107 protein-coding genes, 2 tRNA genes and 2 pseudogenes (2 of these 111 running past the window's edge) are annotated in these 111088 nt (G+C 66.9%); 58 read left to right on the top strand and 53 right to left on the bottom strand.

All coding sequences use genetic code 11. From position 1 onward, the window contains the following. From AC5P9C_RS09705 to AC5P9C_RS09690, 4 genes are all read right to left on the bottom strand, one after another. On the bottom strand, nucleotides 1-1230 hold the 5' portion of the coding sequence (locus AC5P9C_RS09705; protein ID WP_197639622.1) for an aminotransferase class I/II-fold pyridoxal phosphate-dependent enzyme. The gene continues 285 nt to the left of window position 1, outside the view; only the first 1230 of its 1515 coding nucleotides appear in the window; its start codon is at nucleotides 1228-1230; its stop codon lies beyond the left edge, outside the window. 9 nt (nucleotides 1231-1239) lie between these two features. Next, a complete protein-coding gene (locus AC5P9C_RS09700) occupies nucleotides 1240-1839 on the bottom strand; it encodes a DUF6436 domain-containing protein (RefSeq protein ID WP_197639620.1) in 600 nt (199 codons plus the stop codon). After that, nucleotides 1839-2099, bottom strand: a complete 261-nt coding sequence (locus AC5P9C_RS09695) for a hypothetical protein (protein WP_182068128.1) — start codon at nucleotides 2097-2099, stop codon at nucleotides 1839-1841. Before AC5P9C_RS09695 ends, AC5P9C_RS09700 begins: the two co-directional genes overlap by 1 nt. A gap of 72 nt (nucleotides 2100-2171) precedes the next feature. Continuing rightward, complete coding sequence (locus AC5P9C_RS09690) at nucleotides 2172-3587, bottom strand: aminotransferase-like domain-containing protein (RefSeq protein WP_343542887.1); 1416 nt, start codon at nucleotides 3585-3587, stop codon at nucleotides 2172-2174. Nucleotides 3588-3770: 183 nt separating this feature from the next. Between AC5P9C_RS09690 and cyoA the strand changes: the two genes are divergently transcribed. From cyoA to AC5P9C_RS09665, 5 genes are read left to right on the top strand one after another with little or no spacing between them, the layout of a single operon-like run. After that, nucleotides 3771-4676: a ubiquinol oxidase subunit II gene (gene cyoA / locus AC5P9C_RS09685; RefSeq protein WP_343542885.1), complete on the top strand. Its 906-nt coding sequence runs from the start codon at nucleotides 3771-3773 to the stop codon at nucleotides 4674-4676. Nucleotides 4677-4681: 5 nt separating this feature from the next. Then, nucleotides 4682-6658: a cytochrome o ubiquinol oxidase subunit I gene (gene cyoB, locus AC5P9C_RS09680; RefSeq protein ID WP_006474876.1), complete on the top strand. Its 1977-nt coding sequence runs from the start codon at nucleotides 4682-4684 to the stop codon at nucleotides 6656-6658. Continuing rightward, nucleotides 6655-7290, top strand: a complete 636-nt coding sequence (gene cyoC / locus AC5P9C_RS09675) for a cytochrome o ubiquinol oxidase subunit III (RefSeq protein ID WP_103282144.1) — start codon at nucleotides 6655-6657, stop codon at nucleotides 7288-7290. Before cyoB ends, cyoC begins: the two co-directional genes overlap by 4 nt. A 1-nt stretch (nucleotide 7291) precedes the next feature. Continuing rightward, entirely contained in the window at nucleotides 7292-7624 is a 333-nt protein-coding gene (cyoD, locus tag AC5P9C_RS09670) for a cytochrome o ubiquinol oxidase subunit IV (RefSeq protein WP_006399830.1), read from the top strand. An 11-nt stretch (nucleotides 7625-7635) separates the two neighbouring features. Further along, nucleotides 7636-8316: an SCO family protein gene (locus AC5P9C_RS09665; RefSeq protein WP_074725759.1), complete on the top strand. Its 681-nt coding sequence runs from the start codon at nucleotides 7636-7638 to the stop codon at nucleotides 8314-8316. An 84-nt stretch (nucleotides 8317-8400) separates the two neighbouring features. On the opposite strand, the gene AC5P9C_RS09660 is transcribed toward AC5P9C_RS09665, so the two are convergent. Beyond that, the gene (locus AC5P9C_RS09660; protein WP_049468883.1) at nucleotides 8401-8979 is read right to left on the bottom strand and encodes a hypothetical protein; all 579 of its coding nucleotides are present in this window, start codon (nucleotides 8977-8979) and stop codon (nucleotides 8401-8403) included. Continuing rightward, entirely contained in the window at nucleotides 8979-10745 is a 1767-nt protein-coding gene (locus tag AC5P9C_RS09655; RefSeq protein ID WP_049460503.1) for a S8 family serine peptidase, read from the bottom strand. The genes AC5P9C_RS09660 and AC5P9C_RS09655 overlap by 1 nt, the downstream gene beginning before the upstream one ends. Before the next feature lie 305 nt (nucleotides 10746-11050). Here AC5P9C_RS09655 and AC5P9C_RS09650 point away from each other — a divergent pair, with 305 nt between their 5' ends. Further along, nucleotides 11051-11491: a DUF2231 domain-containing protein gene (locus tag AC5P9C_RS09650; RefSeq protein ID WP_049468885.1), complete on the top strand. Its 441-nt coding sequence runs from the start codon at nucleotides 11051-11053 to the stop codon at nucleotides 11489-11491. Next, nucleotides 11484-12794, top strand: coding sequence for a PQQ-dependent sugar dehydrogenase (locus AC5P9C_RS09645; RefSeq protein ID WP_343542090.1), 1311 nt, complete (start codon nucleotides 11484-11486; stop codon nucleotides 12792-12794). Before AC5P9C_RS09650 ends, AC5P9C_RS09645 begins: the two co-directional genes overlap by 8 nt. Before the next feature lie 157 nt (nucleotides 12795-12951). On the opposite strand, the gene AC5P9C_RS09640 is transcribed toward AC5P9C_RS09645, so the two are convergent. Continuing rightward, nucleotides 12952-13602, bottom strand: a complete 651-nt coding sequence (locus tag AC5P9C_RS09640; RefSeq protein ID WP_057494367.1) for an exopolysaccharide biosynthesis protein — start codon at nucleotides 13600-13602, stop codon at nucleotides 12952-12954. Between the two features lie 149 nt (nucleotides 13603-13751). Here AC5P9C_RS09640 and yidA point away from each other — a divergent pair, with 149 nt between their 5' ends. The 4 genes from yidA to AC5P9C_RS09620 all read left to right on the top strand — a co-directional run bounded on the left by yidA (nucleotide 13752) and on the right by AC5P9C_RS09620 (nucleotide 18321). Next, nucleotides 13752-14585 carry a sugar-phosphatase gene (yidA, locus tag AC5P9C_RS09635; protein ID WP_312580660.1) on the top strand — a complete coding sequence of 278 codons (834 nt, stop codon included), beginning with the start codon at nucleotides 13752-13754 and terminating at the stop codon, nucleotides 14583-14585. Nucleotides 14586-14940: 355 nt separating this feature from the next. Beyond that, complete coding sequence (locus AC5P9C_RS09630) at nucleotides 14941-17259, top strand: TonB-dependent receptor (RefSeq protein WP_414615027.1); 2319 nt, start codon at nucleotides 14941-14943, stop codon at nucleotides 17257-17259. A 144-nt stretch (nucleotides 17260-17403) separates the two neighbouring features. Further along, the gene (locus AC5P9C_RS09625; protein WP_064239426.1) at nucleotides 17404-17793 is read left to right on the top strand and encodes a hypothetical protein; all 390 of its coding nucleotides are present in this window, start codon (nucleotides 17404-17406) and stop codon (nucleotides 17791-17793) included. Between the two features lie 93 nt (nucleotides 17794-17886). Then, nucleotides 17887-18321: an NUDIX hydrolase gene (locus tag AC5P9C_RS09620; protein WP_032958800.1), complete on the top strand. Its 435-nt coding sequence runs from the start codon at nucleotides 17887-17889 to the stop codon at nucleotides 18319-18321. A 25-nt stretch (nucleotides 18322-18346) separates the two neighbouring features. Here the strand turns inward: AC5P9C_RS09620 and AC5P9C_RS09615 are convergent, their stop codons facing one another. Beyond that, nucleotides 18347-19852, bottom strand: a complete 1506-nt coding sequence (locus tag AC5P9C_RS09615) for a YifB family Mg chelatase-like AAA ATPase (RefSeq protein WP_343542767.1) — start codon at nucleotides 19850-19852, stop codon at nucleotides 18347-18349. Between the two features lie 451 nt (nucleotides 19853-20303). On the opposite strand from AC5P9C_RS09615, the gene AC5P9C_RS09610 reads away from it, so the two are divergent. Beyond that, complete coding sequence (locus tag AC5P9C_RS09610) at nucleotides 20304-21209, top strand: Abi family protein (RefSeq protein WP_074725767.1); 906 nt, start codon at nucleotides 20304-20306, stop codon at nucleotides 21207-21209. Between the two features lie 62 nt (nucleotides 21210-21271). On the opposite strand, the gene AC5P9C_RS09605 is transcribed toward AC5P9C_RS09610, so the two are convergent. Both AC5P9C_RS09605 and AC5P9C_RS09600 read right to left on the bottom strand, forming a co-directional pair. Next, complete coding sequence (locus tag AC5P9C_RS09605) at nucleotides 21272-21760, bottom strand: cold-shock protein (protein WP_343542764.1); 489 nt, start codon at nucleotides 21758-21760, stop codon at nucleotides 21272-21274. Nucleotides 21761-21805: 45 nt separating this feature from the next. Further along, complete coding sequence (locus AC5P9C_RS09600) at nucleotides 21806-22162, bottom strand: hypothetical protein (protein WP_182068537.1); 357 nt, start codon at nucleotides 22160-22162, stop codon at nucleotides 21806-21808. Nucleotides 22163-22804: 642 nt separating this feature from the next. On the opposite strand from AC5P9C_RS09600, the pseudogene AC5P9C_RS09595 reads away from it, so the two are divergent. From AC5P9C_RS09595 to AC5P9C_RS09575, 5 genes and pseudogenes are all read left to right on the top strand, one after another. Continuing rightward, nucleotides 22805-23406 (top strand): annotated as a pseudogene (locus tag AC5P9C_RS09595) (DUF998 domain-containing protein). A 398-nt stretch (nucleotides 23407-23804) separates the two neighbouring features. Then, nucleotides 23805-24581 (top strand): hypothetical protein, encoded by a 777-nt coding sequence (locus tag AC5P9C_RS09590; RefSeq protein ID WP_414615025.1) that lies wholly within the window; start codon nucleotides 23805-23807, stop codon nucleotides 24579-24581. A 300-nt stretch (nucleotides 24582-24881) separates the two neighbouring features. Next, nucleotides 24882-25370, top strand: a complete 489-nt coding sequence (locus AC5P9C_RS09585; protein WP_182068539.1) for a hypothetical protein — start codon at nucleotides 24882-24884, stop codon at nucleotides 25368-25370. A 39-nt stretch (nucleotides 25371-25409) separates the two neighbouring features. Beyond that, the gene (locus AC5P9C_RS09580; protein WP_182068540.1) at nucleotides 25410-25775 is read left to right on the top strand and encodes a hypothetical protein; all 366 of its coding nucleotides are present in this window, start codon (nucleotides 25410-25412) and stop codon (nucleotides 25773-25775) included. Between the two features lie 145 nt (nucleotides 25776-25920). Then, nucleotides 25921-26355, top strand: a complete 435-nt coding sequence (locus AC5P9C_RS09575) for a DUF4279 domain-containing protein (protein ID WP_182068541.1) — start codon at nucleotides 25921-25923, stop codon at nucleotides 26353-26355. Nucleotides 26356-26359: 4 nt separating this feature from the next. On the opposite strand, the gene arr is transcribed toward AC5P9C_RS09575, so the two are convergent. Together arr and ubiK are read right to left on the bottom strand one after the other, a co-directional pair. Continuing rightward, on the bottom strand, nucleotides 26360-26794 hold the full coding sequence (gene arr / locus AC5P9C_RS09570) for an NAD(+)--rifampin ADP-ribosyltransferase (protein ID WP_197639598.1): 435 nt from the start codon (nucleotides 26792-26794) through the stop codon (nucleotides 26360-26362). 126 nt (nucleotides 26795-26920) lie between these two features. Next, the gene (gene ubiK / locus AC5P9C_RS09565) at nucleotides 26921-27172 is read right to left on the bottom strand and encodes a ubiquinone biosynthesis accessory factor UbiK (protein WP_005419983.1); all 252 of its coding nucleotides are present in this window, start codon (nucleotides 27170-27172) and stop codon (nucleotides 26921-26923) included. Nucleotides 27173-27327: 155 nt separating this feature from the next. Here ubiK and AC5P9C_RS09560 point away from each other — a divergent pair, with 155 nt between their 5' ends. Continuing rightward, nucleotides 27328-27666, top strand: coding sequence for a P-II family nitrogen regulator (locus AC5P9C_RS09560; RefSeq protein ID WP_005411374.1), 339 nt, complete (start codon nucleotides 27328-27330; stop codon nucleotides 27664-27666). Between the two features lie 246 nt (nucleotides 27667-27912). On the opposite strand, the gene AC5P9C_RS09555 is transcribed toward AC5P9C_RS09560, so the two are convergent. Further along, a complete protein-coding gene (locus tag AC5P9C_RS09555) occupies nucleotides 27913-28572 on the bottom strand; it encodes an RIO1 family regulatory kinase/ATPase domain-containing protein (RefSeq protein ID WP_057494345.1) in 660 nt (219 codons plus the stop codon). Nucleotides 28573-29008: 436 nt separating this feature from the next. Between AC5P9C_RS09555 and AC5P9C_RS09550 the strand changes: the two genes are divergently transcribed. Beyond that, a complete protein-coding gene (locus AC5P9C_RS09550; protein ID WP_032954620.1) occupies nucleotides 29009-29914 on the top strand; it encodes an aspartyl/asparaginyl beta-hydroxylase domain-containing protein in 906 nt (301 codons plus the stop codon). An 86-nt stretch (nucleotides 29915-30000) separates the two neighbouring features. Here AC5P9C_RS09550 and speE read toward each other — a convergent pair whose 3' ends face one another. Then, entirely contained in the window at nucleotides 30001-30855 is an 855-nt protein-coding gene (gene speE / locus AC5P9C_RS09545; protein WP_049471480.1) for a polyamine aminopropyltransferase, read from the bottom strand. A 191-nt stretch (nucleotides 30856-31046) separates the two neighbouring features. On the opposite strand from speE, the gene speA reads away from it, so the two are divergent. Together speA and AC5P9C_RS09535 are read left to right on the top strand one after the other, a co-directional pair. After that, complete coding sequence (gene speA, locus AC5P9C_RS09540) at nucleotides 31047-32936, top strand: arginine decarboxylase (RefSeq protein ID WP_049471482.1); 1890 nt, start codon at nucleotides 31047-31049, stop codon at nucleotides 32934-32936. 44 nt (nucleotides 32937-32980) lie between these two features. After that, nucleotides 32981-33301, top strand: a complete 321-nt coding sequence (locus AC5P9C_RS09535) for a DUF6122 family protein (RefSeq protein WP_005411369.1) — start codon at nucleotides 32981-32983, stop codon at nucleotides 33299-33301. 979 nt (nucleotides 33302-34280) lie between these two features. Here the strand turns inward: AC5P9C_RS09535 and AC5P9C_RS09530 are convergent. From AC5P9C_RS09530 to AC5P9C_RS09520, 3 genes are read right to left on the bottom strand one after another with little or no spacing between them, the layout of a single operon-like run. Further along, entirely contained in the window at nucleotides 34281-35600 is a 1320-nt protein-coding gene (locus AC5P9C_RS09530; protein ID WP_343543218.1) for a sensor histidine kinase, read from the bottom strand. Continuing rightward, nucleotides 35597-36256: a response regulator transcription factor gene (locus AC5P9C_RS09525; protein WP_064239410.1), complete on the bottom strand. Its 660-nt coding sequence runs from the start codon at nucleotides 36254-36256 to the stop codon at nucleotides 35597-35599. Before AC5P9C_RS09525 ends, AC5P9C_RS09530 begins: the two co-directional genes overlap by 4 nt. Further along, on the bottom strand, nucleotides 36256-36546 hold the full coding sequence (locus tag AC5P9C_RS09520) for a PepSY domain-containing protein (RefSeq protein ID WP_057494342.1): 291 nt from the start codon (nucleotides 36544-36546) through the stop codon (nucleotides 36256-36258). Before AC5P9C_RS09520 ends, AC5P9C_RS09525 begins: the two co-directional genes overlap by 1 nt. A gap of 151 nt (nucleotides 36547-36697) precedes the next feature. Between AC5P9C_RS09520 and AC5P9C_RS09515 the strand changes: the two genes are divergently transcribed. After that, a complete protein-coding gene (locus AC5P9C_RS09515) occupies nucleotides 36698-37132 on the top strand; it encodes a PepSY domain-containing protein (protein WP_064239409.1) in 435 nt (144 codons plus the stop codon). 115 nt (nucleotides 37133-37247) lie between these two features. On the opposite strand, the gene AC5P9C_RS09510 is transcribed toward AC5P9C_RS09515, so the two are convergent. From AC5P9C_RS09510 to AC5P9C_RS09500, 3 genes are all read right to left on the bottom strand, one after another. Beyond that, on the bottom strand, nucleotides 37248-37727 hold the full coding sequence (locus AC5P9C_RS09510; RefSeq protein WP_343542271.1) for a hypothetical protein: 480 nt from the start codon (nucleotides 37725-37727) through the stop codon (nucleotides 37248-37250). A gap of 125 nt (nucleotides 37728-37852) precedes the next feature. Next, nucleotides 37853-39061 carry an NAD(P)/FAD-dependent oxidoreductase gene (locus AC5P9C_RS09505; RefSeq protein ID WP_343542270.1) on the bottom strand — a complete coding sequence of 403 codons (1209 nt, stop codon included), beginning with the start codon at nucleotides 39059-39061 and terminating at the stop codon, nucleotides 37853-37855. Between the two features lie 11 nt (nucleotides 39062-39072). Beyond that, a complete protein-coding gene (locus AC5P9C_RS09500) occupies nucleotides 39073-39567 on the bottom strand; it encodes a lipocalin family protein (RefSeq protein ID WP_057494340.1) in 495 nt (164 codons plus the stop codon). 182 nt (nucleotides 39568-39749) lie between these two features. On the opposite strand from AC5P9C_RS09500, the gene AC5P9C_RS09495 reads away from it, so the two are divergent. Continuing rightward, complete coding sequence (locus tag AC5P9C_RS09495) at nucleotides 39750-39998, top strand: hypothetical protein (protein ID WP_006474562.1); 249 nt, start codon at nucleotides 39750-39752, stop codon at nucleotides 39996-39998. 111 nt (nucleotides 39999-40109) lie between these two features. After that, the gene (locus AC5P9C_RS09490) at nucleotides 40110-42536 is read left to right on the top strand and encodes a DUF3772 domain-containing protein (RefSeq protein ID WP_064239406.1); all 2427 of its coding nucleotides are present in this window, start codon (nucleotides 40110-40112) and stop codon (nucleotides 42534-42536) included. Nucleotides 42537-42728: 192 nt separating this feature from the next. Here the strand turns inward: AC5P9C_RS09490 and AC5P9C_RS09485 are convergent, their stop codons facing one another. Next, the gene (locus tag AC5P9C_RS09485; RefSeq protein ID WP_197640253.1) at nucleotides 42729-44834 is read right to left on the bottom strand and encodes a phosphoglycerol transferase I; all 2106 of its coding nucleotides are present in this window, start codon (nucleotides 44832-44834) and stop codon (nucleotides 42729-42731) included. A gap of 243 nt (nucleotides 44835-45077) precedes the next feature. Then, nucleotides 45078-46724: pseudogene (locus AC5P9C_RS09480) on the bottom strand (ABC1 kinase family protein); the annotation flags it as partial. Nucleotides 46725-46969: 245 nt separating this feature from the next. Between AC5P9C_RS09480 and AC5P9C_RS09475 the strand changes: the two are divergent. Then, nucleotides 46970-47896 carry a DUF808 domain-containing protein gene (locus AC5P9C_RS09475; RefSeq protein ID WP_064239404.1) on the top strand — a complete coding sequence of 309 codons (927 nt, stop codon included), beginning with the start codon at nucleotides 46970-46972 and terminating at the stop codon, nucleotides 47894-47896. A gap of 64 nt (nucleotides 47897-47960) precedes the next feature. Here the strand turns inward: AC5P9C_RS09475 and AC5P9C_RS09470 are convergent, their stop codons facing one another. Then, nucleotides 47961-49499, bottom strand: a complete 1539-nt coding sequence (locus tag AC5P9C_RS09470; RefSeq protein WP_495205153.1) for a GGDEF domain-containing protein — start codon at nucleotides 49497-49499, stop codon at nucleotides 47961-47963. A 105-nt stretch (nucleotides 49500-49604) separates the two neighbouring features. On the opposite strand from AC5P9C_RS09470, the gene AC5P9C_RS09465 reads away from it, so the two are divergent. The 3 genes from AC5P9C_RS09465 to AC5P9C_RS09455 all read left to right on the top strand — a co-directional run bounded on the left by AC5P9C_RS09465 (nucleotide 49605) and on the right by AC5P9C_RS09455 (nucleotide 51526). After that, nucleotides 49605-50240, top strand: coding sequence for a Rossmann-fold NAD(P)-binding domain-containing protein (locus tag AC5P9C_RS09465; RefSeq protein WP_343540696.1), 636 nt, complete (start codon nucleotides 49605-49607; stop codon nucleotides 50238-50240). Next, a complete protein-coding gene (locus tag AC5P9C_RS09460) occupies nucleotides 50240-50947 on the top strand; it encodes a helix-turn-helix transcriptional regulator (RefSeq protein WP_103282138.1) in 708 nt (235 codons plus the stop codon). The genes AC5P9C_RS09465 and AC5P9C_RS09460 overlap by 1 nt, the downstream gene beginning before the upstream one ends. Before the next feature lie 192 nt (nucleotides 50948-51139). Then, nucleotides 51140-51526 (top strand): VOC family protein, encoded by a 387-nt coding sequence (locus AC5P9C_RS09455; RefSeq protein ID WP_049468059.1) that lies wholly within the window; start codon nucleotides 51140-51142, stop codon nucleotides 51524-51526. A 77-nt stretch (nucleotides 51527-51603) separates the two neighbouring features. Here AC5P9C_RS09455 and AC5P9C_RS09450 read toward each other — a convergent pair whose 3' ends face one another. From AC5P9C_RS09450 to pdhA, 4 genes are read right to left on the bottom strand one after another with little or no spacing between them, the layout of a single operon-like run. Further along, the gene (locus tag AC5P9C_RS09450; RefSeq protein WP_164688985.1) at nucleotides 51604-53001 is read right to left on the bottom strand and encodes a dihydrolipoamide acetyltransferase family protein; all 1398 of its coding nucleotides are present in this window, start codon (nucleotides 52999-53001) and stop codon (nucleotides 51604-51606) included. Then, on the bottom strand, nucleotides 52998-53351 hold the full coding sequence (locus tag AC5P9C_RS09445) for an SH3 domain-containing protein (RefSeq protein WP_005411349.1): 354 nt from the start codon (nucleotides 53349-53351) through the stop codon (nucleotides 52998-53000). Before AC5P9C_RS09445 ends, AC5P9C_RS09450 begins: the two co-directional genes overlap by 4 nt. A gap of 1 nt (nucleotide 53352) precedes the next feature. After that, nucleotides 53353-54420 carry an alpha-ketoacid dehydrogenase subunit beta gene (locus AC5P9C_RS09440; protein WP_049468055.1) on the bottom strand — a complete coding sequence of 356 codons (1068 nt, stop codon included), beginning with the start codon at nucleotides 54418-54420 and terminating at the stop codon, nucleotides 53353-53355. Then, entirely contained in the window at nucleotides 54413-55495 is a 1083-nt protein-coding gene (pdhA, locus tag AC5P9C_RS09435) for a pyruvate dehydrogenase (acetyl-transferring) E1 component subunit alpha (protein WP_343540701.1), read from the bottom strand. Before pdhA ends, AC5P9C_RS09440 begins: the two co-directional genes overlap by 8 nt. A 336-nt stretch (nucleotides 55496-55831) precedes the next feature. Here pdhA and AC5P9C_RS09430 point away from each other — a divergent pair, with 336 nt between their 5' ends. From AC5P9C_RS09430 to AC5P9C_RS09415, 4 genes are all read left to right on the top strand, one after another. Further along, complete coding sequence (locus AC5P9C_RS09430) at nucleotides 55832-56707, top strand: tryptophan 2,3-dioxygenase (protein WP_049468053.1); 876 nt, start codon at nucleotides 55832-55834, stop codon at nucleotides 56705-56707. Between the two features lie 180 nt (nucleotides 56708-56887). Then, nucleotides 56888-58387 (top strand): peptide MFS transporter, encoded by a 1500-nt coding sequence (locus AC5P9C_RS09425; protein WP_049468052.1) that lies wholly within the window; start codon nucleotides 56888-56890, stop codon nucleotides 58385-58387. Between the two features lie 19 nt (nucleotides 58388-58406). Continuing rightward, nucleotides 58407-59012 carry a thioredoxin family protein gene (locus AC5P9C_RS09420; RefSeq protein ID WP_164688984.1) on the top strand — a complete coding sequence of 202 codons (606 nt, stop codon included), beginning with the start codon at nucleotides 58407-58409 and terminating at the stop codon, nucleotides 59010-59012. 196 nt (nucleotides 59013-59208) lie between these two features. Then, nucleotides 59209-60348 (top strand): hypothetical protein, encoded by a 1140-nt coding sequence (locus AC5P9C_RS09415; protein WP_343540705.1) that lies wholly within the window; start codon nucleotides 59209-59211, stop codon nucleotides 60346-60348. Between the two features lie 31 nt (nucleotides 60349-60379). Here the strand turns inward: AC5P9C_RS09415 and AC5P9C_RS09410 are convergent, their stop codons facing one another. Next, nucleotides 60380-61435 (bottom strand): PDDEXK nuclease domain-containing protein, encoded by a 1056-nt coding sequence (locus tag AC5P9C_RS09410; RefSeq protein ID WP_057494333.1) that lies wholly within the window; start codon nucleotides 61433-61435, stop codon nucleotides 60380-60382. A gap of 376 nt (nucleotides 61436-61811) precedes the next feature. Beyond that, nucleotides 61812-62306, bottom strand: a complete 495-nt coding sequence (locus AC5P9C_RS09405) for a MarR family winged helix-turn-helix transcriptional regulator (protein WP_053461595.1) — start codon at nucleotides 62304-62306, stop codon at nucleotides 61812-61814. 129 nt (nucleotides 62307-62435) lie between these two features. Here AC5P9C_RS09405 and hppD point away from each other — a divergent pair, with 129 nt between their 5' ends. Further along, nucleotides 62436-63548, top strand: a complete 1113-nt coding sequence (gene hppD / locus AC5P9C_RS09400; RefSeq protein ID WP_176422034.1) for a 4-hydroxyphenylpyruvate dioxygenase — start codon at nucleotides 62436-62438, stop codon at nucleotides 63546-63548. A gap of 85 nt (nucleotides 63549-63633) precedes the next feature. Next, complete coding sequence (hmgA, locus tag AC5P9C_RS09395) at nucleotides 63634-64932, top strand: homogentisate 1,2-dioxygenase (RefSeq protein ID WP_049468044.1); 1299 nt, start codon at nucleotides 63634-63636, stop codon at nucleotides 64930-64932. Between the two features lie 83 nt (nucleotides 64933-65015). Here the strand turns inward: hmgA and AC5P9C_RS09390 are convergent, their stop codons facing one another. Beyond that, complete coding sequence (locus tag AC5P9C_RS09390) at nucleotides 65016-65558, bottom strand: hypothetical protein (RefSeq protein ID WP_057494331.1); 543 nt, start codon at nucleotides 65556-65558, stop codon at nucleotides 65016-65018. Nucleotides 65559-65683: 125 nt separating this feature from the next. Here AC5P9C_RS09390 and AC5P9C_RS09385 point away from each other — a divergent pair, with 125 nt between their 5' ends. Continuing rightward, nucleotides 65684-66340: a hypothetical protein gene (locus AC5P9C_RS09385; RefSeq protein WP_049468040.1), complete on the top strand. Its 657-nt coding sequence runs from the start codon at nucleotides 65684-65686 to the stop codon at nucleotides 66338-66340. Between the two features lie 73 nt (nucleotides 66341-66413). After that, complete coding sequence (locus AC5P9C_RS09380) at nucleotides 66414-67373, top strand: sodium:calcium antiporter (RefSeq protein WP_343540711.1); 960 nt, start codon at nucleotides 66414-66416, stop codon at nucleotides 67371-67373. Nucleotides 67374-67447: 74 nt separating this feature from the next. Here the strand turns inward: AC5P9C_RS09380 and AC5P9C_RS09375 are convergent, their stop codons facing one another. The 8 genes from AC5P9C_RS09375 to AC5P9C_RS09340 form a co-directional block, all read right to left on the bottom strand. Further along, nucleotides 67448-67837, bottom strand: a complete 390-nt coding sequence (locus tag AC5P9C_RS09375; RefSeq protein WP_049468036.1) for a Na+/H+ antiporter subunit G — start codon at nucleotides 67835-67837, stop codon at nucleotides 67448-67450. After that, the gene (locus AC5P9C_RS09370) at nucleotides 67834-68118 is read right to left on the bottom strand and encodes a K+/H+ antiporter subunit F (protein ID WP_005411334.1); all 285 of its coding nucleotides are present in this window, start codon (nucleotides 68116-68118) and stop codon (nucleotides 67834-67836) included. The genes AC5P9C_RS09375 and AC5P9C_RS09370 overlap by 4 nt, the downstream gene beginning before the upstream one ends. Beyond that, nucleotides 68115-68621 carry a Na+/H+ antiporter subunit E gene (locus AC5P9C_RS09365; protein WP_049468035.1) on the bottom strand — a complete coding sequence of 169 codons (507 nt, stop codon included), beginning with the start codon at nucleotides 68619-68621 and terminating at the stop codon, nucleotides 68115-68117. Before AC5P9C_RS09365 ends, AC5P9C_RS09370 begins: the two co-directional genes overlap by 4 nt. Then, a complete protein-coding gene (locus AC5P9C_RS09360) occupies nucleotides 68618-70153 on the bottom strand; it encodes a monovalent cation/H+ antiporter subunit D (RefSeq protein WP_343540714.1) in 1536 nt (511 codons plus the stop codon). Before AC5P9C_RS09360 ends, AC5P9C_RS09365 begins: the two co-directional genes overlap by 4 nt. After that, the gene (locus tag AC5P9C_RS09355; protein WP_049468031.1) at nucleotides 70150-70542 is read right to left on the bottom strand and encodes a Na+/H+ antiporter subunit C; all 393 of its coding nucleotides are present in this window, start codon (nucleotides 70540-70542) and stop codon (nucleotides 70150-70152) included. The genes AC5P9C_RS09360 and AC5P9C_RS09355 overlap by 4 nt, the downstream gene beginning before the upstream one ends. Further along, on the bottom strand, nucleotides 70542-73370 hold the full coding sequence (locus AC5P9C_RS09350) for a monovalent cation/H+ antiporter subunit A (RefSeq protein ID WP_313287569.1): 2829 nt from the start codon (nucleotides 73368-73370) through the stop codon (nucleotides 70542-70544). Before AC5P9C_RS09350 ends, AC5P9C_RS09355 begins: the two co-directional genes overlap by 1 nt. A gap of 333 nt (nucleotides 73371-73703) precedes the next feature. Further along, nucleotides 73704-74189, bottom strand: a complete 486-nt coding sequence (locus AC5P9C_RS09345) for an Mpo1 family 2-hydroxy fatty acid dioxygenase (protein WP_313287568.1) — start codon at nucleotides 74187-74189, stop codon at nucleotides 73704-73706. A gap of 222 nt (nucleotides 74190-74411) precedes the next feature. Next, nucleotides 74412-75338, bottom strand: coding sequence for a phosphoribosylaminoimidazolesuccinocarboxamide synthase (locus AC5P9C_RS09340; RefSeq protein WP_049468023.1), 927 nt, complete (start codon nucleotides 75336-75338; stop codon nucleotides 74412-74414). Between the two features lie 144 nt (nucleotides 75339-75482). Between AC5P9C_RS09340 and AC5P9C_RS09335 the strand changes: the two genes are divergently transcribed. The 10 genes from AC5P9C_RS09335 to AC5P9C_RS09290 all read left to right on the top strand — a co-directional run bounded on the left by AC5P9C_RS09335 (nucleotide 75483) and on the right by AC5P9C_RS09290 (nucleotide 84091). Then, on the top strand, nucleotides 75483-75812 hold the full coding sequence (locus AC5P9C_RS09335; protein WP_008265098.1) for a J domain-containing protein: 330 nt from the start codon (nucleotides 75483-75485) through the stop codon (nucleotides 75810-75812). 29 nt (nucleotides 75813-75841) lie between these two features. Continuing rightward, the gene (gene rpe, locus AC5P9C_RS09330) at nucleotides 75842-76519 is read left to right on the top strand and encodes a ribulose-phosphate 3-epimerase (protein WP_064239392.1); all 678 of its coding nucleotides are present in this window, start codon (nucleotides 75842-75844) and stop codon (nucleotides 76517-76519) included. Nucleotides 76520-76531: 12 nt separating this feature from the next. Next, nucleotides 76532-77014 (top strand): GNAT family N-acetyltransferase, encoded by a 483-nt coding sequence (locus AC5P9C_RS09325; RefSeq protein WP_057494390.1) that lies wholly within the window; start codon nucleotides 76532-76534, stop codon nucleotides 77012-77014. A 302-nt stretch (nucleotides 77015-77316) separates the two neighbouring features. Then, nucleotides 77317-78255 (top strand): lipid kinase YegS, encoded by a 939-nt coding sequence (gene yegS / locus AC5P9C_RS09320; RefSeq protein ID WP_197640208.1) that lies wholly within the window; start codon nucleotides 77317-77319, stop codon nucleotides 78253-78255. A 292-nt stretch (nucleotides 78256-78547) separates the two neighbouring features. After that, nucleotides 78548-80023, top strand: a complete 1476-nt coding sequence (gene trpE / locus AC5P9C_RS09315) for an anthranilate synthase component I (RefSeq protein WP_057494325.1) — start codon at nucleotides 78548-78550, stop codon at nucleotides 80021-80023. Nucleotides 80024-80090: 67 nt separating this feature from the next. Next, the gene (locus AC5P9C_RS09310) at nucleotides 80091-80870 is read left to right on the top strand and encodes an SIMPL domain-containing protein (protein WP_049468014.1); all 780 of its coding nucleotides are present in this window, start codon (nucleotides 80091-80093) and stop codon (nucleotides 80868-80870) included. Nucleotides 80871-80872: 2 nt separating this feature from the next. After that, entirely contained in the window at nucleotides 80873-81460 is a 588-nt protein-coding gene (locus tag AC5P9C_RS09305) for an anthranilate synthase component II (RefSeq protein WP_343540890.1), read from the top strand. 16 nt (nucleotides 81461-81476) lie between these two features. Further along, a complete protein-coding gene (gene trpD / locus AC5P9C_RS09300) occupies nucleotides 81477-82508 on the top strand; it encodes an anthranilate phosphoribosyltransferase (protein ID WP_130768253.1) in 1032 nt (343 codons plus the stop codon). 75 nt (nucleotides 82509-82583) lie between these two features. Beyond that, the gene (gene trpC / locus AC5P9C_RS09295) at nucleotides 82584-83378 is read left to right on the top strand and encodes an indole-3-glycerol phosphate synthase TrpC (RefSeq protein WP_049432395.1); all 795 of its coding nucleotides are present in this window, start codon (nucleotides 82584-82586) and stop codon (nucleotides 83376-83378) included. Next, on the top strand, nucleotides 83375-84091 hold the full coding sequence (locus AC5P9C_RS09290; RefSeq protein ID WP_005419826.1) for a haloacid dehalogenase-like hydrolase: 717 nt from the start codon (nucleotides 83375-83377) through the stop codon (nucleotides 84089-84091). The genes trpC and AC5P9C_RS09290 overlap by 4 nt, the downstream gene beginning before the upstream one ends. A 116-nt stretch (nucleotides 84092-84207) precedes the next feature. Here the strand turns inward: AC5P9C_RS09290 and AC5P9C_RS09285 are convergent, their stop codons facing one another. Together AC5P9C_RS09285 and crp are read right to left on the bottom strand one after the other, a co-directional pair. Further along, nucleotides 84208-84969, bottom strand: a complete 762-nt coding sequence (locus AC5P9C_RS09285; protein ID WP_053461581.1) for a sulfite exporter TauE/SafE family protein — start codon at nucleotides 84967-84969, stop codon at nucleotides 84208-84210. Between the two features lie 62 nt (nucleotides 84970-85031). Further along, nucleotides 85032-85721, bottom strand: coding sequence for a cAMP-activated global transcriptional regulator CRP (crp, locus tag AC5P9C_RS09280; RefSeq protein ID WP_010482649.1), 690 nt, complete (start codon nucleotides 85719-85721; stop codon nucleotides 85032-85034). Nucleotides 85722-85870: 149 nt separating this feature from the next. Between crp and speD the strand changes: the two genes are divergently transcribed. Both speD and AC5P9C_RS09270 read left to right on the top strand, forming a co-directional pair. Beyond that, nucleotides 85871-86665 carry an adenosylmethionine decarboxylase gene (speD, locus tag AC5P9C_RS09275; protein WP_005411315.1) on the top strand — a complete coding sequence of 265 codons (795 nt, stop codon included), beginning with the start codon at nucleotides 85871-85873 and terminating at the stop codon, nucleotides 86663-86665. 168 nt (nucleotides 86666-86833) lie between these two features. Then, a complete protein-coding gene (locus AC5P9C_RS09270; protein ID WP_005419816.1) occupies nucleotides 86834-87154 on the top strand; it encodes a DMT family transporter in 321 nt (106 codons plus the stop codon). 55 nt (nucleotides 87155-87209) lie between these two features. Here AC5P9C_RS09270 and coq7 read toward each other — a convergent pair whose 3' ends face one another. Further along, nucleotides 87210-87854, bottom strand: coding sequence for a 2-polyprenyl-3-methyl-6-methoxy-1,4-benzoquinone monooxygenase (coq7, locus tag AC5P9C_RS09265; RefSeq protein ID WP_033833579.1), 645 nt, complete (start codon nucleotides 87852-87854; stop codon nucleotides 87210-87212). 196 nt (nucleotides 87855-88050) lie between these two features. Between coq7 and rplM the strand changes: the two genes are divergently transcribed. Next, nucleotides 88051-88479, top strand: a complete 429-nt coding sequence (rplM, locus tag AC5P9C_RS09260; RefSeq protein WP_005414692.1) for a 50S ribosomal protein L13 — start codon at nucleotides 88051-88053, stop codon at nucleotides 88477-88479. Nucleotides 88480-88481: 2 nt separating this feature from the next. After that, nucleotides 88482-88874 (top strand): 30S ribosomal protein S9, encoded by a 393-nt coding sequence (rpsI, locus tag AC5P9C_RS09255; protein WP_019661502.1) that lies wholly within the window; start codon nucleotides 88482-88484, stop codon nucleotides 88872-88874. A 323-nt stretch (nucleotides 88875-89197) separates the two neighbouring features. Here the strand turns inward: rpsI and AC5P9C_RS09250 are convergent. Then, nucleotides 89198-89272: transfer RNA gene (locus AC5P9C_RS09250), tRNA-Gln, on the bottom strand. 55 nt (nucleotides 89273-89327) lie between these two features. Next, nucleotides 89328-89404, bottom strand: a tRNA-Met gene (locus tag AC5P9C_RS09245). A 120-nt stretch (nucleotides 89405-89524) separates the two neighbouring features. On the opposite strand from AC5P9C_RS09245, the gene AC5P9C_RS09240 reads away from it, so the two are divergent. The 3 genes from AC5P9C_RS09240 (at nucleotide 89525) to bfr (ending at nucleotide 91077) form a co-directional block, all read left to right on the top strand. Continuing rightward, entirely contained in the window at nucleotides 89525-90145 is a 621-nt protein-coding gene (locus AC5P9C_RS09240; RefSeq protein WP_033833578.1) for an RNA pyrophosphohydrolase, read from the top strand. A gap of 108 nt (nucleotides 90146-90253) precedes the next feature. Continuing rightward, on the top strand, nucleotides 90254-90463 hold the full coding sequence (locus tag AC5P9C_RS09235; protein WP_005411309.1) for a (2Fe-2S)-binding protein: 210 nt from the start codon (nucleotides 90254-90256) through the stop codon (nucleotides 90461-90463). 143 nt (nucleotides 90464-90606) lie between these two features. Then, nucleotides 90607-91077, top strand: coding sequence for a bacterioferritin (bfr, locus tag AC5P9C_RS09230; protein ID WP_033833577.1), 471 nt, complete (start codon nucleotides 90607-90609; stop codon nucleotides 91075-91077). Nucleotide 91078: 1 nt separating this feature from the next. On the opposite strand, the gene AC5P9C_RS09225 is transcribed toward bfr, so the two are convergent. Genes AC5P9C_RS09225 through AC5P9C_RS09215 form a run of 3 tightly spaced genes read right to left on the bottom strand, consistent with a single transcriptional unit; the run spans nucleotide 91079 to nucleotide 95857 of the window. Beyond that, nucleotides 91079-93304 (bottom strand): ATP-binding protein, encoded by a 2226-nt coding sequence (locus AC5P9C_RS09225; RefSeq protein WP_343540898.1) that lies wholly within the window; start codon nucleotides 93302-93304, stop codon nucleotides 91079-91081. 1 nt (nucleotide 93305) lies between these two features. Further along, nucleotides 93306-95195: an EAL domain-containing protein gene (locus AC5P9C_RS09220; RefSeq protein WP_057494321.1), complete on the bottom strand. Its 1890-nt coding sequence runs from the start codon at nucleotides 95193-95195 to the stop codon at nucleotides 93306-93308. A gap of 44 nt (nucleotides 95196-95239) precedes the next feature. Beyond that, on the bottom strand, nucleotides 95240-95857 hold the full coding sequence (locus AC5P9C_RS09215) for a DUF4126 domain-containing protein (protein WP_057494320.1): 618 nt from the start codon (nucleotides 95855-95857) through the stop codon (nucleotides 95240-95242). Nucleotides 95858-96036: 179 nt separating this feature from the next. Between AC5P9C_RS09215 and AC5P9C_RS09210 the strand changes: the two genes are divergently transcribed. The 5 genes from AC5P9C_RS09210 to ampE all read left to right on the top strand — a co-directional run bounded on the left by AC5P9C_RS09210 (nucleotide 96037) and on the right by ampE (nucleotide 99728). Beyond that, a complete protein-coding gene (locus AC5P9C_RS09210) occupies nucleotides 96037-96780 on the top strand; it encodes a DUF6776 family protein (RefSeq protein WP_005411304.1) in 744 nt (247 codons plus the stop codon). A 4-nt stretch (nucleotides 96781-96784) separates the two neighbouring features. After that, nucleotides 96785-97249: a bactofilin family protein gene (locus AC5P9C_RS09205; protein WP_049467999.1), complete on the top strand. Its 465-nt coding sequence runs from the start codon at nucleotides 96785-96787 to the stop codon at nucleotides 97247-97249. Nucleotides 97250-97280: 31 nt separating this feature from the next. Then, a complete protein-coding gene (gene erpA / locus AC5P9C_RS09200; RefSeq protein ID WP_005419789.1) occupies nucleotides 97281-97673 on the top strand; it encodes an iron-sulfur cluster insertion protein ErpA in 393 nt (130 codons plus the stop codon). A gap of 116 nt (nucleotides 97674-97789) precedes the next feature. Then, the gene (gene nudC / locus AC5P9C_RS09195) at nucleotides 97790-98695 is read left to right on the top strand and encodes an NAD(+) diphosphatase (RefSeq protein WP_057494318.1); all 906 of its coding nucleotides are present in this window, start codon (nucleotides 97790-97792) and stop codon (nucleotides 98693-98695) included. 145 nt (nucleotides 98696-98840) lie between these two features. Beyond that, nucleotides 98841-99728, top strand: coding sequence for a regulatory signaling modulator protein AmpE (gene ampE, locus AC5P9C_RS09190; RefSeq protein WP_329850745.1), 888 nt, complete (start codon nucleotides 98841-98843; stop codon nucleotides 99726-99728). Nucleotides 99729-100209: 481 nt separating this feature from the next. Here ampE and AC5P9C_RS09185 read toward each other — a convergent pair whose 3' ends face one another. The 7 genes from AC5P9C_RS09185 to AC5P9C_RS09155 all read right to left on the bottom strand — a co-directional run. Continuing rightward, nucleotides 100210-100635 (bottom strand): DUF2752 domain-containing protein, encoded by a 426-nt coding sequence (locus AC5P9C_RS09185; protein WP_049468614.1) that lies wholly within the window; start codon nucleotides 100633-100635, stop codon nucleotides 100210-100212. A gap of 43 nt (nucleotides 100636-100678) precedes the next feature. Further along, complete coding sequence (locus AC5P9C_RS09180) at nucleotides 100679-100957, bottom strand: CD225/dispanin family protein (RefSeq protein ID WP_005419785.1); 279 nt, start codon at nucleotides 100955-100957, stop codon at nucleotides 100679-100681. Between the two features lie 34 nt (nucleotides 100958-100991). Further along, nucleotides 100992-101279: a CD225/dispanin family protein gene (locus AC5P9C_RS09175; RefSeq protein ID WP_005419784.1), complete on the bottom strand. Its 288-nt coding sequence runs from the start codon at nucleotides 101277-101279 to the stop codon at nucleotides 100992-100994. A gap of 229 nt (nucleotides 101280-101508) precedes the next feature. Further along, nucleotides 101509-103398: an MFS transporter gene (locus tag AC5P9C_RS09170; protein ID WP_150827897.1), complete on the bottom strand. Its 1890-nt coding sequence runs from the start codon at nucleotides 103396-103398 to the stop codon at nucleotides 101509-101511. Nucleotides 103399-103440: 42 nt separating this feature from the next. After that, nucleotides 103441-105618, bottom strand: coding sequence for a YccS family putative transporter (gene yccS / locus AC5P9C_RS09165; protein ID WP_329850748.1), 2178 nt, complete (start codon nucleotides 105616-105618; stop codon nucleotides 103441-103443). 974 nt (nucleotides 105619-106592) lie between these two features. Next, nucleotides 106593-109715, bottom strand: a complete 3123-nt coding sequence (locus AC5P9C_RS09160; protein ID WP_074726629.1) for an efflux RND transporter permease subunit — start codon at nucleotides 109713-109715, stop codon at nucleotides 106593-106595. A 31-nt stretch (nucleotides 109716-109746) separates the two neighbouring features. After that, nucleotides 109747-111088: the 3' portion of an efflux RND transporter permease subunit gene (locus tag AC5P9C_RS09155; protein WP_049466413.1), read on the bottom strand. 1892 nt of this gene lie beyond the right edge of the window; 1342 of the gene's 3234 nt are visible here — the last part of the coding sequence; its start codon lies off the right edge, out of view; it ends in the stop codon at nucleotides 109747-109749.

Below are 111088 nucleotides of genomic sequence, written 5' to 3'. Positions count from 1 at the left end.
GCGCATGCGCTCGCGTGCTTCGGTACGCACCTGTGCCAGCAGCGATTGCGCCGAACCATCCAGCAGCAGCTGGCTGGCCAGCGCCGACACCAGCGGATGCCCCATCAACCGGGTGGCGCGCAGGGCCGATGCCATTGCCTCGGCGTGCGCGGCGCTCGGGCAGCGCACGAAGGCGGTGCGCAGGCCCGGGCTGATCACCTTCGACAGCGTCGCCACATGGAACACGTGGTGCGGTGCCAGGGTTGCCAACGGTATGGGTGCCTCTTCGGAAAGGTGCCAGTAGGGATCATCCTCGACCGCCAACAGGCCCTCGCTTTCCAGTACGCGTGCCAACGCTTCGCGCCGCTGCAACGACAACGTCAGCGCGGTCGGGTTCTGGCAGGTGGGGTTGAGATAGACCAGCCGCGCACCACTCCCGCGTGCCTGCCGCACCAGTGCCTCGGGGCACATGCCGTGTTCATCGCCGTCCACCGGTACCAGCCGCCGGCCCAGCGCCCCCGCGGCCTGCAGCAGGCCCGGGTAGACCAGCGTGTCGCACAGGATCGCGTCGCCATCGCGGCCCTGGCTGAGCAGGATCGCGGCCAACGCCACCTGGGCACCTTCGGTCAGCAGCAGGCAGGCATCGTCCACCGCGCCCAGCATCGGTTGCAGCCAGCGCGCTGCCGCATGGCGGTCGGTCGGGTTGCCGCCGCCCAGGTGGTAGGTCATCAGATTCGGTGCATTGCTGCGCGCAAGCACGGCGGCGGCACCGCGGCGCAGCGTCTCGGCCAATGCATCTGCATCGGGCACCGGCGGCACGTTCATGCTCAGGTCTACCACCTGGTCGAAGCCGGCCTTGGGCGGTGCGATGAAACTGCCTTGTGGCCCGCGCGCTTCGATCAGGCCGCGTTTGCGTGCTTCATCGAAAGCCCGCGTTACCGTGGTCAGGTCGACGCCCAGCTGCTGCGCCAACGCGCGCTGCGAGGGCAGGCGTTGCCCCGGTGCAAGACCGCCGCGGCGCACCGTGCGCTCCAGCGAATTGACGATGCGCAGGTAGATCGGCCCGTTGTGCGCGAGCACGTCCTGCACCCATTCGCGGGCTGCGACATCCGGTCGCGGCATGTACGGAGCATGTCGGGGCGTATCGTTGCTTCCGACGGCGGGAGCCTGTCCATAACCATCGGTCGGTTCGGACAGGTGACCGCCGTTGTTGTTTGCGGCGGCCGCACCGGCCAGCGTCAGTGATGTCATTGCGCGTCCTCAGCGCTTGGCCTGCCAGGGGCAGTAACAGCCCACGGCAAGCAGTCCCTTCGGGCGCACGGTTTCGCCGCGCACCAGTTTGTCCAGCAGTGGTTCGACGAAGCTGTTGGCCGAGTTGCAGACCATGCCGACGCTGTAGGGGCCGGCATAGGCCAGGTGGCCCTGCCGGTCCCAGATCGCTACGGCAGGGCTGGCCGGAATGTGCTCGATGCCGTCGATGGTCGGCAGGTTGATCACCTTGTTGCGCAGCGGCTCGGGCAGTTCGCCCTGGGTACCGGGGCGGCGGATCGCGTAGAAGTCGATGCCGGCGCGGCGGTACATGCTGATCAGGTAGCTCAGGTGCGCGCCGGTCTCGCGGTTGCAGACCGCACAGGCCGGGTCCCAGAAGTGCACCACGCGGATGCGGCCAGTGTCACCTGCCAGATTGGCCGGCAAGCGCAGTTGCGAGTCGTCGAAGACGATGGCCTGTTCGGTGAATGTGGACTGCGCGCTGTAGCCGAAGTACTGCCACAGCGCAGCGGCGACGCCGGCCATGAACAGGCAGGCGAGGGCGATCATCGTCGGCAGCAGCCAGCGGCGACGCGGCGCGGCTGCGCCCATCAGGACGCGTCCACGCCGAACTTGTGCACGTACTGCTTGCGCATCTCGCGGCAGGAATCAGCTTGGGCGCGGCGCTGGATCTCGCTACGCGACCGATCCTCGCTGCGCTGCATGCATTGCTCGACGGCGTGGCGTTCGGCCGCCTGCACATCCACGGTCTGCGGCTGCAGGCAGACCCAGGCCAGCGCGGCCAGCATCAGCACCACAAAGCCACCACAGCCTGCCATTACCAGGTGAAACTTCAGTTTCTCGGTGCGCATCGAGCACGTCCCTTCATCCATACATTGCATACAAAATATCATCTTGTATGGATGCGGCGCCATGCGCCCGGTTCAGACGATGGCGTTATGCCGGGCCTCGGGGGCTTCGGACAGGATCTCGTTCAGCTTGGCCAGCGCCCCGGCCAGCGCGCCCTGGTCGACCGCGCCGCCCAGCGACAGGCGGATGGCGTTGCCCGGCGGCGGTTCCTCCACGCTGAAGGCGTCCGAGCTGGCGATGCCCAGCCCCTGTTCCTGTGCGGCCTGGATCAGCCGGTACTGGTCCAGCCGTGGCGGCAGCGGCAGCCATACGTGCAGGCCGGCCGGGTGCGCCCGCGCGCGGGACGGCAGGTACTGCGCGGCAATCGCCTGGCGCTCGCGCAGCTCCTGCTGGAAGCGCCGCACCATGTCCTCGGCCTGGCCGCTGCGGATCCACTGCGAGGCCACCGCCACCATCGACTGCGTCGGCATCAGTGCGATCGCACGCAGGGCGTCCAGCACCGGTTCCATCGGTTCGCCGGCCGGCACCGCCAGGTAGGCGGTGCGCAGGCCCGGTGCCAGGCACTTGGACAGGGTGGAGATGTAATAGACCGGGCAGCCGGCACTGCGATGGGCGGCCAGCGGCGGTGCGGCGTCTCCGGCCAGCAACCAGTAGGGATCGTCTTCGATCACGGTCAGATCGTGGCGCTTCGCGACCGCCAGCAGGGCCTGCCGCCGTTGTGCCGACATCGTCGCCGTGGTCGGGTTCTGGATGGTCGGCACCAGGTACAGCAGGCGCGGGCGGCGTAGCTGGCAGGCCTCCTCCAGTGCGTCGGGGAGCATGCCTTCGGCGTCCATCGCCACTGGCACCACGCCCCGCTGCAGCACGCGCGCGGCGGCCAGCAGGCCGGGGTAGGTCAGCTGCTCGGCGGCAATCAGCTCGCCCGGCTGGGTGCGGGCCAGGATCAGCGCGCACAGTGCGGTCTGCGCACCGGGGCAGATCACCACCTGGTCGGCACCGACCGTCCCCAGCATCGGTGACAGCCACTGCACCGCGGCTGCGCGGTCCTCGCGGGTGCCGGCGCCGACGTGGTAGCTCATCAGTTCGCCCTGGCCCAGCTGCTGGCCCACATGCTGGAAGCCGGCCTCCATGCCCTGTGCGAACGGCGCGCTGCCCAGCAGCGGCGGGATGTTCATGCTCAGGTCCACCGAGGTGCTGCGGTTGCCGGCCGACAGCGCGATGAAGGTGCCGCCAGCGCCCTGCGCATCCAGCAGGCCGGCCTGGCGCAGCTCGGCGAAGGCGCGGGTGACCGTGGTCAGGTCCACGCCCACCTGCTGGGCCAGGTCGCGCTGCGGCGGCAGTCGGTCGCCCGGGCGCAGCACGCCGTCATCCACTGCCTCGCGCACCTGCTGGGCAATCTGCAGGTACAGCGGGCCAGCGCCCTCGCGGAAGGGGCGAACCCAGGTGCGATTGGGGTGTTTCAGGCGGCGGCCGGCGGCAGGTGGCGTCATCGGTCAGGTTTTTCCATACGTGCAGGTGCACAAGTCCATACAATGATGTATCTTGTATGGGCTTGATTGGAGTGGTTCGCCTTCTTGTAGGCGACCTCGTACCCACAGTGTAGCCGCTCCACGCCCGGGCGCTGCGCGCAGGCGAGCCGGTCAAGCGCGCTTCTTCAACAGGGTTGACCTCCAATGAATATCTGCTGGAACCGCATCCGCCTGGCGCTGGTCGCCCTGGCCTGCGTCGGCCTGTCGGGCTGTGACTGGGTGCTGCTGGATTCGAAGGGCATGGTCGGGCTCGCCCAGCGCGACCTGATCCTGATCTGCATCGGCGTGATGTTGATCGTGGTGATACCGGCCATCGTGCTGACCTTCGTGTTCGCCTGGCGCTTCCGTGCCGGCAACACCAAAGCGAAATACACGCCGGAGTGGTCGCACTCCACCAAGGTGGAGATCGTGGTCTGGGGCGTGCCGCTGCTGATCATCGCCGGCCTGGCGGTGATCGTGTGGAAGTCGACCCACGAACTGGACCCGTACAAGCCGCTGGACGTGGCCGGTGAGCCGCTGCACGTGGACGCGATCGCCACCGACTGGAAATGGGTGTTCGTGTACCCGGACCTGGGCATCGCCACGGTCAACCAGCTCAACTTCCCGGCCAACCGCCCGCTGGCGTTCAACATCACCTCCAACTCGACGATGAATACCTTCTTCATCCCGCAGCTGGGTGGGCAGATCTACGCGATGGCCGGCATGCGCACGCAGCTGCACCTGATCGCCAACGAGCCCGGCCAGTTCCGTGGCATGTCCGGCAACTACAGCGGGCATGGCTTCTCGAACATGAAGTTCATCGCCACCGCCAGCAGCAACGAGGACTTCGAGCGCTGGGTGGCCGAGGTACGCAGCGCACCACAGGCGCTGGATTTCAACCAGTTCAAGGCGCTGGCCGCACCGTCGAAGAACGCACCGGTGCAGCACTTCTCCAGTGTCGAACCGCTGCTGTTCAAGAAGGTCATCGACCAGTTCATCGGCGTCGGTGAGAACACCGGCGCTGCCACCCCGGCGGGCGCTGCCGGTGGTGCCCAGGTTTCCCAGGAGTAACGAACATGTTGGGTAAATTGACGTGGGAGGCCGTGCCGCTGCACGAGCCGATCGTCGTGGTCACACTGGCGGCCATGGTGCTGGGTGGCCTCGCGCTGCTCGGCGCGGTGACGTACTTCAAGCTGTGGGGCCCGCTGTGGCGTGACTGGTTCACCACCGTGGACCACAAGAAGATCGGCATCATGTATGTGGTGGTGGCGCTGGTCATGCTGGTGCGTGGCTTCGCCGACGCGCTGATGATGCGCGCGCAGCTGGCCGCGGCCGGGCCGGGCAGTGATGGCTTCCTGCCACCGGAGCATTACGACCAGATCTTCACCGCGCACGGCGTGATCATGATCTTCTTCGTGGCCACCCCGTTCGTGGTCGGCCTGATGAACATCATCGTGCCGCTGCAGATCGGCGCACGCGACATGGCGTTCCCGTTCCTCAACGCCTTCAGCTTCTGGATCTTCGTGGTCGGCGCTGCGCTGATGATGATCTCGCTGGGCGTTGGCGAATTCGCCATGACCGGCTGGGTCGCCTATCCGCCGCTGTCGGGCATCGAGTTCAGTCCAGGCGTGGGTGTCGACTACTACATCTGGGCATTGCAGGCCTCGGGCATCGGCACGTTGCTGACCGGCGTCAACCTGTTCATCACCATCCTGCGCATGCGTGCGCCGGGCATGACCCTGATGAAGATGCCGGTGTTCACCTGGACCGTGCTGGTCACCAGCGTGATCATCATCGCCGCCTTCCCGATCCTGACCGTGGCGCTGGGTGCGCTCACCCTGGACCGCTACCTGGACTTCAACTTCTACACCAACACGCTGGGTGGCAACCCGATGATGTACGTGAACCTGGTGTGGGCCTGGGGCCATCCGGAGGTGTACATCCTGGTGCTGCCGGCGTTCGGTATCTTCTCCGAAGTCACCGCCACGTTCGCGCGCAAGAAGCTGTTCGGCTACAAGTCGATGGTCGGCGCCACGCTGGCGATCGGCATCCTGTCGTTCATCGTCTGGCTGCACCACTTCTTCACCATGGGTTCCGGTGCCAGCGTCAATGCCTTCTTCGGCATCATGACGATGATCATCGCCATTCCCACCGGCGTTAAGATCTTTACCTGGCTGTTCACCATGTACGGTGGCCGCGTCGAGTTCAGCGTGCCGATGCTGTGGACCATCGCGTTCCTGGTCACCTTCACCATCGGTGGCATGACCGGCGTGCTGCTGGCCATTCCGGGCGCGGACTTCCTGCTGCACAACAGCCTGTTCCTGGTCGCCCACTTCCACAACACCATCATCGGCGGCGCGCTGTTCGGCTACCTGGCCGGCTTCGCCTACTGGTTCCCGAAGGTGTTCGGCTTCACCCTCAACGAGCGCCTGGGCAAGTGGTCGTTCGCGTGCTGGGTGATCGGCTTCTACCTGGCCTTCATGCCGCTGTACATGCTGGGCTTTATGGGCATGACCCGCCGAATGAACCAGTACGACAACCCGGCGTGGACGCCGTACCTGATTGCCGCCTTCATCGGTGCACTGTTCGTGTTCGCGGGCATCATCCTGATGCTGGTGCAGATCTACGTGAGCGTGCGCGACCGCAAGCGCAACCTGGACCTGACCGGCGACCCGTGGAATGCGCGCACGCTGGAATGGGCCACGCCCTCGCCGCCGCCGTTCTACAACTTCGCCGTGGTGCCCAAGGCCGATGAACTGGACGCCTTCCACGAAGCGAAGAAGCGCGGACTGCCGCCGCCGCCGAAGAAGTACGCACCGATCCACATGCCGAAGAACACCGGTGTGCCGCTGATCCTCAACATCTGGATCCTGGTGCTGTGCTTCGCCCTGGTCTGGCACATCTGGTGGATGGCCGCGGCCAGCTTCATCGCGATGATCGTCACCCTGATCGTGCGGTCCTACGACGAGGACGTGGACTACTACGTCAGTTCCGAAGAGGTGGCGCGCACTGAAGCGGCCAACCTTGCCAAGCTGAAGGAGGTACGCGCATGAACCTGTTGACCCGCCCCGAGCTGGCCAGCGACACGCAGGCGCACGAGCACCACCACGAACACGACCATGGCCACGAGCAGGGCGGCATGAAGGTGTTCGGCATGTGGGTCTACCTCATGTCCGACCTGGTGCTGTTCGGTTCCCTGTTCGCCTCGTACGCGGTGCTCAGCACCGCCTACGCCGGTGGCCCCACCGGCAAGGACCTGTTCTCGCTGCCGTTCGTGATGGCCGAGACCTTCCTGCTGCTGGTCTCCAGCATCACCTATGGCCAGGCCGTGCTGGCCATGCACCGCCACGATGCCTCGGCGGTGCTGCGCTGGCTGGGCGTGACCTTCGTGCTCGGTGCTTCGTTCATCGGCATGGAGATCTACGAGTTCTCGCATTTGATCCACGAAGGCGCAGGCCCGAGCACCAGTGCCTACCTGTCGGCGTTCTTTGCGCTGGTCGCCACCCACGGCCTGCACGTGGCCAGCGGCCTGATCTGGATGGCGGTGGTCATGCACCAGGTCTACCGCCGTGGCCTGACCCCGACCAACATCACCCGCGTTTCGTGCCTGAGCCTGTTCTGGCACTTCCTGGACCTGGTGTGGATCTGCGTCTTCACCTTCGTCTACCTGATCGGAGCCTTCTGACATGGCCCACGTCGAAACCTCGCGCGCCGGCAATGCGCACGGCTCCACCAAGTCCTACCTGATCGGCTTCGTGCTGTGCGCGCTGCTGACCGTGGTGCCGTTCGCACTGGTGATGAATCCGGTGCTTTCGCGGCCGCTCACGCTGTTCCTGCTGGTCGGCTTCGCAGTGGCGCAGATCCTGGTGCAGCTGGTCTATTTCCTGCACATGGACCGCAAGTCCGAAGGTGGCTGGAACCTGGCCAGCTTCGTGTTCACCCTGGTGATCCTGTTCATCGTCGTCGCGTTGTCGGTCTGGATCATCTGGAGCATGCACTACCACATGATGATCAACTGAGCCTGCGAACCGTGAAAGGCATTGCGTTCCCCCAACGTGGCCTGCGGCTGGCCGCAGGCCTGCTGCTCGGCCTGCTGGCCGGCTGCAGCGCGCAGTCGCGCATGGACTTCTATGCGAAGGACATCGCCTGCGAAGAACTTGGCCAGCAGTGGTCGATGCCCGACAGCCACGGCACCGTGCGTGGCCCCAAGGATCTGCAGGGGCAGGTGACCTATCTGTTCTTCGGCTTCACCAGCTGCCCGGACGTGTGCCCGACCACGATGGTCGAGCTGAGCCAGGTCAAGCACCTGATGGGCAAGGATGCCGACCAGCTGCAGGTGGTGTTCGTCAGCGTCGACCCGGCCCGCGACACGCCCGAGGTCGCGCGCACCTATGTCGAAGCGTTCGACCCCAAGGCAATCGCGCTGGTCGGCAACGAAGCGCAGCTGGCGGCGATGGCCAGCGACTTCAAGGCGTTCTACGAGAAAGAGCCCGGCCAGGTACCGGATACCTACACCATGAGCCACATTGCCGGTGGCTACGTGTTCGACCGCCAGGGCCGCCTGCGCCTGTTCGCGCCGTACGGCATGCCGGTGGAAAAGCTGTTCTCGGACGTGCAGCGCCTGCTGCTCGAGCCCGGCCATCCGGCCGCCGGCAACGACGCACTGGCCAGCTGCCACCTCAAGCACGGCGGCACACTCGCCGCGCGGTAACGCCGGTGGGTGCCAACCTTGGTTGGCCCACACCAATCCCCGGCCGGCCAGGAGAGCTAGCCGGCCGGGGCACCACTCAACGCCTTACTTGGTCTCTTCCCACTGCACCACGTCCGGCTCGGTGGCGCGGATACCGGCGGTGGACAGCAGCTTGGTGCTCGCATCCAGCGCCGCGTTCACCGACGGGTACTCCACGATCGCCTGGCCCGAAGCCTTGGACACCTTCACCACGGTGCCGCCGGTGGCGGTAGCCGCGCGTTGGGCCGACGCCGCATCGGTGAAGAACACCTTGACCCGCGACGTCGCCACCACTGGCGCGCCGTCACGGGACACCGCCGCCGCGAACTTGCCGGCACCGGCATCAGCAGGCGCGGCGGTGGCGCCATCCAGCGAACGCTTGGTACGCGCGCTGGTGGTCGCCGCCGCTTGCGGGGTGATCGTGAACTGGCCGCCGCTGGCCTGCTTTACCGTTGCCGAGGGCGACAGCTGGAAACGCGTGCCGCCCACGTCGAACGTGCGACCGGTAGCGGACGCCTTCAGTTCCTGCGCATCCACGGTCGACAGGGTCCTGGCTGGAGGGGTCTGCCCCGAGCTCTGTGCCCAGGCAGGGGAGGTCATCGCCGCGAAGGCGAGCGTGCTCAACAGAATGGTCGTCTTCATCATCAGTGCCCCAGAACGCGGATCTTGAAGAATTCGAGGTTGCCACGCGATGCAGCGGTCGCGGCCTGCCCCATGTCGGTCACTTCCAGCGTCCAGGTGCCCGTGGCGTTCTCATCTAGGAAGGCATTGCTGGACAGCAGGTCCCAGCTGGTGAAGTTGCTCTGCGCGCCACCCGTGCCCGAACCGATCGCGGTGAACGCCGGCTGCACCACGCTGCGCGTGCCGCTGGGCGACACCAGCACGAACTGCAGCTGGCGCGTGTTGCGGTGGTTGACCCGGAAGCCCAGCTGCACGCTTTCGATGTTGCGCGCGCCGTTGGCCAGCTGGAAGGTCAGGCGTGCGGCGGCGGCCGAGGTGTTGCCGATGGCCACGGTACGCGTGGTGTTGCGCCAGCCGCTGTCGACCAGCGCACCGAGCGACTGGAAGTTCTCGGCCACCTGCACCGCGCGTGCAGCGTTGACCACGCCGAAGCCATACCAGTTGCTGTAGGCACGGCCGGCAGCATTCACCGTCCAGCCCGGCACCAGCGTGCGGCCGTCGGCCAGCGTCACCGCCGGCTGGTTCGGGTGGTTGCGGGTGGCGGTGGTGGCCAGGATGTACTTCACATCGCGATAGGACAGGTTCGGATTGGCCTCCAGCACCAGCGCCGCCACGCCCGAGACCATCGGCGCCGACGCCGAGGTGCCGTTCATCTTGGCGGTGTAGTTGCAGGTGCTGTCGATGGCCGACAGGTTGCTGTCCAGGGTGTTCTGGCGGTTGGTGTTGGTGTTGCTGCCCTGCGCGCATCCGGTCACGTCGGTGGTGACGATGGCCGGGTCGTACGCGCGTGCAACCAGGCCCGGTGCATACTGGGCCTGCAGGCCGTACTCACCGCCAAAGGCCGAGACCCACAGCGCCGAGCCGGTGGAGGAGTAGGACGAGCGCACGCCATCGGCACGCACCGCGCCTACGGTGATCACGTTGAACAGGTTGTTGCGCGGATCACGGCCAGCCGGCACGCAGCCGGTGTTACGGTTCTTGGTGTCGGTGGTGCAGACATCCTGGGTCTGGCTGATCGAGGCATTGTTGAAGTTGTTGCCAGCCGACTTCACGTAGATGCCGCCGCGGCCACCGCGCGTGCCCGACAGGGCCTGCTCATACGAACGGATCGTGTTTTCGCTGTACGCCAACGGCAGGTTCGGATTGCCCGGGCCGGCGCCCCAGCTGTTGTTGAAGACCTGCACGTCGGCCGATTCCGCGCCGTCCCACCAGGCGTACTCGATGTTGCTCTGCTGGTTGCCCAGGGCTGAGCGCGAAATCGGATTGAAGCCCTTCAGCGTCGCCGCCGGGGCCACACCGCGCACGCCCAGGTTGTTGGCGCCCACCGCGCCCGCAATGCCGCCGACCATGGTGCCGTGGTTGTCGACATCCGGGTTGGTCGGGGTGGGGTTGTTCGAGCCGTTGGTGAAGTTCTTGCCGGCCACCGCCGCCACGTTGGCGGCCAGGTCCGGGTGCGCGATCTGCAGGCCATCGTCGACGATGGCGATGGTGACGCCCTGGCCGCGGATGCCGTTGCGGAACAGGCCATCGACGTTCAGGTCGTTGCCGGCCACCGGCCGGGTGTCGGCCGGGACGGTCTGCCCGGTGTTGAGCAGGTGCCACTGGATACCCGCCAGCGGATCGGCCTGTTGGGCCTGCGCGGTGGCGGCCAGGCTGCCCAGCACCAGGGCAGTGGCAAGGGCCAGGCGCGCAGAGCGCGGTGGCGCGGAGCGTTGCGTGTGTCGCTTCATACACGAATCCTTCTGTTGTGAATCGGCATGGCAGGACGGCGGGGCGGAACTGCCCCATCGCAACGAGCCAAACGCGACATAACGAAGAACCCCCTACCTCTTCACACCCGAAAGATGCAGAAGTGCGAATTTCGTCACAGACACTTATGAGGCGCGGCAATGACGACGGCTGCGGTCGGCATATGGGGAGGCAAACCTTCTGGCACCTGCATCCAAGCAGGGCGTGTATCCACCGCGTCTCGGCGCGGCCCTCACACCCGGCTGTGCTACTACAACCCGTGCACCCTTCCGCACGGAGCACGATGATGGTCAATCCGCTCGCCCAGGCCCATCGCGGCCTTGGCACCACGCTGTTCAGCCTGTTGAACCCGATACCCTTCGGCTTCTTCGTCGGTGCACTGATCTTCGACGCGATCTATCTCAACAGCGCCGAGGTGATGTGGGGCAAGGCCGCCGCCTGGCTGATCACGTTCGGCCTGCTGATCGCCGTCGTGCCGCGCCTGATCAACCTGTTCGCGGTCTGGCGCCGCAACGGCACGGCCACCCGCATCGACCGCATCGACTTCTTCCTGAACCTGGTCGCGGTGGTGCTGGCCATCTGGAACGCCTTCGTGCACAGCCGTGATGCGTACGCCGTTGCGGTGCCGGGCACGATTCTGTCGGCGCTGACCGTGGCCCTGATCGCGCTGGGCCTGATCCTGCTGTCGCTGCAGCCGCCGGTGCTGCAGGGAGGTCGTCATGGCTAAGCACATCCTGCCCACCGTGGCCGCGCTGGCACTGGCCGTCACCCTCTCGGCCTGCGCCGGCAAGGCCGAATACCATCCGGCCGACCAGTCGGGACCGCAGCCGCCACTGCCCAAGCCGGCCAACTTCCTGATGCCGCCGATGCAGGTGCCCAAGGGCGTGGGCTGGGCCGACGGCCAGTCGCCCACGGTGGCCGAAGGCCTGAAGATCGAGCGCATCGCCGCCAACCTGCAGCACCCGCGCCGGCTGCTGACCCTGCCCAACGGCGATGTACTGGTGGTGGAAGGCAACGGCCCCGGCGAAGAGCCGGTCACCACGCCCAAGCAGTGGATTGCCGGCAAGGTGAAGGCGCGCTCGGGCAAGGCCGGCAAGGGCGGCAACCGGGTCACCCTGCTGCGCCGCTCGCCGGGCACGAACACCTGGACCCAGCACGTCTACATCGAAGGCCTGCACTCGCCGTTCGGCATCCAGCTGATCGGCGACACGCTGTACGTGGCCAACACCGGCAACATCATGCAGTACCACTACGTGCCCGGCGAAACCCGCATGTCCGACAAGGGACGCGAGTTCACCGACCTGCCCAGCACCATCAACCACCACTGGACCAAGGAACTGCTGGCCAGCCGCGATGGCCGCAAGCTGTACGTGGGCGTGGGGTCCAACAGCAACATCACCGAGAACGGCTTGGCCGTTGAATACCGCCGCGCGGTCGTGCTGGAAGTGGACGTGGCCACCCGCGGCAGCCGCATCTTTGCGTCGGGCATCCGCAACCCGACCGGACTGGACTGGGAGCCGAGCACCGGCACGCTGTGGGCGGTGGCGAACGAACGCGACGAGATCGGCGCCGACCTGGTGCCGGATTACCTCACCTCGGTGAAGGAAGATGGCTTCTACGGCTGGCCCTACAGCTACTACGGCCAGCACGTGGACGAGCGCGTGCAGCCGCAGCGACCGGACCTGGTGGCCAAGGCGATCGTGCCGGACTACGCCATCGGCTCGCACGTGGCACCGCTGGGCCTGCTGTTCTACACCGGCCAGGCACTGCCGGCGCAGTACCACGGCGGCGCCTTCATCGGCGAACACGGCAGCTGGGACCGCTCGCCACTGAGTGGCTACGAAGTGGTCTACGTACCGTTCAAGGACGGCAAGCCGACCGGGCGGCCGCAGACCGTGGTCAGCGGCTTCACTTCGAAGGACGAGAAGACCCTGATGGGCGCACCGGTCGGCATGGCCATGGATGCCGAGGGCGCGCTGCTGGTGGCCGACGACGTGGGCGACGTGGTGTGGCGGGTCTCAGCCAAGTAGCTGTGTAGCGTTGAGCCATGGCCGAAGGACATCCGGTAGAGTCGACTGTCAGTCGACTCGCGCGCGCAGCGCGTGCTTTTCCTGTGAGCAGCGAAGAGCAGTCGACTAACAGTCGACTCTACCCTGTCGACTCCCCCCGTCGGCTTAACCACCGGGTTCAGCGTGCCCGGAACCCACTGAACACCGATTCGGCGGCAAATCCCACGCCGCCCAGCAGCACGCCGAAATACACCACCGTGGCCACCACGAAGCCGTACCCGGCCGCCACCGCCGCGCCATCGCGCTGGATGAAGCCAATCGCAAACGACATCAGCGCCAACGCCGGCAGCGTGTTGCTGAAGGGAATCGGCCCGGCCGGCGCCATCAACAGCAGGGTCGCAAACACCAGCATCAGGTTGTTCAGGCGCATCATCTTCTTCGAGCGCACCATCACCGCCAGCCGCATCGGCCGCGACAGCCGCTCCATGCGGTGCACCCACTTCAGCGCACGGCCCAGGTTGGCCTTCAGCTTGTCGGTGGCGATCTCGCGGCGCGCCAGCTTCTGCGGCACCCACAGCGGGCGGTCGCGCACACGGCTCAGGCCGATCAGCAGGATCGAGGCGCCGAACACCGTGCTCAGCCCGGGAATCGACACCGGGATGATGAAGATGGCCGAGAGCAGGATCACGATCAGCAGCAGGCCCTCATCGCCCAGCGCGCTGAGCAGGGTGCCGACGCGCACCTGGTCGCCGGGCAGCTCCTCGATCATCTGCTCGATCTGCTGGGCCAGGGGCGCGCTGTCGTTGGTTTCGGGGGCACGGTAGGTCATGCGTCGCAAGGTTCTCCAGGGAAGGGCGGTCAACGGGCCGTCCTGCGGTGGGGGACGCACAGGCTCCTGCAGTATCCCGGCCAACGTGGGCAAAGAGGTGAACCGGGCATGAGGGGGTAAACTGGCGTGCCCCGCACGAGTTGAACGCAATGGACATGGGCCGCAGGCAATCGACCATCGAACTGGTCGCCATCGACATGGATGGCACGCTGCTGGACCCGTCGCACCAGCTCACCCCCCGCGCCCGGAAGGCCATCGCGCAGGCGCGGGCGCTGGGCGTGCACATCGTGCTGACCAGTGGCCGCCCGGTTCCGGGCCTGGCGCCGTACCTGCACGAGCTCGGCATCACCGGCAACGACGACTACTGCATCGCCTGCAATGGCGGCCTGGTGCAGCGCATCGGCACGCGCGAAACCGTGGTCGCGTATCCGCTCAGCTTCGACGACTTCCTGTTCTGCGAGCAGGTCGCCCGCGACCTGGGCGTGCACTTCCAGGCGCTGGACAGCCAGCGCATGTACACGCCCAACCAGGACATCAGCTACTACACCGTGGCCGACTCGCATCTTTCGCGGATGCCGCTGTCGTATCGCCGCGTGGAAGACATGGACCCGTCGATGTCCTTCATCAAGCTGATGATGATCGACGAACCTGAGGTGCTGGATGCCGCCATCGCGCGCCTGCCCAGCGCGCTGACCGAGCGCTTCGCGGTACTGAAGAGCGCACCGTTCTTCCTGGAAGTGTTCGACCACCGCGCCGGCAAGGGGCCGAGCCTGCAGACGCTGGCCGAGCACCTGGGCATCGACCGCGCCAACGTGATGGCCATCGGTGACCAGGAAAACGACCTGACCATGCTGCAGTACGCCGGCACCAGCGTGGCGATGGGCAATGCCATCGATGCGGTGAAGGCAGTTGCTCGATTTGAAACCACCAGCAATGCCGACGAAGGCGTGGCGCGCGCGATCGAGCATTTCGTCCTGCAGTAACCACGCGTCCCTATGCCCTGGTAGGTGCCAACCTTGGTTGGCACACGAGCGCCGACCAAGGTCGGCCCCCGCCACGCCGGGGCTATACCCACGTATAGCCCACCCATCCCCACCGCCATTGGCGCTGTACCACGGTGCAATGGCGAATGCGGCAGTGCGATGCAAGAATTCCGCACGTCGAAATCACCCCACCGAATCCCACGGCAGATGATCGTCTTCGTCTGCCACTGACCGGCACGCACCGCGCCGTCACGCCTTCAACGCAACCGCATCGCCAGCCAGGCGCCGACACCGGTGCTGCAACGCGCTGGGCGTGCGCCTGCGCCGCTCTCTCCCTGCACCTGGATCTACTGCCATGAACACCCCACCCACGACGCGCCTCGCCCTGGCCATCATCGCGGCCACCACCGCACCTGCGTACGCCGCAGACACGCACGACGCCACGCTCGACACGCCCACCACGCTCAACGCCCTGCAGGTCATCGCCACGCCGCGCGGTGCGGCCGTGGCACCGACCCAGGTGGTCGGCCCCAACCGCTATATCATCAAGGCCGAAGACCTCGACGCGATGGTCACCGGCAACAACGGCCTGGCTATGCTGAAACAGGTGCCCGGTGCCAGCTACACCGCCACCGACGGGCTGGGCCTGGATATCTCGGCCACCAGCCTGTTCGTGCGCGGCTTCCGCATGAATGAAATGGGCATCACCTTCGAAGGCGTGCCGCTGAACGACAACGGCTTCCTCTCGCTCACCGGCACCAGTGTGGTGAACGTGGGCGTGCCCGATGGCATCGGCGCGATCACGGTCAGCCCCGGTGGCGCACCGGTCAGCGTGTTCTCCAGCAGCGTCAACGGCGGCAGCCTGGAATACCGGCTGCGCGACCTGCAGGACACGCCCGGCCTGCGCGTGAAGCAGGGCGTGGGCAGCAACAGCACGTTGGTCACCACCGTATCCGGGCAGAGCGGCCAGCTCGGCGAGCATGGCCCGAAAGTGCTGGTCGACCTGCAACGCGTGTCCGCCGACAAGTACCAGGGTGAGGGCACGCAGAACTTCCTGCGCGGTGACCTGAAGCTGCAGCAGGATGTGGCGTGGGGCGATTTCACCGTGTTCGTCTCCGACAGCAAGGCCCAGGTCTGGGGCTACAACAACATCTCCTTCGACATGATCCGCAAGCTGGGCTGGAAGGCCGACATCTTCTATCCGGACTATGCGTGGGCGTATTACGTGGCCTCGCCGGAGAACGCAGACAAATCCTGCGGCGCCTACACCTGTGGTGAACTGTCCGGGCTGATTCCGTACGACACCGGCCAGAGCACCCGCGACCGGGTGTCCTCGATCAACCATCGCTTCCAGATCAGCCCGTCGCTGAGCGGCAACGTGCAGCTGTACAACGCCAACAGCCACACCCAGGCCACGCTCACCGACCCGAACGTGCCATCGCCCAACGGCGCGCCGTTCTCCGAACAGGTGCAGACCCCGCGCCTCAACCGGCTGGGCGGCATGCTCAACCTGCAGTTCGAGTCCGGCGCGCACACCTTCACCGCCGGTTTCTGGCAGGAGAAGAGCAAGGCCGCAGCCAAGACCGAGTGGTACCAGCAGCCGCTGCTGGGCGAGGGCCCGCCGCTGAAGGCCATCGGCCCGTTCGATGTGTACGGCCCCGCGTTCAAGACCGACAACGCATCGAGCTGGGTGACCCGCTCGCGCCAGTTGTACCTGCAGGACGACATCGTGTTGAACGACACGCTGAAGCTGGGCGTTGGATTCAAAGCCGTGGACTTCCGCACCAGCGGCGGCGGCCTCGGCGATGCCAAGGACCGGCCGGTGAACGGCACGCTGCGCGCGAAAAGCAACTTCCTGCCGCATGTCTCGCTGTTCTGGAGCCCGACCGAATCCACCGATGCCTTCATCGACCTGGCCAACACCATGAACGGCTACCGCGTCGCCCAGCGCGGCAACATCGGCTACACCGCCTCTGCGTGGACCATCACCGACCAGGAAGAGTTCGACCGCGTGGCCGGCACGCTGCGCCCGGAGAAGAACTGGAACCTGACCGTCGGCGCCTCGCATCGCGTCGACCGGCTGACGATCACCGGCGACGTGTTCTACAACGACATCCGCAACCGCCTGCTGTCGGCCGCCATCGGCACCCAGTTCGCGCAGATCAACACCGTGCGGCTGATGCCGAAGATGCACGTGTTCGGCGCCGACCTCGGCATCACCGCCGACCTGACCGACCACCTGCAGTTCTACCAGGGCGTGGCCGTGGCCCGTTCGTACTACGACAGCGATTTCGTGGTGGGCGACACGGTGTACCCGATCAAGGGCAACGCGCAGCCGGGCTACCCGCAGATCTCGCTGGTCAGCGACCTGTCGGCGCATTTCGGTGACTGGCGTTTGGGGGCCACCAGCACCTCGTACCTGCGCCAGCCCTTCACCTACGAGAACGACATCCGCGTGCCGACGTTCTGGCAGGTCAACACCTATGCCGCCTACCGCTTCGGTGCCGACAGCGCCGTGCCCGGCCTGGAGCTGCGGCTGGACGTGAGCAACCTGTTCAACCGCCACAACATCGGCACCGCCACCATCGCCGGCTCGTCGTTCTCGGGGGATTACCAGACCCTGCAGCGCAGCGCGCCACGGCAGCTGATGTTCAGCACCTCGATGGCGTTCTGAGGCGACGAGGGTGGGGGCAGAGCCCCTCCGTGATCGGGGTCAGAGCCCTTTGCGCAGCAAAGGGCTCTGACCCCCAAAACCCGCCTAGAAACCCGCCTTGCGCAAACAACAGGGGTTTTCTGGCAGCGACGCAAGGTTCCCACAATGTTGCTGGGTCATCCTGTTGGCATGGCACAGCACACCCCGCCAACCCGATTGCTCGGCATCGGCGGCCCACGACGGCCGCGGCAGGCGCTTTCCGTGGCGCCGGCGATCGACTTGCAGGGCGAATACCAGTTCTGGCAGGTCTACGAACGCGTGGTCCGCCCGCTGCCCGGCGGTGGGCTGCGCCGGGCCTGGCTGGTGTGCCAGAAGGTGTACCGGGACCGCCTGCGGTTCCCGCATGACACCCGTGAAGCCGCGCTGGCGCGTGTGCTTTTCGGTAGCAACAGCACGCCCGAGCGCGCAGCCGAACTGCAGGACCTCTTCGGCCTTGTCAGCCGCCGCATGGCGTCCGTTGCCGTCCGGCGACAAGCGCCCACGCCGGGAAAGTGAATCACTGGCCAGGAATCGACACGCGTTGATGGCTTTATCTCGGTCCGCCTGCTTTTGGCCTATTCTGGGGCGGGCCGGTAAGGACGGGAAACGATGGAAATCAGACGATCTGCACGCCTTGTGATCGTTGCTGAGGATGCGGTGCTGCTGTTCCGGTATCACGATGAACACCACGCTCCCTTCTGGGCTACACCGGGTGGGGAGCTTCTGCCCGGGGAGGGATATGCGGACGCCGCACGGCGTGAGCTTAGGGAGGAGACGGGATTGGATCTGCCGATAGGCGTGCGGCTGGAAAAGCGCGATGCCGTCTACGCGGTCGCCCGATCAACGCCCGCGCGATGGCTGGAAGAGTATTTTCTGGTCCGCAGCCCCAACCAGCCCGACATCCAGCGTGACGGATGGACGGAGGAGGAAAATGCCACGATCAGGGCGTGGAAATGGTGGCGCGTAGAAGAGATGAGAGAACAGCCTGCTTCCCTGTTCAAGCCGGAATGGCTGCCGGATCTTTTTGAACGTGTGCCCGCATGACGCGGCCTGATTCTGCCCGCTGCAATTACGTGCTCGCCTTCCCGCGGTCCAACTGCCGGTAGCCAATGGCCTCGGCCAGATGCGCCGTCTGGATCGTTTCGCAACCCGCCAGATCGGCAATCGTGCGCGCCACCCGCAGAATCCGGTGCATCGCCCGCGCCGACAGCTGCAGGCGCTCGATGGCCTGTTCCAGCATGTCCTGATCTGCCTCGCTCAGTCGGGTACAGGCCCGCAGTGCCGCCGGCGGCAGATGCGCGTTGAGCCCGCCACGCACCTGCTGCTTGGCATGGGCGGCTTCCACCCGTGCACGTACCGCAGCACTGGGCTCCCCCAGCGGCGTGCTCTCCCGCAACTCCACTGCGTCCATGCGCGCCACACTGATATGCAGGTCGATACGGTCCAGCAGCGGACCAGACACCCGCGCACGGTAACGGTTGATACGCTCGTCGCTGCACAGGCAGCGGTTGCTGCGGTCACCGGCCCAGCCGCAGGGGCAGGGATTCATCGCGGCCACGAGCTGAAAGCGCGCGGGATACTGCACGCTGCGTGCCGCGCGGGCGATGCGGATGTGGCCAGATTCCAGCGGCTCGCGCAGGGTCTCCAGCGCGCTGCGGTTCCACTCCGGAAGCTCGTCCAGGAACAGCACGCCGTGATGGGCCAGCGAGATCTCGCCGGGGCAGGGCGGGTTGCCGCCGCCCACCAGCGCCGCCGCACTGGCACTGTGATGTGGCGCCCGAAAGGGCCGCTGCCGCCACCTTCTCGGGTCCAACCCTTCGCCACTCACTGACGCAATCGCGGCCAGCTGCAGCGCCTCAGTCTCTTCGGTATCCGGCAACAGGCTGGGCAGGCGCGAGGCCAGCAGTGTCTTGCCGCAGCCAGGACTGCCGATCAACAACAGATGGTGCCCACCCGCTGCGGCCACTTCCAACGCGCGTCGTGCGTGCGCCTGCCCGCGCACGTCGGCCAGATCGGGTAGCGGCAACGGCGTCATGTCCACGCGTTCCACGGGTGGCAACAGGCGCGGATTGCCCAACCCGGCGCAGCACTCCAGCAACGTACGCGCTACGCGTACATCGGCATGCTCGGCCAGTGCGGCTTCTGCGGCATTCCCCGGCGGCACCACCAGAATGCGTCCGGCGTCTGCCGCCGCAATTGCCGCCGGCAGCGCTCCGGCCACCGGCCGCAGCTCGCCGGTCAGTCCAAGCTCACCCAGGAACTCGTACTGCAGCAGCGATTGCGGATCGACCTGGCCGCTGGCCGCCAGAATGCCCAGCGCGATGGCCAGGTCGTAACGCCCGCCTTCCTTGGGCAAGTCGGCGGGCGCGAGGTTCAAGGTGATGCGCCGCTGCGGAAAGTCGAAGCGCGCGCAGAGCAGGGCGGCACGCACGCGCTCGCGGGACTCGCGCACGCTGGTCTCGGCCAGGCCGACAATTTGGGTGGCAGGCAGGCCGCCAGAGAGGTGCACTTCCACCCGCACCAGTGGGGCATCGACCCCGGCGCGGGCACGGCTGTGGACCAGCGCCAAGCTCATGTGTGGTTTCCTGCGGAGGGGCGCTTGATGATGCGGCAGGTGCTCTTCGAGGGCTATCGGAAGTTGCTGGTGAATGGACTAGGAGGATTCTGGCAGTCAATTGATCCGTTGAAGTTTGGCTTCTAGCTCCCGGGCGGCTGGTCTCTGCAATTGAGTGACGGAATTCGACCGGCATCAAGTGGAGCAACGCCGAGGAATAGGCGTTGCGGCTCGCCCGGGCCGGCCTTTCACCTCACTGGATCTGCGCCCGCGAGACTGCGGAAATCCTAGACAATTCCCTATGAAGTGCTTTTCGTACAGGTATTTACATTTCACGGAACTACACACATTATCTTGAAGGTAAGCAAAAGGGGCGCTAAAATTCACCCAACACACCCGCCAAGCCTCTGACGCGCTAGTTCGCGACATGCTCAAATTGGCGGGTTTTTTTTGTCCGCTGATTGGAGTCAGGATGACTCACTACCGTAAACCACCCCTGTCGATTCAGGAGCAGTTGGATCTCCTCCAGCAGCGCGGGCTTGCCATCGGCGACGTCGCCAACGCCAATCGCTATCTGCAGCGTGTTGGCTACTACCGCCTCATGGGCTATCTCTACACACAGCGTGTGTCCGGTAGCGACAGCTTCCGAGCTCAAGCGACATTCGAAGAAGCGGTCAGTCTCTATGAATTCGATAGGGCCCTTCGAGACCTGGTAATGGAGGCCGTTGGCCATATCGAGGTCGCAACGCGGACCGTGCTCACGTACCACTTTGCCCATGCCTATGGCGCCTTCGGCCATTTGGAGCCGCGCAATCTGGCATTCACCGGACAAGAGTATGCGGATTGGCTCGGCGGCGTCGAAAGTGAAGTGACGCGCTCCAAGGAGGCGTTTATTCGGCACTACAAGGACAAGTACGCCTCACCCGCATTCCCCAGAGTACCGATCTGGATGGCGACAGAAGTCATGTCGCTCGGCTCGCTTTCTCGTTTCTACAAAGCGCTGCGCTCCAGAGAACAGAAGGCTGTTGCGGGGGAGATGCTGCTGGCCGCGCCAGTCTTCGCAAACTGGCTGCATGTCACCAGCGTGGCGCGAAACGTCGTTGCACACCACAGTAGGTTATGGAACAAGGAGCTCGGTGTTTCGGCAGTTCGCCCACGGTCGGCAGGATGGTCTGAGCGCGAGGCGCCATACGCACCGAATCGTTGCTTCTTTCTGTTGCTCCTGCTTCGCCGACTTTTGGAAGCGACGACCGCTGATTTCAGGGATTGGCGTGAACGTGTCGATACCCACCTCTCGGCTGGCCTGACGACCGAAGTCCGAACGAGAAGCATCGGGGCTGCGACTGGATGGCAGGACCATCGCCTTTGGCGCGGGTAAGTCTCAGGAGGCGCCGCTTCCTCCAGACATTTGTTGCGAATGGGCCGATTAGGGAGGGGCGGTCAATGGCGGCCCAGCCCCCCAGACAGACACCGCTGCTCATCAAGCACCAGCGCATTGAAGCGCCCAAACCGCGCCTCAACCCACGAAGGCCCCGCACTCTCCACCAGTATTCGCCCCTGGCTCTGGTGCAGATCCAGCCAACGCTCGAAGCTGATGCGCAGCCGTTCGATATCCGGTGCCCGCCAGCGGGCATCGGCAGGCATGCGGATCAACACACGCGACGGCGCGTTCTCCACCTCCATCACCAGCACGCCCTTGCAGCGGATCTCGAAGGACGTCGCCCCGGCATGGCGCGCTTGCAGTTCAAAGCCCTCGTGGGCCTTCGCGGTCACGAAGCCGAGCGCATCACTGTGCAGCAGGCGGTAATCGGCCGGCCGCAGCTTCTGGTAGGCCCACACCTGATCGCCCGCGGGCTCGGGCCACTTCACCCACATCGCGCCGATCACCGCGATGCACGCCGCTGCAGCGGCAAGGCCGTGCTTCTTCATTCGTCACCCCGCACACAGGCAGAAAAGTCAGCGCCATAAGCGCGCTCAGTCCTTGGGGCGCATCCGTTCGTGGATGAACGCCGTGAGTGCCATATCGGCCATCACCAGCCCCTCCATCACCCGATCGCCCACGTACTGCTCGGGCTCGCCGTTCTGGCGCGTGCGCTCGGCCGCCAGCAGGATCTCCTGCACGATGCGCTGGCCGGTGAGCGCGCAGTCGGCGTCGGACAACGCCATCTGCCGGCTGCGTAGATGGTGCCGCTCGGGCCAGGGCTGGCCGTCGGCCGCAGCGCCCGCGCCGATGGCGTGCAGGATGGCGATGAGGCTGTTGGGGGCCAGGGCCGCAGCGGCCGAGGGCGCTTGCTGGATCGGGCGCGGGGGAGGGGAGTGCGGCGTGGTCATGGCAGGCTCCGTGCATGCAGGCAGAAGCCGCCACCGATAAAGGTGGCGGGCAGAGCGTGGCTCGAAAACCGGATGTTGGGAACCGGCGGGTACAAGACCCCCACGCCCCGCCCGCCATAGCCGGCAGACGGATTGCCAGCCGGCACCACGCGCGGTGGTGCCGGCTGGCAAGCGCAAACTACTTCCCAACAAAACGGGCTTTCGAGTCCCGACCACCGATGCACGGTGGCGCAGTAACGATTACCTGCTGTTGTTCGGAATGCCAACGGGTAGGGGCAATGCCGCCAAAACCCGAGACGCTTTTGGCATTGTCGCATAGCACCGGAAGCGGCGAGAGCCTTGGCGTGCCAAGCGGAACGGCACTTCTGGAACGGAGTCGTCAGAACCTTCCGCCGGAGATGCAAGGCGCGGCAAATGCGACAGTACTCGCCCATCGGACATGTGTGATCGCCCATGCAACCGAACCGCTGCGACACCCGCTAGTTGGTTTAGATGACTTCTTGCCTATTGAACCTATCGAGCGCCACGCGCAATCTGACTACTGCTGTAGTCAATCAAGATCGTCCTGCCCGCAGTAGGAAGGTTCTGCAGTGTTCGATTGGATTCCACCCACTGGCGCAGGCCAAACAAGGACCACTGCACGTGTCACGCCGCAGCCGACTGCTTCTCTGCGCGGGTCTGGTCCCGCTTCCGTGGTTCCTGTTCTGGACCAGCGTTGCCGCCGTGTTCGCGCCGGGCTACAACGCGCTCGCACAGCACGCCAGCGAGCTGCTGCAGGCGCCGACGCTCGCAAGCATCTGCGCCAGGATCGCCGCCATCGGCTCTGGCGTAGGCTTCGTGGCGTTCTCCATCGGGTATGGAGGGAGTCCGGCCGCCGGATTGCAGTAGGTGCAATCTGCTGGTTGGTCTTTGGCATTTCCATGCTGACCAACGGGCTCTGGCCCATGGGCCATCCGATGCACGGCTTCTACACCATCGGTATCGCAAACATCATTGCACCGGCGATGTCGAACATCGAATTGAGCGCATGGTCTGCCAACCGAAGGGCGTACTCCGTGACTGCTGCGGTGAGCGTCGCGAGCATCGTCTATCTCTGGTTGAACGTGGTGGGAGCGGACCCGGAGGGGTTCAGGGGGCTGACGCAGCGCCTGTTCTCGTCGATCAACTCGCTGTGGCCGTTCCTGGTTGCGTTGTATCTGGTGCGCAGGGGTTCAAGCGCGCTGAAGGCGCGGCCGACGTATTGATCGGTAGGCGTGCAGGCACATGGACGACCATTGAGCGTGTGGGGTTGAGAAGGGATGAGGATTTTTCGCCGTCAGCTGATCTACGTTCAAGTGCACCAGGATCACTTCATTGCGCGCGTGGTGGGTGGAGACAGAGCCATCTGTCGCCAGTGTCATGCTCCTGGCAATCGCGCGGGTCCGATCAAGGACTTCTCCGTTTTCCGGCCTCAACTGAAGGATATCTTCTCGGAAATCACGCCCGGGTTTTCACTTGAAAAGCCATGGGCGATTCTGCACTTTGACCCGATTGAATACACTAAAGCGTCCTTCGGGGCGCTTGTAATTTCGGGGGCGTCGTCTAGCATCTCGTTAAAGGCGGACGGCTCCGTCGTCGCTCAATTCAAGCGTTAGGCACACAAATGACTTCTCACCATCCTGAAACCTGTGCCGTTATTTTCGATCCGGTGAGCAGCCGGCTTATTGAAGTTCGAAATACCGTGCTAATCAATCAAATTACCCGGGATGCCGAGATGATCGCCGCGTCGTTTGATGCCCTGCATCACGACAACATGCGGGCAATTAGCAAGCAGTTCGCCCACTGTTTCGGACTGCTCACCTCGGGGATGATCAGAGCTTCGCAAGAGAAAGATGATCTGAGAGTTGCGTGTGCCGAGCTTCTATCGAACGCTCTGAACTCCATCGCCGCTGCGGCGTACCTCCTGCGGGGCGGCTTCGTCTTACAACCGGGCCCAGTCATCCGCTCATCGATAGAGTCTTTGGCGGTTGTGCTTCATCTGATCCAGTTCCAAGACGACTTGAAGGCGCATAGAGAGCATGCGTTCGAGTCCACGCGAGCGATTGCCAGCGCCAAGAAGGTGTTTCCTCCATTCGGAAGAATGTACGGCCTGCTAAGCAATGAGTTCACTCACGTTGGAAGGTTGCACAAACAGTTCACTGCGATCCGTGCGTACGAAAAAGGCTACGAGCCTTTGGATCTAAACATGCAGTTCATAACTAGCGCAGTGTGGATGTGCTACGTGACATGTGAGCTGGCGTTCTTGGATACGGTTGCAACACCACGCTATTGGGAAGAAGTTCCGGCGCCCTCTGACGAGCAGGTCGCCTATGCGTACAACCCGGGCGCCGCCGAAAAAGCCTGGATGGAAACGTTTCTGGGGCTGGTGGGGGCGCCCTAGCAATGCGCTCAAGCCGACGCCGCTTCGCGGCGCGGCATAATTCTGACGTTGAACGACCGTTTCTGGCCGGGAGCGGACATCGGATCACGCATGGCAATTCCTGTGGATCAGTGGCCGGCCAGCGACGTGGATTTCGCGGGGCTTCTGATCCTATGCTTGGATCTGGCCATGCGCCGGCTTGATGGCCGAACCCAGCCACCCTAGGATCGCGCTGTATCAGGGGAAAGTACGCCACATGGTGCTTTGTGGGCAGGGCGTATGACCGGATCCAAGGGTCCATCCATCAGGGAGTCAGGTCCCATGAGAAACATGACAGTGCTCCTACTCGTGCTTGCGATTGCCAGCCCAACTGCAGTCGCGGCGGATCGCCCTTCCGCACAGGCCGTGCTCAATCGCGTTGCCAACGAAGGGGGGCGCAAGGTGCTTTGGGATCTGTGGCAGCACGAGCGAGAGTTTGGGCAGGTCACCGCTGGCATCGAGTCAGGCGATCCTGCATGGCTTGAGGTTGCGGCTGCGCTAAAGCCGTTTTCAGATGCGGGCGCCTCGCTATCCATCAATTACGCGGTAGCCCGTGCATTGCCCAAAGCGCCTGAGCGGGTCTTGGCATTGATCGCACGGGGATTCAAGGTCGAAGATATCTGCACATCGCCGTTCATCGAGCCAGATCCGGGAGTCGCGGAGGCGTATGAACGACGTACGCTTGCAGCACTTTCACGGATGAAGGGCGCAGCGCTTGGGGCCGTTGCCGCAGAATGCGCGGCGCAGGTCCGGCTTCCGGATGGGGCTTGATGATTTGCACGGCTGGGCTTTTGGGGGACGATGCGGGGAATGAAGATGTTTCGCCGGCAATTGTTCTACGTTCAAGTGCATCAGGATCACTTCATCGCTCGCTTGGTTGGTGGTGACAGAACCATTCGTCGCCAGTGCCACGCCCTTGGCAATCGTGCGGGGCCGGTCAGGGACTTCTCCACCATCCGACCTAAGCTGAAGGAACTCTTCTCGGAACTCGCGTCCGGGTTCTCACTCCTCAAGCCGTGGGCGCTCCTGCACTTTGATCCGGTCGAGTATCCGATCACGAAGGAAGAGCTCGCGGGGTTCCAGACGGTTGCCATGCGTAGTGGGGTGAGCTTCTGCTTTCTCTCCACGTGGGAGCAGCGGCATGAAGACAGGGACTTGTTGGAAATGTTCAAGTAGAGACCGGCCAGCTCTCCGTTTGAGCCCAAGCCGATTACCCCGGTTCGGCCTATTCTCAAGCTGCTTTCGTCCGGTTCCGGCTGGAATTTGACATCAACGAGGCCTACGCACTGGAATACATTCCGAAAAGCACAACTGGATTCGCATGGCAGCATTCGATCATTCCCTGGTAACCCTCCGATTCTTCGGAGACGACCTCCTGCCCGAAGAGATCAGTGCCTTGCTCGGGGCGACCCCAACCGCATCGCATCACAAGGGCCAGGAATTCAGAGGCAACCCATCAGGCACCGTGCGTATCGCCAGGACTGGCAGCTGGCAACTTGATGCGGAGCGTCGTGAGCCTGAAGATCTGGACGCTCAGATCTTCGAAATCCTCGATCAGCTCACCGGCGATCTCGCCGTATGGCAGTCTCTGGCACGCTTCCGACCTGATCTGTTCTGCGGTCTTTTCATGGGCAGCAGCAACGGTGGTGTCTCGCTTTCGCCTCGCGCGCTGCTCGCCTTGGGTGAGCGCGGCATTGAGCTCGGGCTGGACATCTATGAAGCCGATGAAGAGGTGCGGGACGCCCAACGCCAGTAGGTCATCAATTGATGATCTCCCCACTCCCCGAAGCAACAAACGCCTTCAACTGCCGAACGAACTCCGCGTCGTAGAGCTCCCACTCCACAATCTCCCCAACCACCCGCAACGGCTGCGCACTCCGATACGACCGCGTCGGGTTGCCGGGAAACTTCTTGTTGGTCACGTTCGGGTCGTCCTCAAACGGCCCGGTCGGCTCCACCACATACACGCGCGGTCGCCCTTCACCCCGTGCCATCTCCGCAGCCAGCCCGGCGCCCTTGGCAATCGTGGTGAAGTAGACGTGGTTCATCACCACGCTGTCGCGATAGTTGGAGCGGAAGCCCGCGCTCAGCAGCTCGCCCACCGCCAGATCAGCGCGGGTGCCGTGATAGAACGGCCCGGCGACCTGGTCGCAGGTGTCATGCGAAACGGGTGTCCAATCGGTGTCCTGCGCCATCGGCACTGCCCCTGCGTGTCCTGCCGGATCGACAGGCCGGCGAGTCTAGGGCGTCCGGTGGGCCTTGCTGCAAGGCCCCATCCGGGAAATAATCTGTAAACGGGAGGCGCGGTGCGCCTCCTTTTTTCATTCTGCGGCGCCGCGCCCTTCCAGCTCGCGCACGGCCGTTTCCAGCGCATCCAGCTTTTGGCGGGTCTTCAGCAACACGGCGCGCTGCACTTCGAACTCCTCGCGGGTGACCAGGTCCAGCTTGGCCAGGCCGGCCTGCAGCGCGCTCTTGAAGGTGGCCTGCAGTTCCTCGCGCGATTCGCGCAGGCCCGGGGGCACCAGGTCGCTGAGGCGACGGGCGAGGTCATCGATTTGATTCAGGTCGATCATGGGGTGCTCCGTGGGGGTGGGCCCGTGCATCCGGCGCGGGCAGGCCAGTCGGGCACAAGGATACTGCCGGCACCCACTGCCCGGACAGGCGGCAGCGGCTTCGCACGGGCCGCGTTCAGGCGCTATCCTCCACGCCGGAAGACAGGAGATAGATGATGAAGATGGTCATGGCGGTGATCAAGCCGTTCAAGCTCGACGACGTGCGCGAAGCGCTGGCCGAGCGTGGGGTTACCGGGATCACGGTGACGGAAGTGAAGGGCTTTGGTCGCCAGAAGGGCCATACCGAGCTGTACCGTGGCGCGGAGTATGTGGTCGATTTCCTGCCGAAGGTGAAGCTGGAAGTGGCGGTGACCGATGACCAGGTTGAGGCGGTGGTTGAGGCCATCGTGAAGGCCGCCGGCACCGGCAAGATTGGTGACGGCAAGGTGTTCGTGTACGACCTGGGCAGCGTGGTGCGCATCCGTACCGGCGAGTTGGACGCGGACGCGTTGTAAGCGCGCCACGGTCTGCCGGCACACGACAGGGATGCCGGAATGCGACGAGGTAGAGTCGACTGTTAGTCGACTTGCGCGCGTAGCGCGGGGTTTTCCGGCTTCGGAACGAAGAGCAGTCGACTAACAGTCGACTCTACCTGGTCGGGCGCGCGCTGCCGCCGAGGCATCATCCCCGTCGGGGCGTCCAGCCCCAACGACGTTGTCCCATCCCATCGCGCGATCAATCGCGCCCGAAAGACGCAGCGCTTACCGGCGCTTGGCCCACTTATAGAACCGCTTCCAGCCCTGCCGCACCGCGGCGACCCAGCCCGGGTCGGCCACCAGTGCGGCCTGCGCGGCACTGGGCGCCTGGCCGGTCACGCGCTGGCGGATCTTCAGCAGGTTCTTCATGTCGCTGCGGCGCATCTGCCGGCTCAGTGGATTGCGGCGCAGCCAGCGAGGCGCGCGCCAGGCCGAGGTGAAGTCCAGCAGCACCGGTACGCCACCGCTGACCACCACGTTGGTGCCGTGCAGGTCGTTGTGGGTGATGCCGGCGGCGTGCAGGCGGCTGAGCGCGTGCTGCAGCTGCTCGAACACGTCATTGCCGACGGCCTGCGCGGTGCTCAGGGTCTGGCCGGGGATGAACTCCATGCCCAGCGCCAGGCCACCGAGGGTGCCGAGCAGCGCGGGGGCATGCTTCCAGCCGCCGAGGCGCTGCAGCATGCGTGCTTCACGGCGCACCATCAGTCGCGCGATCAGCGAAACGGGAGTGCCGCGGTAGCGGGAATAGTCCTTGATGACCGCCTCGCGCCCGTCCAGGCAGGTGCGGTAGACGTCTGGGGCCAGGAAACGCTCGCCGCGCTTGAGCAGCAGCGGGGAGGTGGCGCCATCGGCGCAGGAGGAGGGGGGCAGGGCAGGAAGATACATGTCGGGGTCTCGGACGACCCGGTGGGTGGCGCAATGCGTCAAGCGAACCGGTGTTACAAGGACTTACTAAGTTTTCGTTAATTTTAGTACTCGCCAGTTCGCTATTCCACGATTTGTCAGAGAAATGTCGGGGTCGTGGCTGGAACAGTTCGTCACGCAGAATCGGACAATTCTGTCTCACTTATAAGGTTTGCCCCGCTGGATCAATGAGTTGGGCGCACTTCCAGCCCATTCATCGGCGGCGCGCTGAACGCCATGCACGTCCGGCTTGACCCCGGCGCACGCCCTGCCGACCATAAGCTGTTAACCCGCGACATCGGCGGCCGCCCCCCTCCGGCACGTCCCCGTCCCCTGCCGCGTTCCCCACCGGTGCTGGCCGCCAGGCCGTGCATCGCCCCGTTTCCCGTTCCGGCCGCGGCTGGAGGAAAGTGCTTTGATCATCAAAATCGTCATTGCAGCGCTGTTCGTGGCCTGCGTGCTGTACATCCACTTCCGTGGCAAGGTCCGCGCGCGCTGGTCGCGCCAGCTGCTGGACCATTCCAGTTTCATGGCCCCGATCAACGTGGTCATGTACATGTTCTCGAAGGTGCCGACCACGCCGTTCCTGGACCCGGGCAAGGAGTTCCCGCAGCTGGAGCCGCTGCGCCAGAACTGGCAGATGATCCGCGACGAGGCGCTGGCGCTGCGCGACGCGCAGAAGATCGCTGCCTCCAGCACGTTCAACGATGCCGGCTTCAATTCGTTCTTCCGTCGTGGCTGGAAGCGCTTCTACCTGAAGTGGTACGGCCCGTCGCATCCGTCGGCGAAGACGCTGTGCCCGAAGACCACGGCGCTGATCGAGTCGATCCCGGACGTGCGTGCGGCGATGTTCGCGCAGCTGCCACCGGGCAGCGAGCTGCGCCCGCACCGCGACCCGTTCGCCGGCTCGCTGCGCCTGCACCTGGGCCTGAGCACGCCCAACGACGATGCCTGCTACATCGAAGTGGACGGCATCAAGAAGAGCTGGCGCGACGGCGAGTGGATGATGTTCGACGAGACCTACATCCACCATGCGCACAACGAGACGCAGCAGGACCGGGTGATCCTGTTCTGCGACATCGCCCGCCCGCTGCGCTTCGGCCTGCCGGGCCTGTTCAACCGCGCGGTGGCGGCCACGCTGCTGGCCGGTGGTGCATCGCCGAACCTGCCGGGTGACCCGACCGGCGGCGTCAACAAGGCCTTTGGCAGCGTCTACAAGGTGCGCCTAAAGGCCAAGGCGCTGCGCGAGCGCAGCGTGGTGGCCTACCAGCTGATCAAGTGGGGCCTGGTGGTGGCGGTGATCGCCGGTATCTGGGCGCTTTGATCGTTACATGCGGTTGCCGGCCAGCGGCCGGCACTACCGGAACATGAAAAAACCCGCGCTGTCGCCAGCGCGGGTTTTTGTTTGGATCAACCCTTCAATGCCGCCTGCACGAACGGCGGGGTCACCAGCACGCCGGTGTGCAGCGCGGCGGTGTAGTACAGGGTGTTGAAGGTCTTGGCGGCCGAGTCGGCCTGGCGGAAGTCGAAGCTGCTGTCGCCCTTGCGCGCCATGGTCACGCTCCACCAGCCGGTGGGGTAGCACGGCTGCGGGAACGGCAGGGTCTTGAACGAACCGAAGCCGGCCTTGCCCATTTCGGTGCGCATTTCGTTGATCAGTTCCAGCTGCATCAGCGGCGACTCGGACTGTTGCACCAGGATGCCGTCGTCCTTCAGGGCCTTGAAGCAGCTCTCGTAGAAGGCCTTGTTGAACAGGCCTTCGCCGGGGCCGACCGGGTCGGTCGAATCGACGATCACCACGTCCACGCTGCCGGCCGGGCAGTTGGCCATGTAGGCCACGCCGTCATCGAACAGCAGCTCGGCGCGGGCGTCATCGTTGGAGTCGCACAGTTCCGGGAAGTGCTTGCGCGCCATCACGGTGACCTGCTCGTCGATATCGCACTGGGTCACGCTCTCCACGCCGCTGTGCTTGAGCACTTCGCGCAGGGTGCCGCAGTCGCCGCCACCGATGATCACCACGCGCTTGGGCGCGGCGTGGGTGAACAGCACCGGGTGGCTGATCATCTCGTGGTAGAAGAAATTGTCCTTGCTGGTCAGCATGATGGCCCCGTCGATGGTCATCAGGTTGCCCCAGTCGGTGGTCTGGAAGATTTCGATCTTCTGGAACGGCGACTGCACCTCGTCCAGCTTGCCGGTGATGCGGTAGCCGATGGCCGAGCCGGTGCGCTCGAAGTGTTCGATGTACCAGTTGTTGCTGTCAGTCATGGGAAAACGGTCCTGTTCGGAGGGGTGGAGCCGGGCTGGCGGGCGGGGCCGCGTGGCACAGATGCCACATCCGGACGGATCGGCCCGTTCAGGTTGGAACCTGTCACGGGCGCGGGCGCGCATGATAACGAACCTGTGGGCATATAGGCGTTATCATGCCCCCCCTTTTATTGCCAACAAGGCCGACTGAAATGACCGATTGGTCCCTCGACCAAGCCCGCAAGACCTACTCGATCCCGCATTGGGCGGATGGTTACTTCGACGTGGATCAGGCCGGGCACATGGTGGTGAGACCGACCGGGGCGGACGGCCCGGTGGTATCGCTGCCCAAGGTGGTGGACGCTGCGCGCGCGGCCGGTGCCAAGCTGCCGCTGCTGGTGCGCTTCCCGGACATCCTCGGCCAGCGGCTGGGCAAGCTGCAGGCGGCCTTCGCCCAGGCCCAGCAGGACTGGGAGTACAGCGGCGGCTACACCGCCGTGTACCCGATCAAGGTCAACCAGACCCGCGGCGTGGCCGGCACCCTGGCCAGCCACCACGGCGAAGGCTTTGGCCTGGAAGCGGGCAGCAAGCCCGAGCTGATGGCCGTGCTGGCGCTGTCGCGCCCGGGTGGCCTGATCGTCTGCAACGGTTACAAGGACCGCGAGTACATACGCCTGGCCCTGATCGGCCGCAAGCTGGGCCTGCAGACCTTCATCGTCATCGAGAAGCCGTCCGAGCTGAAGCTGGTGCTGGAAGAGTCCAAGGCGCTGGACGTGAAGCCGGGCCTGGGCGTGCGCATGCGCCTGGCCTCGCTGGGCGCCGGCAAGTGGCAGAACAGCGGTGGCGACAAGGCCAAGTTCGGCCTGTCGCCGCGCCAGCTGCTGGACCTGTGGAAGTCGCTGCGTGATACCGAGTACGCCGACTGCCTGAACCTGCTGCACTTCCACATGGGCTCGCAGATCTCCAACGTGCGCGACATCGCCAACGGCATGCGCGAAGCCACCCGCTACTTCGTGGAGCTGTCGCGCCTGGGCGCGAAGATCACCCACGTCGATGTGGGCGGCGGCCTGGGCGTGGATTACGAAGGCACCCGTTCGCGCAGCTTCTGCTCGATCAACTACGGCCTGCATTCCTACGCCAGCAACATCGTGCAGCCGCTGGCCAATGCCTGCGAAGAGTTCGGCCTGACCCCGCCGCGCATCGTCACCGAGTGCGGCCGCGCAATGACCGCGCACCACGCGGTGCTGATCGCCAATGTGTCGGAAGTGGAAGAAGCGCAGGAAGGCCGCGTGCCGGACCAGCACGACGACGAGCCGGCCGCGATCCGCCACCTGCGTGAGATCCACGACGAGCTGGACGTGCGCCCGGCGGTGGAACTGTTCCAGGAGGCGCAGCATTTCCATGCCGAAGGCCTGGCCAGCTACGCGCTGGGCCAGATCGACCTGCCGCAGCGTGCGCGCATCGACGACCTGTTCTACGCCATCGCCCACGGCGTGCGTGCGCGCCTGAGCTACGACGAGAAGAGCCATCGCCCGGTGCTGGACGAACTGAACGAGCGCCTGGTCGACAAGTACTTCGTCAACTTCAGCGTGTTCGAATCGATTCCGGACGTGTGGGCGATCGACCAGGTGTTCCCGATCGTACCGATCGAGCGCTTGGACGAAGCTCCGGACCGTCGCGGCATCATCGCCGACATGACCTGCGACTCGGACGGCATGGTGGAAACCTATGTCGAGAACGAGAGCCTGGACAGCTCGCTGCCACTGCACAAGATGAAGCCGGGCGAGAGCTACCGCATCGGCTTCTTCATGGTCGGCGCCTACCAGGAAATCCTGGGCGACATCCACAACCTGTTCGGCGATACCGACGCGGTGGAAGTGCTGGCCGATGCCGATGGCTACGCCATCACCCAGCAGCGCCGCGGCGATACCACCGACGTGATGCTGGATTACGTGGGTTACCGCCTGGACGAACTGCGTGCGACCTATGCGCAGCGCGTGGCTGCGGCGCAGCTGTCGCCGGAACGCGCGCAGGAACTGTCGGACGCGCTGGAAGCCGGCCTGACCGGTTACACCTACCTGTCCGACGAACCGCTGGTGTGAGGTAAACGGGAACGCCGGGCATAGGCCCGGCGCTACCGGCCCCGATGAGCGCGCGCGCGATCTTCCACCTGTTCCTGCATGCCGCCGTGCCAGCGTTGCTGGCATGGCTGTTCTGGCGCAAGCGCTTTGCCTCGGCGTGGCTGCTGATGTTGCTGGGCTGGATCATCGATCTGGACCACCTGCTGGCCGATCCGATCTACGCGCCCAACCGTTGCAGCATCGGTTTCCATCCGCTGCACACTGCACCGGCGATTGCGGTCTATGCCGGGCTATGCGTGCCGAAGAAAACGCGGTTGTTCGGCATCGGTTTGATCATCCACATCGTGTTGGACGCGATTGATTGCTGGTGGATGCATCACCGTTGATGCTTGGTGTACGGCGACCGGTCGGATTGCCGCTTGGTAGAGCCGGCCGCTGGCCGGCTTCCGCTGGGTGTTCCCGATGATCACGTGGTTGCCGGCCAGCGGCCGGCACTACCCCACCGTTAGGTTGGCCAATGTCGACACCTACCGGGTGTACGGCGACCGGTAGGATTGGCGCCTGGTAGAGCCGGCCGCTGGCCGGCTTCCGCAGGGCGTTCCCGGCGACCACGTGTTTGCCGGCCAGCGGCCGGCACTACCCATCGTGAGGTTGGCCAATGTCGACACCTACCGGGTGTACGGCGACCGGTCGGATTGGGGCTTGGTAGAGCTGGCCGCTGGCCGGCTTCCGCAGGGCGTTCCGGGTGACCACGTGGTTGCCGGCCAGCGGCCGGCACTACCCATCGTGAGGTTGGCCAAGGTCGACGCCTACCGGGTGTACGGCGACCGGTAGGATTGCCGCTTGGTAGAGCCGGCCGCTGGCCGGCTTCCGCTGGGCGTTCCGTGTGATCACGTGGTTGCCGGCCAGCGGCCGGCACTACCCATCGTTGGGTTGGCCAATGTCGACACCTACCGGATGCACGGCGACCGGTCGGATTGGCGCTTGGTAGAGCCGGCCGCTGGCCGGCTTCCGCAGGGTGTTCCCGGTGATCACGTGTTTGCCGGCCAGCGGCCGGCACTACCCACCGTTGGGTTGGCCAATGTCGACACCTGCCGGGTGCACGGCGACCGGCCGGATTGGCGCTTGGTAGAGCCGGCCGCTGGCCGGCTTCCGCTGGGCGTTCCCGGTGACCACGTGGTTGCCGGCCAGCGGCCGGCACTACCCATCGTGAGGTTGGCCACTGTCGACGCCTACGGGGCGTACGGCGACCGGCCGGATTGCCGCTTGGTAGAGCCGGCCGCTGGCCGGCTTTCGCAGGGTGTCCCCGGTAATCACGTGGTTGCCGGCCAGCGGCCGGCTCTACCCATCGTTGGGTTGGCTGCGTCACGCCACGGGCAACCACAGCGTTGCACGCAGGCCCGGCTGTGCATTCTCCAGCGCCAGGCGCCCGCCGTAACTGGCGGCGATGTCCCCTACGATCGCCAACCCCAATCCACTGCTGCTCTCGCGCTCATCCAGCCGCACGCCGCGCTGGGTGACCTGTTCCAGGGCGTCCGCAGCCAGGCCGGGACCGTCGTCGCGCACTTCGATGCGTAGCTGCCCTTCGCTGGTTTCCGCTTCGACAGTGACCTGCTGCCGCGCCCAGCGCCCGGCATTGTCCAGCAGGTTGCCCAGCATCTCTTCCAGATCCGCACTGGCGCCGGCGAACTGCAGCGCCGGATCGATGCCTTCCGCCGTGAACGCAATGCTGCGCTCGCCATGCACGCGTGCCATCAATTGGCACAGCGCCTGCGCGACAGCGGCCACGTCGGTGCGCTGGCGATGGTCGGCGGCCAGTCCTGCAGCCAGGTAACGGTCGATGCTGGCCTGCATGCGTGCGCTCTGCTCGCGCACGGTGGCGCGCCAGTGCGTACCGTCGCCGTCGGCCTCGGTGGCCAATACGCTCAGTGGTGTCTTCAGCGCATGCGCCAGATCCTGTGCACTGGTGCGCGCACGCGCGACCATGCGCTGCTGGTGGTCCAGCAGCGCGTTGAGTTCTTCACCCAGCGGTGCGACCTCCGCGCCCAGTCCCTGCGTATCGATGCGCTGCGCATCGCCGCGCCGTACCTGTTCCAGCTGCGCACCGAGGCGATGCAGCGGGCGCAGGCCGAAGCGCACCTGGCTGCCCAGCACCGCCAGCCACGCCGCGACCAGCAGGCCCAGGGCGATGGCGGTGCGCTTGCGGAACGCGGCGACATCGGCATCCAGCGCGCTGCGATCGGTGGCGACCACGGCTACGAACGGTTCGCTGGCGCGTGGCAGGCGCACCTGCTGCACGCGTGCGCGCAGGGATTGCTGCAACGGTCCGGGCAGGTTGCGCGTGGCCGGGCCGGCAGCCGGCGTCGGTAGGCTTTCATCCCACAGCGAGCGTGACTGCAGCAGCACGCGGCCATCGGCACCGGCGATCTGCCAGTAGGCACCGGAGAACACGCGCTGGAAGCGTGCGTCATTGGGTTCCTGGCGCAGGCGCAGCTGCCCGTCCGCATCCACTTCGGCCTGTGCCAGCAGGGTCAGCATGTCCTGCTGCAGTTCGTGGTCGAGGCGGTCGCGCGCGCTGCGCTTGAACAGCTCGCCCAGCAGCGCGCTGGCCAGCAGCGAGACCAGCAGCAGGCCGACGCCGCCGGCCAGCAGCAGGCGCCGTCGCAGCGACGGTTGCCGCTTCATGGCGCAGCCAGCCGCCAGCCCTGGCCGCGCACGGTCTGGATCAGGTCGGTGCCGAGCTTGCGGCGGACCCGTCCGAGCAGCACGTCCAGTGCGTTGGAGTCCGGGTCATGGCCGCCGTCGAACACCTGTTCGCCCAAGCGGTCGCGGCCGATCACCTGCCCGCTGTGGTGGATGAAATAGCTGAGCAGGCGGAACTCCTGCGGGCTGAGGGGCAGCGCCTGCCCATCCAGTTCAAAGCGGCCGGCATTGACGTCCAGCTGCAGCGGGCCGCAGTGCAGGCGCGGGCTGGCGTGGCCATGGCTGCGGCGGATCAGGGCGCGCAGGCGCAGCACCAGTTCGTCGGCCTGGAATGGCTTGGTGAGGTAATCGTCGGCACCGGCGTCGAAGCCGGCCAGTTTGTCGTGCCAGCGCCCGCGCGCGGTCAGTACCAGCACCGGAAAGCTGCGGCCATTGCCGCGCCAGCGCTCGATCACGCTCAGTCCGTCCAGCCCGGGCAGGCCGAGGTCGACGATGGCCGCCTGCAGGTCTTCGATCTGGCCGATCTCCTCGGCGTGGCGACCATCGGCAACCACCTCCACCACATAACCAGCCTGCTCCAGCAGCGGTACCAATCGTTGTGCCAGTGCGACATCGTCTTCGGCCAACAGGATGCGCATCAGTCGTCGAGCTCCGTCTTCAGCAGCTTTCCGCTGCGCGCATCATAGTCCAGCTCCACCACCACGCCGTCGCCGCGCAGGATCTCCACTTCGTAGACGCCGTCGTCCAGCTCCACTTCCAGCAGCTGGCCCGGGTAGCGCTTGAGCGCATCGCGCACCACGCTTTCCAGCGGCACGTAGCGGCCCTGCTGCACGGCGCGGCGCGCGACCTGCTGCGCCGGGTCCTGCACGGGCGCGGCGGCGGTCGGGGCGTTGGCCAGGGCCAGCAGCAGGGGCAGGGTGGCGAGCATGCGGGTACGTAAGGAAAGAGGGGTACAGGCACGAGTCTGGCGCGGATGACTAACAGCCGGCTAACAGCCACGGCTAAGGCGCTGTTAGCCGTGGCATGCATCGTGGCGTTGCCGGGATGGTCCGGCCACGAACACGAACAGGAGAACCCCCATGCTGAAGTCGCTCACCCTCGCCACCGTTGCCCTGCTGGCCCTTGCACCGGCCGCACAGGCCGCACCGCTGGGCATGGCCCAGGTCGAACAGACCCTGCGCAAGGCCGGCTACACCCAGATCCACGAGATCGAACGCGATGACGGCCTGTGGGAGGCCGACGTGAGCCGTGCCGATGGCCGCTTCAGCGAGGTCTACGTGGACCCGAAGACCGGCGAGATCTTCGATGAGCACAGCGGCCGCACGCTGCTGACCACCGAGCAGGTACTGGCACGCGCACAGGCGCATGGCCTGCGCGAGATCCATTCGCTGGAGCGCGACGGGGCGACCTGGTCGCTGGAAGCCCGCAATGCCCGCAACCAGAAGGTGGAAGTGCGCCTGAGCGGCTACGACGGCCGCATCCTGCACAGCGAGCGCGATGGCTGGCTGGATTGATTCGCGCGCGGGAAGGTGCCGGCCGCAGGCCGGCACGGCACATGCAAGGTCGACACCTACCAAGCGTACACAGCGGTAGCAGCCGACCTTGGTCGGCCCAGGCCTGGCGCGGGGCTTACCAGCCGTACGGCGGCGGGTAATCCCAGCCCGGCCCGCGGCCGTAGTAGCCGCCATACGGGCCGAAGAAGCCCGGGCCCTTGCCCTCACTCACGTGGATGTTGAGGTTGACCCCATGGGTCTTGCCCTCATCGGTCGTGTAGTTCTTGCTCAGGTTCAGCGTGGCCGCGTTGTAGTGGCTGTTGCCACCGTTCTTCGAATAGCCGATGCCGGTGGTGAAGCTGCCGGACACCTTGACCTTGTCGTCGGTCACGTCGGAGATCTTCGCATCGTCGTGCACGCGCGGCCCGCTCTTGTCACCGTAATAGGTGCCGGGCGGGTCCTGCTGCAGGGCCGGGTCGTTGAGGTAGCGCATCGGCGCCTGCGGCAGCGTCAGGTCCAGGCCAGCGGCCTGCGGCGCAGTGGCGCCAGCGGCGGACTGGGCCAGCACGGTTCCCGGCAGGGCCAGGCACAGCAGCAGGGTCAGGGGGCGGATCATGACGGCGCTCCAGCGGACAGGTGGCCACGCAACACGCGGCGGTACAGGCCGACGCTAGCAGGGGTTGCTTGAATGATGCCTGTCGGCGCCGGATTGGGGTAGAGCCGGCCGCGGCCGGCTGCAGGTCACAACCGCCCGAACCCGAACAGCCTTTCCAGCGCATGCCTGCGCCGCTCGATCCGGGCCCGCAGCAGCTGGGCGCCGATCATCGAATAAGTGATGCCGTTGCCGCCGTAGGCCATGGCGAAATGGACCCGCGGCCCCCACTGCGCGTGCGGGCCGAAGAAGGGCAGGCCGTCGGCGGTTTCGGCGAAGGTGCCGGCCCAGGAAAAGGCGGGCACCGGGTCCAGCCGCGGGAACCAGTGCAGGAGCTGATCCATCAGCTTGTCGGCCTTGCGCTGCACGCGCCGGTCGCGCCGCGCCGGGATATCGATGGCGTCGTCCAGGCCACCCACCAGCAGGCGGCGGTCACCGGTGACGCGCAGGTACAGGTACGGGCGTGCGCTCTCCCACACCATCGTGCGCTGCAGCCGGCCCAGTACGTCCGCATCGATCGGATCGGTGATGAAGGCATAGCTGCTGCGGTTGCGCGCGACCCGCTGTTCCAGCCAGCGCTGGTTGGCGTAGCCCATGGCCAGGACCACGTGGCGGGCACGGACCGTGGCGCCGGCCTCGGTCATCGCGGTTACGCCCTGAGCGCTGGGCTTGAGCGTATGCAGCACGGTGCGGTCGTGCACGTGGCCACCGCGGCGACGCAGCCGCTGGAGCAGGCCGTAGGTGAGGCGGTAGGGGTCGACCCGGGCCGCCTGGCGGGTCAGCAGGGCGCCGCCCGCATCCACGTCGAAGCGTTCGCGCAGCGCCTCCCGGTCCAGCCAGCGGGCGTCCAGTCCGATATCACGGCGCGCAGCACCCTCGGCCATCAGGCGCGGCACGTCCCGCCGCCGGCTGGCCAGGTACAGGCTGTCCATCTGCCGGAAATCCACGTCCTTCAGCCCACGCGCCACTTCACCCAGTGCCGGGATTGCATCGGCACAGGCCAGGTAGGCCAGGGCGGCAGCGTCCTTGCCATAGCGCTGGGCCAGTTCCAGCAGGTGGGTGTCGATCTCGTACTGCAGCAGCGCGGTGCTTGCGGCCGTGCTGCCCCAGCCGACGTCGCGCTGCTCGATCACGGCCACCTCGTGGCCATGGTGGGACAGCGCGTCGGCGATCAGCGCACCGGTGATGCCGCCACCGACCACCAGCACGTCGCAGCGCAGATCCTGCTCCAGCGGGGGAAAGGCCTGCAGCAGCCCGTTGCGCACCGCCCACCAGGGGTAGCCACTTTTCAGGTCCATGCGACAGGTGCTCAGGCGGTGGGGTGGCCGGTGTGCGGGGTCTGGATCAGTTCGGACAGATCGAAGCCCTGCAGGCGCGCTGCGGCCAGATAATGGTCCTGCACGGTCGCATCCAGGCGCGGCTCGCGCGCCAGCAGCCACAGGTACTTGCGGTCCGGGCTGCCGACCAGCGACACGCTGTAGTCCGGGGCGACCTGGATCACCCAGTAGTCGCCCTTGGCGAACGGCAGCCAGCGCAGGCCCTTGGGCAGGAAGCTGACCTCCAGCCGCGCGCTGTCGTTGTCGACGGCACAGGCCTCGCCGGTAGCTTCTTCGATCTCGCCATCCATGCGGCAGCGGTTGGTGACGCCGACATTGCCGTTGTCGAGCAGGGTGTAGTGCGCCGATACGTCGGTGCAGCCTTCCGGCTCGTGGCGCATCGGCAGGCGTGCGATCTCGTACCAGGTGCCCAGGTAGCGCGGCAGCTTGAGGTCGGCGACGGTCTTCAGCGGCGGGTGGTCGGTCATCGGCAGTCGGGGCGGGGGTGGGCCTCCACGATGCCGATGGCCCTGCCATGGGCGGGTGAAGCCGGGGCGATGGCCACGTCCAGAACGTTGCGTCGCCCCGGCGGCGTGCACGTTGTCACCGGCGCGGCGGTATCCTGCCGCCAGCGCCGTGTTTCCCTGATCCAACCGAGGTGGAGGTGCCGATGTACCAGGTGATCCTGTTGAAGAGTGAATCCGCGTTCGCGCGCGAACAGTGGCCGCAGGTCGATGACCTGGTCGACTACGAGGGCGTCAGCTACAGCCTGCGTGCCGGCCCGCGCCAGCCACTGCCGACCGACCATGACTGGCATCCGGTGGCGGTGTATGCGCCCGATGAGATCACCGAGGAGGAGTTCCAGGACTGGTATGCGCTGCAACAGCCGACGGTGGAAGAGCTGCGCCTGAAGTACTGAGGACTGCCGATGGGGCGGTCGAGCGGCCCGAGGCCGCTGCTGCCGCGCATCCGCCCTTTACCGCCTCTGCCGTATAGTCGCGCGCAGGCGCGGTGGTCCGCGCGAACCGGTGTGTCTGGCGTGTCTTTCTTCCTGCGATCGATCCGTGCACGGGGGCCCTGGTGGGTCCTGCTGCTGTGCACTGCCTTCCTGCTGTCCGCACCCGTACTGGCGCAGGATGAGGACCCTACGCCGAAGCAGCAGCTGGCGGACATCGATGCGAGCCTGAAGGACGTCGAGCGCAAGCGTGGCGATGCGGAAGCCACCGAGACACTGGCGATGCTGTCCGAGAATGCCTCGCAGGCACGGCGCGACGCCGAGGCGCTGGAAAAGGCACTGCAGCCACAGCTGGACCGCCTCAACGAGCAGTTGGTGCAGCTGGGCACGCCGGCCGAGGGGGCCACTGAGCCGCCGGAGCTGGCGGCGCAACGGCGCACCCTCACCAAGCAACGCGACGGCCTGGCCGCTTCGGTGGTGCAGGCCAAGGCCACGGCCGTGCGCGCGCAGCAGTTGGCCACCGATATCGAGCAGCAGCGCACCGCGCAACGTACTGAAGAGCTGGGCCAGAAGGTCGCCTCGCCGCTGTCGCCGGCGTTGTGGAGCAAGGTGGCAGAGCGCCTGCCGATCGATATCGCCCGCGTTGCGCCGTTGGCCCAGCAGGGACGCGATGCGCTGGCCGCCGGCATCCGCAGCCATGGATGGGGCACTCCGCTGCTGGGCCTGCTGGCTGCGCTGGTGATGATGTTCCCGCTGCGGCTGTGGCTGCGCGCGCTGGGGCGGCGGTTTGCCGCGTCCGAGCGCGCCCCTGACGGCCGCCTGCGCCGCTCCGGCCTGGCCATGTGGCTGTTGCTGGTGGGCACGCTGCTGCCGGGTTATGCCGTAGTGGTGCTGATGGCGGCACTGGATGCCATCGATGCGATCGCGCCACGGTTGCAGGTGGTGGCGGACGGCCTGGAGACCGCCACCTTCCGCGCGGCCTTCATTGCCGCGCTCAGTGCCTGCATGCTGGTGCCCAAGCGCCCGTCATGGCGGCTGTTGAACCTGGATGACACCGCCGCGTTGAAGCTGCGCAAGTACGCCTGGGGCGCGGCGGCGCTGGCCTGGCTGAGTACGGTGCTGGTCGCGCTCGATCAGGCCACGCGCACCAGCGACGTCACCACCGTTGCGCTGGACGGCCTGATTGCCCTGACCTACCTCGGCCTGATCATGGCCATGCTGGTGACCCTGGCGCGCCTGCACCGCCGGCAGACCGCCGAGGCCGAAGCCAAGCTGGAGGCGCAGGCCGACGGCCTCGGGGCAAGTACGCCGGTGCGGCGCAGCAGCTGGCTGGTACTGGCGCGGGTGGCGGGCAACATCGCGGTGGTGGCGGCCATCGTCGCGACCCTGCTGGGCTACCTGAATCTTGCCAAGTTCGTGAACCAGCAGCTGATCGGCGGCAGCATCGTGGTGCTGGCCGCGACCCTGCTGTTCAAGTTCGTCGATGACCTGAGCACCTGGATGCTCAACGCCGACAGCAAGGTCGGCCAGACCATCCTGCTCAGCACCGGCCTGAGCGTGTCGCGGCTGGAACAGGCCGGCGTGCTGCTGTCGGCCGCGCTGCGCACGATCGTGGTGCTGCTGGCACTGCTGGCGCTGGTGGCGCCGTTCGGCAACATCGGTGCGGTGGTCGAGCGCTTCTTTTCGCTGTTCACCTCGGGATTCGATGTCGGTGGCACGAAACTGGAGCCGGTGCGGATCGTGCTGGCGGTGCTGGTGCTGCTGGCCGGCCTGGCCATCACCCAGCTGGTCCAGCGCTGGCTGACCGACACCTACCTGCCCAAGACCGAGCTGGACCTGGGCGCACGCAATTCGGTGAGTACCGTTGCCCGTTACGTGGGCATCATCATCGCGGTGATCTGGGCGCTGTCGGCCATGGGCCTGCAGCTGAGCAAGCTCGCGTTGCTGGTCAGCGCGCTGTCGGTGGGTATTGGTTTCGGCCTGCAGGTGATCACCCAGAACTTCGTCTCCGGCCTGATCCTGCTGGCCGAGCGGCCGGTTAAGATCGGTGATTGGGTGAAGCTGGGCGACCAGGAGGGCGACATCCGCCGCATCAGCCTGCGTTCGACCGAGATCCAGGTGGGCGACAAGTCGACGTTGATCGTGCCCAACTCCGAGCTGGTCACCAAGACCGTGCGCAACATGACGATGGGCAACAACCAGGGCCGCATCCAGATCCAGTTCGCGGTGCCGCCCAGTACCGATGTCGGCTCCCTGCGCGAGGCGCTGCTGGAGGCCTACGGCGCACATACCAATGTGCTGAAGCAGCCCGCGCCGACGGTGTACATCGACAGCATCGGCGGGGGCCAGATCACCATCAACAGCTTCGCCTACGTGGCCAGCCCGCGACAGGTCTATGCCACCCGCAGCGATCTGTACTTCAGCCTGCTGCAGATCCTGGCCGAGCGGAACATCCCGTTGTCGACGCCGACCGATATCCACATCACCCGCGACCCGCAGTAGTGCCGGCCGCTGGCCGGCAAACTCAGCAGCAACAGTGTGCTGGGGTCAGATCCGTTTGCCTCCGGAAAACGGATCTGACCCCACGAGCATCCGGCAGATCGCGGAACGCTGTCGAGGGCGGGGTGGGTCCGGAGCGTGCCGGCCAGCGGCCGGCACTACCGCGGGTGCAGGGCGCAGCCCTGCCAGGAACCCTTACCCCCGTGGTCGGCTGCGCGAGGGCACCAGGGCGAACGTATCCACCGCCAGCTTCTCGGCATGGTTCAGCCACGCGCGGATTTCCAGATCATCCACTTCGTGGTCCAGCCCGAAGGAGACGTTGATCTTGCCGTTGGCATCAGGCTGCACCCACTGCTGGGCCAGCACCACCTTGCGCTGCGAGGACACCGCTTCGATCCAGAAGCCACGATCCGGGCGCGTGCTCGCCACCAGCTGCAGCATGTACTGGCCGGCGCGGGTGCGGCGCCCCTTCTGGGTGATCATGTGCGCCTGGCGCACGCTCGGGCGCGGGCCCTGGAATGCATCCAGCGGCGCATCCACCGCGATGCCACCGCGCAGGTCGTCGTCGCGGTAGAGCTTGATGCCGTTGTCGCGGTTGACGAGCAGCGCACACCAGTCGCCGTCGGCCGAGCCGTCCTCGAACGCGGTGCAGCGATCAACATAGGCCAGCGTGTTGTCCGGATCCGCGTCATCGAACTGGCGCGAGGTATTTTCCAGATATACCGACTTCAGCCCCCAGTCCTTGTCGTACTCCAGCAGCACCGGTGGCTGCACGTGCTGCAGGCCAACCACGACCTGGTCATCGCCATCGATCTTCAGTTCGCGGGTCGGTTCGCCCAGCCACAGCGAACGGGCGAACGCCAGGTACTGCGGGTAGTCGCGGCCGCCGTCGCGGCGCGCGGCCACGCTGGCACTCGGCGCGCGCGTTTCATCCAGCAGCGAGCGGCCAAAGCCCATGGTCCGCAGTTTCGGGTCCAGCAGGCTGAGCAGGGTGGCGCCGGAATCCAGCGTCGAACCGTCGTCCACCGCCAGCTGGCGCGGCGCCACGCCCTCGCCGAGGAACAGCAGCAGGTTCTCGCGTTTCTGCTTGGCCAGCACGTGGCTGAGGTCGTTGGGCATCGCCAGGTGGTCGGAGGCGATCACGATCAGCGTGTCCTTGCCATACGGACTGGCCTGGATGCGCTCGACCAGCTGCGAGATCAGCCGATCGGTGCACTTGAGTGCATTGAGCAGGCCGATGTTGCCGTAGCCGCTCTGGTAGCGCTCGCCCTTGCACGATACCGGCAGGTGTCCCGCCGGATGGTGGGTGTCCATGGTCAGCGTGGTCAGCATGAACGGAGAACCGGCACGTGAGAGCTGCTCGAAGCGCTGGTAGGCGGTATCGAGCAGCACGTCGTCGTGCACGCCCCAGGCCGAGTAGTGGATGCGGCCGATCTTCTTCTGCTGCTTGAACCACGCCAGGTCATGCACTTCGTCGAAGCCATGGCTGGCCAGGAACTGGCCCTTGCCGGCGAACTGGCCGTTGGCGCCGCCCAGATAATGGTTGGTGTAGCCCTGCTGCTTCAGGTAGTCGCCCAGGCACACCGCCTTGGGCAGGAAACTGCCCATGCGGTCCATGCTGTTTTCATCGCCCTGCGAAGTGGTCAGCGGCACGCCGCACATCGATGACACCAAGCCGGCGATGGTCCAGCCGCTGCCTTCGGCCGAGTCCAGGCCTCGCACATCCAGCGACTGGCTGGCGAGGCGGTTGAGGTTGGGCATCAGCCCGGGAAACACGGTTTCGTCCAGGTAGGTGCGTTCCAGGCTTTCACCGTAGATCCAGACGATGTTGCGCGGGCGCTGCAGTGGCTGCGTCGGCACCTGGTACTCGGGGGCGATGCGGGCGAAATCGACCGGGCGCAGCTGCTGGTAGAGGCGCTGGCCATCGCGGGCCAGTGGGCTGATCAGGATCGTTGCGATCCAGACAACGGCGAAGCCGGCAAACCAGCCGCCACCGTGGCCCGGCCGGCGCCAGCGCTTCACCCGCGTGGCAAACAGCGGCAGCAGCGAGACCAGCGCAAGCACCACGAAGCCGGCGATGTAGCCCTTGAAGTCTGCGATACCGGCGCCTTCCATGTCGGCGCCGAGGTGGTACAGGGTGGCGGCGTTGAGCCCGTCACCGGACAGCTTGTCGATCAGCCACCACGCGCTGAGCAGGAGCAGCAGCAGCGAAAACGCACCGGCCTTCCACCACACCCACCGGTCGGAGGCGAGGAACAACCAGCACAGCAGCAACAACGACAGCAGCAGTATCCAGAGCATAGGCAGCTTCGGCAGTGACGGGGTGGTGGTGATGGACGTCGTACCGACGCGTGTCCATCCGACCGGCGCTGCCGCAAGCACATGCAGATGACAGGCCGATGACCCGATAGTGCATGCACGAACCTGACTGAAATGTTTGTTGAAATGACGCGCGCGCAATGGCGCTCACAAGGTAAAACGAGCGTGAAAGGCTGCGTTGGATTGCATTAAAAAGCGCATGAATACGGCTGTTTCGCCAATGCGCTAGCGGTGCCCGCGCTCCTCGCGTGCGCGTGCGCGACGATCAAACAGCAATGCACTGGTCACGATGCCCAGGCCCAGCACCACGCCGATCATCAGCAGCACCAGCGCGATGAGGGGATAGCCGAACAGGTGCCAGCCCGTGTCGATCTTCATCATCAGCGCGGCGGCCATGATCAGTGCCGCGCTGATGATGCCGGCCGCCACACGGTTGGCGATCTTCTGCAGGTTTTCCATCAGCCGTGACTCTTCCAGCCCGGTCACCTTCATCTGCAGGCGGTTCTCGGCCAGCAGCGCCATGATGTCCGACAGCTTGCGGGGGCCATCGCGCAGCAGCTGCTGCATTTCCATCGCTTCGCTGGCGATGTTGGCCGCGGACAGCGACTTCTTCAGGCGCGCGCGCATCACGTGCTGCAGCTGGCGCTCGACGATGCGGCGGGTATCCAGCTCCGGTGCCAGCAGCCGGCACACCGTTTCCAGGTTGAGCAGCGCTTTGCCCAGCAGGCTCAATTCCGGCGGGGTGCGCAGGCCGCAGGCCGTGGCGATGCGCACCATGTCCAGCACCACGCGGCCTTCGGAGAAGCTGCCACTGGCCGCATAGCGCGCGATCAGCTGGCCGGTTTCGCGCAGGTAGCGCTCTTCATCGAAGGCCTCCAGCCGCGTGCTGATGCTGATCAGGTCATCGGCCACTTCCTCGCCACGGCCGTCGACCGCCGCGAACAGGATCTTCAGCAGACGCTCGCGCAGGCGCGGTGGCATGTGCGCGACCATGCCCAGGTCGAAGATCGCCAGCCGGCCATCGGGCATCACCCGCAGGTTGCCCGGGTGCGGGTCTGCATGGATCTCGCCATGCACGAAGATCTGGTCCAGGTAGCCGCGGATCAGCGCGGCCGCCAACGGGTCCATGTCCTGCTCGGTGCGGCGTACGCCGGAGATCGCATCCACGCGTACGCCGGTGGCAAGCTCCATCGTCAGCACGCGCTGGCTGCTGTAGTCCCAGATCGGCTGCGGCACCCACAGCCGGCGGAACGGCCGCAGGTGCCGTCCGAAGCGCGCCAGGTTCTCGGCCTCGGCGTGGTAATCCAGCTCCTGCATCAGGGTCTTGGCGAACTCGTTGAGCCAGTCGCGCAACCGCACGCGGCGGCCCACCTGGGTCAGGTGGTCGGCGGCCAGCGCGAAGCTGCGCAGTGCCTCCAGGTCCGAGCGCAGCTGCGCGGCCACTTCGGGCTTCTGCACTTTCACCGCCACCTGGCGGCCATCGTGCAGCACCGCGCGATGCACCTGCGCGATCGACGCACAGCCCAACGGCTCTGGATCGAACGAGGCAAACAGCTTGTTCACCCCTACGCCCAGTTCCTGCTCGATGATCGCGTGGATGCGCTCGACGGGGATCGGCGCCACCTTCTCCTGCATGCGCTCCAGCGCCGTGGCGAACTCCACCGGCACCATGTCCGGCCGCGTGGACAGCATCTGGCCCAGCTTGACGAAGGTCGGCCCCAAGGCTTCCAGGTCGCTGACGAACTGCTCCGGATTGCCGTCGGCGGGCACGTCGGCCTGGCTGCTTGCCGCATCCAGGTTCATGCCCGAGAACACGCCCGAGTGGCGATAGCGCATCAGCAGGCGCAGGATCTGGCTGCGCCGGTTCATGCCTTTGACCAGCGGGGGATTGCCATTGGCGGCGGACGGATTGCTCAAGCGGAACTCCCATGCGACGAAGACAGGTAGCGCCAGCCGTTGGCCGGCAATGTCCGAAACTGTGCGGCGGCCGGCCAGCGGCCGGTACTACCGGGTTTCCCAGTGTCGCCGGGCGGCGGTGGGCACGCGGTGAATCCGGCGTCTTCCGCAGTCCACACCGGATCGGTCAGAATCCGCTCATCCCCTTTCTTGGACGCCCCATGGCCGGTGCCAGCCTGTTCGCCCTGCTCGACGATATCGCCACCCTGCTCGACGATGTCTCGGTCCTGACCAAGGTCGCGGCGAAAAAGACCGCCGGCGTGCTCGGCGACGATCTGGCGCTGAACGCGCAGCAGGTCACCGGGGTCAACGCCAACCGCGAACTGCCGGTGGTGTGGGCGGTGGCCAAGGGCTCGCTGCTCAACAAGGTGATCCTGGTGCCGGCGGCACTGGCGATCAGTGCGCTGGAAGCCTGGCTGCACGGCCGTGGCTGGAACGTGCCGCTGATCGTGCCGCTGATGATGATCGGCGGTGCTTTCCTGTGCTTTGAGGGCGTGGAGAAGCTGGCGCATCGTTTCCTGCATTCCTCCGAGGACGATGCCGAGCGCCTGGCCGAGCGGCGCAAGGCGCTGGCCGACGCGCAGGTGGACATGGTCGCGTGGGAGAAGGACAAGGTGAAGGGCGCGATCCGCACTGACTTCATCCTGTCGGCCGAGATCATCGTGCTGACCCTGGGCGTGGTCGCCACCGCTCCGTTCACCAACCAGGTGATCACCCTGGCCGTGGTGGCGCTGGCGATGACGGTGTTCGTCTATGGACTGGTGGCCGGCATCGTCAAGCTCGACGACGTCGGCCTGTACCTGTCGCGCAAAGGCGGCGCCATCGCCGCCTTCGGTCGTGGTCTGGTGGCCTCGGCACCGTGGCTGATGAAGTTCCTGTCGGTGGCCGGCACCATCGCCATGTTCCTGGTCGGCGGCGGCATCCTGGTCCACAACGTGCCGGCGCTGCACCACGCGGTGCAGGCGCTGGGCGGCCAGGGCCAGTGGGGCTGGCTGGTCAGTGCGGTCGGCAACATGGTGGTGGGCATCATCGCCGGTGCCATCGTGCTGGCGGCAGTGACCGGCTTCCAGAAGCTGCGCGGCAAGTAAGCCCGTGGACCCTCGGGGTCAGATCCCTTTTCCGTTGGGAAAGGGATCTGGCTCCATTCCACGATCACCCTGCCTGCACGCGGTTCTTGCCCTGTCGCTTGGCCGCATACAACGCGTCATCCGCACGCCGCAGCAGGGCCTCGGCATCATCGCCGGGCTGCCATTGCGACAGGCCGGCGCTGAAGTGCACCGGCACGCGGCGGTCCTGCACGGTCAGCACGCGATGGGCCAGCGAGCGCTGCAGGCGCTGCACGGTGGCCATGCTGTCGGCCGCCTGGGTTTCCGGAAGCACCAGCACGAACTCGTCGCCGCCCAGCCGTGCGATGCCATCGGTCGCCCGCAGCAGCAGCTTGCACACGGCCACCAGGTGCTGCAGCAGCGCGTCGCCACCGGCATGGCCGTGTGCATCGTTGGTCTGGTGGAAATCATCCAGGTCGATCACCGCCACGCCCAGGGGTGCGTTGTTGCGTGCGGCACGGGCCAGCTCGCGTTGCAGCAGTTCGTCCAGGCCACGGCGGTTCAGCGCCTGGGTCAGTGGATCGATGCGCGCCAGGTCACCGGCCGCGCGCAGCTCCTGCTCCAGCTCGGCAATGCGCTGCTCAGCACGTTCCACCTCCTGCCGCGCGTTGGCCAGATGATCGCGGGCCTGCGCAGCCTGCTGCTGCACCTTGCCGGTGTCGCGCATCACGTCCTGCAGCAGCTGGTTGAGGTCGGCGATGCTGCGTGCCTCGCGCAGCTGCAGCGCGTAGCTGCCGATGCGGTCATGGTATTCGCCGGTACTGGTGGCCATGCCATCCATGCGCTCGATGAACTCGCCCATCAACCCGCGCATGGCTGCCTTCGAATCGTCGATGCCCTGGCGCAGCAGGCCCTGCTTGTAGATCACTTCGCGCAGTTCGGCGCGGGTGCGCTCGACCGCTTCGGCTTCCAACGGCCCGTCCAGCAGTTGCCGTACTGCGGCGATCTGGCCCTGCAGCCAGCTGCGGTCATCCAGCAGCTCGCTCACGTTCTCCAGCAGCAGCGCGAACAGCTCCAGCAGCAGCGCCTGCTGCTCCTGCCAGCTCTCGGCGCGCACGCCGACCTGGTGGCCAAGCTCGCGCACCCCCTGCTCGATCGGCTCCAGCGCGGTACCCGGTTGCCACTGGCGCAGGCGCACGGCCAGCGCCTGCGCCTGCTCGCGCAGGTCCGGGTCATGCTGCAGCAGCGCCACCACCGCGCCGCCCAACAGCAGCCGCAGCTGCTCGGACAGGCGCAGGCTTTCCGGCTGCCCGTCCGGCGAATGCTGCTCGATGGTGCGGATGTACTTGTCGATCAGCTGCCGCATCGCGCGCCCGTAGCGCGGCCAATCGGCACTGGCCTGCGCCGATTGCAGGCGGTCACCCATGTCGCCCAGTTCGCCGGGCAGGGTGGCCATGCCGTTGGCGAACGCGGCCAGCAGGGGCTTCGGCGCGTCGGCCCCGGCGAACAGCTGCTGCAGCGCCACGCCACCGCCGCCCTGCAGCACCACACGATCACCCCGGCCGTCGTCCGCCGCCGCGCGCACGCGTGCCGACGGCCCAAGGGCGGTGCCGGGTGCAGGGCGGGGATCGGGCTGGTCCGTCATCGAGCGAATCCTGGGGCTGGCAGGGTCTGGTTCCAGCATATCGGCGCGGCCGCCGAGGGCTTGAACGGCTAGGATGGGCGACAGGATGCCGTAGTGGAGGTGGGGATGCGCGTGATGCTGCTGGGGGCGACCGGCCTGGTCGGTGGGCAGGTCCTGCCGATGTTGCTGGATGACCCGCGCTGCCGCGCCGTCGTGGCGCCCACCCGACGGCCGCTGGCGCTGCGTGGTCCGAAGCTGCACGCGCCGGTGCTGCAGTTCGATGCGCTGCCCGATGCACCGGCGTGGGCCCGCGTGGACGCGGTGATCTGCGCGCTGGGCAGTACCCTGGCCCAGGCCGGCAGCCGGGAAGCCTTCCGTCGCATCGACCACGGCTACCCGATGGCGTTTGCCCGTCTTGCCCGGGCCGAGGGCGCCCGCGCCTTCGCACTGAATTCCGCCGCCGGTGCCAATCCGCAGTCACTGATCTTCTACAGCCGGGTCAAGGGCGAGCTGGAACGTGACCTGCGTGCGCTGGGCTTTGCCTCTTTGACCCTGGTCCGGCCGGGCTTGATCGGCGGCGAACGCAACGAAGTCCGGCGCGGAGAGCGATGGGCGCTGTCGGTGCTGGGCGCGCTGGGGCCGGTGCTGCCGCGGTCATGGCGGATCAATCCGGCGGGTGAGATCGCCCGGGCGCTGGTCGAGGCCGCACTGGCCCCGCATCCGGGCGAACACGTGGTGGCATCCCGCGCGCTGGTCGGCTGATGTCGCGTGCGCTCCGCCTGAACCAGCTGCAGCAGCTGCTGCGCCGCCATCGGCGACCGGTGGCGGGGCAGGCGCTGGCCGATGCGCTGGGTATCAGCCTGCGCACGCTGTACCGCGATATCGAAACCCTGCGCGAGCAGGGCGCCGACCTGCGCGGCGAGGCCGGCGTCGGTTACCTGCTGGCCCCCAGCGATACCCTGCCGCCGATGACCCTGCCACCGGCCGAGATCGACGCGCTGGTGCTGGGACTGCGTTGGGTCGCGGCGCGCACCGAGCCGGCGCTGGCCGAGGCTGCACGTGACGCCCTGGCGCGCATCGCGCACGTATTGCCCGTGGCGCGCCGCGAGGCCCTGCGTGACAGCGGCCTGCGCGTTGGCCCATCGCGTGCTGCGGCCAAGGTGCCGGCTGCACGCCTGCAGGCCGTGCGCGAAGCCGTGGGTTCGCAGCAGCGCCTGCAGTTCGGCTACCAGGATGCGCAGGGACAGCGCAGCGAACGGATCGTCTGGCCGTTCGCGCTGGGCTACTTCGATGAAGTGCCGATGCTGGCGGCCTGGTGTGAGCGCCGCGAGGATTTCCGCCACTTCCGGCTGGACCGCATCCGCCAGGTGCGGGTGCTGGAGGAGCACTATCGGGTGCCGCGTGCCACCCTGCTGCGGCGCTGGCAGAAGGCACAGGGCATCGCGCCGGACTGGCTGGATCGTTCGTAGCGTCGGGCCCGCTCGACTGCTTCTGCGTTCTGCTTCCTGCCTCTTGGGGGAGGGCGGCCTTCGCACGCGAGCAGCAGTCGAGCAAGCTCGACCTCCACCAAGGCAACAGCAGTCGAGCACGCTCGACGCTGCTGACAGAATCTGTCAGCAGGGCCGTACCACCATGATCGCTCCCAACAACGGAGCTTCCCCATGTTCAAGCCCAGCACGCTGCTGCAGTACGTGCGCGACGTTACCGCCAGCGCCACCTTCTACAGCGGCATCCTCGGCAAGCCACCGGTGGAGCAGTCGCCCGGCTTTGCCCTGTTCCTGCTCGGCGATGGCGCCGCACTCGGCCTGTGGCAACGCGACGACGTGCAACCGCCGGTGTCCGCGCAGGCCGGTGCCGCTGAACTGGCGATGGTCGTCGCCAACCCCGACGTCGTGCAGCAGCTGCACGATGCGTGGCGCGCGCTCGGTGTGCAGATCCTGCAGGCGCCGATGACGCTGGAGTTCGGCCACACCTTCGTCGGCGCCGACCCTGATGGGCACCGCCTGCGTGTGTACAGCCGCGCCGAGGGCATGGTCGCGCGCGATTGATCGCATGCATTCTGTAGAGCGGGCATAAAAAAACGCCGGGCAATGCCCGGCGTTCGTGTTTCACAGGTGGTGGCCGATCAGCTGGCCAGCGCCAGGTCGTCCATCATCGCGCGCAGGAAGCGGGCAGCTTCACCACCCGTGGCTGCGCGGTGGTCGAAGGTGACCGACAGCGGGATCACCTTGTGCGCTTCCACGCCGCCCATCACCGGGGTCATCTGGTGGCGGGCACGGCCGGCACCGACGATGGCCACGCACGGCGGCACCACGACCGGGGTTGCGTAACGACCGGCGAACATGCCGAAGTTGGACAGCGAGATGGTGTAGCCACTCAGTTCCGACGCCGCGATCGAACGCGATTCCACCTGCTCGCGCAGGCGGTTGACGCCTTCGCGGATGCCGCGTGCATCGAGCATGTCGGCATTGCGCAGGGCCGGCACGAACAGGCCGTCGTCGGTGTCCACGGCGATGCCGATGTCCACCTGCGCGTGCAGGGTGCGGGTCAGTGCTTCGCCGTCGAACCAGGCGTTCATCGCCGGCACCTTCTGTGCGGCAACGACGATGGCGCGCACCAGGCGGGCGGTGACGTCGTTGCCCGGCAGCCAGGCGTGGATGTCGGCGTCGTCGTTCAGCGTGGTCGGCACGACCTTGCTGTGCGCATCGGCCATCACGCGGGCCATGTTGCGGCGCACGCCCTTCAGCGGTTCCGGCTGGCCCTTGGCGACCACGCCCGGCGGCTGGGTGCGCATCGGCTTGCCGGCGGCAGACAGCGGGGTACGGGCTTCGCTCTGCACCGGGGCGGACACCTGCGCGGGGATCGGCGCGGCATACGCAGCGGCAGCGACCGGCGCCGGAGCAGCGCCGAGCTTGGCGGTGCCGTTGGCGGCGGCCTGCTTGACGTCGGCCATGGTCACCGCGCCATCGGTGCCGGTGGCGGCCACGCGGCTCAGGTCCACGCCCAGCTTGCGCGCCATCGCACGCACGGCTGGCACGGCCTTGACGCCACCGACGGCCAGCGCCTGTTCGGCATGCACGGCATTGGAGCTCTGCATGGCGCCGACCACGGTGCCGGCGTCATCACGCTCGGCCGCGGCGGGCTTGGCGTCCTCGGCGGCAACCGGAGCGGCCGCAGCCGGCAGCGGCGGCGGGGTCGGTGCGGCCGCCGGCGCGGCCGGTGCTGCGTGGCCATGGCTGTGGCCGGTGTCCTGGCCGTCGGCGCGCTGCGGCAGGTTCGGGTCCAGCTCGAAGCTGGCCAGCACCGAGCCGGTCGGGATGATGTCGCCGGCCCCGCCGGACAGCTTCAGCACCTTGCCGGAGAACGGCGAGGGCACTTCCACCACGGCCTTGGCGGTCTCCATCGAGACCAGCGGCTCGTCCAGCTTGATCACATCGCCTTCCTTGACGAACCACTCGACGATGGTCGCGTCCGGCAGGCCTTCGCCCAGGTCGGGCAGGTTGAAGTTCTTGGTCTGGCTCATTTGCAGTTCTCTTCCAGCAGTTCCAGTTCGCGGGCCGGCAGCCAACCCGTCGCGCCATTGGCGCGCTCGGACCACCACCACCCGCCGTGTTCGTGATGAAGCTTCACCATCTCGCCGCTTTCCACATCCAGCTCGCGGGCGTCGTAGTCGCACAGGGCTTCAGCGCGACCCTCGTCCAGCAGCTGCAACCAGGCGATGGGCGCCCATCCAGCGCGACCATCGTTGGTGCGTACCCAGGCAAACGCCGGCCATTCCTCGTCACGGACACCTACTTCGACGATCTGGCCGGTGTGGAACCGGAGCGGGTTGGGATACTGGCTGCGGTAAGCCCCCAGAAGGCGGGCCCGCATGTCAGCCGGCCGCCACCGCGCGCTTGGCCGCAGCCACGATCCGCTCGACGCTCGGCAGGTACTTCATTTCCAGGCGGAACAGCGGAATGTGGGTGTCGTAGCCAGTGACGCGCTCGACCGGGGCCAGCAGGTCGTAGATCGATTCCTCAGCCAGGCGCGCGGCGATCTCGGCGCCAAAGCCCGCCGTCTTCGGGGCTTCCTGCACGATCACGCAGCGGCCGGTCTTGGCCACCGACTCGGCAATGGTGGCGAAGTCCAGCGGACGCAGGGTGGCCACGTCGATGACTTCGGCACTGATGCCTTCGCCGGCCAGCTTGTCGGCCGCTTCCAGCGCTTCCTTCACCTGCGCGCCCCAGGTCACCAGAGTCACGTCGGTGCCGTCGCGCAGCACGAAGCAGACGTCCAGCGGCAGGGCTTCACCGTCGTTGACGACCACTTCCTTGTACTGGCGGTAGATGCGCTTGGGCTCCATGTAGATCACCGGATCCGGTTCGCGGATCGCGGCCAGCAGCAGGCCATAGGCGCGCTGCGGCGAGGACGGCAGCACCACGCGCAGGCCCGGCACGTTGGTGAAGATCGCCTCGTTGGCTTCGCTGTGGTGTTCCGGAGCGCGGATGCCGCCGCCCCACGGCACGCGCAGCACCATCGGGCAGTGCAGGCGGCCACGGGTGCGGTAGCGCAGGCGCGCGGCGTGGCAGACGATATGGTCGACCATCGGATACATGAAGCCGTCGAACTGGGCTTCGGCCACCGGCTTCATGCCCTGTGCGGCAAGACCAATCGTCAGGCCGGCGATGGTGGTTTCGTCCAGCGGGGTGTCGAGGATGCGGTCCGAGCCGAAGCGCTGCTGCAGACCGGCGGTGGCGCGGAACACGCCGCCGTTGACGCCCACGTCTTCGCCCAGCACCAGCACCGACGGGTCATGTTCCAGCTCCCAGGCCAGCGCCTGGGTGATGGCTTCGATGAGGGTGATCGGGGTGGTGGTCATGCTGTCATCTCCGCGCGCGACAGCAGCGCTGTCGGCGGCGTTGGTGTGCGCGCCGGGCGCGTTGTTCTTGATCTCATCCATGGCGCTTCTCCAGGGCGATCGCCTGGGCACGCTGGGCCAGCAGGTCCGGCGGCGGATCGGCATACAGGAAGTCGAACATCGCCTCGACCGGCTGCACCGGCGTATTGAGGTACAGGTTCACTTCCTCGTCCACGCGCGCGCCGCACTCGGCGGTCCAGGCGGCTTCTTCTTCCTCGCTCCACACGCCGGCGCTGATCAGGTACTTGCGCAGGCGCAGCATCGGCTCGCGCTGCCAGGCATCCTTCACTTCGGCGTCGTCGCGGTAGCGGCGCGCGTCGTCGGCGGTGGTGTGGTCGGACAGGCGGTAGGTCATCAGTTCCAGCACCGTGCCACCGTCGCCGGCCAGCGCACGCTCGCGCGCCTGTTCCATCGCCGCCAGCACGGCGATCAGGTCGTTGCCGTCCACCTGCAGGCAGTGCAGGCCGCCGGCCAGGCCCTTCTGTGCCAGCGTCTCGGCACCGGTCTGGGCCGAACGCGGGACCGAGATGGCCCAGCCGTTGTTGACGATGCACAGGATCAGCGGGAGCTTGTAGGCGCCGGCCGAATTCAGGGCCGCATAGAAGTCGGTCTTGGAGCTGCCGCCATCGCCACACACGGCCACGGCGATCTGCGGTTCCTTGTTGAGCTTGAACTTCAGCGCGGCGCCGGCGGCATGCAGGCACTGGGTGGAAATCGGCACGCAGAACGGGAAGTCCTTGGCCGCGTTGCCGCCGTAATCGTTGCCGCGTTCGTCGCCGCCCCAGTACATCAGCACGTCGTGCGGGCGCACGCCCCGCATGAACATCGCGCCATACTCGCGGTACGAAGGCGCGAACACGTCGTCCTTCTGCATCGCCGCGCCGATGCCCACGTGCGCGGCTTCGTGGCCCAGGCAGGCGGCATAGGTGCCCAGCTTGCCGGTGCGCTGCAGCGCGATGGACTTGCTGTCGAACGTGCGTACGAACAGCATCTGCTTGAACAGCGGTACCAGGACCTTGGGGTCGCGCAGCGACGCGGGCAGGTCATCGCGGACGAGCTTGCCGTCCGCGTCCAGGTACTGCAGGTATTCGATCTTGAATTCAGCGGCAACCGTCATTGCGTACTGCACCTTCGACAGAGAAGTTACAAATGATATGAATCGCCATGTTAAGGAACGCGTACGGAATAGCCTTCCTGCGCCGCAACACGGCAACGCCCTGTTTTACCCCTGCCGGCGGGTGGGGGGCCAATAACAACAACGTATTCAGTCGTTGCTGCAAAGCATCAGAATACGCCTCTGGCTGACCGCCGGCGCAACGACCCGATCGGTTCCACGCGCAGGCCCCGCATCGGCCAATGCTCCACGGGGCACCGCACGCCCCGGTATGGACGGCGCGGCTGCCCGCGCGGCTGGCAACGCGCTACCCTTGCCGCCCCCGATCTGGCCGCACCCATGTCCGTCGACAACAACCAACGCGATCTCGAAGCCGGCATCCACACCGACCTGCAGGGCCGCCTGACCTATGGTGGTTACCTGCGGCTGGACCAGCTGCTCAGCGCGCAGCAGCCGTTGTCCAGTCCGCCGCATCACGACGAGATGCTCTTCATCATCCAGCACCAGACCTCGGAGCTGTGGCTGAAGCTGCTGGGCCACGAACTGCGTGCGGCGATCGGCTTCCTGCAGCGCGATGAGGTGTGGCAGTGCCGCAAGGTGCTGGCCCGCAGCAAGCAGGTGCTGCGCCAGCTGACCGAGCAATGGTCGGTGCTGGAAACGCTGACTCCGTCCGAGTACATGGGCTTCCGCGACGTGCTGGGCCCGTCCTCGGGCTTCCAGTCGCTGCAGTACCGCTACATCGAGTTCCTGCTGGGCAACAAGAACGCGCAGATGCTGCAGGTGTTCGAGCACGATCCGGCCGGGCAGGCGCAGCTGCGCACCGTGCTGGAGGCACCGAGCCTGTACGAGGAGTTCCTGAAGTACCTGGCCCGCTTCGGTCATGCCGTCCCGGCGGTGTACGAGGCCCATGACTGGACCCAGCCGCATGTGGCCGACGACGCCCTGCAGCCGGTCTTCGAGCGCATCTACCAGGACACCGACCGCTACTGGCGCGAATACGCGCTGTGCGAGGACCTGGTGGATCTGGAGACCGCCTTCCAGCTGTGGCGATTCCGGCACATGCGCACCGTGATGCGGGTGATCGGCTTCAAGCGCGGCACCGGCGGCTCGTCCGGCGTGGGCTTCCTGGCCAAGGCGCTGGAGCTGACCTTCTTCCCCGAACTGTTCCAGGTGCGCACCAGCCTGCAGGCCGCGCCCCCCTCAGCGCTGGACTGATCCCCATTCAGCTTGGCCCCGGCCGCTGGCTGGATCGTTTCAGATGCAAGTTCAGCGAGCAGGCCGGCACCTGCCTCAAACGGCGTGTATTTGACGTGAACGCCAGAAGTCGGTGATCCTCGCGCGTTGCTCCAACTGCACAGCGGACGTGCTCGTCATCCACCGAACCAGGAAATCCGCATGAGCCTAAACGCCACTGCGAACACCCCAGAGCCGGCGCTGCCGGACTTCAAGACCACGCTGGGCCACCCGCGCCCGTTGTGGATGCTGTTCATGACCGAGTTCTGGGAGCGCTTTGCGTTCTATGGCATCCGCTGGGCCTTGGTGCTGTACATCGTCGCCCAGTTCTACAACGGCAGCGCTGCCGGTGAAGGCGACGCCAGCCGCATCTATGGCGCCTACCTGGCCCTGGTGTACGCCGCGGCGATCTTCGGTGGCTACGTGGCCGACCGGGTGCTGGGCTACCAGCGCTCGATCCTGACCGGCGCGATCATCATGGCCGCCGGCCTGTTCATGATCTCGCTGCCGCAGGAGCACATCTTCAAGCTTGGCCTGGCCACGATCATCGTCGGCAACGGCCTGTTCAAGCCGAACATCTCGACCATGGTCGGCAAGCTGTACGGCCTGAAGGACGAGCGCCGCGACTCGGGCTTCACCATCTTCTACATGGGCATCAACATCGGCGCGATGATCGCCCCGGTGCTGACCGAGTACCTGGCCCGCAAGGTCTTCGGTACCGATGCGATGCCGTCCTACAAGGTCGTGTTCATCGCTTCGGGCGTGGGCATGCTGATCTCGCTGGTGTGGTTCTACATCGGTCGTGCCGGCCTGAAGGGCATCGGCGCACCGCCGGCCGGCGCTGAAGGCTTCGGCCGCATCATCATGGTGCTGGCCGGTGCCGTGGTCGCCATCCCGGTGGCGTACTTCCTGCTGGCCACCGGCGCCACCGCGCTGGCCTGGATCCTGGGCGCGATGTTCACCGCCCTGGCCGTGCTGCTGCTGGTCGAGGGCGTCCGCGAGGGCAAGGTGCAGCGCGACCGCGTGATCGCCATGCTGATCATCTTCGCCTTCAACGTGATGTTCTGGATGTTCTTCGAACAGGCCGGCAGCTCGTTCACCTTCCTGGCCGAGAACATCGTCAACCGCCAGTTCGGCAGCTGGACCTTCCCCACGGCATGGTTCCAGTCGGTCAACTCGGTGGCGATCATCACCCTGGCGCCGGTCATCGCCTGGATCTGGGTGGCCATGGGCCGTGCCAATCCGTCCATTCCGCGCAAGTTCGGCCTGGGCCTGCTGTTCAACGGCGCCGCCTTCGCCCTGCTGATGTTCGCCCTGTCGCAGATGGTCGTGGACGGCAAGATTCCGTTCTGGACCCTGTTCATGGTCTACGTCATCCAGTCGGTCGGTGAGCTGTGCCTGTCGCCGATCGGCCTGTCGATGGTGACCAAGCTGGCCCCGGTGCGCCTGGTCGGCTTCGGCATGGGTGGCTGGTTCCTGTCCACCGGCATCGGCAACAACCTGTCGGGCATCTTCGCTGGCGTGGTCAGTGGTGAAGGCGGCATGACGGTCGAGTCGGCCCTGAAGGGGTATACCTTCGGGTTCTGGGCCCTGATCGGCTCCGGCGTGGTGCTGTTCCTGATCGCCCCGCTGATCAACAAGCTGATGCACGGCGTCAAATGATGATGAGAGGGTAGAAGGCATGCGTAGCAAGCTCGGTACTGCGGTAGTGGTGGTCTGTGCGGCGCTGATCGGCGCCTGTTCGCAATCGCAACCGCCTGCCGCCGCCGAGCCCACGCAGCCGCTGGATACCCGCCCCACCGAGCCACCGGTCGCTGACCCCAGCGAACCGGTGGCCTCGGGCAATACCCCGGTGGCGGCGGACATCGCCGCCATCGCCGGGCTCGGCGCGCAGTTCGACCCGGCGCGCGACCCCGCCGATGACCTGGCCACCGCCAAGGTGGAAGCCCAGCGCGGCAAGAAGCGCATCCTGCTCGAGGTCGGCAACGCCGCCTGTGAGCGCTGCCGGGCGCTGGACGACGTGGTGGAAGGCAACGGCGACCTGCGTCGCTTCCGCGATGCCCACTACGTGTGGGTGAAGGTCAACGCCAGCGACGAGCAGCCCAACACCGCCTTCCTTGCCCAGTTCCCGGTGATGGAGCGCGACTACCCGCACCTGCTGGTGCTGGACGCCGATGGCGGCCTGCTGGTGTCGCAGGCCACTGCTGAGCTGCGCAAGGGCGAAGCCTTCCAGCCCACGCGGGTGGACGCCTTCCTCAAGCAGTGGGCACCGGACAAACCGGAGTAGGGTAGTGCCGGCCGCTGGCCGGCAGCTGCGGTGGGGGCCGACCGTGGGTCGGCACTGAGGCGCATCCACGCCTTGCGCGGATCTACTGCGCGCCCCGTCACACTCTCTGAATCCGTGTCTCAACTTCACCGTGAGCACGCCGTTACCGGCAAGGACCTCAGTCGACGCCCCGTCGACGCAACCTACCGGAACGCCCATGCACAGCGACCACGCCGAACGATTGCCCGACCCTGCCGGTGCGCTGGCCGACGGTGGGGCAGGCGAAGGTGTGACCCTGCCCGCGCAGGAGGCCTTGCTGGATGACGCCGGTACCGGCGAGGACAGCGTCGAACTGGCACCGCCACGCCACCGCCTGCCGCAGATCGCGCTGCCCGACAACGTGGTGCTGAAGGGCGCGGTGCAGAAACTGGTCGAACAGAAAGCGCGCCTTGATGCGCTGGCCGCCGAAGGCCAGCTGGCCGGGCTGCTGCCGCCCGAATGGCAAGGCCACGGCGCGCGCGCGATCGAGCTGTCCACCTTCATCCAGGGCGTGCTGCCCTTCCTGCAGACCGGCGAGCGTGGCGAGACCGCCCCCGCGCGACTGCCGGTGCGCCACGTACTGGGCGATGACAGCCGCTGGGGCCTGGAAGATGTTGCCGAACCCAAGTCGCTGGCCTGGTACCTGGCCAGTGACGAGCGCGCCACGGCCGGCAGCAAGGACGTCGCCGAGGCGTATCTGGTGGGCGCATTGGGCCTGGCGTGGATGCAGGAAGGCCGCAGCCGCCCCGGCTTCCTGCGCGCGATGGGCCAGGACAGCCTGGCAGCGCGGGTGACCATGCTCGGTTACCCGCCGGCCAACGAACTGGCGCTGTACAGCGTCACTGCGCACGGCCAGCCGCAGATCTGGTGCGTGCACGGGCGCCGCCGCATGCGTCCGCTGGTGGCGCCGTGGTTGAGCGTGCCGCTGCTCACCGCCTACGGCGTGCCGGCGCCGGTGGCGTGGCCGTCCAGCTTCCCGCCGGTGGAGGCGGTGGTCGAGCTGCTGGCGACCGCCCGCCTGGGGCGCGCGCTGCCGGAGGTGGACCTGGCCAAGGCGGTGGCGAAGATCGCCGAGGACGCCGCCTCCGACGCCTGGCAGCCGGTCAGCCTGCTGCAGCTCAACACCTGGTCGCCGCGCTGGCACTTCTTCCTGGGTACCTTCGTCGGCCTGCCTTCGTTGCTGTTGGTGGCGGCGGCGCTGGCGCTGCCGGGGGCGGTCGAAGCAGCCACGGTGGCCGCTTCGCTGGGCTTCGCTGGTGGTGCCATCGCGGCGCTCGCGGTGCCGTGGATCCATGCCCGCCGCAAGCACCTGAGCTGAAGCATGAACGCCATCCGCGCGTGGCGTGGATCTACGGGAGGCCGGGCGCCGCGGTCTGCAGCTGTTGCCGCGCCCGCTCCATGGCAGTCTGTAATCTTCGCTTCAGGACCTCACGGGAGGGCAGCGTGGTCAGGTACTCCGCAACATGGATGCCTGAGCGATCCAGCTCCAGCAGTTCAATCTGGCCCGCCTTCTTCCCCGTGCAGAGGATGATACCCAACGGCGCCTGCTCGCCATCCTCACGTTCGTAGCGGTCCAGCCAGCGCAGATAGAGTTCCATTTGTCCCTTGTAGGCCGGCTTGAACTCGCCGATCTTCAACTCGATGGCAATGAGTCTTCGCAGGCGCCGGTTGTAGAACAGCAGGTCCAGGTGGAAGTCATCGCCGTCGATCTGGATGCGCTTCTGGCGGGCGACGAAACTGAAGCCGGTACCAAGTTCAAGCAGGAAGCCCTGCATCTCGCGAAGGATCGCGGTTTCAAGGTCCTGCTCGTCCCACCTGTCCTTGAGGCCAAGAAAGTCCAGTACGTAGGGATCACGCAGTACCAGCCCTGGAGACAGCTGCTGGTTGCCGCGCAGTGCCGCCAACTCTTCGGCGATGGTCTGCTCTGGCTGGCTGGAGAGTGCCGTGCGCTCATACAGCATCGAATCGATGCGCTGGCGCAGCGTGCGTACACTCCAGCCCTCGGTGGCGGCCATCTGGGCATAGAAATCGCGCTTGAGTGGATCCGCCAGTGGGATCAGCGCGATGAAATGGGTCCAGCTCAATTGTCGTATCAGCGATACGACAATCTGCTCGTCTGCAAATGCGATGGAGAACTGCACCATCCGGCGCAGGCTCTTCTCACCGAAGGACGTGCCGAACTCGGCAGACAGCGCCTTGGCGATCCGGGTGAAGAGAGCCTCGCCGTAACGCGCACGCTGCCCCGCCATCTGGTCAACATGGATGCGACGACCGATTCGCCAGTACAGCAGCGTCAACTCGGCGTTGATGGACCTGTGCATCCTGCTGCGCGCTGCGCAGATCAGCTCTCTGAGATCGGCCAGCAATTCCTGGCCATGCGGCGACGTTGAACGCGAGTCATCCATGAGGGGGCCGTTCGATGTGGATGGCCGGGCTGATGCCCGTTGAACGCGTACCGTCCGGCCGCACGCGCCGACAGTCCAATAAGAGAACTCATTGGATCAGCCCGTTTCGATACACCAGCTTCGCGGAAACGGGTCGTATCGTGCTAATGCGGAAATGCCGACGGGCGAGGGCGACACTTCATGACGGATTCCGCCGGAAGTGAATGCGTGCGATGTCATCGCTTGTGGTCGGCCCACAGCTCGTACAAGAGCGGGGCCCGGCAGATCAAAGGGGGGCGGACGACAATCGCCCAGCCACTGCTCTGCTGCCGGCCAGGGTCGGCACCCGCGCCCTGGTGCCCAAAGCGACTTAATCCCCTCCGTCCCCTTTTTTCTTTCAGACCCCTTGGCCCATCCGCTCCAGGCCTTCGCCGGCCAGGCGCAGGATCAGCTTCTCCAGCACCTGCTCTTCCTCCTCGCTCAGCACCGACATCAGCTTGCGGGTGATCTCGATCACCATCGGGGCGATGGTCTCGTAGACCTCGAAGCCGGCCGCCGACAGCGCCAGCACCGAGCGGCGGCGGTCGTCGCCGTGGGTCTCGCGCTTGATGAAGCCGCGCTCCAGCAGGCGGGCCACGGCGCGGCTGACCGCCACCTTGTCCATTGCCGTGCGGTCGGAGACCTCGCTGGCCGACGAACCCGGGTACAGCGCCAGGATGGTGATGACCCGCCATTCGGGAATCGCCAGACCGTAACGATCGCCGTATAGCTTGGCGATGTTGCCGCTGACCCGGTTGGACAGCACGCTCAGCCGGTAGGGCAGGAACTGTTCCAGGTCGAGCAGGACGTGCGAGGCACGCAGGCGGGTCGAGGCGGGATCGGCGGGGCTCATGTTGCGGTGCACCTTGCTGGTGGTTTCAAGTGTAACTATAAGGGGTGGGTCCAGACCCTGCATTCTCGCCGGGTCCCAACCTGCCCGCACCTGGTTTGTACCGATGCGGTACCGATTCGGAGCCACGCCATGAATACCGCAGTCCCGACCGCCTCGCATCCCAACCCCGGCATGCAGGTCACCACCTTCGAGAACCCGATGGGCATCGACGGCTTCGAGTTCGTCGAATTCGCCGCCCCCGCCGGCCGAGGCCAGGAGCTGCACGCGTACTTCCGGAAGATGGGCTTCAGCGCGGTGCTCAAGCACAAGCAGCGTCCGATTACCGTCTATCGCCAGGGCGACGTCAACTTCCTGGTCAATGAAGACCCCGATTCGTTCGCCGCCGACTTCGCCGAAAAGCACGGCCCCTGTGCCTGTGGCTTCGCCATCCGCTTCAAGAAGCCGGGCCAGGAGGTCTACCAGACCGCACTGGGCAACGGCGCCGAAGCCATCGCCTTCAAGCCGGACAGCAAGGCGGTCAGCGCACCGGTCATCAAGGGCATCGGCGACTGCATGCTGTACCTGGTCGACCGCTATGGCGCGGCCGGCAGCATCTACGACGGCGACTACGAGCCGATCGCCGGTGCCGACCTGCACCCGTTCGGCTTCGGCCTGACCTTCATCGACCACCTGACCCACAACCTGTATTTCGGCAACATGCAGCAGTGGTCGGACTACTACGAGCGCCTGTTCAACTTCCGCGAGATCCGCTACTTCGACATCAAGGGCCTGAAGACCGGCCTGGTGTCCAAGGCGATGACCGCGCCGGACGGCATCGTGCGCATCCCGCTGAACGAATCGTCCGACCCGAAGAGCCAGATCAACGAGTACCTGGACGCATACAAGGGCGAGGGCATCCAGCACATCGCCTGCTTCACCGAGAACATCTACGAGACCGTCGAAGCGATGCGCGCGCAGGGCGTGGATTTCCTCGACACGCCGGAAACCTACTTCGATGTGATCGACCAGCGCGTGCCGAACCACGGTGAAGACGTGGCGCGCCTGGCCAAGAACAAGATCCTGATCGATGCCGATCCGGAAACCCACCAGCGCAAGCTGCTGCAGATCTTCACCCAGAACTGCATCGGCCCGATCTTCTTCGAGATCATCCAGCGCAAGGGCAACGAAGGCTTCGGCGAAGGCAACTTCACCGCGCTGTTCGAGAGCATCGAGCGCGACCAGATCCGCCGCGGCGTGCTGTAAGGTCTGCAGGCACTGTCGGCTTCCCGCCGGCAGTGCCTGTCCGAATGCTAGTGCCGGCCGCTGGCCGGCCATTTCTGGAGCCCCCATGTCCCCCGCCATCACCGCCCGTGGCTACCAGTCCGGTTTCGGCAACGAGTTCGCCACCGAGGCCATCGCCGGCGCGCTGCCGGTCGGGCAGAACTCACCGCAGAAGGTGGCCCACGGGCTGTACGCCGAACAGCTGACCGGCACCGCCTTCACCGCGCCGCGCGGAAGCAACCGCCGCAGCTGGCTGTACCGGATACGTCCGGCGGTAACCCATGGCGAGTTCACCCCGTTCGCGCAGTCGCAACTGCAGTGCGATTTCGGCGCACAGCCGGCTTCGCCGAACCAGCTGCGCTGGAGCCCGCTGCCGCTGCCGGAACTGCCGACCGACTTCGTCGAGGGGCTGTACACCATGGGCGGCAACGGTTCGCCCGACGCGCATGCCGGTGTAGGCATCCATCTCTACGCTGCCAACCGCGACATGGTCGGCCGTTACTTCTACAACGCCGATGGCGAGATGCTGATCGTGCCGCAGCTGGGCGCGCTGCGCCTGCTGACCGAGCTGGGCGTGATCGAGATCGAGCCGCAGCAGATCGCGGTGATCCCGCGCGGCGTGCGCTTCCGCGTTGAACTGCCCGATGGGCCGAGCCGCGGCTACCTCTGCGAGAACTACGGTGCACTGCTGAAGCTGCCCGACCTTGGCCCGATCGGTTCCAATGGCCTGGCCAACCCGCGCGACTTCGAAACCCCGCACGCGGCGTTCGAGGATGTGGATGGCGATTTCGAGCTGATCGCCAAGTTCGAGGGCCGCCTGTGGCGTGCGCCGATCGACCATTCGCCACTGGACGTGGTGGCCTGGCACGGCAATTACGCGCCGTACCGCTACGACCTGCGCCGCTTCAACACCATTGGCTCGATCAGCTACGACCACCCGGATCCGTCGATCTTCCTGGTGCTGCATTCGCCCAGCGACACGCCGGGAACCAGCAACATGGACTTTGCGATCTTCCCGCCGCGCTGGCTGGTGGCGCAGAACACGTTCCGCCCGCCGTGGTTCCACCGCAACATTGCCAGCGAGTTCATGGGCCTGGTGCACGGTGCCTACGATGCCAAGGCCGAAGGCTTCGTGCCGGGCGGGGCATCGCTGCACAACTGCATGAGCGGCCACGGCCCGGACGCACCGACCTTCGACAAGGCGTCCAATGCGGATCTGTCGAAGGCCGATGTGATCAAGGACACCATGGCCTTCATGTTCGAAACCCGCGCGGTGATCCGCCCGACCGCACAGGCGCTGGCCGCCGGCCACCGCCAGGGCGATTACCAGCAGTGCTGGAACGGCCTGCGCAACAACTTCCGCTGACCCGAAAAAGGGGACGGAGGGGATTAAGCCGCAATCAGCACACGTGTGCCTGAAACGACTTAATCTCCTCCGTCCCCTTTTCTTCAGGCGACCTCGGCGAACGCGTCGCAATGCTCCAGCGGCAGCGCTTCCAGCAGGCGTTGCCGCACGCGCTGGCAATAGCCTTCCGAGGCCAGCCCGGGCAGCGTCCGCATCGCAGACTGCAGTACCTGCAGGACATCGCTCTCGGCCCGGGCCTGTTGCAGTTCGCGGAACAGGGCCGCTGCCTGTGGGTGGCGCTGCATCTCCAGGATCCCCAGCACATAGATGCGCGCGGCCACCAGCGAGCGGCGGCGTTCGCTGCCGGTTGCGGGTGCAGCCGGTGCCGCAGCCGGCGTGGTGGGCGCCGGTGCTGCCGCGGCTGCGGGTGGCGGCGGTGCGGTTGTGGCGGCGGTTCCGGTGCTCAGGTAACCGGCCTGCACCAGCTGGATGACCATGGCCGCCGCATCCTGGCCAATCAGGCCGGTCAGGTCGGCCAGGGTGCGCTGGCCGTCGCACAGGATCAACAGCCGGCGTTGGCGCATGTCCAGCGGCGCGCGATGGGCCTGCAGCGCGGTTCGGGCGAGATCGGTCTTGCGCGGTTGCATGGAAGGGACAGCCAAGTCGGTGCACGCCGAGCCTGAACGAAGGCGATGAAACGGCGATGACAATGCAGCGCCTGCACGCGCGCTGCGCTAGCGTGCAGCTACCTTCGTGCCAGGGAACCGCACCGATGAAGCACCTCCCGATTGCTGGTCTGTTGCTCCTTTCGCTTGCCGCCTGCAGTGGTGGCCCCGACAAGCAGGGCGCGGCCGGCAGCGGCAGCGACACCCCGGCAGAAACCGCCTCGGCGACCGGGCCGGCCCAGTCGACCGATCCCGACCTCGCAGCCCGCCCGGCGAACGACCTCCGCAAGGACAGCCCGGCGCGCCTGGATGGCTTCGGCGGCGCCGCGCTGGGCGCCGGCATCGCCGAGGTCCGCAGCGGCTTCGGCACGCCGCTGCAGGGACTGGGCACCGACGCCAGTGGCAAGCCCTTGCCGGCCGACGACAGCAACGATGGCTGCTACTTCCTGCGTCCGCAGGGCGCCGAAGACCCTCGCCTGATGATCGAGGCACGCAAGCTGGTGCGCTACGACGTGCGCAGTGCGGCGATCATCGCTCCGGGCGGCGGCAAGGTCGGCATGACCCTCGGCGAGCTGCAGGTGCTGTACCCCGAGCGCGCGGACGTCGGTCCTGACAAGTACGACGAGAAGGCGCAGCACCTGCGCGTGCGGCCGGCGCAGGAGGGCGGGGCGGTCATCGACTTCGCGCTCGGCGCTGATGGACGGGTCAGTGCCTGGCGCGTCGGCAAGACCCCGCAGGTCGATTACGCCGAAGGCTGTGGCTGATCCTTGATCCACCGCCCAGCCATGCGCTCGGGCCACGCGTAGAATCGCGCCACCACTGCTGGGGGAGTGCTCGATGATCGCCATTGCCATTGCCTGGTTCCTGCTTGGCCTGCTGCTGCTGGCCCTGGGCGGGGACTCCATCGTCAAGGCCGTGTCCGGCCTGGCCCAGCGTTTCGGGGCCAGCCCGTTCACCGCTGGATTGCTGCTGCTCGGGGTGGCCACCTCGCTGCCGGAACTGGCGGTCAACGCACGCGCGCTGGCGGTGGGCCAGCCAGAGCTGGCGCTGGGCAATGCGGTAGGCAGCAGCATCGTCAACCTGGGCCTGACCCTGGCCGTGGCCGCCATCGCCGCGCCCCTGCTGCTGCGCGCGCGCCTGCAGACCGTGCTGTGGTGGTCGCTGCTGGTGGCCGGCGTGCTGCTGGTCCTGTTCGGGCTGGATGGCCGCCTGGTGCGCTGGGAGGGCGGCGTGCTGGTGGCGGGCTTCATCGTCATGCAGGTGCTGCTGCTGCACCGCGGCCGCAGCGAGAGCGAGGAGGTGCAGGCCGCCATCGCCGAGTCCGCCCTGAGCCGCACCAGCCTGCCATTGAACGTGCTGCGGGTGCTGATCGCTGCACTGACCCTGTACTGGGGCGCACGACTGGTGGTCGGAGCCGCCGCCGATTTCGCGGTCGCACTGGGCTGGACGCCGCTGCTGGTCGGCCTGCTGCCGGTGGCGATCGGCACCGCGCTGCCGGAAGTGGCTGCGGCGATCGCCGCCGCCCGTCGCGGGCACGGCGACATGGTGCTCGGCCACGTGCTGGGCTCCAGCGTGGTCAACCTGCTGCTGGTGATCGGCGCGATGGCGCTGTTGCAGCCGTTGGCGTTGCCGGCCTCGTTCGTGCGCCTGGAACTTCCGGCGCTGCTGGCCTTCGCGCTGGTGCTGTACCCGATGCTGCGCGGCGACCTGAAGATCAGCCGCAGCGAAGGCGGCATCCTGCTGGCCGCATTCGTCGGCTGGTTCGTGCTGGAACTGCTGCTGGTAGGCGCGGCATGAGCTAGTGCCGGCCGCTGGCCAGCAACCTCATCGCCTCTGACGGACCCCTTGCCACTGCCGGCCAGCGGCCGGCACTACCGGTTCTGCGGGGTGTCTTCTTCCCGCGCCGGTTCCGGCGGCGGCAGCTGCTCTTCGGCGGCACGCTCGTTGCCGGGCAGGCTGGGGCGGGTCTCCATCAGCAGCGACAGCGCGGCCTTGGCCATCATGTGCGCGCTGATCGGTGCGGTGATGAACAGGAACACGGTAATCAGCAGTTCGCGCGGTTGCGGGTCCTGGCCGAGGAAGATGTGGTAGCACACCGAGCACACCAGCACGCAGCCCACGCCCAGCGTGCTGGCCTTGGTCGGCGCGTGCAGGCGCTTGAAGAAGGTGGACAGCTTCACCAGGCCCAATGCGCCGACCAGGATGAAGAAGCAGCCGAACAGCAGCAGGATCGACAGGCCGATCTGGATCGCGGTGATCATTCGACGATGTCCCGGCGCAGCACGAACTTGCTCAGCACCACGGTGCTGCCGAAGCCGAGCATGGCGATGATCAGCGCCGCCTCGAAATAGATCGGCGAGTTGAGGTACATGCCGAACAGCATCAGCTCGGCGATCGCGGTCACCGACAAGGTGTCCAGGGCGAGAATGCGGTCGGGCACGGTCGGCCCGCGCAGCAGGCGCCAGGTGGCCAGCAGCATGGCCAGGCCGACCACGTGCATGCACACTACCAGGGTGGTCTGGATGACTTCAAAACCGGTCATGGGAAGATCTCCATCAACGGCGCCTCGTAACGGCGCTTGATCGTATCGATCAGGTCCTGGGGGTCCTCCAGGTGCAGCACGTGCACCAGCAGGAACCTGCGGTCGTCGCTGAGCGCGGCCGAGACCGTGCCCGGGGTCAGGGTGATCATGCTGGTCAGCGCGGCGATGCCGTGGATGTTGGCGATGTCCAGCGGCAGCCAGATGAAACCCGGGTGGATGTTCTTTTCCGGGCCCAGCACCTGCAGGGCGACGCGGATGTTGGACATCAGGATGTCCCACAGGGTCACGCACACCAGCTTGGGCAGTGGCCGCAGCGTACCGATGCGCGCGAACTCGCGGTCCAGGCGCGCGGCGAACAGCGGCACCACCACGCCCAGCAGCAGCCCCAGCACGATCTGGCCGAGGGTGAAGCTGTCGGACATCAGCAGCCAGAACGCCACCACCATGATGCTGAGCATCGGCGAGGGGATCAAGCGGCGGAACAGGGAGCGCTGGGCAGTCATGGCTGGCGGATCTCCGGCGTGGTCGCGCGCAGCTGCTGCACGTACTCGCTGGGTTGCAGCAGCTGTGCGGCGGTGGCGTCGGTGTAGCGCATCAACGGTGCAGCGGCCAGCGTCATCCCGATGCCGTAGGCCAGCAACAGGCAGGCGGCGTAGAGCTCCACCCGGCGCAGAGGAGCCTTGCGCGGCTTCGGTGCCTCCGGGTCGACCGGCGGCACGCGCCAGAACAGGCGGATGCCGCCGCGGGTCAGGCCCATGATCACCAGCAGGCTGCTGACCAGCACGGCGGTCCAGACCGGCCCGGTGTACTGCGCCGGCATGCCGGCCAGCAACGCGGCCTTGGCCAGGAAGCCGGACAGTGGCGGCAGGCCGGCCACCGACACTGCCCCGATCAGGAACAGCACCGCTGGGGTTTCCTTGCCCGGCATCGGTGCCACCACTTCCTTGCGGTCGCTGGCACCGCCGCGACGACGGCGGATCAGGTCGGCGATCAGGAACAGCGCGGCGGCGACGAAGCTGCTGTGCGGCAGGTAGTACAGGCCCGCCGAGAGAACCTGCGGTGTGCCCACCGAGAAGGCGATGAACAGCGTGGCCGCCGACACGATCACCAGGTACGAGATCAGGACGCGCAGGCGGGTCGCGGCCAGTGCACCCAGGCCACCGAGCACCAGCGTCGCCACGCCGGCCCACAGCAGCCAGTCGCGGCCATAGCCGGCCATCGCGCCTGCGTCGTCGCCGAACCACAGCATCTGGATGCGCAGCACCGAGTACAGGCCGACCTTGGTCATGATCGCAAACAGCGCGGCGACCGCCGCCGGCGCGCGCGAATAGGCTTCCGGCAGCCACAGGTACAGCGGCATCAGCGCGGCCTTGGCGCAGAACACCAGCAGCAACAGGCCCATCGTCGCCTTCACCAGGGTCAGCTGTGCCGCTGGCACCTGCGCGATGCGCTGCGACAGCTCGGCCATGTTCAGCGAACCCAGGGTGGCGTACAGCAGGCCCAGCGCGATCAGGAACAGGGTCGAGGCGGTGACGTTGAACACCACGTAGTGCAGGCCGATGCGCATGCGCAGGCCACGACCGCCGCTGAGCAGCAGGCCGTAGGAGGCGATCAGCATCACCTCGAAGAACACGAACAGGTTGAAGATGTCGCCGGTCAGGAACGCCCCGTTGAGGCCGACCAGTTGGAACTGGAACAACGCGTGGAAGTGCGGGGCGCGGCGGTCCCAGCCGGAACAGGCATGCAGCAGGCAGGGGATGGCCAGCAGCAGGGTGGTCAGCAGCATCCACGCCGACAGCCGGTCGGCCACCAGTGCGATGCCCAGCCGCGACGGCCAGTCGCCGAGCAGGTAGACGTTGATCTCGCCGCCGGCGGTGGTGGCAAACAGCAGGCCCACCGCCAGCGCCAGCGCCGACAGCGCGGTCCAGGCCACCGCGCGCTGCACCCGGGGGCCATAGCGGCGGTGTTCGACGAACAGCGACAGTGCGGCACCCAGCAGCGGAATCAGGATCGGCAGGATCACCAGATGGTTCATGCGCGGTCCTCGCCCTGGCGCGGCGGCGCGCGTTCATCCTGCAGGTCGTCGTCCGGCTCGTGGGCGTCCACATGGTCGCTGTGGTTGTCGCTGCGGCTGCGCATGGCCAGCACGATGCTCACCGCGGTCATCGCGAAGGCGATCACGATCGCGGTCAGCACCAGCGCCTGCGGCAGCGGGTCGGTGTAGTTGCCGAGGTGGCTGTCCACGCCTTCCTGCAGCACCGGCGCCTTGCCCAGCACCACCCGGCCACCGGCGAAGATCAGCAGGTTGGTCGCATAGGACAGGAAGGTCATGCCGAGGATCACATCGAAGCTGCGCGCACGCAGCAGCAGGTAGATGCCGATGGCGGTCAGCACGCCGATCGCGGTGGCCAGGGCCAGTTCCATCAGTGCATCTCCCCGGTGCGTGCCGAACGGCGTTGCAGGTCGATCTCGCCCTTGCGGGCAGTGCGGGTACGCGACGGCTTGATCGTGCCCATCATCGACAGCATCAGCATGGCGCCGCCGAACACCACCAGGTAGACGCCGATGTCAAAACCAATCGCGCTGGCCAGCGGCACCTCGCCGATCAGCGGCAGGTGCAGGTCGAGATGGCCGCTGGTCAGGAACGGCACGCCGAACAGCATCGAGGCGCTGCCGCTGAGCAGGGCGATCAGCAGGCCCATGCCGATGCAACGGATGTAGTCGAAGCCGAAGCGCGACTCCACCGACGCGGTGCCCTGGATCACGTACTGGATCAGCAGCGGCACCGCCAGCACCAGGCCGGCGATGAAGCCACCGCCCGGTGCGTTGTGGCCGCGCAGGAACAGGAAGATCGACACGGTCAGGGTCAGCGGGAACATGATCTGGGCCAGGTCGGCCGGCACCGGCAGCTTGATCGGCGGGCCGGGCATGATCTGCTCCGGTGCCATCCGCGTGCGCCGCAGCAGCGCATGCACCACCAGCGCGGCGATGCCGAACACGGTGATCTCGCCGAAGGTATCGAAGCCGCGGAAGTCCACCAGGATCACGTTGACCACGTTCTGGCCGTAGGCCTCGGGCAGCGCCCGGGCGAGCAGCTCGCCGGCCATGGTGTTCGGCGGCAGGGTCATCGCGGAGTAGGCCAGCGCGCCAAGCCCGGCACCGGCGATGATCGCGATCACCGCATCGCGGCGCTTGCGCCAGCGCGGCCGCTCCGGCCCGGACTGCGCCGGCAGGTAGTTCATGCCCAGCAGCATCAGCACCAGCGTCACCATCTCCACCAGCAGCTGGGTCAGGGCCAGGTCGGGCGCGGACAGGAACACGAAGGTCAGCGCCACCATCAGGCCGACGCCGCCGACCAGCAGCACCGCCAGCAGGCGCTGCTTGTAGATGCGCAGGGTAGCCACCGCGCAGGCCATCATCACCAGCCACAGCGCCCAGCCCAGCAGCGGGATCGGCTGTGGCCTGGTCCAGTCCGGCGAGGCGGGGTTGGCCACGAACGGCGCGGCGGCGGCCACGATCGCCACCAGCACCAGGCCCAGCAGCATGCGCTGCAGGCTGCCGTTGGCGATGCCGTTGGTCAGCCGCATGGCCAGTGCGGAGATCGCGTCCAGCTGCGCATGGAACACATTGCGGCCAGTGCTGACGTTGGTCACGGCGTGCAGGTTGATCAGCTTGCGCAGGCCGAAGTACAGGGCCACGCCGCCGACCACGCCGATCGCACTCATCGCCAGCGGCAGGTTGAAGCCGTGCCATACCGCCAGGCTGTACTCGGGCATGGCGTCGCCGAGGATCGAGGCCGCAGCGGCGTGCAGCACCGGCGCTACGGTCAGTGCCGGTGCCACGCCCACCGCGATGCAGATCACCACCAGCAGTTCCACCGGCGCCTTCATCCAGCGCGGCGGTTCGTGGGGCACGCGGTCCAGGTCGTGCGGGCCGGGGCCGAAGAAGGTGTCGTGCACGAAGCGCAGGCTGTACGCCACCCCGAATACGCCAGCCAGCAACGCAGCGATCGACACCGCCGTGCGCATGATTCCCGGGCCCCCGGCCGTGATCGCTTCGGCGAACAGCATTTCCTTCGACAGGAAGCCATTGAGCAGCGGGATGCCAGCCATCGCCAGCGAAGCGATGATCGCCAGCGCGCTGGTGAACGGCATCAGCCTGCGCAGCCCGCCCAGCTTGCGCATGTCGCGGGTGCCGGTCTCGTGGTCGATGATGCCGGCGGCCATGAACAGCGAGGCCTTGAAGGTGGCGTGGTTGAGGATATGGAACACACCGGCCACTACCGCCATCGGCGTGGACAGGCCGAACAGCAGGGTGATCAGGCCCAGGTGCGAGATCGTCGAATAGGCCAGCAGGCCCTTCAGGTCGTGCTGGAAGATCGCGTTCCAGGCACCGATCAGCAGCGTGAGCGCGCCGATGCCGCTGACCGTGTAGAAGAACAGGTCGCTGCCGGCCAGCACCGGGTGCAGGCGCGCCAGCAGGAAGACGCCGGCCTTCACCATGGTGGCCGAGTGCAGGTAGGCCGAGACCGGTGTCGGCGCGGCCATCGCGTGTGGCAGCCAGAAGTGGAACGGGAACTGCGCGCTCTTGGTGAAGATACCGGCCAGTACCAGGAACAGCGCGTACGGGTACAGCGCGCTGGCGCGGATCTGCTCGCCGGCGGCCAGCACCACGTCCAGGTCGAAGCTGCCGACGATGCGGCCGATCAGCAGCACGCCACCGAGCAGGGCCAGGCCGCCGCCGCCGGTGATCACCAGCGCCATGCGTGCGCCTTCGCGCGCGTCCTGGCGGTGCGACCAGAAGCCGATCAGCAGGAACGAGCTGATGCTGGTCATTTCCCAGAAGATCATCAGCAGCAGCAGGTTGCCCGACAGCACCATGCCCAGCATGGCACCCATGAACAGCAGCAGGTAGCAGTAGAAGCGGTGCGCGTTGTCCTGCTGGCTCAGGTAGTAGCGTGCGTACAGCACCACCAGCGCGCCGATGCCCAGCACCAGGCCGGCGAACATCCAGGCCAACCCGTCCAGGCGCAGCGTGAAGTCCAGGCCGATCTGCGGCAGCCACGGCACCAGCGTGCGGACCACCTGGCCGTCGAGCACCGACGGGGTCAGCCAGCCGAGGATGGCCAGCCCGCCCAACGGCGCCAGTGCCGCCAGCCAGGCAGCGGTGGAGCGCGAACTACGGGGGAAGGCCGCAACGGCCGCTGCCATCAGGAACGGCAGGGCCAGCAGCAGGGGCAGGCTGGGGAGCATGCAGGGAATCCATGATTCACGAGCAGGTCAGGGAGGATAACAGGCTGCGAAATGTCGCCGAAACCCATCGAACGGCGATCAACTGCATGTAACGTCCGCTGATTCATTTTTTTCGCGGCGCAGCATCGCGTTCCTGTTGCTTCTCCCCGCTTGCCCTCGGGGGACACCCTACGCCCACGCAGGGAGACCGCAGGCCCTGTCGCACAGGGGCTGCCGCCAACGGGCGAGAGGTGGGGAGCGAGTCACTGCCGCAGGCTGGCAGGGCCGCCGTGGAGCGTGGGTGACGGAATCCGCCCGTTCAGGAAACGACGGCCACTGTCGGCCACCGCAAGCTCAGTAGCGCCAGTCGAGCTTGCGGTAGATCTTGGCCATCACCCAGGCCGGGCCGATCAGCAGGTAGGTCAGGTCGGTCAGGAAGCTGGGCTTGCGGCCCTCGAACTTGTGGCCGATGAACTGCGCGATCCAGGCCACCACGAACACCCCTACCGCCAGCCAGCGCAGCCCCTGCAGGCCGATTTCGGCCTCCAGCAGGCGGCACAGGCAGCCGAACACGAAGAACTGGATGAGCATGCCGATGCCCAGCGGACGCGACAGCTTGTTGTAGAAGCACCAGGCACTGAACATCGCCAACGCCGACCAGATGCCGTACTGGAACCAGGTGATCAGCGGTGGCAGGCACCACAGCAGGGCCACCACCGACCACAGGATCGCCGGCACCGCCACCACGTGGATGCGCTGGTTGATCACATTGCGATGGTCGTCGGAGTAGCTGGCGAAATAGCGGTCGATCGGCCGCGCAAGCTGGGTGGATGTCTGCATGCTGCGTCGCTTCCTCGGACAACGGTAGTGCCGGCCGCCGGCCGGCACTCCAGAGCATAGCCGAGTTCGCGAGGTTGCCGGCCAGCGGCCGGCACTACCCCGGGTAACCGGCAGTAGAGCCAGGCCATGCCTGGATGCAGGTGTTCGCTGAGGTTGCCGGCCAGCGGCCGGCACTACCGCGTTCAGAACGCCCCCCGCCTTTCCGGCCGGGGGCGCAGGGGATCAGTCGACGCTGATCCCGGCCAGGCGCTGCAGCGCCTCGGCGTACTTGGCGCGGGTGCGCTCGATGATCTCGGCCGGGATGGTCGGGCCCGGGGCGGTCTTGCCCCAGTCCAGCGTCTCCAGGTAATCGCGCACGAACTGCTTGTCGTAGCTCGGCGGGCTGGTGCCCACTTCGTACTCGTCGGCCGGCCAGTAACGCGAGGAATCCGGCGTCAGCATCTCGTCCATGATGTACAGGCGGCCATCGGCGTCGGTACCGAACTCGAACTTGGTGTCGGCCAGGAGGATGCCGCGTTCGCGGGCGTAATCGGCGGCGAACTTGTAGATGCGCAGGGTGGCGTCGCGCACGCGCTCGGCCAGTTCCGCACCGACCTGCTTCACCATCGCATCGAAATCGATGTTCTCGTCGTGGTCGCCGACGGCGGCCTTGGTCGACGGGGTGAAGATCGGCTCGGGCAGCTGCTCGGCCTGGCGCAGGCCATCCGGCAGGTCGATGCCGCTGACCTTGCCGGTGCGCTGGTAGTCCTTCCAGCCGCTGCCGATCAGGTAGCCGCGCGCGATCGCTTCCACCGGCACCGGCTTCAGCTTGCGGGTGACCACCGCGCGCCGGGCGTACAGGGCCGGGTCCACGCCCTCGGGCAGCACGCTGGCCACGTCGATGCCGGTCAGGTGGTTGGGCATCAGGTGGGCGGTCTTGGCGAACCAGAAGTTGGAGACCTGGCAGAGCATCTCGCCCTTGCCCGGGATCGGGTCGGGCAGCACGACATCGAACGCAGACAGGCGATCGGTGGCCACCATCAGCAGGTAATCGCCCGGCGGGGTTCCGGCTGGCAGCCGCTCGCGCGGGATATCGAACACATCACGCACCTTGCCGCGATGGCGCAAGGGCAGGCCGGGGAGATCGGATTGCAACAGCGTGGTTGGCACGGGCACTCCTGGGGCGTTGTCGATACGGCTGCTGCCCAACGGACCCGGCGGGCCCGCTGACCAGCGGGCGGCCTAGTGTAAAGCGGTCCGGGCCCGCTGTGACGTAAAATGAGCGTCCATTTCGTCGGTCCACCCCGGAGCGCCATGCGCTGGTACGGAAAACTGCTCGGATTCATCGCCGGCGCCCTGCTGTTCCGGCCCAATCCGCTGTTCGGCGCCGTGGTGGGGCTGCTGATCGGCCACGCCTTCGACTCGGACTGGTTCCGCCTGAACAAGGAGAACCCGTACCGGGAGCTGGGGCTGACCTCCGAGGCCACCGATGCCGAGATCGAGCGCGCCTACCGCAAGCTGATCTCCCAGTACCACCCCGACAAGCTTGGCGGCGCCGCCCCGGAGCTGCAGCAGCAGGCCGAGCAGAAGTCGCGGCGGATCAATGCCGCCTACGACCGCATCAAGACCCTGCGCAAGCGCTGACCCCTTTCCCCTCGTTGCAAGGCCCGGCCATGTCCCACTGCCTCATCGCCCCCTCCATCCTGTCCGCCAACTTCGCCCGCCTCGGCGAGGAAGTCGACAACGTCCTCGCCGCTGGCGCGGACTGGGTCCACTTCGACGTGATGGACAACCACTACGTGCCGAACCTGACCATCGGCCCGATGGTCTGCCAGGCGCTGCGCAAGCACGGCGTGACCGCACCGATCGACGTGCACCTGATGGTCGAGCCGGTGGACCGCATCATTCCGGACTTCGCCGAGGCCGGTGCCACCTACATCAGCTTCCATCCGGAGGCGAGCCGCCACGTGCACCGCACCATCCAGCTGATCCGCTCGCTGGGCTGCAAGCCGGGCATCGTGCTCAATCCGGCCACGCCGGTGGACATCCTCGACTGGGTGCTGGAGGACCTGGACCTGGTGCTGCTGATGTCGGTCAATCCGGGCTTCGGCGGCCAGGCCTTCATCCCCTCGGCGCTGGACAAGCTGAAGGTCGTGCGCAAGATGATCGACGCCAGCGGCAAGGACATCCGCCTGGAGATCGACGGTGGCGTGAAGGCTGACAACATCGGCCAGATCGCTGCCGCTGGCGCCGATACCTTCGTCGCCGGTTCGGCCATCTTCAATGCCAAGACCAGCTACCAGGACGTGATCGCGCAGATGCGCGCCAACGTTGCCGCGGCGCGGGGCTGAACCATGAGCACGGTGGCCGTGTTGAACATCCGCCCGGCCACCGTGGCCGATGCCGGTCTGATCCTGCATTTCATCCGCGAGCTGGCCATTTACGAGAAGGCCGAGCACTCGGTGCAGACCGATGAGATCGGCATCGCCGAGAGCCTGTTCGGACCCGATGCCACGGCGCGCGCCCTGATCTGCGAAGCCGGTGGCGAGGCCATCGGTTACGCCGTGTATTTCTACAACTACTCGACCTGGCTGGGCCGCAAGGGCATCTACCTGGAAGACCTGTATGTCAGCCAGGAAAAGCGTGGCGCAGGCGCTGGCAGGGCGCTGCTGAAGTACATCGCCCGGCAGGCCGTGGCCGAAGGCTGCGGCCGGTTCGAGTGGTCGGTGCTGGACTGGAACACCCCGGCCATCGCGTTCTACACCGCTGCCGGCGCGAAGCCGCAGGACGAGTGGACCGTGTACCGGCTGCAGGGCCAGGCGCTGCACGATTTCGCCAACGGGTGAGATGACGTGCATCCATGCACGGCGGGGATCTACGGCCGGGCAAAAAAAAGCCACGCCCATCACGGGCGTGGCTTCGCTGCATGCGTGGGAGGCTGATCCTGCCTCCATCCGTCGTCCCTGCTATGGCCTTCCATTTTCCGGGCCGGCAATGACATCTGCATGACATCGCCGTTGCGGTGCCGCGTCGGCTCCCCTGCACCATCATCCACGCATGGCGTGGATCTACGGCTTCCAAGCGTTGGCGTTCACTGGCAGCGAACGCGCGATTGCTAGCCTGTGCCGCCCATCTCTGGAAGCTCTGCATGACCACCCCGCGCTGGCGCCTGATCCTCAATGGAAAATCCGCTGGCAACGAGGAGCTGCGCGATGCCGTCGGCCACTGGCGCGGGCAGGGCGTGCAGCTGGACGTACGGGTGACCTGGGAAGACGGCGACGCCGAACGCTACGTTGCCGAAGCCATCGACCATGGCGTGGACGTGATCGTGGCCGCCGGTGGCGACGGCACGCTCAGTGCCGTGGCCGAAACCCTGGCCCATCGCGATGAACCGGCGCAGGCGCTGCCTTCGCTGGCGCTGGTCCCGATGGGGACCGCCAACGATTTCGCCACGGCTGCCGGCATCCCGACCGGGCCCCAGGAGGCCTTCGCCCTGATCGGCCAGGCACCGCCGCATGCCATCGACCTGTTGCGCGTGGATGCCGATGGCACGCCCTGGTGGTGCGCCAACCTCGCCAGTGGTGGCTTCGGCACGCAGGTGACGGTGGAGACCGATGCCGGCTTGAAGAAGATGCTGGGTGGGCTGGCCTACGTGATCACCGGCATCGCCAAGCTGGGCCGCATCGAGCCGATCACCGCGCGCCTGTCCGGCCCGGATTTCGCTTGGGAAGGCGACTTCATCGCGCTCGGCATCGGCAATGGCCGCCAGGCCGGCGGTGGCCAGCAGCTGTGCCCGCAGGCCCTGATCGACGACGGGCTGCTGGATGTCACCGTGCTGCCAGAGCTGGAAGGGGAGGTCACCGCCACCCTCGGCCAGATGCTGAAGTCCGGCACGCAGGCCGCGCTCGAACAATTGGCCACGCGCGCGAGGCTGCCGTGGCTGCAGGTGCAAGCCGAGCGGCCGCTGACGCTCAACCTGGACGGCGAACCGGTGCAGGCGCGCCAGTTCCGCATCGCGTGCGTGCCGGGCAGGGTGCGGATGCACCTGCCGGTCGGTTGCCCGTTGCTGGCCGGGCAGGGGGGATAGAGTCGACTGTCAGTCGACTGCTCTTCGTTCCGACGGCATAAAACCCCGCGCGACGCGCGCAAGTCGACCAACAGTCGACTCTACCGGTCCGCGTCGTCGGTTCCCGTGGCCGGCCCCGCCCGTCCCGTGGTTCAGTTTCCCAGGGTTCCCCTGCCGACCAAGCTGCGATACAGTCAAGGGGTGTCCAGCCTGACGACCCCGCATACCCTTTCTTCCGCACGCCGTTGGTGGCGATGGTGGCCCGTTGCCGTCGTCCGCCCCCATAACGCTGTGTCCCGGAAGGAAAGTCGTCTTGAACTCGCACGCTCAGTTTCAGCAGCAGGCCGCTGAAGGCCACACCCATATTCCCGTCGTCCGTGAAGTGCTGTCCGACCTGGACACGCCGCTCTCGGTCTATCTGAAGCTCGCCGACGGCCCCAATACCTACCTGTTTGAATCCGTCGAAGGCGGCGAGCGCTTTGGTCGTTACTCGATCATCGGGCTGCCGGCGCGGCGCGTTTACGCCTTCCATGGCCACACGCTGACCGTGCGCGAAGACGGCCAGGTGGTTGACACCCGCGAGGTGGCCGACCCGTTCGCCGAAGTCGAGGCGCTGCGCAGCGCCCACTCGGTGCCGAAGCTGGACGGCCTGCCGGGCTTCACCGGTGGCCTGGTCGGCTGGTTCGGTTTCGAGTGCATCGGCTACATCGAGCCGCGCCTGGCCCCGCCCGCTGGCCGCGATGAACTGGGCACGCCGGACATCCTGCTGCTGGACTCCAACGAGCTGGCGGTGTTCGACAACCTCAAGGGCCGGCTGTACCTGATCGTGCACGCCGACCCGCGCGTCGACGGTGCCTTCGAACAGGCGCAGGCGCGCCTGGATGCCCTGACGGCGAAGCTGCGTGCACCGGGTGCCGGCTATCCCGCCCCGCTCAACAGCGACGTGCTGGACGAATCGGATTTCGTCTCCGGGTTCACCCGCGAAGGGTTCGTCGATGCGGTCCAGCGCAGCAAGGAATACATCCGCGCCGGTGACATCTTCCAGGTGGTGCTCAGCCAGCGCCTGAGCGTGCCGTTCAAGGCGCGCCCGGTGGATGTGTACCGCGCGCTGCGTGCACTGAACCCGTCGCCTTACATGTATTTCCTGGATGTCGGCGACCTGCAGGTGGTCGGCTCCTCGCCGGAAATCCTGGTACGCCTTCAGGATGGCGAAGTCACTGTGCGCCCAATTGCCGGCACCCGTCCGCGCGGTGCCACCGTCGAGCAGGACCTGGCGCTGGAAGCCGAGCTGCTGGCCGACCCGAAGGAACGCGCCGAGCACCTGATGCTGATCGACCTCGGCCGCAACGATGCTGGCCGCGTCTCGAAGGCCGGCACCGTGGAAGTGGGCGAGCAGTTCGTGATCGAACGCTACAGCCACGTCATGCACATCGTCAGCGAAGTCACCGGGCAGCTGCAGCCGGGGCTGAGCTATGCCGACGTGCTGCGTGCCACCTTCCCGGCCGGCACGGTCAGCGGCGCGCCGAAGATCCGCGCGCTGGAAGTGATCCGCGAGCTGGAACCGATCAAGCGCAATGTCTACGCCGGCAGCATCGGCTACATCGGCTGGCACGGCGATGCCGATACCGCGATCGCGATCCGCACCGCGGTGATCAAGGATGGCCGCCTGTACGTGCAGGCCGGCGCCGGCATCGTCTACGACTCGGACCCGGACAAGGAATGGGACGAGACGATGAACAAGGGCCGCGCGCTGTTCCGCGCTGTCGCCCAGGCTGCCAAGGGCCTGTGAGCCTTTCCGTGCCGTGGCCTGCGCCGCGGCACCTCCTGCTGTTCCCATTCAAGACAAGGAGTACCGCATGAAGCTGCTGAGCGCATTGCTGTGGTCGTCGCTGCTGGCCACGATGGCCCCGTCTGCGTGGGCGCAGGCCAATACCATTCCTTCGCAGCCGCACCTGCTGGTGAAGGGGCAGGGCACCCGCACGGTGATGCCGGACCGGTTCGGCCTGCAGTTGAACATCGAAGAGACCGACATGGATGCCGATGCGGCGCGCCGCCGCGTGCAGGGCAACGTGGCCCGCGTGCTGGCGCTGTTCAAGCAGCACAAGGCGGTGGAGGGCAGCGTGCGTGCGGACAACCTGCGGATCGGCCCGGCGACGCGCTACGAGCAGAACCGGCAGGTCTTCATCGGTACCCGCGTGTCGCGCCAGCTGCGCGCCAGCTTTGCCAGCGTGAAGGCGATGCAGGACGTCCTGGGTGCGTTGAAGGCCAACGAGAACGTGCAGGTCAGCAGCATGGCGCCGACCTACTCGGGCGAAGCGGCGTTGCGGCGCGAACTCAAGGGCGAGGCCGCAGCCCAGACCCGCCAGTCCGCGCAGGGCCTGGCCAAGGCCTACGGCACGCGGCTGCGCGGTCTGTACAGCATCTCCGACGTGGCGCCGAACTTCGCCTACGGCATCCAGGCCGGGCAATGGCCGCAGCCGGGCGAAGACGGCGGGGATCTCGACAGGATCTCGGTGACCGGCAGCTACGCGCCCGCCTCGGCGCCTGCGCCCGCTGAGCCCGAATCCGTTGAAGCCGGCCCCATCACCTACACCGAAAACGTATACGCCATTTTCCTGATAAGCGACGGAACCTGACCATGTTGTGGATGATCGACAACTACGACAGCTTCACCTACAACCTCGTGCAGTACCTGCAGACGCTGGGCGCCGAAGTGAAGGTGGTGCGCAATGATGCGATGAGCGTGGATGAGATCGCCGCGCAGAAGCCCGAGCGCCTCGTCATCTCGCCTGGCCCGTGCACGCCCAACGAAGCGGGCGTGTCGCTGGAATTGATCCAGCGCCTGGGCCCGACCACGCCGATCCTCGGCGTGTGCCTGGGCCACCAGGGCATCGGCCAGGTCTACGGCGGCACTGTCATCCGTGCCGGCAACATCATGCACGGCAAGACCTCGCCGATCCGCCATGAAGGCAAGGGCGTGTTCGCCGGCCTGCCCGACCGCTACCAGGCCACCCGCTACCACTCGCTGGTGGTAGACAAGAACAGCCTGCCCGATGTGCTGGAAGTGACCGCCTGGACCGAGAACGAGGACGGCTCGATCGAAGAGATCATGGGCCTGCGCCACCGCCAGTTCCCGGTGGAGGGCGTGCAGTTCCACCCCGAATCCATCCTCACCGAACACGGCCACGCCCTGCTGCGCAATTTCCTGCAGCGCCCGGCGGCCTGATCCAAGGAGCATTCCCATGAGCTTCTCCCCCCAGGAAGCCCTGCATCGCACCATCGAGCACCGCGAAATCTTCTTCGACGAAATGGTCGACCTGATGCGGCAGATCATGCGCGGCGACGTGTCGCCGATGATGACCGCGGCGATCCTCACCGGCCTGCGGGTGAAGAAGGAGACTGTGGACGAGATCGCCGCGGCGGCCACCGTGATGCGTGAATTCGCCCGGCCAGTGCCGGTGGCCGATACCTCCAACCTGGTTGATATCGTCGGTACCGGTGGTGATGGCTCGCACACCTTCAACATCTCCACCTGCTCGATGTTCGTGGCCGCTGCCGCCGGTGCGCGCGTGGCCAAGCACGGCAACCGCAGCGTGTCTTCCAAGTCCGGCAGTGCCGACGCGCTGGAAGCGCTGGGCGCGGTGATCGAACTGCAGCCGGACCAGGTGGCCGCCGCCATCGACCGGACCGGCATCGGCTTCATGTTCGCGCCGATCCATCACCCCTCGATGAAGGTGGTCGCGCCGGTACGCCGCGAAATGGGCGTGCGCACCATCTTCAACATCCTTGGCCCGCTGACCAATCCGGCCAGCGCGCCGTCGGTACTGATGGGCGTGTTCCATCCCGATCTGGTGGGCATCCAGGCCCGCGTGCTGCGCGAGCTGGGCACCGAGCGCGCCATGGTGGTCTGGGGCCGCGACAACATGGACGAGATCTCGCTGGGCGCCGGCACCCTGGTCGGCGAGCTGCGCGACGGCAAGGTGCGTGAGTACGAGATCCACCCGGAGGACTTCGGCATCGCCATGTCGGCCAGCCGCAACCTGCGCGTGGACGGCCCGGAGCAGTCCATCCAGATGCTGCGCGCCGTGCTGGACAACGTGTCCGGCCCGGCGCTGGACATCGTTGCGTTGAATGCCGGCGCCGCCCTGTACGTGGCCGGCGTGGCCAGCGACATCGGCGATGGCCTGGCCCGCGCCCGTGCCGCCATTGCCAACGGCAGCGCCCGCCAGCGCCTGCAGCAGTACGTGGAAACCACCCGCGCGCTGGTTGCCTGAGCGCGCGGTTCAGCCTGACCCCGTCGATGGCCGATAATGGCCGTCCTCACCGCCCCCCGCACCGACCCGAAGACGATGAGCGACATCCTGCAGACGATCCTGGCCCGCAAGGCCGAAGAAGTGGCCCAGCGCCGCGCCCAGCGCCCGCTCGAGGCGCTGCAGGCCGCCGTGGCCAGCGCCCCGCCGGTACGTGGCTTCGTGCGCGCGTTGCAGGCGGCGGTGGCCAACGGCGACCCGGCGGTGATCGCCGAGGTGAAGAAGGCCAGCCCGTCCAAGGGCGTCATCCGCCCGGACTTCCGCCCGGCCGACATCGCCGTCAGCTACGAGTTCGGCGGTGCCAGCTGCCTGTCGGTGCTGACCGACGTGGATTTCTTCCAGGGCGCCGACGCCTACCTGCAGCAGGCGCGTGAGGCCTGCACGCTGCCGGTGCTGCGCAAGGACTTCGTGATCGACGCCTACCAGGTGTACGAGGCACGCGTGCTGGGCGCCGACTGCATCCTGCTGATCGTGGCCGCGCTGGACGACACCCAGCTGGCCACGTTGTCCGAACTGGCGTTGTCGCTGGGCATGGACGTGCTGGTGGAAGTGCACGACATCGATGAACTGGAGCGCGCCCTGCAGGTGCCGGCGCCGATGATCGGCATCAACAACCGCAACCTGCGCACGTTCGAGGTGTCGCTGCAGACCACGCTGGACATGCAGCAGGCCGTGCCGCGTGACCGCCTGCTGGTCACCGAGAGCGGCATCCTCGGCCCGCAGGATGTCGCGCTGATGCGCGATGCCGGGATCCATGCCTTCCTGGTCGGGGAGGCCTTCATGCGCGTGGAAGAGCCGGGCGAGGGCCTGCGTCAGCTATTCTTCGCGGCATGACAACGCACTATCCAACGCCGCGCGAGGATGCGCCGCTGGTGGTCTTCGACTTCGACCACACTCTCTACGACGGCGATTCGGGCACCCACCTGTTCGCCTCGCTGATCAAGCGCAACCCGTTGCGCATGCTGGCGGCACTGCTGGTCACGCCGATCGCCGGGCCGATGGTGGCGATGCTGCCGACCCGCCGTGCGGGCATCTCGGTCTATGTGTGGATCGGCAGCTTCGGCCTGCACCGTGCCCGCGACTTCAACAAGGTGATCGACGCCTACGTGCTGCGCAATCAGGCGCAGATGCGCGCCAAGCTGCTGCCGCAGGCGCTGGAGGTGTTCGCCGCGCACCGTGCCAAGGGCGACCGCGTGGTGGTCGCCACCGGCGCGCCGCCGGAACTGGCACGCGCGATCCTGGCCTTCGTGGCCCATCAGGACGTGCCGGTGATCGGCACCGAGGTCGGCCCGCGGCTGGGCGGCGTCGGCCCGACCCGTCACTGCCACAACGAAGAGAAGATGCGCATGCTGCGCGAGCGCGGCTATGGCGACATCGATATCGCCTATTCCGACAGTACCGCCGACCTGCCGCTGCTGCTGGCGGCCAAGGCGCCGGTGGTGGTGAACCCGAAGCCGGGCCGGGTGGCGTTCTTCCGCCGCGTGCTGCCGGCCGGCACCCGCATCCTCAACTGGGGTTGCGTGGACCGGGGCGGCGACAAGGCGTAGCCCGGGGCCAGATCCCGTCGGGGGCCTGACCCCATCGCACGATGACGGATCTGCCGGCCAGCGGCCGGCACTACCCTCCTCCGTCGCGGTAGTGCCGGCCGCTGGCCGGCAAACGCTCAATGCCCCAGGTACCCGTACACCGCGTGCCCGACCTGGAACAGGCTGATCCCCAGCACCAGCACGCCGACGGCCACCAGCACCCAGCGCTCTTTCACCCGCTTGACCAGGATCGCCGCCACCGGCGCGGCCATCATGCCGCCGATCAGCAGGCCGGCGACGATCTGCAGGTGCTGCACCCCCATCGACAGCAGGAAGGTCGCCGACACCGTCAGCGTGACCACGAACTCGGCTGCATTGACCGTACCGATCGTGGTACGCGCCTGGCCACCACGGGCGAGCAGGGTGGACGTGGCGATCGGCCCCCAGCCGCCACCGCCGCTGGCGTCGAGCAGGCCCGCGAAGAAGCCCAGCACCGGTACCCGGCGGATCTCGCCCTTGGGCATCCAGCGTCCGGCCGCGCGGGCCAGGATGATGATCGCCAGCACCAGCAGGTACAGGTAGATCAGTGGCCGGATGATCTCGCCCGGGATCTGCGTGAGCACGTACGCGCCCACGGCACCGCCCACCGCGCCAGGCAGGGCCAGGCGCAGGAACAGGCGTTTATCGACATTTCCGGCTGCGAGGTGCGACACACCCGAGGCACCAGTGGTGAAGACTTCGGCGGTGTGGATGCTCGCGCTGACCTGCGCCGGCGGCAGGCCCATGCTCAGCATCACCGACGAGGACACCAGGCCGAAGGCCATGCCCAGCGCGCCGTCGACCAGCTGTGCGCCCAGGCCGATGAGGATGAACCACCAGAATTCGCTGCTCAGCTCCATGTCCCGAGCCTAGCGCGCGAAGGAGTGCGGACCAAGGTCCGCACCCACCGGGTGCTCAACGGTCAACGGGTGCCGTACAGCACCACGGTCTTGCCGCGGGCATGCAGCAGGCCGTCGGTCTGCAGCTTCTTCAGCACGCGGCCGGCCATTTCGCGCGAGCAGCCGACCAGGCGTGCCAGTTCCTGGCGCGAGACGCGCAGCTGGCTGCCCTGCGGGTGGCTCATTGCTTCCGGTTCCTGCGCCAGGTCGTGCAGGGTGCGCACGATCCGGTCGGTGACGTCCAGGAATGCCAGTCGGCTGGCCTTGCGGCTGGTGTCGAGCAGGCGCTTGGAGATCTGCTGGCCCAGCGCGTACAGCAGGCGCGGGGCATCGGCCGACAGCGGGCCGAGGAACAGCTGATGCAGGCGCTCGTAGCTGATTTCAGCCAGCTCGCAGGCGGTGCGGGTCCGCAGGATCACCTCGCGGCGGTCCGATTCGACGAACAGGCCCATCTCGCCGACGAACTCGCCGGCACCGAAGTAGCCCAGCACAAGCTCGCGGTCGTCATCTTCCTCAGCCATGATCGAAACCGAGCCGCTGATGACGTAATACAGGGTTCCCGCCGGGTCACCGGGTCGGAAGACGTCGGTACGGGTGGGATATCGCCGCCTGTGGCTGTGCGCCAGGAAACGATCGATTGTGGCGATATCCAGGGCCAGTGGACTGCTAGCTAGGCGCACGGTTGACACGATAGGGGCGCTCCCTCTGCGCATGAACGGATTCACGGGGTCGATAGCGGAGCTTAACCAGCGCAATTGTTAAGGGCAAACAGTGTGCCAGAACTCTTGCGTCTTCACGTTCCCCCCGGGGGCAGTTTGCCCCATAATTCCCCCTTTCCCTTCTTACACAGGAATCGACCGCCGTGGTCAAGCCGTTGCCTCGCCTGAGGCTGCAGGGTTTCAACAACCTCACCAAGGCGCTGAGCTTCAACATCTATGACGTGTGTTACGCGCGCACCGAAGAGGAGCGTCAGCGTTACATTGAATACATCGATGAAGAGTACAACGCCGACAGGCTGACTCAAATCTTGACCGATGTCGCCGAGATCATCGGTGCCAACATCCTGAACGTGGCCCGCCAGGACTACGACCCGCAGGGTGCCTCGGTGACCATCCTGATCTCCGAAGAACCGGTGATCGACAAGAAGCTGGCCGGCAAGGAGCTGATCTCCGACGCGGTGGTCGCGCACATGGACAAGAGCCACATCACTGTCCATACCTACCCGGAAACCCATCCGCAGGAAGGCATCGCGACGTTCCGCGCGGACATCGACGTAGCCACCTGTGGCGTCATTTCCCCGCTGAAGGCCCTGAACTACCTGATCGAGAGCCTTGAGTCGGACATCGTGATCATGGACTACCGCGTCCGTGGCTTCACCCGCGATGTGAAGGGCAAGAAGCACTTCATCGACCACAAGATCAACTCGATCCAGAACTTCCTGGCCAAGAACATCAAGTCGCGTTACGAGATGTTCGACGTCAACGTCTACCAGGAGAACATCTTCCACACGAAGATGCACCTGAAGGACTTCGACCTGGATCAGTACCTGTTCGAGGAAAAGGCCAAGAACCTGTCGTTCAAGGAGCGCATGAAGATCGAAGCGCTGCTCAAGCGCGAGATCGAAGAGCTGTTCCACGGCCGGAACCTGTCCGAGTAAGCCCCATGCGCGATGCCTGCAGGCATCGCCGCCCCAGGCGGGACGACCCGCCCCGTGGAACTGGTGTCGCACCTGCGATATTGTTCCACGGTGATGTACCGACCCACGGCCCGGTGTGAAAACACCGGGCCGTTTTGTTTTCCCAAGAAAGGTAAGGAGCCCCCACCGATGCCCTGGATCTACCTGCTGCTGGCCGGCCTGTTCGAGATCGGTTTCGCCCTCGGAATGAAGTACTCGGAAGGTTTCAGCAAACCCCTGCCCACCGTTGCCACGGTGGTGTCGGCCCTGATCAGCCTGTACCTGATGAGCCAGGCGATGAAGAGCATTCCGGTCGGCACCGCCTACGCGATCTGGACCGGCATCGGAGCCATGGGCGTGGCGGTGCTGGGCATCTACCTGTTCAACGACAGTGCGTCGCCGGCCCGCCTGGCCTGCGTGGGACTGATCGTGGCCGGCGTGATCGGCCTGAAGCTGGTCTCGCCGAACTGATCGGTCGTGCCGGCCGCTGGCCGACCGGGCGGTTACAACGGACCGCGTGTCGCGGCTACAGCCGGTAGGCAATGGCCTTCATCACCCTGGAGGCCAGGGCCATCGCGCCGGGGATCGGGAACGGCAGGCGGCGTGCGCCGGCCTGCTCGGCATGCTCTGCATGGCGTGCCTCGTCTTCCTTCATCACCTGGATGACCGCGCGGCTGCGCAGGTCGCCGGCCGGCAGGTCGACCAGGTGCTCGTCCAGATGGGCTTCCACCTGGCGCTCGGTCTCGACCACGAAGCCCAGGTTCCAGCCGTCGCCACGCAGCCCGGCCAGGGTGCCGATGGTGTAGCTGCCGGCGTACCACAGGGGGTTGAACAGGCTGGGACGGCTGTCCAGCTCGGCCAGCCGGGTGGCGCACCAGGCCAGGTGGTCGGTTTCTTCCTGGGCCGCTTCCAGCAGGTGGTCACGCGTGGCCGGGTCACGGGCCACGGCGGCCTGCCCGAAATACAGGCCCTGCGCGCAGACCTCGCCCACGTGGTTGATCCGCATCAGGCCAGCCGCGTGGCGGCGCTCGGCGCGATCCATGCCGGGCTCGCCGGTGTCCGTGGCGGGGTAGGGGCGGGCCGCCGGCGGGTTGCCGAACACGGTGTCCAGGGCGCGCTGCGCCTCGGTCAGCAGGTGGTCCAGCGGGGTGGTCTGGCGGAGCACGGTCATGGCGGTACGCGGCGGGGCGGAAGACCCGTCGATTCTCGCCCGGCCCCGTCCCCCTGCCAACCCGCGGCGGGGCCGGCTTGCATCGCGGGCGTGACCTGCGTACAATCCCGCCTCTTGCGCTTCACCTTTCACAACGCGTGGCAGAGTTCCGGCGAGTCCTTCGCCGCAATGAGCCCGACCTAACCTAGAGTTCTTCATGAGCACTTTCACTGCCAAGAACGAGACCGTCCAGCGCGACTGGTACCTCGTCGACGCCGAGGGCAAGACCCTGGGCCGTCTCGCCACCGAGCTGGCCCGCCGTCTGCGTGGCAAGCACAAGCCGGTCTACACCCCGCACGTTGATACCGGCGACTACCTGGTCGTCATCAATGCAGAAAAGATTGCCGTCACCGGCAAGAAGCTGCAGGACAAGATGTATCACCGTTTCACCGGTTACATCGGCAACCTGAAGACCGAATCCCTGGCCCAGGCGCTGGAGCGCCACCCGGAGCGCGTGATCGAGATCGCCGTGAAGGGCATGCTGCCGAAGGGCCCGCTGGGTCGCCAGATGTACCGCAAGCTCAAGGTCTACGCCGGCACTGAGCATCCGCACGCCGCACAGCAGCCGCAGGTTCTGGATATCTAATCATGGCTATCACTCAAAACTACGGCACTGGCCGCCGCAAGTCCTCCACCGCTCGCGTGTTCCTGCGCAAGGGTTCGGGCAACATCACCGTCAATGGCCGTCCGCTGGACGAGTTCTTCGGTCGTGAGACCGCGCGCATGATCGTGCGCCAGCCGCTCGAGCTGACCAAGAACACCGAAAGCTTCGACATCCTGGTCACCGCCGCTGGCGGCGGCACCACCGGCCAGGCCGGTGCGATCCGTCTGGGCATCGCCCGTGCGCTGGTCGAGTACGACGAAAGCCTGAAGTCCGAGCTGCGCAAGGCTGGCTTCATGACCCGCGACGCCCGTGAGGTCGAGCGTAAGAAGGTCGGTCTGCACAAGGCCCGCCGCGCCACCCAGTTCTCCAAGCGCTGATCCACCGCGCCTGGTTGGGCCCCTTCGGGGGCCCGCTGGATGGAAAAGCAAAAGCCCGGCTTCGGCCGGGCTTTTGTCGTTCTGGGGTCATGGATTTCCGGGTTGCCGGCCAGCGGCCGGCACTACCCATGGTTTCGCATCTCGGAAGGGGTGGGGTCAGAGCCCTTTCCTTTGGAAAAGGATCCGCCCCCGGGCCTCTCTCTGGAGGAGGGTCCCCTTGGTGTTCAAAGGCGCGCGCCGACAGGCGCGGGGATAAGGTGGAATGCGCGACCAGATTAAAAGCAAAAGGCCAGATCTTTCGATCTGGCCTTTTGCTTTTAATTTGGCTGCCCCGGATGGATTCGAACCACCGAATGCCTGAGTCAGAGTCAGGTGCCTTACCGCTTGGCGACGGGGCAAAACGTGCAACTATTTTCTCACTCTTCACACTGAAAAACAACTTGAATTTCAGTGTGGTGGCTATGGGTGGACTCGAACCACCGACCCCAGCATTATGAGTGCTGTGCTCTAACCGGCTGAGCTACATAGCCTTGGTGAGCCCGCTATTCTGCGGATGTGTATGGCCCCTGTCAACACTTTTGTGCCGTGCTTGTGGGCCGACAGACGGCGTGGGATAGTCCCGACCAGTAGATTTTTTAGGAGTCCGCATCGTGATCGATCCGGACGGCTATCGACCGAACGTCGGCATCGTGCTGATGCGGCAGGACGGCCAGGTGTTCTGGGCACGACGCGTGCGCCGGGATGGTTGGCAGTTCCCGCAAGGCGGCATGAATACCGACGAGACGCCTGTCGAGGCCATGTATCGTGAACTGCAGGAAGAGACCGGCCTGCTGCCTGAGCATGTGGAAGTGCTCGGGGCGACACCCGGCTGGCTGCGCTACAAGCTGCCGGCGCGGGCCATCCGCCGCAACGAGCGGCAGGTCTGCATCGGCCAGAAGCAGGTCTGGTTCCTGCTGCGCCTGACCGGCGACGAATCCCACGTGAAGCTGGACCACACCGACTCGCCCGAGTTCGACCACTGGCGCTGGGTCGATTTCTGGTACCCGGTGGAGCACGTGGTGATGTTCAAGCGCGGGGTCTATGCGCGCGCATTGCGACACCTGGCGCCGTTGGCGCGCGGGGTGGCCGGGCCGGGCGTCACCGCCATGCCCAAGAGCGCGGCCGAGGCCTGGATGCCCGGCCACACCGCCGGCCACGACCGGCCGCGCAAGCGCCCCCGAACCCGGGGCTATTGGCCGAAGAAGGCCACCGGCGACGGTCCGGCGAGCTGACGGCCTGAACGGTATCGAGAATGGTTCAGGTCTCTGATTGACAACCATTCTCGTTTCCATTGGAATAGCCAACAGGCCGCTCCTGGCCTGCCAGCCCGGTTCCCGCCTGTGTACGTCTGCATCTGCAACGGAGTCACCGACCACCAGATCCGCGAAGCCGCCAGCCATGGCGTCAGTACGGTGGCCGAGCTGACCATGCGTACAGGATGTGGTGCCACCTGCGGTTCCTGCCTGGACATGGCCGGTGATCTGCTGGCCAAGGCGCGCGCGACCCATGACCTGCCGCTGCCGGTCCTCGGCCTGGCACAGGTCGCCTGAGCGGTTCTTTCGCGGCGCAATGACGCCGCGCTTTCGCATCCTTCACGCGCGGCCGCGCAGGCCAATGCGCACGATTCGCGTTCCTTCACCCCGATACGCAAGGCGTTAAAGTGCCTGCGTTTTCAGCGTGCAGGAGCATCCCCATGAAGGGCGACACCAAGGTCATCGAATTCCTCAACAAGGTCCTCTACAACGAGTTGACCGCGATCAACCAGTACTTCCTGCACGCCAAGATGCTGAAGAACTGGGGCATCAAGGAACTGGCCGAACACGAGTACAAGGAATCGATCGACGAGATGAAGCATGCCGACATGCTCGCCGACCGCATCCTGTTCCTCGAAGGCCTGCCGAACTTCCAGGCGCTGGGCAAGCTGCGCATCGGCGAAAACCCGACCGAGATCCTGCAGTGCGACCTGTCGCTGGAACGCGATGGCGTGGTCACCCTGCGCGAGGCCGTCGCCCATGCCGATTCGGTCGGCGACTACGTCAGCCGCCAGCTGTTCGTGAAGATTCTCGATTCGGAAGAAGAGCACATCGACTGGCTGGAAACCCAGCTCGACCTGATCGAGCGCATCGGTGAGCCGAAGTACCTGCTGAGCAAGCTGGAAGAGTGAATCAGCCGGACTGGCCGGCGCGATGCTGTGCCAGGTAGCCGGTCAGCGCCACCCGTGCCCGGGCGAATTCGGCCACCAGCAGCGCCACCGCGACCGCGGGGCGCTGCAGGCTGCCACTCCGGGCTTCGTGCTCGATCCGCTGCGCGACCGCCGACAGCGACAGCGCGCCCACGTTCGCGCTCGATGATTTCAGGCTGTGCGCGAGCGCCTGCAGGCGCGGCTCATCACCGGCCCGCGCGGCCTGCTGCAGCTGCTGCACCATGACCGGTGCATCTTCCAGAAAGACCGTAACGATCTGGGTCGCAGCGTCGCCGATCACCGCGCGCAGTTCGTCCAGCACCCCGCGGTCGAGGACCGGTTGCGGCGTCGTGCCGACCGGGCCGTCATCGCCTTGTGGCGCCTGCTCCAGGCCGTCGCCAGCGACGTTGGCAGCCGCGCCTGCCGCTGCCGCCGGCTCTACGGAAGGCAGCGGCAACGACGCCGCGTTCCGGCGGCCCCAGCGCTGCAGCAGCGCGTGCAGCGTGGCGCGGTCGATCGGCTTGGACAGGTAATCGTCCATCCCCGCCTGCAGGCAGCGCTCGCGGTCGCCGGCCATGGCGTTGGCGGTCATTGCGATGATCGGCAGTCGCGCACGGCCGGTTTCTGCTTCTTCGGCACGCCAGTGGCGCGTGGCGGCGTAGCCATCCAGCACCGGCATCTGGCAATCCATCAATACGACGTCCACCTCACCCTGGCGCAGGGCAAGCAGTGCCTGCTCGCCATCGGCCGCATTGCGGACCTCGCACTGGAACACGCGCAGCAGCTGCTCGGCCACCATCCGGTTGACCGTGTTGTCCTCCACCAGCAGCACGCGCAGATGCAGCGGCGGCAGTGAAGCCACCGGTTGCGCGTCATCCGCGTTGGCCAGCAGTGCTGCGGGGCGCGCAGGGGTGGCCGGTGCAGCCAGCAGCGCATGCACGGCGGCATCGTCGAAGTGCGTGGGCAGCTGGCGCTGGCGCGGTCGTTGCGCCGGTGCGTCATCCTGCAGCCAGAGCACCTGCAGTGTGTCGTCGTCACCGCGCTCGGCCAGCGCCTGCTGCAGCGTCGCCTCGCCGCTGCGGCGCGCGCGCGCATCGACCAGCAGCCAGGCCGGTGCCGGTTGTCCGGGCCGTGGCGCCGCGCGCAGGCGTTCGACCACGGCGTCCAGCTGCGACAGAACCTGTACCTGCAGCCCATGGTGGGCCGCGATGCGCCCGATGCGGGCCTGCAGCGGCGCGTCGGCACTGAACAGCAGCAGCGGGGCCGGCGCCCGCGACATCGCGGGCAGGTCGCCCGGTACCTTCAGCAGCGGAATCTCGAACCAGAACGTAGCACCCTGGCCGGGCGTGGACTGCACGCCGATGCGGCCGTGCATCAGGTCGATGATGCGTTTGCAGATGGCCAGGCCCAGGCCGGTGCCGCCATAGATGCGGGTGGTCGAGGCGTCGGCCTGGCTGAAAGACTGGAACAGGCGCGCCTGCAGGGCTTCATCGATGCCGATGCCGGTATCGATGACCTCGAAGCGCAGCTGGTGCTGTGCGGCGCCTTCGCCCAGGCGTAGCACGCGCAGCTGCACGTGGCCGCGCGCGGTGAACTTGATCGCGTTGGCCAGCAGGTTGCTCAGGACCTGGCGCAGGCGTACCGGGTCGCCGCGCACCGGCAAGCGCACCGATGGATCAAGCTGCAGGGCCAGGGCCAGGCCCTTGGCATCGGCCGCGCGCTGCATCAGCTGGACGACGCCATCGAGCAGATCGCGCAGGTTGAAACTGGTGATCTCCAGTTCCAGCGCCTGTGCCTCCAGCCGTGAGTAATCGAGGATGTCGTCGACGATGCGCAGCAGCTGCTGCGAACTGGCCGAGGCAGTGGCCAGCATCTGTCGCTGGTCTTCGCCCAGCGGCCCGCGCGCGATCAGCTCCAGCATCGGCAGGATGCCATTGAGCGGGGTGCGGATCTCGTGGCTCATCGTGGCCAGGAACTCGCCCTTGGCCAGCGCAGCCGCTTCGGCGGCCTGCTTGGCCTGCAGCAGCTGCTGCTCGAGCTGGCCCTGGCGTTCGGTGGTGCGGCGCAGCTGGTCGCGCTCGGCGGCGAGCGCGTCGTGGGCGCGCCGCAGCTGGGCCAGTGCCTGGGCGCGCGCGCGCAGGCGCAGGCCCACCACCAGCGCCGGGGCGGCTGCAGCGAGGGCAACCAGCAGCACGCCCCACAGCGGCACGTCAGAGCACCGCGTTGTGGAAGTCGAAGTTCAGGTCGCTGCCGGCCGACTGCACCATGTTGCCCTGGATGTAGTCCACGCCGCCGACCCACATCGCCGCAGCCGCCTGCGGATCCTCGATCTGCTGGCCGATGATCTTCAGTCCGGCGGCATGCGCCTGTTCGATCGCCTTGCGCAGTTCCTCGCGCGTGGCGGGGTTGGAATGGCTGCTGGAGAAGCGCGCGGCCATGCGCACGAACGACAGCGGCAGCTGGGTCAGCAGGGCGTCGGCGTCGCCGCCGGGTTCGAACTGGCTCAGGCAGAAGCGCACCCCGGCACTGGCCATGCGCTGGCAGAACTGCTGCAGCGGCACGGTGTGGATCAGCGCATCGGGCAAGCGCACGTCGATCACCAGCGCAGCGCCGGGCAGGTCACGCTGCTGCAGCGATTCCAGCAGCCAGTCGGCGAAGGCATCGCGCTGCAGGGTGCGCAGCGACTGCGAGACGAACAGGTTCAGCGGCTGCGTCGCGTGCCGGTACAGATCCAGCAGCCCCAGCGCGTGGTCCATGACCTGCTGGTCGAGGTCGGCGATGCGGCCCGCTGCTTCCGCCGCCGGGATCACCTGGCCGGCGGCCAGCACCGTGCCATCGGCCTGGCGCAGGCGCAGCAGCAGCTGGTACTGCGCGGTGTTGCCACCGGCGACGGCGACGATCGGCTGGTAGGCCAGTTCCAGCTGGCCTTCCAGCAGCGCCAGATGCTCCTGTTCGGTGACCGCCTGGCGATGCACATGGCCCGCCACGCCGGCACTGAGCAGGCGGGCCTGCAGGGTGGTGCGCTCGACCGCCTCCAGCGCACTGTTGGCATCCTCGAAGCCCGGTGACAGGGGGGCATAGCCGACCACGCCGCGCAGGTGCACCGATTCGTCGTCGCGGATCACGAAGGCGCGCGCCGACAGCTGCTCGCGCAGGGAAGCGGCGATGCCCTCCAGCGCGTCCTCGTCGGCGTTGCGGGCCAGCAGCAGGAAGCTGTTGTCGTTCAGGCGGGCCAGCAGGTGCGGATGCCCGGCCTCGGCCAGGCGCTGCCCGGCCTGCACCATCAGCCGTTCAAACGCGGCATAGCCATAGCGCTCGCGCAGGCCCAGCGCGCTGGCCACTTCGACGAAGAACACGCCGCCGCGGTCGCGGTGGGCAAGTGCGGTGTTGAGCTGCTGCAGCACGTGATGGCGCGTCGGCAGCCCGGTTTCCGGATTGCTGGTGGCCGGTGCGCCGCTGGCACCAGGCAGGGTCGCCGCCTGGGCGCGTGCGCGGCGGATGCGGTTGGCCACCGCGGCGATCAGGTGGCGGGGCCGGATCGGCTTGCTCAGGTAATCGTCGGCGCCGCTGTCGAGTACTTCGAACTGGCGCTCCGGATCCGGATCACCGCTGAGGAACACGATCGGCAGCAGCTGCAGGCCGGGCTGCTGGCGGATCAGTGCGGTCAGCCGCATGCCATCCAGCCCGGGCAGGTGCAGATCCATCAGGATCAGGTCGGGGCGGTGTTCCTTGATCGCCTGCAGCGCGCCATCGGCGTCGCTGTGCACGATCGCCTGCATGCCGGCGCCGTGCAGCACGCTCTGCGCGAACAGGGCCTGCGCACGATCGTCTTCGACGATCAGCACGCGGTAGGGCGAGTCCGATGACGGTGGGGCAAGATCGTTGTTGCCGGCTTCGGCCGCGGTGATCGGACCGGGCAGCGGCGGCGGTGCGCCGTTGACCGGGGCAGGCACATCGGCCGCCACGGCGGGCGGGGCCGCAGCCATCGGTGCGGCAACCGCAGGCGGCGCCACCTCCGGCGTCCAGCGTTGCCAATGATCGGCCGGAGGGGTTTCAGCGCGTCCCGGGCGGGCGCCCGCGGGGGATTCGTTTGCGGCCATCGGTGCTCCTGGTGTTCGCGTCCATTATGCGACAAGCCCGGTGCTCAACCGGTACCGGTGTGCCCCGGCGGTGCTGCCGATGCACCGCGCGCCAGCCAGCGCACGCCCTTCCACAGTGCGCGCCAGACCAGCCACACCAGCAGTGCGCCGGCCAGGCTGCAGGCCAGCACCACCACCAGGGCGATCCACGGATGCGCCAACGCCAGTGCCAGCCCGCCGACCACCACGGTGTCTTCGGCAGCGGAGGCCACCCAGTTGCTGGCCGGTTCCGGTGAGGTGTTGAGCAGGGCGCGGGTGCCGGCCTTCAGGCCGTGGCTGGCCAGGGCGACGCCGGCACCGGCGGCGAGTGCGCCGGCGCCGAGCTGACCGTCCGGCGACAGGGTGGCCGCTGCGAGGAACGCGCCGGCCGGCACGCGTGCAAGCGTCTGCACCAGGTCCCAGACCGAGTCCACGCCGGGAATCTTGTCGGCGAAGAACTCGGCGATGGCCAGTGCTGCCGACGTGCCCAGCACCCACCAGGATTCGGTGGCCTGCAGGGCGGGCGGCAGCTCGACCCAGCCGAGCAGGCCGGCCAGGCCGACGCCGAACACGGTGAGGTAGACGCGGATTCCGGCCAGCCAGGCCAGCAGGATGCCGATCACGAACAGGTGGGCTTCGGTCATGGCGGTGCTCCGGCGACGGAACTGTGCAGGGGGCCACACTATCGACGATGGCGTGCCTGAACGCCACAGACCGTGCCCGGCCAGGGCGCAGGAAACCCCCTCGTCCTGTCATACACTAACCCGTCGTTTGCCACAGGGGCCGTACCGGTGTCGCCCTCGCGATACCCCGGAAACCACCCATGACCAACCGTCCTCCCATGCGCGTGCAGGTCCGCCTGCCCGGCGCGCCGCAACCGCCTGCCGACCGTCGCCGCCTGCTGGTGATCGGCGGCATCTGGCTGCTCAGCCTGGTGCTGGCGGTGCTTGGCGGCTGCTGGATGGCCACCCCGCGCGATGCCCAGGGCCAGCGCCTGCAGGCCGCCGAGAAGCGTGCCGAGACGCTGCAGGCGCAGTTGACCGAGCTGCGCCAGAAGCAGGCCACGCTGGAAGCCTCCGATCGCATCAGCCGCGCCGCCAACACCGAGGTGCAGTCCTCGCTGGCCGAACGCGATGAGGAAATCGCCGGGCTGCGCGCCGATGTCGCCTTCTACGAGCGACTGGTCGGCTCGACCAGCCAGCGCAAGGGCCTGAACACCCATTCGATCGAGTTCAGCCCGGAGGCGGCCGGCACCTGGCAGTACACCGCCGTGCTGACCCAGAACCTCAACCGCGGTGCCATCAGCCAGGGGCAGATGCGCTTCACCGTGGAAGGCGTGAAGAACGGCAAGCTGGCCACGATCAGCTGGGATGATCTGCACCAGCGCAGCAAGGTGCCGGGACAGGATTACTCGTTCCGGTACTTCCAGCAGCTCACCGGCAGCGTGATGCTGCCGGCTGACTTCACCCCGCAACGCGTGCGGGTGACATTGGGGAGTGGTACGGGGGGTACCACCCAGGTATTCGACTGGAAACAGGCCGGTGCGCCGGCCAGCAAAGGGGAGTAGGCAGATGTTCGGAAGCAGCAAATCCAACCGTGACGGCCAGCTGGTGGTGGATGCCCTGATCGGCAACCAGGTGGTGATCCGCGGTGACGTGGAATTCAGTGGGGGGCTGTATGTGGAAGGCCGCATCCACGGCAAGGTGATTGCCAGCGAAGGCGCCAGTGGTGCAACCCTGACGGTTGCCGAGCATGGCGTGATCGAGGGCGAGATCCGCGCGCAGGTGGTGGTCATCAGCGGCCGCCTGGACGGCGACGTGCATGCCACCGAGAAGGTCGAACTGACCCCGAGCGCCCGGGTCAATGGCAATGTCCATTACCAGGTGGTGGAGATGAATGCGGGGGCTCAGCTGAACGGCCGCCTGATCCATGCCAGCGCACCGGTCGCGGCGCTGCCGGCACCGGACGGCGACGAGGCCAAGGGCGACAAGGGCGACACCGCCGCGCGCCGCAAGCTGGCCGAGGCGATGGCTTGAAAGCCGTCGCCGGCACCCCCATGCTGGCAGCATGAGTACGCTAGTCTCCCTGCCCGGCGCCACCCCGGTTGCCGCGCCCGATTACCAGTCACTGGAGCGTCCGCTGAACTTCACCGAGTCGGCGGCCGCCAAGGTCAAATCCCTGATCCAGGAAGAGGGCAACCCCGACCTGGCGCTGCGCGTGTACATCGAGGGCGGTGGCTGTTCGGGCTTCCAGTACGGGTTCGAGTTCGATGAGAACCGTGCCGAGGACGACCTGGCGGTGCAGACCAGCGGGGTGACCCTGCTGGTCGACCCGCTGAGCCTGCAGTACCTGATGGGGGCCGAGGTGGATTACACCGAGAGCCTGACCGGTGCGCAGTTCGTGATCCGCAACCCGAACGCGAAGACCACCTGCGGCTGCGGCAGCAGCTTCAGCATGTAGCAGATCCACGCCACGCGTGGATGCGCGGTGCCCGCGACCGCGCCTGTGGACCACACGGGCAAACTGCGCACAGTGCCGACCTTGCCACCCGCCTCGATTGGCGGCACGCTTGGCGGATGCCCAATACTCCTTCGCCGCTTTCCGGTTTTGCCTTCGTTGGCGAACCCCTGGAGCGCGCCGATGCCCTGCGCGAGGATGCCGATGCATTGGCGCGCCTGTGGCCGGGCGCGCGCATCCTCGTCCTCGATCAGGACGGCAGCGCCTTCACCGGCGATGATGACCAGCCGTTGGCGCTGACCGGCGCCGACATCGGTGGTGGCCCCGGTGCTGCGATCTTCCTTGGCCTGCGTGGGGAACAGGCGTGGTTCTCGGTCGAAGCCGCCAATGTCACGGCGAGCGCACCCAGACGCCTTGATCTGCGCCAGGCGGCCTTGCTGTGGTCGACGGCTGACGCGACCGCCTTCAGCTATGCCCGCGGCATGTCCTACTGGCACTCGCGCACCCGCTTCTGCGGTGTGTGCGGCGGTGCCGTGGCATTCGCCCGGGGCGGCTTCGTCGGCCGTTGCGCGCAGTGTTCCACCGAACATTACCCCCGCGTGGATCCGGCCGTGATTGTCGCGGTGGAAAACCAGGGGCGGTTGTTGCTGGGCCGGCAGTCGAACTGGGCCCCGCGTCGTTACTCGGTCCTGGCCGGCTTCGTCGAACCCGGCGAGACCTTCGAGCAGACCGTGATGCGCGAAGTCCATGAGGAGAGCAAGGTGCGGGTAACCGCCTGCCAGTATCTCGGATCGCAACCATGGCCGTTCCCCGGCGCGCTGATGGTCGGCTTCCGTGCGCAGGCACTGGACGACCTGCCGACCGTGGATGGCGAGCTGGAGGATGCGCGCTGGTTCAGTGCCGACGAAGTTGGCGCTGCGCTGGCCCGTGATGTGGAGGATGACGGCGAGGGGATCCGCCTGTCGCCGCCGATCTCGATTTCGCGTGGGCTCATCGAGCACTGGTACCGCGAGCAGCAGGGCTGAGCCGACGCTGCCGCCGGGCCGTGGTGGCCGCTGTATTGCCGCCACCTGAACACGGCCCGGGTTACAGTCCGGTTCACCGCTGAGGGGGCCGCTGCGACAGGTAAGGTAGCGGCGCCGAGCGTTCTGTTTCGTAGGGAGACCTGCCATGTTCACCACTCTGGCCGCCGTGCTGGTGGCGCTGGCCCTGGGCCATGTTGCCCCCGCCGCTGCCGCTTCGCTGCGCCGTTTCGACGGCTTCCGGCGCTGGCTGGGCTGGCTGGACGCGCACGGCGGCAAGGCATGGCAGGGACCGGCCGGTGCGGCGCTGGCGCTGCTGCCGCCGCTGTTGCTGATGGCGCTGCTGGCGTGGCTGCTGCGCGGGGTGCTGTTCGGCCTGCCGTCGCTGCTGCTGGGCGTGGCGGTGCTGGCCTGGTGCTGGGGGCCGCGCGACCTGGATCGCGATATCGAAGCCATCATCGATGCCGATGACGCGGCGACGCGGCAGGCGGCCGTGCGCAACCTGCAATCCGCCGGCGGCAGCCTGCGCGAGGACGTGCCATCGCTGGTCGAGGCGACCGTGCTCAATGCGCTGCGGCGCTGGTTCGCGGTGCTGTTCTGGTTCCTGTTGCTGGGCCCGGCCGGTGCGTTGGGCTACCGCTTGCTGGCGCTGATGGCGGAAAGCCCGATGCGTGCACGCGTGCCTGTGGAGCCGCTGGCACTGGCGCAGCGCCTGCTGGGCTGGATCGAGTGGCCGGTAGCGCAGCTGATGGCGTTTTCGATGGCGCTGGTGGGCAACTTCGATACGGCGTGGAAGGCCTGGCGACAAGCCCATGGCGAGCGCCTGGCGGGCACCATCGGTTTCCTGGGCGCGGTGGCGCGGGCCAGCGTCAACGCTGAGCTGCGCGAGGATGCGCACGATTACACCGAGGCCGGGCTGTTGCCGGTGTGGCAGCGGCTGCCGGACCTGCGTGATGCGATGAGCCTGGTGTGGCGGATGCTGCTGCTGTGGCTGGCGATTCTCGCCCTGCTGGTGATTGCAGGCTGGGCGACGTAGGTGTTTTGGCAGGGCTTGCAGCCCTGCACCTGCAGAGGCAACAGAGCAACAGCAACGGCAACAGCTGGATTGCTGCGGGTTGGCGGGGTGGGTCGGATGGCGGGGGACGCCGTGAATCCGTCCATGGAGGCTTGGTCGCCGCATCCATGCGGCTCACACCCCCCCCATCCGACCCACCCCGCCTTCGACAGTTTTCCGCGCACGGACGTTCTCCAGAGTCGAGCCATGCTTGGCTCCGAGCGAGCGTAGCGAAGCGATCCGCTTCCGCTTTTGATCTTCTCTTTCTTTTCCGTGGTGGACGTGCACGGAAACTGTCCGTGGCCGGGCGGGTGGGCTGCGCAGGGGCGTGAGCCGCATGGATGCGGCGACCGAGCTTACATGGACGTACTTGCAGCGACCCCTGCGCAGTCCACCCGCCCGGCCAATCCCATGATCGACAAACGCCGCCCACCACGAGGGGCTGCGCCGTTGGCTGGAAAACCTAGACCGGTGCCAGTGCGGTGAACGGTGCCCACGGCAGGTTGCGCAGCAGCGCATACCCGGGCAGCAGCCAGAGCCAGAACGTGGGATTGGCCAGTACCCGCATCAACGGGTCGAGCACGCGCGGGCGGATGCCGGCGGTGTTCAGCAGCATCAGCAACAGGAACGGCAGGCTGATGACCAGCAGCGGGTTCATCGCCATCGCGCCGGGCAGGTCGAAGTGGACCAGTGAATACAGGCAGCGGGTGCTGCCACAGCCCGGGCAGTACAGGCCGGTCAGCGCGTACAGCGGGCAGCTCGGCAACGGATTGCCGGCGACATAGGGATTGACGTTGCGCAGCACCAGCGCGGCACCGGCGGCCAGTCCGGTGGCGGCCAGCAGCGGTGCCCAGCGGGCCAGTCGGGATCGGGAGGGCAGTGCGGACATGCAGCAACGGATCCGGCGCAGGCGCCGGATCCGTCCACGCGGATCAGTAGCCGCTGTTGCTCATCGCACCCATGCCGCCGAGAGCGACGATCAGGATGCCGTACAGCACGCCGACCACGACGGCGGCGATGGCCGACCAGATGGCCCACTTCTTGGCCTTGGCCGACGATTCCTGGGCACCGGCGATATCGCCAGCGGCCAGCTTGCCGTTGACCTGCGCGGCGTAGACGATCGAGACGATGCCGGCCGGCAGGCAGCAGAACAGGGTGCTCAGGATGGCCCAGACCAGGTTGTTCGGGACCTGCGGAGTGGCGGTGTTCATGGGTTCAAGCTCCTTGATGGGTGGTGGTGGTGAATCATTGGTCGGAAAGAGCGCCCAGTACGGCCAAGCCGCCGAACAGCCCGAACCACAACAACAACAGGACCGGCAGGGCCACGGCCGAAGCCACCGCCCACCAGCCCGCCTTGCGCGACGCGCTGTAGGCCCCCGGCAGGTCGCCCGCCGCGCGGCGGCCATCGACCTGGGAGGCGTAGACGATCGACACCACGCCCAACGGCAGGCAGCAGAACAGCGTCGTCAGGATTGCCCAGACCAGATGGTTGGGGATGTAGACCGGACGGCTGAGCGGTGGCGGTTGATTCAAAGCGAGACTCCATTCCTTGGTGGCCGGCCCTGGTGCATTGGCCGAACCTCCCCCCTGTGGGTGCGTAATCTACCTCAACCTGCGCTGCATGTATGCGGTTACAGTCAGATACTGCCGTGTATGGCCCTTGACCGGGCGCGTCTGACGGCCCCTGCAATGAAACAGAGGCCGTCGTGGCAGGGGGAATGGGGCTGTTGCCTGGAAGGGTTACCGGCGGCCGCGCGGCCGATCAGGCGTGATCACCACGCAGGGCCCGCACCTGAGCCTCCAGCACCGGGGCGCTGGTGGCGCGGCCATCCACGGCCGGTGCCGCCACCACCTCGACCGTGGCGCGGAAACGACGCGGCACCCGCATGCGGCCCAGCCGGCTGTCGCGCCGGCTCCACATGCTCGACCACATGCCACGCAGGGCCATCGGCACCACCGGCACCGGCCGTCGCTCGAGGATCTTCTCGACGCCGGACTTGAACGGCGCCATCTCTCCGTCGCGGGTCAGCGCACCTTCCGGGAAGATGCATACCAGCTCACCCTCGGCCAGCGCAGCGTCGATCTCGTCGAACGCGCGCTGCATCAGCGCCGGGTCCTCGCGCGCGCCGGCAATCGGGATCGCCTTGGCAGTCCGGAATATCCAGCGCATCACCGGGATGTTGAAGATCTTGTAGTACATGACGAAGCGCACCGGGCGCGGAATCGTCGCCGACAGGATCAGCGCGTCCATGTAGCTGACGTGGTTGCAGACCAGCAGTGCGGCACCTTCGTCCGGCACGTTGGCCTCGATGCCGTGCGGGCGCAGCCGGTACAGGGTGCGCACCATCAGCCAGCTGAGGAAGCGCATCAGGAATTCGGGGACGATGGTGAAGATGTAGATCGCCACCAGCGCGTTGGCGATGGCCAGTGCCAGGAACTGCTGCGGAATGGTCCAGTGCAGCAGCGTGTGCGCGGCCAGCGACAGCAGCGCCGCAGCGACGATGAAGCCCGAGTTCTGGATGTTCAACGCCGCGAACACGCGCGACATCTGCGCCTTCGGGGTGCGGCTCTGGATCAGCGCGAACAGGGGTACCACGAAGATGCCGGTGAACAGGCCGATGCCGATCAGGTCGATGACGATGCGCAGGCTGCCGGGCTGCTGCAGGAACGGCCCGATGGTCAGCCCGTGCACGGTCGCTTCGCCGCTGCGGGCGAAGTACAGGTCGAGCAGGAACGCGGTCATGCCAAACGCGCCCAGCGGCACCAGGCCGATTTCCACGGTACGGGCCGACAGCTTTTCGCACAGCAGCGAGCCGACGCCGGTGCCGACCGAGAACAGGGCCAGCGCGAAGATGTACAGGGTCGGCTCGCCGCCCAGGTTGGTGACCGCGTAGGCCGGCAGCTGGGAGGTCAGTACGGTGCCGACGAACCAGAACCAGGACACGCCCAGGATCGAGTTGCGCACGGCCTTCTGCTGGCGCGCCATGCGCAGCACCGCCAGCGATTCCGGCAGTGGGTTCCAGTTGATCTTCAGGGTGGGGTCGCCGGCATCGACCTTCGGGATCAGGCGCGCGGCGATGTTGCCGCAGATCGCCAGTGCGATGATCGCGCACGCGGCCACCACCGTGCCGTGGCTGCCGGCCACGGTGAACACCAGGCCACCGACGATCATGCCGGAGAGGATCGACATCGAGGTGCCCATCTCGACCAGGCCGTTGCCGCCGGTCAGCTCTTCGGGCCTGAGCACCGAGGGCAGGACCGAGTACTTCACCGGGCCGAACAGGGTCGACTGCATGCCGGTGCAGAACAGCGCGACCAGCAGCACCGGCAGGCTCTGGGTGAGGAAGCCGGTGGCCGCCAGCGACATGATCACGATCTCCATGGTGGTGGTGATCACGATCAGGCGCGATTTCTCCAGCTTGTCGGCGATCTGCCCGGCCAGTGCCGAGAACAGGAAATACGGCAGGATGAAGATGGCCGGCGCCAGGGTGGCGTACAACCCCAGTTCTTCTTCCGGCACGGCCATGAACAGCAGCATGCTGATGATCGCCTGCCGGTACACGTTGTCATTGAACGCACCGAGCGCCTGCACCACGAAAAACGGCAGGAAGCGGCGCTGGCGCAGCAGGGCGAACTGGTTGTGACCGGACATGGAACCTCCTTGACCGGCGCAGCCTAGCATTCCTGCCCGCGATCAGGTCAGACTGGTTACCGCCTCATTGGCCGCCGCCCGCACCTTCGGCAGCATCCGCAGGACCAGTGCCATCTGCGTACGGATCAGCTGCAGTTTCGGCGGCATCGCGTCCTCGATCTGCTCCAGCTCTGCGGCCACCGCGCGGTCAGCGTCGTTGTCATCCTCGGCGACCGGTTGCCGAGCGGCCAGCGCCGAGGCCAGCTGCTGCAGTGCCTTGCGCACGCGCTCACCGGCCGCCAATGCCAGCGGATCGCCGGCATAGCTGTCCACCTGGTCGCGATGCGCGCCCAGGGCCGACAGATGACCGAGCAGGGTGTTGGACAGCGCCAGGAAACGGAAGCCGGCGTCCAGGTTGCGGCGGACATGGCCCGGCTCGCGCAGCATGTTCGACAGCGCGGTGGACAGCGCAGCATCGGCGTTGTGCATGTCGCGCCGGGCGATGCGGTAGGCAAGGTCGTCGCGCATGCCGCTGCGGTACTGGCCGAGCACTGAATCCAGGTAGCGGGCGGCGGTGTCCAGCACGCGCGCCAGCACCAGGTGCAGCTGGCGGCCCTGCCAGTCGGGCAGGATCAGGAACGCCGCCGCTGCGGCGATCGCGCAGCCCAGCACCGTATCGACCATGCGCGGCACGATCAGCACGAAGCCATCACCGATCAGGTTGAAACAGGTCAGGGCCATCACCGTGATGGCCGCCGACGCCACCAGGTAGCGGTCGGTGCGGGTGAAGAAGAACAGCAGCGCCGACAGCAGGGCGATCAGCAGCTGCACGTGCAGTTGCGGGAACAGCTGCAGCAGCGCCCAGGTCAGCACCAGGCCGGCCAGCGTGCCGACGATGCGCTGCGCCAGGCGCTGGCGGGTGGCGCCGAAGTTGGGCCGGCACACGAACACGATGGTCAGCAGCACCCACGAGCCGTTCTGTGCATTGAACAGGCGTATCGCGGCAAAGCCGGCGATCAGCGCCAGCGCCATGCGCAGGCCATGGCGGAACAGCACCGAGCCGGGCGTGAGCTGCTGGCGGATGCGCACGCCCATCTCGCGCAACGTGTGCGGGTTGCTGTCGCGCAGACGGGTGTCGACGTTGTCGAGGCTGGCTTCGGAACGCTCGGCATCCAGCAGCCGCCGTTCGATGCTGCGCAGGTTGTGCACCAGCAGGTCCAGTGAACCGAGCAGGCGCTGCCATTGCGGCCGCTGCTGGTCGCGCAGGTAGGCCAGCGCATCGGCCAGGTCACGCCCGGCCTGCTGGTTGCTTTCGCCGTACACGAACGGACGGCGCAGGCGGATCGCTTCGCCCAGGCGCGCGCAGGCCTGGCCCTGCAGGTCGAGCAGGCGCTGGCAGCGGTACAGCACGTCGCTGTGGAAGAACGCGTCCACCAGCGCGCCATAGGGGTAGTGCGAGGAACTGGCGCGCTCGTGGAAATCCTGCGCCATGTAGTACAGGCGCAGGTACAGTCCGGAATTCACCCCCGGTCGGCCGGAGCGGCCGAAGCGGGCCAGGATCGCGGTCTTGGCCTCGTTCAACGCACCGACCACACGGCGGTTCTGTTCGGCCAGGTCGAGCTGGCGGCGTTGCAGGTCGGCTTCGCGCACCGGTTCGAACAGCGCGGCCTTCAGTTGCAGGTAGCGGCCCAGTTCCTGGTACAGCCGCGCAATGCGCTCACGCACCGGCCGGTTGGCGAACAGCGCGGTCCACAGGATCGACAACAGGCCGTACCAGACCGCGCCGGCCAGCAGGTGGCTGACCGCGTCCAGCGCACTGTGCAGGTCGCTGGCACCGTGCTGCTCCAGGCCGATCATGGTGTAGATCGCCAGCGTCACCGTGGCCTGGGCAATGGACGCGTAGCGCTCGCCGAGCGCGCCAAGCAGGGTCAGGCCGAAGGTGGACAGTGCGAGCGCGCCGATGAAGACCCACGGCCACGGGAACAGCCAGATCACCGAGGCCGCAGCGAGGCAGAAGCACAGCAGCGACAGCATCACGGCCTTGGTCCGGCCCCACCAGTTGTCGTCGGTTTCCGCGATGGCACTGGCGATGATGCCGAGGAACACGCCCGGCAGGGCAGTCAGTGCATCGAACTGCCAGCACACAGCAACCGCGGTGGCCAGCGCGATGAACACGCGCAGGCCGTAGCTGGCCTTTTCGTGGGCCCAGAGGCGGCTGAGGCGGGATTGTCGGGCAGGCATGCAGGCTCAGTGGACGGATCTGCCGCCATTATTGCGGCCTGCGCGTGAAATATGGAGTGCGGCTCAGCGGTCTGCACCCACGATAGTGCCGGCCGCTGGCCGGCAGCTTGGCCGCTCGGTGCATCGACAAAGCCGGCCAGCGGCCGGCTCTACCAGAGCGATGCGCGTTGCGCGCGCCTGCGCACGCGACGTGCGGGCCAACGGTCCGCACCCACGGTAGTGCCGGCCGCTGGCCGGCAGCTTGGCCGCACGATGCATCGGCAAAGCCGGCCAGCGGCCGGCTCTACCAGAGCGATGCGTGTTGCGCGCGCCAACGGTCCGCACCCAGTCCGCCCCCACGGTAGTGCTGGCCGCTGGCCGGCAGCTTGGCCGCACGATGCATCGGCAATGCCGGCCAGCGGCCGGCTCTACCAGAGCGATGCGCGTTGCGCGCGCCTGCGCACGCGACGGGCGCGCCAACGGTCCGCACCCAGTCCGCTCCCACGGTAGTGCCGGCCGCTGGCCGGCAGCTTGGCCGCACGGTGCATCGGCAAAGCCGGCCAGCGGCCGGCTCTACCAGAGCGATGCGCGTTGCGCGCGCCTGCGCACGCGACGTGCGGGCTAACGGTCCGCACCCACGGTAGTTCCGGCCGCTGGCCGGCAGCTTGGCCGCACAGTGCATCGGCAAAGCCGGCCAGCGGCCGGCTCTACCAAAGCGATGCGCGTTGCGCGCGCCTGCGCACGCGACGGGCGGGCCAACGGTCCGCACCCAGTCCGCACCCGCGGTAGTGCCGGCCGCTGGCCGGCAGCTTGGTTGCACGGTGCATCGGCAAAGCCGGCCAGCGGCCGGCTCTACCAGAGCGATGTGCGTTGCGCGCGCCTGCGCACGCGACGTGCGCGCCAACGGTCCGCACCCACGGTAGTGCCGGCCGCTGGCCGGCAGCTTGGCCGCACGGCGCATCGGCAAAGCCGGCCAGCGGCCGGCGCTACCAGAGCTATGCGCGTTGCGCGCGCTTGAGCAGCTTCGCTTCGCGCCTGCGCGCGCGACGGGCGCGCCAGCGCTCGGCCAGGCACGAGAAGATCACGTACAGCGCCGGCGTGCTGAGCAGGGTCAGGCTCTGCGAGAACAGCAGGCCGCCGATCATCGCGATGCCCAGCGGGCGGCGCAGTTCGGATCCTTCGCCCAGGCCGATCGCCAGCGGCACGGCGGCCAGGATCGCGACCATTGTGGTCATCATGATCGGGCGGAAGCGGACGATGCTGGCTTCGCGTGCAGCGTCGCGCGGCGCCAGCCCATGCTCGCGCTGCGCCACCAGGGCGAAGTCGATCATCATGATCGCGTTCTTCTTGACGATGCCGATCAGCAGCACCAGCGCGATCATCGAGATCACCGACAGCTCGGTGTTGGTGCCGAACAGCGCCAGCAGCGCGCCGACGCCGGCCGCAGGCAACGTGGACAGGATGGTGACCGGGTGGATCAGGCTCTCGTAGAGCATGCCCAGCACCAGGTACACGGTCAGGATCGCGGCCAGTACCAGGATCAGCATGTCGCTGGGATCGGAGTTGAAACCGAAGCCGGCGTCGTCGGCCAGGCGGATGTCACCGGGCATGCGCATGCCGGCCACGGTGGCATCGATGATCGCCTTGGCCTCACCCATGCTCACGTTGGGAGCCAGGTTGTAGCTCAGGTCCATCGTCGTGTACTGGTTCTCGTGGGTGATCTGCGACGGTGCCAGCCCGGGCATCTGGGTGGCCACCGCGGTGATCGGCACCATGTCGCCGTTGCGCGCGCGCACGTACACCTCATCCAGCGCCGCCGGCGTGGCGGTCTGCGAGGGCAGCGCATTGACCACCACGCTGTACTGGTTGATGTCCGAATAGATGGTCGAGATCTGGCGCTGGCCGAACGCGCCGTACAGCGCACCGTCGATGGCACCCACGGTGATGCCCAGGCGTGCGGCCTTGGCGCGATCGATCTGGATGTTCTGGCGCAGGCCGGCGTTGTCCACGTCGGTGCCGACGTCGCGCAACTTCGGGTTCTTCTTCAGTTCCGCTTGCAGTTTGGGCAGCCATTCCTGCAGTGCGGCCAGGTCGTTGCCCTGCAGGGAAATGCGGTACTGCGCACCCTGGCTGGCGCCGCCGCCGTCGTTGCTGGGCAGGTCCTGGATCGCGCGCAGGCGCAGCTGCAGGTCGGGGTAGCGGTCGGCCTTCGCACTCAGCCGTGCCAGGGCATGCGCGGTGGTTTCACGGCGGCCTTCCTTGCGCGATTTCAGCTCGATGTTGAACTGCGCGCTGGAGCCCTGGCGGCCACTGCCCAGGCGCACGCCCACCGTTTTCACCGCCGGGTCGGCCATCAGCATGTCGGTGATGCGGCGCTGGCGGGCGACCATGTCCTCGAAGGACACCGTGGCACTGGAGTTGGCGCGGCCCCAGATGAGGCCGGTGTCCTGCGGCGGGAACGCGCCCTTCTTCACTGCGCCGAACAGGAACACGGTGACGCCAATCAGGATCAGCGGGGTCAGCGACAACAGCAGCGCGTGGCGCAGCGAGAAGTCGAGGAAGACGGTGTAGATGCGCAGCATGCGCTCGTGGCCGGCGTCCAGCCAGCGGCCGAAACGCGACGGCGGCGCGCTGTGGTCGTGTGCACTGAGGAAGCGGCTGCACAGCGCCGGGGTCAACGTCAGCGAGACAATCATCGAGACCACGATGGCTGCCACCAGGGTGACGGTGAACTCGCGGAAGAACGCACCCATCATGCCGCTGGCGAACAGCAGCGGAATGAACACCGCCACCAGCGAGGCGGTGATCGAGACGATGGTGAAGCCGATCTCGCGCGCACCGGTCAACGCCGCCTGCATGCGCGGCATGCCCTCGTCGAGATGGCGCATGATGTTCTCGATCACCACGATCGCATCGTCGACCACGAAGCCGATCGCGATCACCAGCGCCAGCAGGCTGAGGTTGTTCAGGGTGAAGCCCATCACGTACATCACCAGCGCGGCACCGGCCAGCGACAGCGGCACGGTCACTGCGGCGATCAGCGTCGGTGCCAGCCGGCGCAGGAACAGCGCCATCGTCAGCACCACCATCGCCAGGCTGATCAGCAGAGTGATCTGCACTTCATGCAGCGACGAACGGATGGTCGGCGTACGGTCGAAGTACGGCGTCATCGTGGTGCCTGGCTGCAGGTAGTCGCGCAGGGTCGGAATCTGCGCCTTGACCCGGTCCACGGTCTCCACGATGTTGGCGCCGGCACGGGTGAACACGTACATCACCACCGCCGGCTTGTGGTCGAACCAGGCGGCCTGGTAGGCATCCTGCTGGCCGTCGTAGACGTTGGCGACGTCCTTGAGACGGATCACCCGGCCATCGCCCTGGGTCTTGACGACCAGGTCGGCGAAGTCGGCCGCACGCGCCACCGAATCGTTGGCGATGATCGCGGTGGTGGTGTTGCCGTCGCTGAGGAAGCCGGTGGGCGAGGTCACGTTGGCCGCACGCACCGCATTGCGCAGGTCATCGGCGGTCAGGCCCAGCGCGTTCATCAGGCGCAGGTTGACGTCCACGCGCACCGCTGGCGTCGACGCGCCGGCGATGTCGACCGAGGCGACGCCACTGATCTGGCGGATGCGCTGTGCCAGCAGCGAATCGGCGACGTTGTACAGCTCATCGGCCGACTGCGTCTGCGAGGTCAACGCGATGGCGATCACCGGGTCGTCGTTCGGGTTCGCCTTCTGGTACATCGGCGACCCCATGCCCGAGGGCAGGTCGGCCTGGGCCGAGTTGATCGCCGTCTGCACGTCCAGCGCGGCCGAGTCGATGTTGTGGCCGCTCTGGAAGATCATGAACACCAGCGAGCTGCCTTCCGAGCTCGACGAGCGCATGCGGTCGATGCCCGGCAGCTGGCCGAGGTGGCGTTCCAGCGGCGCGGTGACCGTGGACGCCATGGTCGCCGCATCGGCGCCGGACTGGCTGGCATGCACGAAGATCACCGGGATCTCGATGTTCGGCAATGCCGACACGCCCAGGCGCAGGTAGCAGATCAGGCCGACCATGAACAGGCCGATGGCCAGCAGCGCGGTGCCGATCGGGCGGCGGATGAAGGGGCCGGACAGGTTCATCGCGCGGCCCCCCGCAGCAGCGGGGCGTGGATCATGCCTGCGGCTCCTGCAGCGACCCGTCGCGCAGGGCGCGCTGTTCGCGGCGGCGCGCCAGCCACTCGGAGAAACGCTCCATGTACAGGTAGATCACCGGGGTGGTGTACAGGGTCACCAGCTGCGACAGCAGCAGGCCACCGACGATGGCGATGCCCAGCGGGCGGCGCAGCTCCGAGCCGATGCCGGTGCCCAGTGCCAGCGGCAGCGCGCCGAGCATGGCCGCGGCGGTGGTCATCATGATCGGGCGGAAGCGCAGCAGGCAGGCACGGCGGATCGCTTCGTGCGCGTTGGCGCCGGCGCGACGCGCCTCGATCGCGAAGTCCACCATCATGATGCCGTTCTTCTTGACGATGCCGATCAGCAGCACGATGCCGACGATGCCATCCACCGACAGGCTCAGGCCGCACACCATCAGCGCCAGCAGCGCGCCGACACCGGCCGGCGGCAGCGTGGAGATGATCGTGATCGGGTGGATGTAGCTCTCGTACAGCACGCCCAGCACGATGTAGATCACCACCAGCGAGGCCAGCAGCAGCCACACCACGTCGGTCTGGCTGCCGGTGAACTCGGCGGCCTTGCCGATGAACTCGGCATGCAGGTGGGTGGGCATGTCCAGGCTGTCCTTGGTTTCCTGGATCGCCCGCACCGCTTCGGACAGCGAATAGCCCGGTGCCACGTTGAACGACACGGTCACCGCCGGCAGCTGTTGCTGGTGGCTGACCACCAGCGGCGCACTGCTGACCTTGCCTTCGGCCAGCGCAGACAACGGGATGATGTTGCCGGCGCCGACGGTGATGCCGGTGTTCTGCGCGCCGATGCCGGTGGCGGTCGACGAGTTGGACGAAGTGACCTGGCCGAAGCTGGTGGCGTTGGTGCCGGTCAGCGCGCCGGCGCCGTTGGAGGCCACCGCCAGCTGCTCCATCAACGCGGTGCTGGTGCGGAACTCCGGCGCCACTTCCAGCACCACGCGATACTGGTTGAGCTCGGTGAAGATGGTGGAAATCTGGCGCTGGCCGAACGCATCGTAGAGCGTGTCGTCGATGGTCTGCATCGGCACGCCCAGCACGCTGGCCTTGTCGCGGTCGATGTTCAGCTCCAGGGCGCGGCCCTGGTTGGACAGGTTGTTGTCGACGTCAGCCAGTTCCGGGCGCTTGCGCAGCGCTTCGGTCAGGCGCGTGGCCTGGGTGGCCACCGTTGCCGAATCCACGTCCGACAGCGAGTACTGGTACTCGGTGGCGGCCACGCGGGTATCCAGGGTCACGTCCTGCACCGGCTTCAGGTACAGGGCCACGCCCGGGATCCCGGCCACCGCCTTCTGCAGGCGGGGCAGGATCTGC

Source organism: Stenotrophomonas sp. YJH_SMC_10, assembly GCF_059371555.1.
This window is presented reverse-complemented; position numbering and strand designations above follow the sequence as displayed.

Excerpts from the sequence above, each read along its gene's own strand:
- AC5P9C_RS09575 (WP_182068541.1), top strand. The coding sequence starts at position 25,921 with ATGGCAGCATTCGATCATTCCCTGGTAACCCTCCGATTCTTCGGAGAC.
- hppD (WP_176422034.1), top strand. The coding sequence starts at position 62,436 with ATGAATACCGCAGTCCCGACCGCCTCGCATCCCAACCCCGGCATGCAG.
- nudC (WP_057494318.1), top strand. The coding sequence starts at position 97,790 with ATGCCCAATACTCCTTCGCCGCTTTCCGGTTTTGCCTTCGTTGGCGAA.
- AC5P9C_RS09645 (WP_343542090.1), top strand. The coding sequence starts at position 11,484 with ATGGCTAAGCACATCCTGCCCACCGTGGCCGCGCTGGCACTGGCCGTC.
- AC5P9C_RS09210 (WP_005411304.1), top strand. The coding sequence starts at position 96,037 with ATGACCAACCGTCCTCCCATGCGCGTGCAGGTCCGCCTGCCCGGCGCG.
- AC5P9C_RS09630 (WP_414615027.1), top strand. The coding sequence starts at position 14,941 with ATGAACACCCCACCCACGACGCGCCTCGCCCTGGCCATCATCGCGGCC.
- AC5P9C_RS09410 (WP_057494333.1), bottom strand. The coding sequence starts at position 61,435 with ATGGATGACTCGCGTTCAACGTCGCCGCATGGCCAGGAATTGCTGGCC.
- yidA (WP_312580660.1), top strand. The coding sequence starts at position 13,752 with ATGGACATGGGCCGCAGGCAATCGACCATCGAACTGGTCGCCATCGAC.
- AC5P9C_RS09450 (WP_164688985.1), bottom strand. The coding sequence starts at position 53,001 with ATGAGCCAGACCAAGAACTTCAACCTGCCCGACCTGGGCGAAGGCCTG.
- AC5P9C_RS09495 (WP_006474562.1), top strand. The coding sequence starts at position 39,750 with ATGTACCAGGTGATCCTGTTGAAGAGTGAATCCGCGTTCGCGCGCGAA.
- AC5P9C_RS09420 (WP_164688984.1), top strand. The coding sequence starts at position 58,407 with ATGCGTAGCAAGCTCGGTACTGCGGTAGTGGTGGTCTGTGCGGCGCTG.
- AC5P9C_RS09350 (WP_313287569.1), bottom strand. The coding sequence starts at position 73,370 with ATGCTCCCCAGCCTGCCCCTGCTGCTGGCCCTGCCGTTCCTGATGGCA.
- AC5P9C_RS09505 (WP_343542270.1), bottom strand. The coding sequence starts at position 39,061 with ATGGACCTGAAAAGTGGCTACCCCTGGTGGGCGGTGCGCAACGGGCTG.
- AC5P9C_RS09700 (WP_197639620.1), bottom strand. The coding sequence starts at position 1,839 with ATGGGCGCAGCCGCGCCGCGTCGCCGCTGGCTGCTGCCGACGATGATC.
- AC5P9C_RS09220 (WP_057494321.1), bottom strand. The coding sequence starts at position 95,195 with ATGGCCGCAAACGAATCCCCCGCGGGCGCCCGCCCGGGACGCGCTGAA.
- AC5P9C_RS09385 (WP_049468040.1), top strand. The coding sequence starts at position 65,684 with ATGAAGCACCTCCCGATTGCTGGTCTGTTGCTCCTTTCGCTTGCCGCC.
- AC5P9C_RS09620 (WP_032958800.1), top strand. The coding sequence starts at position 17,887 with ATGGAAATCAGACGATCTGCACGCCTTGTGATCGTTGCTGAGGATGCG.
- AC5P9C_RS09560 (WP_005411374.1), top strand. The coding sequence starts at position 27,328 with ATGAAGATGGTCATGGCGGTGATCAAGCCGTTCAAGCTCGACGACGTG.
- AC5P9C_RS09475 (WP_064239404.1), top strand. The coding sequence starts at position 46,970 with ATGGCCGGTGCCAGCCTGTTCGCCCTGCTCGACGATATCGCCACCCTG.
- speE (WP_049471480.1), bottom strand. The coding sequence starts at position 30,855 with ATGACTGACAGCAACAACTGGTACATCGAACACTTCGAGCGCACCGGC.
- AC5P9C_RS09600 (WP_182068537.1), bottom strand. The coding sequence starts at position 22,162 with ATGACCACGCCGCACTCCCCTCCCCCGCGCCCGATCCAGCAAGCGCCC.
- AC5P9C_RS09510 (WP_343542271.1), bottom strand. The coding sequence starts at position 37,727 with ATGATCCGCCCCCTGACCCTGCTGCTGTGCCTGGCCCTGCCGGGAACC.
- cyoC (WP_103282144.1), top strand. The coding sequence starts at position 6,655 with ATGAACCTGTTGACCCGCCCCGAGCTGGCCAGCGACACGCAGGCGCAC.
- AC5P9C_RS09465 (WP_343540696.1), top strand. The coding sequence starts at position 49,605 with ATGCGCGTGATGCTGCTGGGGGCGACCGGCCTGGTCGGTGGGCAGGTC.
- AC5P9C_RS09345 (WP_313287568.1), bottom strand. The coding sequence starts at position 74,189 with ATGCAGACATCCACCCAGCTTGCGCGGCCGATCGACCGCTATTTCGCC.
- AC5P9C_RS09305 (WP_343540890.1), top strand. The coding sequence starts at position 80,873 with ATGTTGTGGATGATCGACAACTACGACAGCTTCACCTACAACCTCGTG.
- AC5P9C_RS09535 (WP_005411369.1), top strand. The coding sequence starts at position 32,981 with ATGAGCGCGCGCGCGATCTTCCACCTGTTCCTGCATGCCGCCGTGCCA.
- AC5P9C_RS09520 (WP_057494342.1), bottom strand. The coding sequence starts at position 36,546 with ATGCTCGCCACCCTGCCCCTGCTGCTGGCCCTGGCCAACGCCCCGACC.
- AC5P9C_RS09555 (WP_057494345.1), bottom strand. The coding sequence starts at position 28,572 with ATGTATCTTCCTGCCCTGCCCCCCTCCTCCTGCGCCGATGGCGCCACC.
- AC5P9C_RS09205 (WP_049467999.1), top strand. The coding sequence starts at position 96,785 with ATGTTCGGAAGCAGCAAATCCAACCGTGACGGCCAGCTGGTGGTGGAT.
- rpe (WP_064239392.1), top strand. The coding sequence starts at position 75,842 with ATGTCCCACTGCCTCATCGCCCCCTCCATCCTGTCCGCCAACTTCGCC.
- AC5P9C_RS09650 (WP_049468885.1), top strand. The coding sequence starts at position 11,051 with ATGGTCAATCCGCTCGCCCAGGCCCATCGCGGCCTTGGCACCACGCTG.
- AC5P9C_RS09605 (WP_343542764.1), bottom strand. The coding sequence starts at position 21,760 with ATGAAGAAGCACGGCCTTGCCGCTGCAGCGGCGTGCATCGCGGTGATC.
- cyoD (WP_006399830.1), top strand. The coding sequence starts at position 7,292 with ATGGCCCACGTCGAAACCTCGCGCGCCGGCAATGCGCACGGCTCCACC.
- AC5P9C_RS09515 (WP_064239409.1), top strand. The coding sequence starts at position 36,698 with ATGCTGAAGTCGCTCACCCTCGCCACCGTTGCCCTGCTGGCCCTTGCA.
- AC5P9C_RS09430 (WP_049468053.1), top strand. The coding sequence starts at position 55,832 with ATGTCCGTCGACAACAACCAACGCGATCTCGAAGCCGGCATCCACACC.
- AC5P9C_RS09215 (WP_057494320.1), bottom strand. The coding sequence starts at position 95,857 with ATGACCGAAGCCCACCTGTTCGTGATCGGCATCCTGCTGGCCTGGCTG.
- cyoA (WP_343542885.1), top strand. The coding sequence starts at position 3,771 with ATGAATATCTGCTGGAACCGCATCCGCCTGGCGCTGGTCGCCCTGGCC.
- cyoB (WP_006474876.1), top strand. The coding sequence starts at position 4,682 with ATGTTGGGTAAATTGACGTGGGAGGCCGTGCCGCTGCACGAGCCGATC.
- speA (WP_049471482.1), top strand. The coding sequence starts at position 31,047 with ATGACCGATTGGTCCCTCGACCAAGCCCGCAAGACCTACTCGATCCCG.
- pdhA (WP_343540701.1), bottom strand. The coding sequence starts at position 55,495 with ATGACGGTTGCCGCTGAATTCAAGATCGAATACCTGCAGTACCTGGAC.
- AC5P9C_RS09310 (WP_049468014.1), top strand. The coding sequence starts at position 80,091 with ATGAAGCTGCTGAGCGCATTGCTGTGGTCGTCGCTGCTGGCCACGATG.
- AC5P9C_RS09405 (WP_053461595.1), bottom strand. The coding sequence starts at position 62,306 with ATGAGCCCCGCCGATCCCGCCTCGACCCGCCTGCGTGCCTCGCACGTC.
- AC5P9C_RS09170 (WP_150827897.1), bottom strand. The coding sequence starts at position 103,398 with ATGTCCGGTCACAACCAGTTCGCCCTGCTGCGCCAGCGCCGCTTCCTG.
- AC5P9C_RS09640 (WP_057494367.1), bottom strand. The coding sequence starts at position 13,602 with ATGACCTACCGTGCCCCCGAAACCAACGACAGCGCGCCCCTGGCCCAG.
- AC5P9C_RS09335 (WP_008265098.1), top strand. The coding sequence starts at position 75,483 with ATGCGCTGGTACGGAAAACTGCTCGGATTCATCGCCGGCGCCCTGCTG.
- AC5P9C_RS09380 (WP_343540711.1), top strand. The coding sequence starts at position 66,414 with ATGATCGCCATTGCCATTGCCTGGTTCCTGCTTGGCCTGCTGCTGCTG.
- AC5P9C_RS09180 (WP_005419785.1), bottom strand. The coding sequence starts at position 100,957 with ATGAACACCGCCACTCCGCAGGTCCCGAACAACCTGGTCTGGGCCATC.
- AC5P9C_RS09610 (WP_074725767.1), top strand. The coding sequence starts at position 20,304 with ATGACTCACTACCGTAAACCACCCCTGTCGATTCAGGAGCAGTTGGAT.
- AC5P9C_RS09270 (WP_005419816.1), top strand. The coding sequence starts at position 86,834 with ATGCCCTGGATCTACCTGCTGCTGGCCGGCCTGTTCGAGATCGGTTTC.
- ubiK (WP_005419983.1), bottom strand. The coding sequence starts at position 27,172 with ATGATCGACCTGAATCAAATCGATGACCTCGCCCGTCGCCTCAGCGAC.
- AC5P9C_RS09160 (WP_074726629.1), bottom strand. The coding sequence starts at position 109,715 with ATGAACCTGTCCGGCCCCTTCATCCGCCGCCCGATCGGCACCGCGCTG.
- AC5P9C_RS09585 (WP_182068539.1), top strand. The coding sequence starts at position 24,882 with ATGAGAAACATGACAGTGCTCCTACTCGTGCTTGCGATTGCCAGCCCA.
- AC5P9C_RS09375 (WP_049468036.1), bottom strand. The coding sequence starts at position 67,837 with ATGATCACCGCGATCCAGATCGGCCTGTCGATCCTGCTGCTGTTCGGC.
- AC5P9C_RS09445 (WP_005411349.1), bottom strand. The coding sequence starts at position 53,351 with ATGCGGGCCCGCCTTCTGGGGGCTTACCGCAGCCAGTATCCCAACCCG.
- rpsI (WP_019661502.1), top strand. The coding sequence starts at position 88,482 with ATGGCTATCACTCAAAACTACGGCACTGGCCGCCGCAAGTCCTCCACC.
- AC5P9C_RS09615 (WP_343542767.1), bottom strand. The coding sequence starts at position 19,852 with ATGAGCTTGGCGCTGGTCCACAGCCGTGCCCGCGCCGGGGTCGATGCC.
- AC5P9C_RS09285 (WP_053461581.1), bottom strand. The coding sequence starts at position 84,969 with ATGGAGCTGAGCAGCGAATTCTGGTGGTTCATCCTCATCGGCCTGGGC.
- AC5P9C_RS09185 (WP_049468614.1), bottom strand. The coding sequence starts at position 100,635 with ATGTCCGCACTGCCCTCCCGATCCCGACTGGCCCGCTGGGCACCGCTG.
- coq7 (WP_033833579.1), bottom strand. The coding sequence starts at position 87,854 with ATGACCGTGCTCCGCCAGACCACCCCGCTGGACCACCTGCTGACCGAG.
- bfr (WP_033833577.1), top strand. The coding sequence starts at position 90,607 with ATGAAGGGCGACACCAAGGTCATCGAATTCCTCAACAAGGTCCTCTAC.
- ampE (WP_329850745.1), top strand. The coding sequence starts at position 98,841 with ATGTTCACCACTCTGGCCGCCGTGCTGGTGGCGCTGGCCCTGGGCCAT.
- AC5P9C_RS09460 (WP_103282138.1), top strand. The coding sequence starts at position 50,240 with ATGTCGCGTGCGCTCCGCCTGAACCAGCTGCAGCAGCTGCTGCGCCGC.
- AC5P9C_RS09470 (WP_495205153.1), bottom strand. The coding sequence starts at position 49,499 with ATGACGGACCAGCCCGATCCCCGCCCTGCACCCGGCACCGCCCTTGGG.
- AC5P9C_RS09530 (WP_343543218.1), bottom strand. The coding sequence starts at position 35,600 with ATGAAGCGGCAACCGTCGCTGCGACGGCGCCTGCTGCTGGCCGGCGGC.
- AC5P9C_RS09355 (WP_049468031.1), bottom strand. The coding sequence starts at position 70,542 with ATGGAACTGGCCCTGGCCACCGCGATCGGCGTGCTGACCGCCATCGGC.
- AC5P9C_RS09360 (WP_343540714.1), bottom strand. The coding sequence starts at position 70,153 with ATGAACCATCTGGTGATCCTGCCGATCCTGATTCCGCTGCTGGGTGCC.
- AC5P9C_RS09590 (WP_414615025.1), top strand. The coding sequence starts at position 23,805 with ATGACTTCTCACCATCCTGAAACCTGTGCCGTTATTTTCGATCCGGTG.
- AC5P9C_RS09370 (WP_005411334.1), bottom strand. The coding sequence starts at position 68,118 with ATGACCGGTTTTGAAGTCATCCAGACCACCCTGGTAGTGTGCATGCAC.
- erpA (WP_005419789.1), top strand. The coding sequence starts at position 97,281 with ATGAGTACGCTAGTCTCCCTGCCCGGCGCCACCCCGGTTGCCGCGCCC.
- AC5P9C_RS09440 (WP_049468055.1), bottom strand. The coding sequence starts at position 54,420 with ATGGATGAGATCAAGAACAACGCGCCCGGCGCGCACACCAACGCCGCC.
- trpD (WP_130768253.1), top strand. The coding sequence starts at position 81,477 with ATGAGCTTCTCCCCCCAGGAAGCCCTGCATCGCACCATCGAGCACCGC.
- AC5P9C_RS09660 (WP_049468883.1), bottom strand. The coding sequence starts at position 8,979 with ATGATGAAGACGACCATTCTGTTGAGCACGCTCGCCTTCGCGGCGATG.
- arr (WP_197639598.1), bottom strand. The coding sequence starts at position 26,794 with ATGGCGCAGGACACCGATTGGACACCCGTTTCGCATGACACCTGCGAC.
- AC5P9C_RS09500 (WP_057494340.1), bottom strand. The coding sequence starts at position 39,567 with ATGACCGACCACCCGCCGCTGAAGACCGTCGCCGACCTCAAGCTGCCG.
- AC5P9C_RS09695 (WP_182068128.1), bottom strand. The coding sequence starts at position 2,099 with ATGCGCACCGAGAAACTGAAGTTTCACCTGGTAATGGCAGGCTGTGGT.
- AC5P9C_RS09425 (WP_049468052.1), top strand. The coding sequence starts at position 56,888 with ATGAGCCTAAACGCCACTGCGAACACCCCAGAGCCGGCGCTGCCGGAC.
- AC5P9C_RS09690 (WP_343542887.1), bottom strand. The coding sequence starts at position 3,587 with ATGACGCCACCTGCCGCCGGCCGCCGCCTGAAACACCCCAATCGCACC.
- AC5P9C_RS09290 (WP_005419826.1), top strand. The coding sequence starts at position 83,375 with ATGACAACGCACTATCCAACGCCGCGCGAGGATGCGCCGCTGGTGGTC.
- AC5P9C_RS09525 (WP_064239410.1), bottom strand. The coding sequence starts at position 36,256 with ATGCGCATCCTGTTGGCCGAAGACGATGTCGCACTGGCACAACGATTG.
- AC5P9C_RS09455 (WP_049468059.1), top strand. The coding sequence starts at position 51,140 with ATGTTCAAGCCCAGCACGCTGCTGCAGTACGTGCGCGACGTTACCGCC.
- trpC (WP_049432395.1), top strand. The coding sequence starts at position 82,584 with ATGAGCGACATCCTGCAGACGATCCTGGCCCGCAAGGCCGAAGAAGTG.
- yegS (WP_197640208.1), top strand. The coding sequence starts at position 77,317 with ATGACCACCCCGCGCTGGCGCCTGATCCTCAATGGAAAATCCGCTGGC.
- AC5P9C_RS09580 (WP_182068540.1), top strand. The coding sequence starts at position 25,410 with ATGAAGATGTTTCGCCGGCAATTGTTCTACGTTCAAGTGCATCAGGAT.
- AC5P9C_RS09365 (WP_049468035.1), bottom strand. The coding sequence starts at position 68,621 with ATGACTGCCCAGCGCTCCCTGTTCCGCCGCTTGATCCCCTCGCCGATG.
- AC5P9C_RS09625 (WP_064239426.1), top strand. The coding sequence starts at position 17,404 with ATGTTGCTGGGTCATCCTGTTGGCATGGCACAGCACACCCCGCCAACC.
- hmgA (WP_049468044.1), top strand. The coding sequence starts at position 63,634 with ATGTCCCCCGCCATCACCGCCCGTGGCTACCAGTCCGGTTTCGGCAAC.
- AC5P9C_RS09415 (WP_343540705.1), top strand. The coding sequence starts at position 59,209 with ATGCACAGCGACCACGCCGAACGATTGCCCGACCCTGCCGGTGCGCTG.
- rplM (WP_005414692.1), top strand. The coding sequence starts at position 88,051 with ATGAGCACTTTCACTGCCAAGAACGAGACCGTCCAGCGCGACTGGTAC.
- yccS (WP_329850748.1), bottom strand. The coding sequence starts at position 105,618 with ATGCCTGCCCGACAATCCCGCCTCAGCCGCCTCTGGGCCCACGAAAAG.
- AC5P9C_RS09390 (WP_057494331.1), bottom strand. The coding sequence starts at position 65,558 with ATGCAACCGCGCAAGACCGATCTCGCCCGAACCGCGCTGCAGGCCCAT.
- crp (WP_010482649.1), bottom strand. The coding sequence starts at position 85,721 with ATGCGCAGAGGGAGCGCCCCTATCGTGTCAACCGTGCGCCTAGCTAGC.
- AC5P9C_RS09485 (WP_197640253.1), bottom strand. The coding sequence starts at position 44,834 with ATGCTCTGGATACTGCTGCTGTCGTTGTTGCTGCTGTGCTGGTTGTTC.
- AC5P9C_RS09655 (WP_049460503.1), bottom strand. The coding sequence starts at position 10,745 with ATGAAGCGACACACGCAACGCTCCGCGCCACCGCGCTCTGCGCGCCTG.